Raw genomic sequence first — 110017 nt, 5'->3', positions numbered from 1 at the left:
CGTCGCCGAACGAGACGTACGGGAGCGGCTTGTCGCTCTCGACCTTCAGCACGGCCAGGTCGGTCTTCTCGTCGCCGCCCATCAGCTTGGCCGGCAGCTTGGTGCCGTCTGCCATGGTGACAGTGATCGAGTCGGCCTTGCTGACCACGTGGTAGTTGGTGACGATCACGCCCTTGGCGTCGATGATGAAGCCCGTGCCGACGGCCTGGGCCTTGTCCTTCGACTGCGGGCGGCCCTTGCCGTCCGGACGACCCGGCTGCATCGGCTGGCCGAAGCGCTCCGCGAAGCGCTTCATGAACTCTTCCATCTGCTTCTGCTGCGAGTCCGACATGCGGGTCTCGTCGCCGTCGTCCGCGCCGGCCTTCATGGTCACGGCGACATTGACGACCGCAGGGGTTACCTTGGCAGCCAGGTCCGAGAAGTCCTGAACGGGCATGGTCGTCTGGCCGGCGATGGCCGCGGGGGCGGTGAACATCGGGGCGATCAGGGCAGGCGCCGTCAGGGCGGTGGTGAGCGCCAGAGCGGTCAGGATACGGGACTTGGTCTTGGTCATGATCTACAGCCTCCTCCTTGGGGGGTGCCCGGAATATGGGGGAGGACCCGTAGCGCCCTGATGGCCGCAGGATTGAATGTTTGTATAGTTGGGGAACGTTGCGCCGGGAGCCGGCGCCGGATAGACGGGCGCCGTGAAGATCCTCCTCGTCGAAGACGACAAGCAAACCGCCGACTACATCGCCAAGGGCCTGCGCGAGCACGGCCACGTGGTCGACCATGCCGACAACGGGCGCGACGGCCTCTACCTGGCCACGGGCGAGAAGTACGACGTCCTGATCGTCGACCGCATGCTGCCGCAGATGGACGGGCTCTCGCTCGTCAAGGCGGCCCGCGCCACGGGCATGAAGGCGCCGGTCCTGTTCCTCACCACGATGAGCGGGGTCGACGACCGCGTCGCGGGGCTGGAGGCCGGCGGCGACGACTACCTTACCAAGCCCTTCGCCTTCGCCGAACTCAGGGCGCGCGTCGGTGCCCTCTCCCGCCGCCCGCCGATCGTCGCGGCGACCTCCCTCGTCGCCGGCGATCTCGAAATGAATCTGCTGGCGCGCACCGTGACGCGCGGCGGCAAGCGGATCGAGCTGCTCGCCCAGGAATTCAAGGTCCTCGAGTACCTGCTGCGCCATGCCGGCGAGGTGGTGACCCGCACCATGCTGCTCGAGAAGGTCTGGGACTTCCATTTCGATCCCAAGACCAACATCGTCGAGACCCATATCAGCCGGCTGCGCTCCAAGATCGACAAGGGCTTCGACAAGCCGCTGCTCCATACGATCAGGGGGGCAGGCTATGTCATCCGCGCGCCTGATTAGGATCCTGCGCTCGGCGAGCTTCCGCCTGCCGCTGCTCTACGCCGTCCTCTTCATCCTGTCCGCCGGCGTGCTGTTCGCCAGCGTCTACTGGACGGCGACCGCGGCGATGCAGAACGACATGGCCGCCGTCCTGCGCTCCGAGGCCTACCAGCTCGCCGAAGTTCACCGCCGCAGCGGCCTGGCGGGCCTCGCCGAGCAGATCACGCGGCGCATCAACTTCCGCACCCGGGGCCCGATCTTCTACCTGTTGCAGGCGCCCAACCGACGTGTCGTCGTCGGCAACCTGCCGGGCATGCCGCCGGTCAACGGCGCCATCGACTTCGAACCCGACCAGCCCCAGCCCGACATCGATCCCGTGCGTCCCGGGGAGCGACCCAAGCTGACGGGCTTCGGCCTCACCCTGCCGGACGGCTCGTTCCTGCTGGTGGCCCAGGACGCCAACCGCCTGGTCGACATGCAGCGCGCCATCATCCGCGCGTTCGTCTGGTCGGGCGGTCTCACCCTGCTGCTGGCGATCGCCGGCGGCGCGCTGCTCGGCAGCAATTTCCTGCGCCGCATCGACACGATCACGCGCACCAGCCGCGCCATCATGGAAGGCGATCTTTCCGCCCGCATTCCCGTGCGCGGCACGCACGACGAGATCGACCAGCTCGTGGCCAGCCTCAACGCCATGCTGGCCCGCATCCAGCAGCTCATGGACGGGCTGCGCCAGGTGTCGAGCGACATCGCCCACGACCTGCGCACGCCGCTCGGCCGCCTGCGCCAGCGGCTGGAGGATGCCCGCGAGCGGGCCACCACGACCGCCGACTACAGCGCCGCCACCGATGCCGCCATCGAGGAAGCGGATGCCCTGCTAGAGACCTTCTCGGCCTTGCTGCGCATCGCCCAGGTCGAGGCCGGCGCGCAGAAGAGCGCCTTCGCTCCTTTCGACGTCTCCGCCCTGGTGAAAAGCCTGGGCGAGACCTACCAACCCGTCGCCGAGGATTTGGATCGCACCCTCGAGGTTCAGGTCGAGCCCGGCGCCACGCTGACCGGCGACCGCCAGCTGATGGCCCAGCTCGTGTCCAACCTGCTGGAGAACGCGCTGCGCCATACGCCGGAAGGCACGAACGTCCGCCTCGACCTGCACCGGCAGGGCGACGGGTTCGAGATCGAAGTCGCCGACAACGGGCCGGGTATCCCCACCTCCGAGCACGAAAAGGTCTTCGACCGATTCTACCGTCTCGACCGCAGCCGCTCGACGTCGGGCAGCGGCCTCGGCCTGGCCATGGTCAAGGCGATCGCGGGCTTGCACGGGCTCACGATCCGGCTGGAAGATGCCAAGCCCGGCCTGCGCGTCGTCCTTCAGACCGCCAGGTAGCGTTTCTTCACGTCGTCGTTGGCGCGAAGCTCGTCGATCGAGCCGCGATAGACGATGTGGCCCTTGTCGATCACCGCCACGTGGCTCGCGATATCGAGGCAGAAGTGCATGTTCTGCTCGGCCACGATCAGGGTCGTGCCCATGTCCCGCAGGCGCTGGATCAGTTCGCCGATCTTCTCGACGATGATCGGCGCCAGGCCCTCGCTGGGCTCGTCCAGCAGCACGACGTCGGGATTTCCCATGAGCGTGCGCGCAATGGTGAGCATCTGCTGCTCGCCGCCCGACAGCCTCCCGCCCATGCGTCCGCGCATCGAGGCGAGGATCGGAAAGACGTCGTAGATATTCTCCAGGGTCCAGTCGATGCGCCCACCGACGCCCGGCTTGATCGCGATCTTCAGATTGTCCTCGACCGAGTGCTCCGGGAAGATCTGCCGGTCCTCCGGCACGAAGCCCACACCCTCGCGGGCGATGCGATCGGGCGTGAACTTCTGCATCGGCGTGCCGCGCACGAAGACCCGGCCGCGCCTGGCAGGCGCAATGCCGATGATGGCCTTCATGGTCGTGCTCTTGCCCGCGCCGTTGCGGCCGAGCAGCGCCAGCGACTGACCCTTCTCCACCGCGAACGAGACGCCGAACAGGATCTGGCTGGCGCCGTAGAAGACGTCGATATCATCGACCCTCAGGATCTCTCCGGCGCTCATGCCGTCGCTCCCTGCCCTGCGGTCCCGTGCGCGGACTTGCCGAGATAGGCCTCGATCACCTTGGCGTTGGTGCGGACCTCGTCGGGCGTTCCTTCGGCCAGCACAGACCCGTAGGACAGGACGCGCACCGTCTGTGCGACCTTGAAGACGATGTCCATGTCATGCTCGATGAAGATCAGCGTCATGCGCCGCGCCCGCCACAGGCGCTGCACCGTCTCGATCATGCGCCAGCGCTCCTCCGGCCCCATGCCGGCGGTCGGCTCGTCGAGCAGCAGCACCTTGGGATCGAGCGCCAGCGCCAGACCGATGTCGAGCAGCTTCTGGTCGCCGTGGCTCAGGTTGCGGCTCAGGATGCCTGCGACCCGCGTGAGCCCCAGCAGTTCCATGATCTCGTCGCCCTGCTTTGTTGTCGCGGCGAGCGGAAACGGCGAGCGCAGCACGGTCTCGCGACGCTGATGAGCCTGCGCCGCCGCCGCCAGAGCCTCCGATACGGTGAGCGTCGGGAACAGGCTCGCCACCTGGAAGGCGCGGCCGATGCCCAGCCGCACGATCCGACGCTGCGACAGGCCGGCGATGTTCTCACCCGCCAGCAGGATGCGCCCCGTGTCGGGCGGGAAGCGGCCGGTGATCAGGTTGAACAGCGTCGTCTTTCCGGCGCCGTTGGGGCCGATGATGGCGCTGAGCGAGCCGTCGGCGAAGTCGAGGGTGACATCGCGCGTGGCCGCCACGCCGCCGAAGGACTTCTTGAGATTCTCGAGCTTCAGCATGTCAGGCGTCCCTGCCCGCCTGCGCGTCCTTGTCGGCCGCGTCGCGCACCGCCTGGGCCTTGGCCTGCCGCCGATTCTCCCAGCGCTCGGCCAGCAGGTCGAGCGGGCCCTTTCGCAGCCCGAGGACCAGGACGAGGATCACGATGCCCAGCACCAGTTCCGTGTGGCTGGTGTAGGTGACCGTGATGTCGTTCAGCAGGCGCAGGATCACCGTGCCGACCAGCGGCCCCAGGAAGACGTTCGATCCGCCCAGCAGGATCATGAAGATCGCCTCGCCCGAGGTCGTCCAGAAGCCGAAATTGGGATAGGCGCCCGACACGAACAGGGTGAGCAGGATGCCGCCCACCCCCGCGATGCAGGCGGAGATGACGAAGCAGGCCAGCTTGACCATGATCACGTTGATGCCGAGGAAGGCCGCGCGCTCCTGGTTGTCGCGGATCATGCGCAGCGTGTAGCCGAACGGCGACGTCACCACCTGGCGCAGGATGGCGATGCAGACGACGAACGCCACGGAACAGAAGATGTAGAGCTGCGTCCGGTCGGCGAGATCGATGCCCAGAAATTTCGGCCGCGGGATGCCGCCCATCAGCCCCTGGTCGCCGCCCGTGAACGACACCCAGCCCAGGATGATGTTGTAGAACAGCATCTGGAAGGCGAGCGTCAGGAAGGCGAAGTAGATCTCGTTCAGCCGAACGCAGATCGCGCCGACGATCAGCGCCATGAGGGCCGTGAAGCCGATCGCCAGCACGAAGGCGCCGGGAATCGAGAACTTGCCCGACTGCATCGCGAGGCCAAACGCGTAGGCGCCGGCGGCGAAGAACATCGCGTGCCCGAACGATACCAGCCCGGTGTAGCCGATCAGCAGGTTGAGCGACATGGCCAGCAGCCCGTAGGCCATGCCGAACATGATGAAGTCGCGGATGGCCGGCGGCGCGCCGAACACGGGCACCAGCAGCAGCAGCAGGAGGCCCAGCGCAGCAAGGCCGAGATCACGCCAACGTCCCGCCATCGCCGCCTACCGGTGCTCGCGGCCGAACAGGCCGCTGGGCTTGAAGATCAGGACCAGCGCCATGATCAGGAACATCACCCCGTCGACGAACAGCGGGAAACCGATGCTGCCGAAGGAGCGCGTGAGGCCGATGATGATCGAGGCCACGAAGGCGCCGACGATCGAGCCCATGCCGCCGATCACCGTCACGATGAAGGACTCGATCAGGATCGAAAAGCCCATGCCCGGCGTCAGCGAGCGCACGGGTGCCGCAAGCGCCCCCGCCGCGCCCGCCAGGGCGCTGCCGATGCCGAAAACGGCGGCATAGTAGAGGTTCACCCGGATGCCGAGTGCCGACACCATCGGCCCGTTGATGGCCGCGGCCCGCACGATGCTGCCGAAGCGCGTGCGGACGATGACCAGCCACAGCAGCAATCCGATCGCCATCGCCGCCAGGATCATGAAGAGATAGAACGGCGGAATGACGCCCCCCATGAAACGGATGGGCGGCAGCCGGAACTCGGGCGGCATGCCCATCGAGAGCGGCACCGGCCCCCAGATGATCTTGATGAGGTCGTCGGAGATCAGCACCACGGCATAGCAGACCAGCAGCTGCATCAGGACGTTGGAGCCGTAGACCTTGCTCATCAGCACGCGCTCGAACAGGATGCCCAGCATGCCGACCGCCACGGCCGCCCCCAGCGCTGAGACGAAGTAGCTGCCGGTGAGCTGGTAGAAGGTCCACGCCGCATACGCCCCGATCATGTAGAGCGAGCCGTGCGCGAAATTGATGACGTTGAGCACGCCGAAGATCAGCGTCACACCCGACGCAATCAGGAACAGCAGCATGCCAATGATCATGCCGCTGGTGAGCTGCGTGACGACGCATGACGTCGTCCCGACGCAGCGCAACAACGCGTCGAGATCCACCTGTTTATCCTACTCGAAAACGACGCGAGATCAGGAAATGTAGCCCTGCTTCTTCTTCCACTGCTTCTCGAGCTCGATGATCGGCTCCCAGGCCGAGGCCTGGAAGTCGGCCACGTAGGGCTCCTTGGAGAGCGAGACGCCGTAGCCGATGATGTAGTCGATCAGGGTGTTGTCCTCGGCCCGCATCGTCACGGTCCCCTTGGTGCCGAACTGGCTCCTGAGGGTCATGCCCTTGATGGCCTCGGCCATCTTCTTGCCATTGGTGTCGCCATCGGTCTTCTTCAGCGCCTCGACGACGAACTCGGCGGCGACCGCGTTCTCCCACGACCAGTTGGTCGGCTTGTGCTTCTGCGTCTTGACGTAGTTCTGGTACCACTCCTCGTTTTCCTTGGTGGCCGGCACCGTGCGATTGTAGCGGCCTCCCGAGTAGACGCCCTGAGGGAACTGCTTCACCTGGTCGACGACGCCGTAGTCGCCGAGGTTCACCATGAACGACGCCTGCTTGTCGAACAGGCCGTAGAGGTTGGCCTGGTCGATGAAGGCCACCAGATCGCCGCCCCACAGCGCCGAATACATTGCATCGGCCTTGGCATTGAGGAGCTTGGTGACGACTTCCGTATAGTCCGGCTGGAAGAGCTTGGGCCACGACTCCTCGACGACCTGAATATTGCCGTCGAAGTGCTTGGCGTATTCCATGAACTCGGCCGTGTTCGAACGGCCATAGGCATAGTCCGGCGAACAGGTCGCCCACTTCTTCAGGCCCTTGGCCTTGGCGATCTTCGCGGCGTAGTCGCCGCCGCCGATCGCGTCGTGAATGCCCTGGCGGGCCGTCCGGAAGGCCGTCGGCACGTGCAGCTTGGGATCGGCCGTCAGCGACGAGGTCTCTGAATTGGAGTGGATGCAGAGAACACCGATCTCGCGGATTACCTCCTGGACGGCAAAGGCGGCGCTCGACGCCTCGGCATCGAGGATGATCTCGCACTTGTCGTTGTTGATGAGATCGCGCGTCACCTTGGCGGCTTCCTGCGGCGCGCCCTTGGAGTCGCGAACCACCATCTCGATCTTGCGGCCGTTGATGCCGCCCGCCGCATTGAACTTGTCGAACACGACCTTGAGGCCGCCGACACTGGTCTGGCCGAGGATCGCGACGCGGCCCGACAGGATCGTCGGCACGCCGATCTTGATGGCACCGGTCTGCGCCTTGCTGATCGCGGGAGCGCCAATCACCCCGGCGGCGGCCAGCGCTCCGGCACCCTTCAGAACTTGACGACGGCTCGCGCGCCGCGACTCGGTGGACGTCATGGTGTTTACTCCCGAAATTCTTTTGCGGTCGATGACCGATTGCGGCGATCCTATGTGCAATTGTTATACATGGTCAAACGACAACCTCCTGAAGAGCCGGAGATATGATCCCCCCGTCATGGCTCTGGATACCACTCACCGTCTTCGCCGCTGCGGCACAGACCGTGCGCAACACCGCGCAACGCCATCTCACGACCGAACTGGGGACACTCGGCGCGACGCTGGTCCGCTTTCTCTACGGCATGCCCGTTCTCGCCGCGTGGCTTTGCCTGGTGCTTCTCTTCGGGGACTCACCTCACCCCGCCCTCACCTGGTCCTTTGTCGGCTGGGTCGTCGTGGCGGCACTGAGTCAGATGGCGGGTACGGCCCTGCTGCTGCAGGCGATGGAGACACGCAGCTTTGCCATCGGACTCGTCTATTCCAAGAGCGAGGTCGTCCAGGTCGCGCTCTTCTCGGTATTGTTCCTCGGTGAGACGCTGCCCACTGCTGCCGTCGTCGCCATCGTCGTCGCGACGCTCGGCGTCGTCCTGCTCTCGCCGCGACCGCCGGCACTCACCGGAGCGAAACGGAGCTGGGCCGATCCCGCGGCCTTCTACGGCCTCGCCTCCGGCTCCGCCTTCGCGATCTCGGTCGTCGGCTATCGCGGCGCCAACCTCGCGCTCGAGACCGGCTCACCTTTCCTCGCCGCCGCGGAAACGCTGTTCTGGAGCCAGCTCCTGCAGGCCGTCCTGCTCTGTGTCTGGCTGCTTGCACGCAAGCCCGCCATCGTGCTGGGCGCGCTTCGGCAATGGCGCGTCTCGATGTTCGCCGGAGTTGCCGGCGCCTTGGCGTCGCTCGCCAACGTCACGGCGCTGGCGCTGGCGCCGGCGTCACAGGTGCGCACGCTGATCCTGATCGAGGTCGTGTTCAGCTACTTCGTCTCACGCCGCGTCTTCCACGAAGCGATGAATCGGCGAGAGCTCGCGGGCATCGTCCTCATCATGGCCGGTGTGGTTCTGATCCTGTCGACCACGCGTTGAATTAGGTCCAGGGATGCGGCGTGCGATGGCGTACCAGCACGCCATAGGGTTCTTCGCTCCCCGCCGGCAGAGTCGCCAGCCAGACGAGATCCCGTGCCGCCTCGTCCGGCGTCGCCGCCTTCGACATGTCGGCGAACCACGGGCGCGAGGCTTCCGTATCCACCAGGCCCGGGCAGGCGGCATTGACCAGGATACCGCGCCGGCGGAACTCTTCCGACTTTTCTCGCGCGAGCACGCGCACAGAAGCCACCTGCCCGATCTTCGACGGCACGTTGATCCAGTCGGGCCAGCCTGCTTCCCGGGCGGTCCCGTCGCGCGTCGCCACTGCGAATTCGTCCATTGCACGCTCGATGTCGTGCAGCGTGAGCCCTGGCGAGTCGAAACGGGCGTGCAGACGTGGATCGAGATGACGCAGCGAGCCAAACGAACTGGCCACCACGATGAACCGCGCATTGTTCCGCAACAGCGGAACTAACGCCTCGATGATCCGCAGAGTCCCGTGATTGTTGGTGTCGATGAAACGCGCGACCTGGTCCGCCTGCGGTGTCTCCCGTGTGATTCGCGCGGCCGCGTTCTGGATCACAATATCGATGCCGCCATGGCGGGCCTTTATCTCGTCGGCTGCCGCCGAAACGCTCCCAGCGTCGGCAATGTCCAGCTGGATCAGGTCGGGACTCACCCCCTCGCGGTGAAGCAGCGCGCACGCCGCCTCGCCACGACCAACGTCGCGGGCCGCGAGGTAAACGGTGCTTCGCTTGCCAAGGGCGCGGCACAGCGCTCGCACCAGAGCCAGTCCCAGCCCCTGGTTGGCGCCGGTGACGAGCGCGACTTTTCGCAGAGCGTCCACCATCGTTGACCTCCCTTCGCTTCGGCGTCGAAACTCCTGCGATGATAACACGCCCACTCTTCGCCTATGTCGGCAGCTACACTGCGCCGGAGCGCAACGGCCACGGGAACGGCATCAACGTCTATCGTGTCGACCCACGGACGGGGGCGTTTCGACATGTCCAGCACCTCGGCGGACTGGAAAATCCGTCGTTCCTCGCCCTCAATGCCGCCGGGGACCGCCTCTATTCCGTGCATGGCGATCGCAGCGAGGCGACGTCCTACACGGTCGACCGCGAGACCGGTCGATTGGCCGTCCTGAACCGCCAGCCGACCGGCGGCTACAACCCCATCCATCTGGCCTTCGACGCCAATCAGCGGTTCCTGGTCGTGAGCAACTACGGCTCCGATTCGCTGGCCGCGCTGCCGATCGCAAAGGACGGAAGCCTCGCGTCCTACTCGACCCTGACTGCGGTTGCTGCGCCGCTGGGGCCGCACCGCACCGAGCAAAAGAACGTGCGGCCGCATCACAATCCCCTCGATCGCGCCGGCCGGACCTTCTACCTGCCGTGCAAGGGGTCGGACTGCGTCATCGGTTACCGGCTCGACGCACGGCGCGGCGTGCTGGTCGAGACCAGCCGGGTCGCCGCCCGGCCGAGCGCCGGACCGCGCCACATCGACTTTCATCCGCGCAAGCCCTTCGCGTACGTCATCAACGAGCTCGATTCGACGATCACGACCTATCGCCAGGATGCGGCCAGCGGCGCGCTGACGCCGCTGCAGACCGTGCCGTCGACGCCATCGGATTTCACCGGCTACAGCACCGGAGCCGAGATCTGGGTCGATGGCGCCGGACGCAACGTCTACGTCTCGAACCGTGGCCACGACAGTATCGGCGTGTTCGGCATCGATGCCGCGAAGGGCACGCTGACGCCGCGCCAGTGGGTGCCGACCAAGGGCAGCGTGCCGCGGTTCTTCGCCTTCGACCCGGCGGCGCGCTTCCTCTACGTCGCCAACCAGGGCGGCGATTCCATCATCGCCTACAAGGTCGGCCGCAACGGGCTGCTGGCGCCCACCAGGCTGCGGACCAAGGTCGGCAGCCCGGCCTGTATCGTCTTCTCGCGCTGAAGGTCAGCCTTCCTCCTGGAAGGCCTCCTCGCGGGCTTTCTTGATGCTCGGCAGCGCCATCAGGGTCAGGAGCGCCGCCGTCGCGATCAGCAGGCCGAGGCTGATCGGGCGTTCGATGAAGACCATGGCGTCGCCACGCGAGAGCAGCATGGCCCGCCGGAAGTATTCCTCCATCTGCGGCCCCAGGACGAGGCCCAGCAGAAAGGGAGCACCTTCGCAACCGAGGCGAACGAAGATGTACCCCAGCACGCCGAAGAGGGCGACCTGCATGACGTGGAACGTGCTGTTCTGGAGACTGTAGGCGCCGATGCAGCAGAAGAGCAGGATGGCCGGCGCCAGGAAGCGATAGGGCACCGTCAGCAGCTTCACCCACATGCCGATCATCGGCAGGTTGATGACGACCAGCATGGCATTGCCGATCCACATGGACACGATCATGCCCCAGAAGAGATCCGGCTTCTTGGTCATGACCTCGGGGCCCGGCTGGATACCCTGGATGATCATGGCGCCGACCATCAGCGCCATGACGGCGTTGGACGGGATACCCAGGGTCAGCATCGGTATGAACGAGGTCTGGGCGGCGGCATTGTTGGCCGCCTCGGGCGCCGCGACGCCCTCGACCGCGCCCTTGCCGAACTGTCCGGGGTTCTTGGAAAGCCTCTTCTCGAGCGTATAGGACGAGAAGGCGCCCAGCGTCGGACCACCGCCCGGCAGCACGCCGAGCAGCGAACCGAGCACGGTGCCGCGCAGGATCGCCGGCGTGGCGCGGCGGATTTCCTCGCGCGTGGGCCATAGCGATCCGACCTTTATGGCGCCGGATCTCTCCAGATGCTTCTCCAGGTTGACCACGATCTCGGCGATGCCGAACAGGCCCATGGCGATCGGCGCGAAGTCGATGCCGTCGCTCAGCTCCGGAATATCGAAGGTGAAGCGCTGGGCGCCGGTGTTCACGTCGGTACCGACCAGGCCGAACAGCAAGCCGAGGAACACCATGGCGATCGCCTTGGTGACCGAGCCGCTGGCCAGGACCACGGCGGCCACGAGGCCGAGTGCCATCAGCGAGCAGTAGTCGGCCGGGCCGAATTTCTGCGCCATGCGCGTCAGCGGCTCGGCAAAGATGACGATGATGATGGTGCCGACCGTGCCGGCGAAGAAGGAGCCCACGGCGGAAATCGAGAGGGCCGCACCGGCACGCCCCCTCTTCGCCATCTGATAGCCGTCGAGACAGGTGACGACGGATGAGGCCTCACCCGGCAGGTTCACGAGGATCGACGTCGTCGAGCCGCCGTACTGGGCGCCGTAGTAGATGCCCGCCAGCATGATCAGCGAGGCCGTCGGCGGCAGGTGGAATGTGATGGGCAGCAGCATGGCGATCGTTGCCACGGGGCCGATGCCGGGCAGGACGCCGATGAGGGTGCCGACCATGCAGCCCAGCAGGGCGTAGGTCAGGTTCTGAAAGGTGAAGGCGACGCTGACGCCGAGGAAAAGATTGTCAAGGAGGTCCATGTCACCAAATCCCCTGCACGACGGCGATGTTCATACTCAGACCGACCTTGAAGACGAGCGTGCAGAGGACAGAGAGCACGACGATGTTGCCGATCACTTCCGGGAGCTTGAATTCCTCGCCGGCCAACGACGCGATCATGACGAGAACGACCAGCGCCGGGATCAGGCCCGCACGCTCGAAGAGCAAGGCGAAGCAGACGATGCCGATGGTGACGAGCGTGATCGGCTTCCATTTCGGCCTCTCGACCGGCTCGCTGCCGCTCACCACGGCGACGATACAGATCAGCACACCGAGTGCGAGCATGATGAAGGACAACATGCGGGGCACGTAGCCCGGTCCCATCCGGACGGGGGTGCCCACGGCGAGATGCTGGCCGACATAGAGAGCGCCCAGACCAAAGGCGACGAACATCAACCCGGACAGGAAGTCCTTGGTTACTACCCGATTCACGGTGTTTAGCTCCCCCCAAACCTCTACGCTGTGTCGCGACGGCGTAATCGCGAAACACAGCCGCGGACCGTACTGGCGGATACTTACGCCAAGCTGACGCCGGGACCGCTCAGCCCCGCTCTCCGGAATGAAGGGACATTCAGGGAGACGTCCGCCAGCCTGCGCGCCCGTTTGACGGGGCGCCCGGGTGATGTGCGGAATGGCGGTGTGAATTATCGAGCCACAGGGAGAGCTGCGTGAGCGACAAGACTTATGGATTCGAGACACTGGCCCTGCATGCCGGTGCGGCGCCCGATCCGACGACCGGCGCGCGCGCACAGCCGATCTACCAGACGACGGCCTATGTCTTCGAAGACGCCGACCACGCGGCGGCACTGTTCAATTTGCAGACCGTGGGATTCATCTATTCTCGGCTGACCAATCCCACGAACGCCGCCCTCGAGACCCGGCTGGCGACGCTGGAAGGCGGCCGCGGCTGCACCGTCGCCTCCTCGGGCCACGCGGCCCAGGTCCTCGCCCTCTTCCCGCTCATGAATCCCGGCGCCGAGATCGTCGCCGCGTCGCGTCTCTATGGCGGCTCATTGCAGCAGATGAAGAACACCTATCCCAAGTTCGGCTGGACGGCGAACATCGTCGATGCCGACACGCCCGACAATTTCAAGCGCGCCGTCACGGACAGGACGAAGGCCTTCTTTATAGAGAGCCTTGCCAATCCGGGTGGCGTCATCAGCGACATCGAGGCGATCGCGCGCATTGCCGAGGATGCGGGCGTGCCCCTGCTGGTCGACAATACGCTGGCGACGCCCTGGCTGTGCAAGCCGATTGAATACGGCGCCACGCTGGTCGTGCATTCCACCACCAAGTTCCTGAGCGGCACCGGCACGTCGATGGGCGGCGCCATCGTCGATTCCGGCAAGTTCGACTGGTCGAGGGGGGCTAGGTTCCCGAGCCTCGCCGGACCGGAGCCCGCTTATCATGGGCTGAATTTCTACGAGACCTTCGGCGACATGGCCTACACGTTCCACAGCCACGCCGTCGGCCTGCGCGATCTCGGCCCCACCCAGGCGCCATTCAATGCCTGGCTCACGATGCTCGGCATGGAGACGCTCGGCCTGCGCATGGAGCGCCACTGCGCCAATGCGCTCGCCGTCGCGCAACATCTCGAGAAGCATCCGGCCGTGGCCTGGGTGAACTACGCCGGCCTGCCGTCGAACAAGTACAATGGGCTCGCGAAGAAGTACCTGCCAAAGGGGGCCGGCTCGGTCTTCACCTTCGGCGTGAAGGGCGGCTACGATGTCGGCGTGAAGGTCGTCGACAGCGTCGAACTCTTCTCCCACCTCGCCAACATCGGCGATGCGAAGAGCCTGATCATCCACCCCGCCTCGACCACGCACCGCCAGCTCTCCGAGGAACAGCGCGTGGCGGCAGGCGCCGGCCCGGACGTGTTGCGCCTGTCGATCGGCATCGAAACGGTTGCAGACATCATCGCCGATCTGGATCAGGCTCTGGAAGAGGCGACGCGCTCCTAGGCCGTCGTCCCTACGCCGGGGAACACGGCGAGGCAGGAGGATGGAAATGCTCAGCAAGGCGGACAACGAGTTCCTGACCCGTGCCGGCAAGGGCACGCCCATGGGCGAGATGTTGCGGCGTTTCTGGATGCCGGCGCTGCTCTCCGAGGAACTACCGGAGCGGGACGGGCCACCAAAGAAGATCCGCCTCCTGGGCGAGGATCTGCTGGCCTTCCGTCAGACCGACGGAAGGGTCGGCATCGTCGAGCCGCACTGCCCGCATCGCGGCGCCAATCTCTATTACGGCCGCAACGAGAATTGCGGCCTGCGTTGCTCCTTCCACGGCTGGAAGTTCGATATCGACGGCAACTGCGTCGACCTGCCCACGTCGCCGCCGGAATCGACCTACAAGGAGACGATCAAGCTCCTGTCCTACCCGGTGTGCGAATGGGCCGACATGGTCTGGGTCTATATGGGCCCACGCGAGCACATGCCGGAGCTGCCTCAGCTCGAGCTCGGCCTCGTTCCCGCCGGCCATCGCTACGTTTCCAAGAAGTGGCAGGACTGCAACTGGGTGCAGAGCCTTGAGGGTGCCATCGACACCGCGCACTTCTCTTTCCTCCACGCGATCCCGACCAAGGATGAAGCGGCGCGCCTCGACATCCTGCGCAAGACCTCCGCCATTGGACAGGAAGGTGGCCTGGCGGACCGCAGCCGTTGGGTGACCGACGATCCGCGACCCAAGTTCAGAATCCAGGGCCATGACGCCGGGCTGGTCATCGCCGCCGCCCGCAAGACCGATACGACCGACCTCTACTGGCGCATCGCGCAGTATCTCGCGCCCAACCACGCGCTGGTACCGGTCGCCTTCCCGGGCGAGGTCTATCACGGCCAGACCTGGGTGCCGGTCGATGACACGAGCTGCTGGATCTATACGTACAGCTGGGTTCCAGACCGGCCGCTCACCAACGCCGAGCGCACCAAGTACGCGTCGGGCCTCAGTCTGCATGCCGAGATCGACGAGCACTACGTGCCGAAGCGCAACATGCGCAACGACTACATGATCGACCGCGAGCTGCAGAAGACGCTGAGCTACACGGGCATCAGCGGGGTCTCCGACCAGGATGCGGCGATCCAGGACAGCCAGGGCGCCATCCAGGACCGCACAGCCGAGCATCTCGGGCCCACGGATGTCGGCATCATCGAGTTCCGCAAGCTGGTGATGGCGGCCGCCCGCGCGCTCCAGCAGGGCGAGCCGCCCCGCGCGGCGGCCGCCGCGGCACGCTATGCCGTGAGGGCGGGCGGATGGATCGCAGCGCCGGAGAAGGATCTCACGACGGTGATGACGGAGCGCTTTGGCCACCGGCACGGTTATGTCGGCGGCGAATACGGGCTTCCGGAATAGAGGGTTAGACCGGCGTGACGCGCTGCACTATCGTTCGCGCGATTGTGGTTTGGGGAGATGTTTCGTGACCATCAAGATTTACGGGCCAACGGCCTCTCGCGCGGCGCGCGCCCTCTGGATCGCGCATGAACTCGGCATCCCGTACGAGCACATCGCCATCGAGATGAAGGATCTCAAGAATCCCGACTTTCTCAAGGTCAATCCGAACGGCAAGGTGCCGGCCCTGGTGGACGGCGAGTTCAAGCTTTTCGAGTCGATGGCGATCAACCTCTACCTCGCGGCCAAGCACGACAAGGACGGCTTCATGCCGGGGAGCATCGAGGATCAGGCGCTGTGCAACCAGTGGAGCTTCTGGGGCATGACCGAGCTCGAGAAGCCGCTGCTGACGATCCTGATCGACATGTTCATGACCGCGCCCGACAAGCGCAAGCCGGAGGCCGTGGCCGAGGCGCAGAAGGCGCTGCCGAAGCCCCTGGCGGTGCTCAATGCGGCGCTCGAAGGACGCGATTACCTGCTGGGCTCGACCTTCACCGTCGCCGACCTGAACCTGGCCTCGATCATGAGCTGGGCCAAGCCGATCAAGATCGACTTCAGCCAGGTCCCGAACGTCAATGCCTGGCTCGACCGCTGCCTGTCGCGCCCCTCCTACAAGGCGGCGCGCGGCGCGAAGTAGCCGCTGCTACTCCGCGGGAGCGACCCGCGGTGCCGGCAACGAGGCATCGCGCTCGTTGCCGGGCAGCAGCAGCGCTACCAGCGTGATTACGACCGAGGTGGCGGCGAGGCCGAGGAAGAGCAGTTCGAGGCTTCCCGTCGTCTCTCGCACCCAGGCAATCAGCAGGATGGCGAGCGGCCCTGCCCCGAAGGCCACGACGAACTTCGCGCCGAAGCCCAGCCCGTGATAGCGGCTGGGCGTATAGCGGGCGATCAGGATATTCTCGATCGGCCCCGCCGCCGCGCTCAGGACCGCGGAACCGATGGCGCCCAGCATCGCCACGTAGCCGTTGCCCATGGCCAGCGCGAGCATGGCGATCACCTGCAGCGCCGACGCCACGATATAGGTCGCCTTCAGCGGATAGCGGTCGATGATGCGCCGGCCCATCGCATATTGCGCCACGCCCGAGACGACGTAGATCATCGACGTGGCAAGCCCCACCCACAGCACGATCTGGGTGGCGACACCCCACGAGGCCAGCCCGTCGCGCAGCGCCGAGATCTCGGGTGCGAGCTTCACCTCGAAGACCATCGCCGCGCCAAACATCACCGCCTGCCAGATGACGCCTTCCAGCGCCATGGTGACGGAGAGCACCGAGAAGACCCGCCAGAAATCACGGCGGCCAACCTGAGTGCCCTTCGCCTGCGGCATCGGCCGGTCGCCGACCTTGCCCTGGCGGATCTGGATCCAGAGGACGACGCCGACGATCAGACAGACGATGCCGGGAACGATGAAGGCCGCGCGCCACGAGGCCAGCGTGATCAGGACGCCGGGCACGATACCGTAGAGCGCCAGGCCCGCACTCCCCCACAGGCCATTCACGCCCATCGCATGGCCCTGCTCCCTGGCCGTGCGGATGACCCAGCCGATGCCGACCGAGTGGTAGAAGGCACCGAAGGCGCCAATGCCGCACAGGGCCAGCGACAGCGCCAGCGTGTCGCCGGTCGGAACGAGGCCGCAGGCGATCGACGACAGGCCGAGGCCGAGGAACATCACGACCATCATGGCCGGCGCCCCGAACCTGTCCGAGGCCCAGCCGGCCGGCAGTGACATGACGCCCAGCAGGATCGTGGCCGGCGCATAGAGACGCAGCAGATCCTCGGCCGGCAGGTTCCAGGAAACCGCGAGGGTCAGCACGATGACGGCATAGAAGGCCGTCATCATGTGCATCAGCGCGTGGCCGATGGAGGAGAAGAGCAGGACGCGCCGTCCGGGATCGATCATGCAGCCTGTATCCTTTGTCGCCCCGTTCCCTGCAAGCGCGGCTTGCGGCAATGCTGCCATTCGCGCTAAAGCCCCCCTGCCGCGGGCTTACCGGCCGGCGGCACCGGTCGGGGCGTAGCGCAGCCTGGTAGCGCATCAGTCTGGGGGACTGGGGGTCGCAGGTTCAAATCCTGTCGCCCCGACCAATTAATTCTCTTTGAAGCGTTCCGCGCCCCTACCGGCAGGCCAGCGGGCCCGTGCCCTTCGTGCGCCACTCCTTCAGGCAATCGCTGTCGTCCTTCATCACGATCGGGATGAAGTAGAGCGACTGCTGGCCTGTGATGAGCTGCTGCTGGTTGATCCAGGTGCCCGGCGCCGGCACGCGGGTCCGGTAGCGGACGGCATCCTCGCCCGCCCCGGCGGTCAGCGTCGGCGTCTCGACGATCGGCTCCGGTCCGTAGATCCCCGCCGCCGTCGCGTCGCCCGTGCGTCGTCCGCCGCTCACCAGCCAGAGCTGGTTCTGCTTGGCCGAGGCGTAGGGGAAGAAATCGGCGCGGCCGGTCGGCGGATTGCTCACGGCGAACAGCCTGGCATCGATCTGCACCTTGAGCGGCTCGGGACGTCCCGCCGGCGCCGCAAGGATGTCGGCGCGCAGGGCGCCATAGAGGCCGCCCAGCTCCGGCACGCGCAGCTCCTCGGCCAGGGCTAGGCCCACGCGACCGAGCGGCGTGTCGATCACGACCGGCGCATCACCGGCACTCGCCCACCCCGCCGTCGCGGCCGAGAGGTGCGTCGCGCGATAGCGGCCGAGCACCGTGCCTTCGGGACCGGCAAGCGTCACCGTATGATAGACCTTGTCGCCATCTCGCTCCGGATAGCTGCCGACGACATAGCCGGCGCCGGCTTTCGCCGCCGCACCCAGGGCCTGCTCGAAGGCGCCGCCGCGCGCCTCGGCTCGGTTCTTGATGTCCGCGGCCGCGATCCCCGAGGCCAGGCCCGACAGTTCGGGCAGCACGAGGAGCTCGCCGGCGCCGGGGCGGGCCGAGGACAGGAGCGATGGCCCCTCGGGCCACTGCGCCGCCGCGAGCGACACCGAGCGAGGCGTTACGGTCGCGTTCGCATCGGTCGGGCTGCGATGCAGCGCCAGCACCGGCGAGTAGAGTTCGGGGCGGCGGCGCGCCAGTTGAGCGCCCCGCTCGGCATCCGCATCGGCCGGCGTGATCGTCGTCGCATAGACGCCGGCCAGACCGGGCGGAAGGTTTTCGGGCGGCACCACGGGCGCCTGCACGAGCTTCTCCCCCTTCGGCGACCAGATGCTGGAGCCGCCATTGTAGTAGAGCTTTCCGCCGGTGATCGGGTTGGTCTCGACGCCGGTGCGCGTGGCGCCGACGACCCACACGCCATTCTGGGCGCTCATGTACTGGACGTTCGAGACCGTCGAGTGATTGCCGGTCGCCTCCGCCGGCGGCGTGCCGGGCATCACGCGATCGGAGACCGAGTGCCAGCCGATGATCTGCGCGCCGCGCAGGGCCGCGAGGCGGGCATACTGCCAGTAGGTATCGTCGTAGCAGATCAGCAGCGCGATGCGGCCGAGTGGCGTGTCGAACACCTCCACGCCGGTGGTACCGGGCGCAAAGACCTTCTGGTCCTGCGGATTGAGACCGTTCTTGCGGTACTTGCCGATGATGCCACCCGGTCCCAGCAGCACCGCCGTGTTGTAGACGAGCCCTGTGGCACCATCGCGTTCGGCGATGCCGACGCTCATGTGCATGCCGGTGCGCTGAAGGATCGGCAGCAGGGCGGCGGTCGCGCGGCCGGGGATCGTGTCGACGAACGGGGCGAGCTGCTGCGGTCCGCTGAACAGGTAGCCGCTCACCGCGGTTTCCGGGAACACGGCATATTCGACGCCTTGCCTGGCAACTTCCTCGGCGGCCCTGGCAAGCCGGGCGACGTTGCCGTCGAGATCGCCCCAGGCCGGCACGAAGTCGACGGCCGCGACCTTGACCTGCTTCCGGGCGACGGCTGTTTGCGCGCTTGCGGGCAAAATCGCCGCCAGCAGCGCCATCGCGCTGACGAGCCCTACGGACATCATCGACTTGAATGACATGACCCCACCCCCCGGAACCTGACGGGAACACACTGCCGTAAAGCTGCAATATTTTACAGCGCGGCAATCTTGTGAATTGTCGCCTGACAGAAAGGCCGTTGGTACCGAGGAGCGTTACCGCTCGGACGCGACCTGTCGTCCCCGCTCCGTGAGCTTGCAGACCAGCCAGTCCGGCTTGAGCGGGTTCTTGAACCAGGGCTGCGCCCAGCCCGCTGCCAAACACCGCTTGACGATGTCAATATGAACCTCCTGACCGTCAAGATCGAAGAGAGGCAGCTTGCCCCCCGGCTGCGTCAACCCGCGTCTCAGGTACAGTAGTTCGCTTATGGTTGGAAGATCGACTTCCAACACATTGTCATTAAAGGAATTTAATTCAAACGAGCGCGCGTAGTGGCGCGCGAAATCGCGATTCACAAGCACGGTCACGTCCCCCTTTGACGATTCCGTTGAAGGCCCCTCGCCGGGCACGATACGCTCGCCCGGACAAAAACCAAATAAAATCAGTTACTTGATACACTTTCTTACAAAGGCCACCCGATCTGGTGGTCTTTGGACGCCCAACCTGCAAGTCCTAGAGCGCCGCCCCCGGCGATGCTCCAGGCTTGAAGGCCTAATTCTGCGTCTTCAGCGTGCTGCGCAACTGCGTCAGCGCCTGTTCGAGGTCTTCCAGCACCGACTCGATCTCGCGCCGCTTGTGGAGGTCGAGCACGGCCGCGCGCGGCGTCGTGGTCGAGGGTTGCGGACCGGTTCGCGGCAACGGCTGGCGGGTGCCGCCGGCCATGGCCTCGGCACGGGCGGAAACGATGCGCAGGCTCTCCAGGGCGCTCTCGGCGGCAAGGTCGAGACGTTGCGCCGGCAGGCGGCCACGACCTTCCTTCAGAAGGCGCTGGACGCCCTTGATCGTGTAGCCGTCTTCGTAGAGCAGCGTGCGGATGCGGCGAAGGAGGTCGATGTCTTCCGGCCGGTAGTAGCGCCGGCCGCCGCCCCGCTTCAGGGGGCGAACCTGGGTGAACTTGCTTTCCCAGAACCGCAGCACGTGCTGCGGCACGTCGAGCTCGGTCGCGACCTCGCTGATCGTACGGAACGCCTGCGCCGACTTCTCGACCCGTCTTTCGACGGTCTGAACCGAAACGGCCATCTCTGATCCCCTCGTGTTCCCAACTACCCCTTGTTCTCGCCGGGCGCCCCGTTGATCAGTGATTTCAGGACATTCGACGCTCGAAAGACGAGGACCCGCCGCGGCAGAATGGGAACTTCCTGCCCGGTTTTCGGGTTGCGGCCGACACGCTGCCCCTTGTCGCGAACCGTGAAACTCCCGAACGAGGAGATCTTCACCGATTCGCCGCGCGCCAACGCTTCCACAACCTCGGAGAGAATGGTCTCCACGAGATCGCTGGATTCATTGCGAGACAGGCCCACTTCCTGGAACACTGATTCGCTCAAATCGGCGCGCGTAATAGTCCGGCCGTCCACTCCGGTACCTCTTCTTCCCCCAGTTAATCCTTAACGTAAGGTGGGAAAGCGGTCAATATCAGTGGGATAGCGGCAGGACTTGAATCGCCGCCTGTTCACGTTCCGTTGGCTATAATTCTCGCATTACCAACGAACGAGGCTGGCGCCCCACGAAAGACCGCCGCCGATCCCCTCGAGCAGCAGCAGGTCACCCTTCTTGATGCGGCCGTCCTTGACCGCGACATCGAGCGCCAGCGGGATCGACGCGGCGGACGTGTTGGCGTGCTGGTCGACCGTCACCACGACGCGCTCCGGCGACAGGCCGAGCTTGCGGCCCGTGCCGTCGATGATGCGCTTGTTGGCCTGGTGCGGCACCAGCCAGTCGATGTCCTTGGCCTTGAGCCCCGCCTTCTCCAGCACCTCGCCCACGACGGCGGCCATGTTGACCACGGCGTGCTTGAAGACTTCCTTGCCTTCCATGCGGAGGAAGCCGGTGGTGCGGGTCGAGGACGGTCCGCCGTCGACATAGAGGATGTCGTGATGGCGGCCGTCGGAATGCAGCGCGTTGGCGAGGATGCCCCGATCGTTCGAGGTGCCGGCTCCCTGCTCGCCCTTCAGCACGATGGCGCCCGCGCCGTCGCCGAACAGCACGCAGGTGCCGCGATCGTCCCAGTCGAGGATGCGCGAGAACGTTTCCGCGCCGATCACCAGGGCGGTCGAGGCGAGGCCGGTCCTGATCAGGCTGTCGGCGACGGAGACGCCGTAGACGAAGCCCGCACACACCGCCTGAACGTCGAACGCCGCCCCCTTGGTCATGCCGAGGGCGGCCTGCACGCGCGTCGCCGTGGCCGGAAATGTCTGGTCCGGCGTCGCCGTCGCCAGCACGATCAGGTCGAGGTCGGAGGCCTTGATGCCGGCATGGTCGAGCGCGCGCTGCGAGGCCTTGATCGCCAGATGGGACGTGAACTCGCCCTCAGCGGCAATGTGGCGCTGGCAGATGCCGGTGCGCTGGCGGATCCACTCGTCGGTGGTCTCGACGGACTTCGACAATTCCTCGTTGGTGACGACGCGCTCCGGTAGATACGAACCGCAGCCCTGGACGACAGAACGAATCACGCAGTTCCTCCGGTGGCCTGCAGCGATGCGGCCGGCGTTTCGGCCGTCGAGGTGATCTCGTGCAGCCGTGCCAGCCCCTCGACGAGCTTGCTCTTGTATTCGTAACGGACCAGGTCGACCGCGACGCCGATCGCGTAGGCGAAGCCCAGCGCGTCCGTGCCGCCGTGGCTCTTTACGCACACCCCGTCGAGACCGAGGAACACGCCGCCATTGTAGCGGCGCGGATCGACCCTCTTACGCAGTTTCCGCCAGGCACCGGATGCAAACAGGTAGCCGATCTTGGCAAAAGTGGATGTGCGGAAGGCGTCGCCCACGAACTGGAAGGTGAGCTTGGCGGTACCCTCGATCGCCTTCAGCGCGACGTTTCCCGTGAACCCGTCGGTGACCACCACGTCGGTCACACCGGCGCCTATGTCGTTGCCTTCGACGAAGCCATGGAAATTTACGGGTGAGCCTTCGCGGCGCAACCACGCCGCCGCCTGCCGCAGCTCCTCGTGTCCCTTGAGTTCCTCCGAGCCGACATTCAGCAAGCCGACTTTCGGGGCGTCGAGGCCGAGCAACGCCTGGGCGAACACGCTGCCCATCACGGCGAACTGCGCGAGGTTCTCGGCATCGCATTCCAGATTGGCGCCGAGATCGAGCATAACGGTCTCGCCCCGCGATGTCGGCATGAACGAAGCCAATGCCGGCCGGTCTGCGCCCTCGAGCATGCGCATCGCAAACATCGAGATGGCGAGAAGCGCGCCGGTATTGCCGGCCGACACGATCGTGTCGGCACGGCCCTGGGCCGCCGCGTCGACGGCCATCCACATGCTGGACTTGCGGCGGCGGCGCAACGCGAAGGCCGGCTTGTCCTCCGCCAGCACCGCGTCTTCCGACGGGACGATCTCGAGCACCTGCGCCAGTCCCTTGCGCTTGTCGACAAGGGCCTTCAGGCGCGGCTCATCACCGAACAGCAGGAACGACGTGCCGGGATAGCGCTCGCGGGCGATATCCGCGCCGTTCACGATGACATCGGGAGCGTGATCGCCGCCCATGCCGTCGAGTGCGAGTACGATCTTGCTCGCACTCACCGTCGCGCTCCGCCTGTCGAATGCCAGCGCATTGCCGGCGGCGTGCGTCGGACTACTTCTCGGCCGACGCGGTGTCGGCCAGGACGGGCATGTCCTCGCGGTAGTACCCGCAATGCGAGCAAACCATGTGCGGGCGCTTCAACTCGCCGCAATTCTTGCATTCCACGAATGCCATGGTCGGCAACGCATGGTGCGAGCGACGCATGTTGCGGCGGGACTTCGAAACCTTTTTCTTGGGAACTGCCATGACGATCTCCACGAAGAGGGCCTCGCCCGCCTTGTACAAGCAGGGCATGCCCCCAAAAAAGCTGCAGCCGCGCTCTATAGGCGCGGCGGGCGGCCCTCTCTAGCCAAAACGTCTCACCGCCGCAACAATTTACCGGCCGCGGCGGGGCTTGTCCTTCAGGGCCGCCAGACCGGCGAAGGGATGCCTGCGCTGCTCGGGGGCCGCACGGCGTGCCCCGCCCTTCGGCTTGGGAAGTACGTCTTCGAGCCTGATTCCGGGCCGCCTCGGATAGGGATCGGCCGTCAGCGACAGCTGCTCGGCTACGATTTCACCCACATCGAGCATGTTTCCCGTGAGGGGCTCCGGGGCATCGCCCTGTGAATTCAGGAGCGCTTCCCCACTCTCGGGATCGCGGTCTTCCGCCACATCCTCGGCGAAGACCAGCCGGAAGGCGTCGTCCAGCTCCTGTGTCACCGGATCGAGGCTCAGGATGCAGGCCTGGACAAGCCGGCCCTTGAGGCGGCCCTCGACGACGACCTGTCCGCCCGGCCGACGGTCCACCGTCACCCGCGCCGAAAAGGCCGGCAGGTCCAGAAAGCCGAAGCGTTTGGCCAGCGCCCCTCGTTCGTTCTCGGTCGTGGAAATCTCGAGCGCCGTCCCATCGGTCCCGAGCTTGTCGAGATCGAGCATGCGCTCCATTTCAGATTGTATTGTTCTTTCCGAGCCTTGCGTCATTTTCTTAATTCACTTTATTAGGTCGTTGCGGGCCGTTGAACCGAGCGATTTCGCGTAGTCCCGAACATAAGCCTCGAGCCGAACCACGGCTTCGGAATCCTGCGGCGACGTACCGCCGTAGGCGTTGCGGCGCAAGACCTCTGCAAGCGGCGTAGGGCCATCGTTCAGGGCCTCGCGATAGGCGAGCGCGCGCCCGTGCAGTCCCTCCGCCATGATCTTGATGCGCCGCCCGACCCCCAGATCCTGGATGCCGATCTCGCGCAGCGTGAGGTCGAGATGGCGGAACATGGAGTCGAAGAAGGCCTGGGACAATGCCTCGCCGTCCGGCTCGCGCCGCAATCGATCGATCATCAACGCGGCGTGCAGCGCCAACGAATCGAAGCGGCCGTCCAGCGTATCGGGAATGCCGCAGGCCTCGAACAGCTCAGCCGCGCGCGCCTGCTCGGCGACACGCTTGTAGATGGCGGCTGCGAAATCATCCTCTGGCTTGCGTCGGCGGAACACGAACGACTCCCTCCCCAACTGGCCGCGGGACAACAGGTTGACCCGGCCCCTTCATCGCGACATCTTGCGGTCCCTCTTCCCGCAAAGCCAAGAAGCAGTCCATGCGTCGCACCGCCCCGCTCGCCCTCGCTGGCGCCCTCGCCCTTTCCGCCCTTGCGCTGGGCGGCTGCGAGAACACTGTCTACCAGCGCGGCTTCGCCGCGACGCCCGGTTCGGTCGAAAAGCTCGAAGTTGGCGCGCAGAGTCGCGAGGACGTGGTCCGCCTGATCGGATCGCCCTCGGCCGTCGCGAGCTTCAATCCGAACATCTGGTACTACATCAGCGAGACCCAGGAGTACTGGGCCTACACCAAGCCCAAGATCAGTTCGCAGAAGGTGATCCAGGTCACGTTCAGCGAGTCGGGCCGCATCGAGGCCATCAAGAACTACGACCTCAAGGACGCACAGGACATCCAGATGGTCCAGCGCATCACGCCGACTTCGGGCAAGGAACTCACGATCCTCGAGCAGGTGCTGGGCAATGTCGGCCGCTTCACCGGCCCGAAGCAGAGCGGCGGCACCCCCGGCGCCCCGACCAGCGGCGGCGGAATCTAACGGCCCGGCAGCGCCAGACCTGGCCCGGCGCCCGACGGGCGCCTCAAAGAAAAAGCCCCGGTCCTTCGACCGGGGCTTTTCCATTTGGTGTTTCCGCCTGCGCTCAGTGCGCCAGGACGGCGAGGAGAAGCAGCGCCACGATGTTCGTGATCTTGATCATCGGGTTGACCGCAGGGCCCGCCGTATCCTTGTAGGGGTCGCCGACAGTGTCGCCGGTCACCGCCGCCTTGTGGGCGTCGGATCCCTTGCCGCCGAAATGCCCTTCCTCGATGTACTTCTTGGCGTTGTCCCAGGCACCGCCGCCCGCCGTCATCGAGATGGCGACGAAGAGGCCGGTGACGATCACGCCGAGCAGCATGGCGCCGACCGCCGCGAAGGCATCGGAGCGGCCCGCGATCCACGAGATCACGAAGAACAGCACGATCGGCGAGAGCACCGGCAGCAGCGACGGGATCATCATCTCCTTAATCGCCGACTTGGTGAGCATGTCGACGGCGCGGCCATAGTCCGGCCGCTCCGTGCCCGCCATGATGCCGGGCTTCTCCCTGAACTGCCGGCGGACTTCCTCGACCACCGACTGCGCGGCACGGCCGACGGCCAGCATCGACATGCCTCCGAAAAGGTACGGCAGCAGGCCGCCGACCAGGAGACCGACCACGACGTACGGGTTCTTCAGCGAGAAATCGACCGCCGTGACGCCCAGCTTGCCCGCGGCGATGAAGTAGTCGAGGTCCGACGTGTAGGCCGCGAACAGCACCAGTGCACCGAGGCCGGCCGAGGCGATCGCGTAGCCCTTGGTGACGGCCTTGGTGGTGTTGCCGACCGCGTCGAGTGCGTCGGTGTTCTTGCGCACTTCCTTCGGCAGGCCGGCCATTTCGGCAATGCCGCCGGCATTGTCGGTAACCGGACCGTAGGCGTCGAGGGCGACGATCATTCCCGCGAGCGCCAACATGGCGGTCGTGGCGATGGCGATGCCGAACAGGCCTGCCAGGATGTAGCAGGTCACGATGCCGGCGCAGATCAGAAGCGCCGGGCCCGCCGTGGCTTCCATCGACATCGCGAGACCGGCGATGACGTTGGTGCCGTGGCCGGTGACCGAGGCCTGCGCCACCGCCTTCACGGGACGATAGTCCGTACCGGTGTAGTATTCGGTGACCCAGACGATCAGGCCGGTGATCGCGAGGCCCACCAGCGAACACCAGAACAGCGACATGCCGGTGAACGAGCGATCGCCCACGGTCAGCACCGTGCCCATGCCGACCAGCCGGTCGGTGGCGATGTAGATGGCCGGGATCGACAGAACGGCCGCCACGATCACGCCTTTGTACATCGCCCACATGATGTTGCCGTCCGAACCGAGACGGACGAAGTAGGTGCCGATGATCGAGGTGATGATGCAGGCGCCGCCGATGACCAGCGGATAGGCCATCAGCTTGCCCACGAGGACCGGATCGGCCGCGAAGAAGATCGAGGCGAGGACCATCGTGGCGACGGTCGTCACCGCATAGGTCTCGAACAGGTCGGCGGCCATGCCGGCGCAGTCGCCGACATTGTCGCCCACGTTGTCGGCGATGGTCGCCGGGTTGCGGGGGTCATCCTCCGGGATACCCGCTTCGACCTTGCCGACCATGTCGCCGCCGACATCGGCGCCCTTGGTGAAGATGCCGCCGCCGAGGCGGGCGAAGATCGAGATCAGCGAGGCGCCGAAGCCGAGTGAGACGAGCGCATCGATCATGACGCGGCTGCCGCCCGGGATGCCCATGTTGAGCAGCACCGCGTAGTAGCCGCCGACGCCGATCAGGGCTAGGCCGGCCACCAGCATGCCGGTCACCGCCCCCGCCTTGAAGGCGAGGTCGAGGCCCGAGGCCAGGCTCTTCTGGGCCGCCACGGCGGTGCGCACGTTGGCGCGGACCGAGACATTCATGCCGATGAAACCGGTGGCACCTGACAGAACGGCACCGATCAGGAACCCGATGGCGGCGAATTTGCCGAGCAGGAGGGCGAGAACGACAAGGACGACGATGCCCACGATGCCGATCGTGGTGTATTGGCGGCGCAGATACGCGGCGGCGCCTTCCTGAATGGCTTGCGCAATTTCCTGCATACGCGGCGTGCCGGCGTCGGCCGCCATTACCCGCGATGCGGTAACGACGCCATACAGTACGGCAATCAAGCCGCAACCGATGACGCCCCAAAGAACCGTGGACATGTTTCCCTAACCTATTGTTTTTTCGTCGCTTTTACGCACATCGCGACCTGAAGCACGCGTACTCCCCCCGGGCGCGAGGTGGGCGGAAAAATGACAGATGGGCCGTGCACGCGCAACCGAAGAGGAGGAAAAGCCACGTTGCCTCAAGGGCTTGGCTTCAGACGCGTGACGGATTCCGCAACCGGTAAATGCCGATGACGAGCAGCGCGACCAGAACCAGGACGAGCGCGACGTAGTTCAGGGCCGCCCACCCCTTAAGTTCCAGCACGACGCTGGCCATCAGGCTGGCCACGGTCGTAACGCCGAACACCATGAAATCGTTGAAGGCCTGGGCCTTGCCCCGCTCGGCCGATCGGTAGGTCGTGGTGAGAAGCGTGGTCGCGCCGACGAACAGGAAGTTCCAGCCCACCCCGTTCAGGGTGAGCGCGCCGCGGAAGTGCCATTCGGTGATGCCCATCAGCGCCACGATCACCCCCGCCACCAGCAGCACGATGCCTGCGATCATGACATTGAAGATTCCGAAGCGCGCGATCAGGTTGCCGGTGAAGAACGACGGAACGAACATGCCCATGACGTGCACGAAGATCGTTACCGGGGCCTCGGTCGCCGAGAGGCCGCACTGCACGATGGCCAGCGGCGAGGCCGCCATCACGAAGGACATCACGCCGAAGGCGATCATCGCACCGGCACATGCCACCATGTAGGCCGGCTGGGTGACGATCTGGGAGAGCGGACGCTGGGGCCCGGTCACATCCTCCACCTTCACTTGCGGGAATTCGATGAAACCCAACACGATGAAGACAAGGATGTGGATGACGATAACGGCGCAGAAACTCGCCTGGAAGAGCGGCAACCAGAGATCTGGCGTGAAGCGGGCCAGGGTCGGACCGAGGATGCCGGCCAGTACACCGCCCGCCGTGACATACGAGATCGCCTGCGCGCGATGAGGGGCCGGTACGAGCTCCACGGCAGCGAAGCGGTAGAGCTGCATGTTGGCGATGGCGTAACCCAGGAACAGGCCGCCGAAGCACATCACCGGGAAACTGCCAAGGCCCAGTCCGAGGGCCGCCAGCGAGGACCCGAACATGCCCATCAGCGAGCCGCTGCGGAAACCGAACCTGCGGCCACGCCGCATCATGAGCAGCGACGCCGGAAAGACCGACAGCATCACCCCGAGATGCTGCATGGTGACCGGCATGTTGGCCCACATGCGCATATCGGGCGAGACGATGGTGAGAACCGCCAGCGCCGACGAAGCGAACATCAGCGTATTGCTGCTTTGAGTCAGCGCCTGGCAGATCGCCAGCAAGGCGATGTTTCGCATCGACCGGCGCGGCATGCGCCCGTCGGAGGCCGCGGGCATTTCCTGCACCTTCGAAGATCCGTCCATTGGGCCGGCACTCTAGTTAGGCGCCCTGCCGACGCCATGGTGCGCCACGCAGTGCAGCTATGAGAAGGTGTGCTTCACTAGAAGTGAACATATCCTTTACGGGGGGCCTCGACGATTCTGCCGCAAGACGTCACCGCGACCCCGGTGCCGCGGGCGAAGCGGCCGATGCACGTGATCCGGATGCCGGCCCTACGCGCGGCGGCCTGCAACGCCTCCCGCCGACGCACCGGCACCGCCATCACCAGCTCATAGTCGTCGCCGCCGCCCAGGACGTTCGCCCACAGGCCGGGATTCGCCGCCACGGCGGCACGAGCGGCCGGCGACAGGGGGACGTCGTCGCGTTCGACGCTCACAGCCAGCCGGGAGGCGTCGGCAATGTGGCCTGCATCCGCCAACAGCCCGTCTGAAACATCGGCCATCGCCGTCACGACCCCGGGCAGAAGTGGTCCCAAGATGCAGCGCGGCTGCGGCAGGCGATAGCGAGTCTCGAGAAAGGCACGTTGTCGTGCCGTCAACACCGGCAGGGCGCCTTGCGCCGCCAGCAGGCCGAGCGCCCCATCGCCGATCGTGCCGCTCACCCAGACCTCGTCCCCTGCCCGCGCGCCTGCGCGGGTCACGCCCTCGCCCCGCCCAACCCGGCCGAACGCGGTGATGGTGATCGTGAGCGGCCCGGGCGTTACGACCGTGTCGCCGCCACAGAGGACAATGCCGAAGCGGCGCTGGTCTGCAGCCAGCCCTTTGGCGAAGGCCGCAACCCAGGCCTCCTCCCAGGTCGAAGGCAAGGCGAGCGAGAGTTGATAGATGAACGGCGTCGCGCCCCCGGCGGCCAGATCGGACAGGCAGACCCGGAGCGCCTTGGCGGCAATGCGCCCGGGCAGATCGTCGGCCAGGAAATGCACACCCGCCACGATCGTGTCGGTCTTGACCACCAGGTCACGCCGCGCGTCCGCCGGCAGGAAAGCATTGTCGCTCTGGAGACCGCCCGCCCCCTCGAAGTCACGGGCGAGCGGCGCGAAGTAGCGGGCGATCAGTTCGAATTCGCCGACCCGCCGCGCCCGCGCCATGACAGTCTACTTCTGGTCGGACGGCCGCGCCTGGCGTGCCACGCGGTCGAGAACGGAGTTGATGAAGCTCGGCTCGCCCTTGTCGTAGAAAGCGTGGGCGATCTCGACATACTCGTTGATGACGACGCGCAACGGCACATCGTGGCGGTGCGCGAGTTCGTAGGCGCCAGCGAGAAGAATGGCACGCACCAGGCGGTCCACCCGCGCCCAGGTCCAATCCTGCGCCAGCGAGGCCGACACGAGCGCCTCCAGTTCGTCGCGCTTGCTGGCGGTGCCCTCGACCACATCCTTGAACAGCGGCTTGTCGGCATCGCGGCGCATGCCGCCCTCGCCCGACTCTCCGGTCCGGACCTTCAGGAACTGCTCGACGATCTCGGCCGGGGCGTCCTGCCCCTCCTGCCATTGATAGAGCGCCTGCACCGCCGCCAGCCGTGCGGCCTGGCGACGGCTGGGGCCGGCCGGCTTGGCGTCGCTCACGTCTTGTTCCAGCGACGGCCGAGCGCCACCATGGCGAGACAGGCATGGGCCGCGTCGCCGCCCTTGTCGCCGCGGTCGGTGAAGGCACGCGCCCGCGCCTGCTCGACATTCTCGACGGTGACGATGCCGTAGCCGATGGCGAGCTTCTTCTGGACGGCGAGATCCATCAGACCGCGCGCGCTCTCGCCACAGACATAGTCGTAGTGCGTGGTTTCTCCGCGGATCACACAGCCCAGAGCGACATAACCGTCGTAGCGCCTGCCCTTCTTGCCGGCCGCCAGCGCAATCGCGCCAGGGATTTCGAAGGCGCCCGGTACGAGGACGCGCTCCGACTTCGCGCCGTTCTTCGCGATCTCGCGCTCCGCGCCCTCGATGAGCGCATCGGCGATGTCGGCATAGTAGCGCGACTCCACGATCAGGATGCGCGCGCCCTTGACGCCCGCGACCGCCGGCCGGGCGGTCGGATTTTCCGTCCGTGTCGACATGTTCAGACCTTTGCGCGGCCGGGAACCGGCTTCTGGGCGACGATCGTGAGGCCGAAGCCCTCGAGAGCGACGACGCTCTTCTGCGAATTGCTGAGCAGCACCATTTCCTTCACGCCGAGATCGAGCAGGATCTGGGCGCCGACACCGTAATCACGCAACTCCTGCCCCGACGGCTCGATCGGTTCGCCGGCGCGGCGGCGCTGCTCGGCCAGAACGACGGTGAGCGGCTCGCGGATCAGCACGATGACGCCGCGGCCTTCCTTGGAAATCTCGCGCATCGAGGCCTCGATCTCGCCGCCCCGGCCGCCGCTGCGCTGCCCCAGCGTGTCGGTGAACATGTTGACGGCATGCATACGGACCATGACGGGACCGCCCGCCGCGGGATCACCCTTCACCAGGGCGACGTGCTGCGCCATCGTCACCTTGTTCACGTAGACGACGCAGCGGAAGTCGCCGCCCCAGGTGCTGTCGAGCGTGGTCTCGCTGATGCGCTTCACGATCGAATCGTAGCGGCGGCGATAGGCGATCAGGTCGGCGATGGTGCCGATCTTGAGCCCGTGGCGCTGCGCGAAGGTAATCAGATCGTTGCGGCGGGCCATCGTGCCGTCGTCGTTCATGATCTCGCAGATCACGCCGGCCGGATTGAGGCCCGCCAGACGGGCGAGATCGACCGCGGCCTCGGTGTGGCCGGTACGCTCCAGCGTGCCGCCGTCGCGGGCGACCAGCGGGAAGACGTGGCCGGGCGTCACGATATCCTGCGGTCCGCATGACGGGTCGATTGCGACGGAAACGGTGCGCGCGCGATCGGCAGCCGAGATGCCGGTCGTCACGCCTTCGCGCGCCTCGATCGAAACGGTGAAGGCCGTCGAGTGACGGGTGCGGTTGTTCTGCGACATCAGTGGCAGGCCGAGCTGTTCGACCCGATCGCGCGTGAGGGCCAGGCAGATCAGGCCGCGCGCGTGCCTGGCCATGAAGTTGATCGCGTCGGGCGTCGCCCATTGGGCCGGGATCACCAGGTCGCCCTCGTTCTCACGATCCTCGTCATCGACGAGGATGAACATCCGGCCCTTGCGGGCCTCCTCGATGATGTCCTCGGCGGCGGCCTTCACCTCGGCGAAGGTGATCCGCCAAGCGTCCTTTTCGAGCGCACTCATGATTTCTGATGCTCCAACAATCGCGCAACGTAACGCGCGAGCATATCCACCTCAAGGTTGACCCTCTGGCCGACCCGGGCCTGTCCCAGCGTCGTGACCGCCTGGGTATGTGAAATCACGTTCACCCCGAAGCGATTGCCATCCACTTCATTGACTGTGAGCGAAATACCGTCGATTGCAATGGAGCCCTTCGCCGCAACGAACCGCGCCACTTCGGTCGGCGCCTCGAACACGAAGCGCACGCTGCCGCCTTCCGGTGTCATCGACGCGATCTTTCCCACGCCGTCGACGTGACCATAGACCAGATGACCGCCCAACTCGTCGCCGAGCTTCAACGACAGTTCGAGGTTGAGGCGGCTTCCGACGGTCCAGTCCCCCAGGTGCGTCTTGTCGAGACTCTCTGCCGAGACCTCCACGGCGAACCCGCCGGCCTTCTTCTCGATCACGGTCAGGCAGCAGCCCGAGCAGGCGATCGAGGCGCCGATGGCAATCGGCGTCATGTCGTGTTTCGTGGCGATCACGAACCGGCGGTCGCCTTCCTTGCCGCCCGGGTCGACCGAGACGATCTCGCCGATATCAGTCACTATGCCTGTAAACATGGCCGCTACTTAGTCCTCTCGCCGCCAGGTTTCCAGCGTGTCGCCCTGCAGTAGCCGCGCCGAAACCAGCCGGAACCGGGGCGCGGAACCCAACCGTGCAAATTCCAGTCCGCCGACCGCAGAGCGGCTGTCTCCGCCAAGGACCAAACCTGCCCGGTAGCTCGAAATGCCGTCGACGAGACCCGCCTTCAGGAACGAGGCGGCAACCTGGCCGCCGCCTTCCACGAGAATCCGTGTCAGCCCCCGCCCGCCCAACGCCCGGGCGGCCGCCAGGACATCGATGCGATCGTCGCGGCCCTCCTCGACTTCGACGATCTCCACGCCGAGCGCGTTCAGCGTCTCCCGTCGATCGGCCGGCGCGGACCTCGTGCAGACCAGCCACACCGGCGTCACCCGCGCGGACGTCGCGAGTTTGGACCTGGGCGACAGGCGCGCCTGCGAATCGAGGACGATCCGAACGGGCGAGCGTGCCGCGAGCCCCGGGAGACGGCAGGTGAGTTCCGGGTCGTCGGCGGACGCCGTCGCGGCGCCGACCAGGATCGCGTCGTGGATGGCCCGCAGTCGGTGACCGTCGCCGCGCGCGGCCTCGCCGGTGATCCATTTGCTCTCTCCCGAAGCGGTCGCGATGCGACCGTCGAGCGAGCCCGCCATCTTGAGGTGAAAGAGGGGGCGGCCCTCACGGACCCGCAACAGGAAGCCGGCATTGATCTCGGCCGCGTCGGCGGCGCCCTCCCCGACCTCGACGGCGATCCCGGCCGCCTTCAGCCGCGCATGCCCCTGCCCCATCACCCGCGGATCCGGATCCTCGAGCGCGGACACGACACGAGCAACGCCGGCCGCCACCAGCGCATCGGCACAGGGCGGGGTGCGGCCGTGATGCGAGCAGGGTTCCAGGGTGACGTAAGCCGTGGCGCCCTTCAGCGACAGGCCGGCCCTTGCCGCCTCCGCGATCGCGTCGGCCTCGGCGTGCGGCCGGCCGCGGTCTCTCGTCCTTCCACGGGCGATCACGTGCCCGTCCCGCACGATCACGCAGCCGACGGCGGGATTGGGCCAGGTTCTGCCGAGCGACCGCCGCGCCAGCGCGAGCGCTGCGCGCATCATCGGCGTCAATCCTTGAAGTGGGCGGTATCGGCCAGGTCGGAGATGAACTCCTCGAAGTCTCGGGCCTCGCGGAAGTTGCGATAGACCGAGGCGAACCGGACATAGGCCACCGGATCGAGCGCGCGCAACGCGTCCATCACCAGCTCGCCGATCTGGGTCGAGGGAATCTCGCTCTCGCCGGAACTCTCGAGGCGGCGCACGATGCCGTTCACCACGCGCTCCATCCGCTCCGGATCGACCGGCCGCTTGCGGCAGGCGACCTGTATGGAACGCGCCAGCTTGTCGCGATCGAATTGCACGCGCTGCCCGTTCTTCTTGACCACCGTCAGCTCGCGCAGCTGCACGCGCTCGAAGGTCGTGAAGCGCGAACCGCAGGAGGGGCAATAGCGCCGCCGGCGAATCGCCGAATTGTCGTCGGTCGGCCGCGAGTCCTTAACCTGTGTGTCCTCGTGACCGCAGAATGGGCAGCGCATCTAGTTCCCCTATTTGTTCCGGCTTTGCGCCTTGTCAGTCGCGGTAGAGCGGGTAGCGCGCGCAAAGGGCATGCACCTTGGCGCGGACCTGGGCTTCGACCTGGGCGTCGCCGTCCGGACCGTTCTTGGCGATGCCGTCGAGCACGTCGGCGATCAGATGGCCGATCTGCTGGAACTCGACGACCCCGAAGCCACGCGTCGTTCCCGCCGGCGTGCCAAGGCGTACGCCCGAGGTGATCGTGTACTTCTCCGGATCGCCCGGGATGCTGTTCTTGTTCGTCGTGATACCGGCGCGGTCGAGCACCTTCTCCGCCGACACGCCTGTCGCCTTCTTCGGCCGCAGGTCGACCAGCATGACGTGGCTGTCGGTACCGCCGGAGACGATCTTCAGGCCGCGCTCGGTCAGCGTCGCCGCCAGCGCGCGCGCATTGTCGATCACGTTCTGCGCATACACCTTGAAGTCGGGCTTGAGCGCCTCGCCGAACGCCACCGCCTTGGCGGCGATGATGTGCATCAGCGGACCGCCCTGCAGGCCGGGGAACACCGCCGAGTTGATCTTCTTCCCGAGTTCGGCGTCGTTCGACAGGATCATGCCGCCGCGCGGGCCGCGCAGCGTCTTGTGCGTCGTCGTCGTCACGACATGGGCATGCGGCAGCGGGCTCGGGTATACGCCGGCCGCGACCAGGCCGGCATAGTGCGCCATGTCGACCATGAAGTAGGCGCCGATCTCGTCGGCCACCTTGCGGAAGCGCGCCCAGTCGATGTGGCGGGAGTAGGCCGAGGCGCCGGCGATGATCAGCTTCGGCTTCTCGCGGCGGGCCGCCTCCTCCATCTGCTCGTAGTCGATCAGGTGCGTGTCGGGCTTCAGCCCGTAGGACACGACCTTGAACCACTTGCCCGACTGGTTGGCCGGCGAGCCGTGGGTGAGATGCCCGCCCTGGTCGAGCGCCATGCCGAGGAACGTGTCGCCCGGCTGCAGCAACGCCATGAACACGGCCTGGTTGGCCTGCGCGCCCGAGTGCGGCTGTACGTTGGCAAACGAGCAGTCGAAGAGCTTCTTCGCGCGCTCGATCGCGAGATCCTCGGCCTTGTCGACCTCCTCGCAGCCGCCATAGTAGCGGCGCCGCGGATAGCCCTCGGCATACTTGTTGGTCAGCACCGAGCCCGCGGCCTCGAGCACGGCGCGCGAGACGATATTCTCCGAGGCGATCAGCTCGATCTGCTCGCGCTGGCGATGGAGTTCACCCTTCAGGACGGCGTCGATCGCCGGATCGGACTCGGCGACGCCCATGGTGAACATCGGCAGCGGGGAATCACCCATCTTGGCAGCGGCTTGGCTCATGATACTCAACCCTTTGAAAGCTTCTCGACTCGGCCGACATGGCGGCCGCCTTCGAACTTGGTAGCGAGGAACATCTTCAAGGCCTCGCGGGCGACCTCGATGCCGGTCAGGCGCTGACCGAAGGCGATGACGTTCGCATCGTTGTGTTCGCGCGAGAGCCGCGCCGAGGTCACATCGTGCGCGAGGACTGCGCGAACCTTGGGATTGCGATTGGCCGCCATGGAAATGCCGATCCCGCTGCCACAAACGAGGACGCCGCGCTCGGCCTTGCCCGCAGCGATAGCGTCGCCCATGGCCCGTCCGAAGTCGGGATAGTCGACGGATGCGGTCGAATGGGTGCCGAGATCCAGCACCTCGTGACCTGCTTCCTGCAGGTCGCGCTTGAGAATTTCCTTCAGGTCGAAGCCGGCATGATCCGACGCGACCGCGATGGCGCCCCCCGGCATATCGACGATCGACCCCCTCTAGCTATTGAGCCCCCCGATACCATATCCGGGGGCGCGATGTCACCGTTTCGCAAAATCGTGGAAAGTGACCCACAAGACACTGAAACGGCTCAGGAAAATCGTCTGCCTGATACGACGATCGCCGCTGCGAGGGCCTGGAGGGCCGCCGCCACCAGAAATGACACAAGATAGCTGCCCATCCAATCGCGCAAGCCACCGAATATAGCCGGCGCGAAGGCAAACACCGTTTGGTTGATGGCGGTCACGAGAGCGACCACGGTCCCGACATCGGCGAGCCGGAACTCGCGCTGGGCGATCAGCGGCGGCAGGGAGACCAGGTTCCCAACCCCCAGTCCAAACAGGATACAGCCCGCCGTCAGCACAGGGCTGCCCTCCCCCAGCGCCAGCAGCAGCGAGCCTGCGGTCTGCATCAGCAGGCTGGCCGCCGCGACGAGCCTGCAATCATGCTCGCCCAGAAACGCCCCCAGCAAGGTACGTCCCACGACGGCGCAAACCGTGATCAGACTGATCGCCCCAGCCGCCAGGCCTGGCCCGAGCTCAGGCTCGAGCCTTGCGATCAGATGCGCGAAGAGCCCGATCTGTGCGAACAGGCCGAGGGCAAAGGCCAGTGAGATCGTCAGGAAACGCGGCTGCCGCAGAAGGGCAAGACGCGGCAACGGCAGCGCCTTCGACACGGCGACTGTCGGCTGACGCCGCAGGACGCGGCATGCCAGGGGGCAGACGATCACAACCATAGCCACGCTCACGAGGAAGGCTGCCGGCGCCAGGCCGAAGCCGCTTGCGAGAGCCATCCAGAGTGGCACGAACACGATGCCGCCGACGCTCGCGCCGTTGAACGCCATGCTCAGGGCCTTGGGCCGATCGCGCTCGAACCAGGGCGACACCATCGCATTGAGCGCTGCCCCACTCATTGCGGCCCATCCCGCGCCGCTCAGCAGCAGAGCGGGCACGAGCTGTCATGGCTGCTGCGCACTCCCCCACGCAATCGCACCTGCCGCGCCACACAGCGTGCCGATCACCGTGACACGCACCATGCCGAAGCACCGGTAAGCATCGGGCAAGGTAATGATCAGGACGGCGCTCACGAGGTAATGCGCCGTGATCGCCGCAGACAGGATCGAGAGCGACCAGCCGCGCGTCTGATGCAGCACCGGCAGATAGACGGCTGGCCCGTAGAAGCCCACGCCCCAGCCGAATACGGCAACGACGAAAGCGGTCCAGCGGACTCGCGCGCCGTGGCGGTCGGCCCCTTCGCTCATCCAGGCCGGCGCCACAGGACCATCAGTTCGCGGCGGATTTCGAAGCCCAGGTGATGATAGAGGTCGATCGCCGGCCTGTTGTCGGGCCGAACGTGCAGGAATGGCCCTTCGTCGTTGTCGAAAGCCAGCCGCATCAGCCTGCGCACGAGCCTGGCCGCGTGTCCCTGTCCCCGCGCCTCCGGATGGACGCAGATTGCGCTCAGCTCGACATGGCCCGGCACGCGCAGCCGCTCGCCCGCCATGGCCATGAGCCGATCTGCCTTCCAGACGCCGAGATAGCGGCCCAGCAACGGCGTACGGCGGCCGAACGGACCGGGTTGGGCAAGCGCCACGAGATCGAGCATTGCCCCAGCGTCGGCGGACGAGAGTGTCGAACCTGCGTCGTCATCCTTCTCCGGAGTCCGCGTCGCCACCATCTGCAGCATGGGGAAGCGACCGAGGTCCTCCCAACCGGCTGGAAGCGGCTCCTCCATCGGACGGAACAGGCGTGCCTCGGTGCCGACCGGAAGATCCGCGGCAAGGTCGGCGTAGGCCTGATCGGACGGCTCGAGGATCGCGGAGAATGGCGCGATGTCGCGCGGATAGTGGCGGGCCGCTCCACGGCCGATGGCGTGATGTCGATGCGGCCCCACGAGGGCGTGCCAAACCGGATTGTCCAGAACGTTGATCGTCATGCCGCGCGAAGTAACATGAGCGGTGAAAGTCGACTCGCCGGAATCGGACTCCATCGTCATGCTCGACCACGAGGTCTGCGAACGCGCCCGCGTCGGTCGTGACCGTCGCTACGACGGCCGCTTCTTCTCCGGCGTACGCACCACCCGCATCTACTGCCGGCCGGTTTGTCCGGTGCGCCCCGCCCAGGGCAAGAACGTCCACTTCTATCCGACGGCCGCCGCTGCCGAGGTCGCCGGCTTCCGCCCGTGCCTGCGCTGCCGGCCCGAGACGGCCCCCTTCTCGCCGGCGTGGCTGGGCTCACGTACGACGGTGCAGCGCGCCATGCGGCTGATCCGCGACGGCGCGCTCGACCGTGCGGGCGTCGACGATCTTGCCGAACGGCTCGGCATCGGCACGCGTCATCTCGACCGGCTGTTCCAGCGCCACATCGGCGCCAGCCCGCTGCAGGTCGCGCGGACACTGCGGGTCCAGCGGGCCAAGCGCCTGCTCGACCAGACCCAGCTGCCAATGCTGGAGGTGGCCGTGCGCGCCGGCTTCACCAGCCTGCGCCGGTTCAACGCCGTGTTTGCCGAAGTCTACCGGCGAACGCCAAGCGACATACGACGGCTTGCGCCGAGGGTTGGTCAGGTGCCGAAAAAGAAAAAGCCCGGCTGATGCCGGGCCTCTCCCTGATCGAGCCGTTTGGCCCTACTTCTTCATCGGGGACGACTTGCCGTCCTTCCAGACGTAGATGTCGTAGACCGCGTCCTTGATGTCGCCCTTGGCGTCGAACTCGAGCACCCCGACGGCCGAGTCGAACTTGCCCGAGCGCAGCGCCGCGGCGACCTTGGCTGCTTCGGTCGACTTCGCCTTGTTGGCGGCATCGGCCCAGGCCTTCACCGCGGCGTAGCTGAACAGCGTGTAGCCTTCCGGATTGTACTTGGCGTCGCGGAACTTCTTCACCAGGGCGGCATTCTTCGGGTCGTCCTCGGCCTTGGGCGGGAACGACATCAGCACGCCGTTGGTCGCCGCGCCGCCCAGCTGGGCGAACTCGGCCGTCTCGAGCGAGTCGAAGCCCATCATCTGCGCGGCCAGGCCTTGTTCGCGCGCCTGCTTGATGATCAGCGCGCCGGCGGTGTGGTAGCCGCCCAGTACGATGATGTCGATCTTCGCCTGCTTCATCTTGTTGATCAGCGCGGCGAAGTCCTTGTCGGTGTCGTTGTAGGCCTCGTACATCGCCTCGCGCAGGCCGCCCTTGTTCAGGGCCTTCTTGGTCTCGTCGGCCACGCCTTTGCCGTAGGGCGACTTGTCATGGAGGATCGCAACCTTGGCGTCCTTCTTGTTCTTCAGGATGTAGGCGCCGACCGTCGCGCCCTGCACGTCGTCGCGGCCGCAGGTGCGGAACACGGTGGTGTTGCCCTTGCCGGCGGCGTCGTCCGTCAGCTTCGGATTGGTCGAGGCCGGCGTGATCTGCAGGATCTTGCCTTCCTTGTAGATATCCGAGGCCGGGATCGACGAGCCGGAGCAGAAGTGCCCGGCCACGAACACGACCTTGTCCGACACCATCTTGTTGGCGACCGCGGTTGCCTGCTTGGGGTCGCAGGCATCGTCGCCGATCACCAGCTCGAGCTTCTGGCCGTTGACGCCGCCGGCGGCATTGATGTCGGCGACCGCCATCTCGGCGCCGCGCTTGAGCTGCTCGCCGAACGCGGCGTTCGAGCCGGTCATCGGACCGGCCGAGCCGATCTTGATCTGGGCAAACGCGGGCGTCGCCATCAGCGCAACGGCGGCAACGGCCAGCGTGCCGTACAACTTCTTCATCCGAGTCTCCCTGTTGATTGAGCCCCCTCCGCTGCTGCGGAGCATGACCATTACATTAAGGCCGGTCGTCCCAACCCAGCAAGCCTTTGCGCCGGTAGAGCCACGGATACTGGCGCACCATCTGGCGCGCCCGCGTGAGCCTGAAGGCAAAGGCCGCGATCGACAATTGTACGGCCCAGCCCAGTGCAAAACCGGCCAGCGACAACAACTCGCCGCCCGCCAGGGCATAGTCGAGGAAACGCAACGTGGCCGACAGGAGCGCCGTGTAGAACACGATCTGCGGCCAGGGCCGCCAGGTCAGCGCGACGGCATGGCCGGCCGCGAACGAGGCCGGCCCGATCAGCACGAGGTTGAACACGACCACGTTGAACAGCGTGTCGCCGAACCAGTCGAACATGAAGGTGTCGAGCGGGCTCATGCGTGGCCGCCCTCGAGATAGGCCGCGCGGACCTCCTGGTTGGCCAGCAGCTCCTTGCCGCTGCCGCTGAGGCGCACCCGGCCGTTGGCCAGCACGTAGCCGCGATCGGCCAGGCGCAACGCGTGGAAGGCGTTCTGCTCGACGAGGAAGATCGTGACACCCTCCTCCCGGGCGATGCGGCCGATCGAATCGAAGATCTGGCGCACGATCAGGGGCGCGAGGCCGAGCGACGGCTCGTCGAGCAGCAGCAGCCTCGGCCGGCTCATGAGGGCACGGCCGATCGCCAGCATCTGCTGCTCGCCGCCTGACAGGGTGCCGCCACGCTGGTCGCGCCGCTCGGCCAGCCGCGGGAACATGGCGAAGACGCGGTCGAGGTCCGACTTGAAGTTGGCCGGATCGCCCAGGATCGCGCCCATCTGAAGGTTCTCGTAGACGCTCATGCGCGCGAAGATGCGTCGCCCCTCGGGCACCTGCGCCACGCCGCGCCGCACGATCTGGTGGGTCGGCAGCGCCGTGATGTCCTCGCCGTCGAACACGATGGTGCCGCTGTGCGCGCGGGGATTGCCGCAGATCGTCATCAGCAGGGTGGATTTCCCCGCCCCGTTGGCGCCGATCAGGGTCACGATCTCGCCGCGCGCCACCTCGAGATCGACCCCATGCAGGGCCTGGATGGCACCGTAGAAGGTCTCGACGCCGTTCACCGACAGGAACGAGGGTTCAGGCATCGAGCGCCTCCTCGTCGGTGCCGAGATAGGCGCGGATGACGGCCGGGTCGTTGCGCACGGCCAGGGGAGCGCCCTCGGCGATCTTGCGACCATAATCGAGCACGACGATGTGGTCGGAGATGTTCATCACGACGCTCATGTCGTGCTCGATCAGCAGCACGCCCATGCGGTCGCGATCCCTTATCGAGATCAGCAGCTGGTTGAGCTCGGCCGACTCGCGCGGGTTCAGGCCGGCCGCCGGCTCGTCGAGGCAGAGCAGCACCGGCTCGGTGCACATCGCGCGGGCGATCTCCAGGCGCCGCTGGGCGCCGTAGGGCAGCTCGCCGGCAGGCCGGTCGGCATCCGCCAACAGGCCGATCCGTTCCAGCCACAGCCGCGCCAGCTCGACCGAGGCCGCCTCGGCACGCTGGAAGCTAGCGGCGCCGACGAGACCGAGCAGGCTCCAGCCCGATGCGCGCATCAGCTTGTTGTGCTGCGCCACCATCAGGTTCTCAAGCACCGTCATGCCGGAAAACAGGCGGATGTTCTGGAAGGTGCGCGCCACCCTCGCCTTCTGGCCGATCTCGTGGCCGCGCATCCGCTCGAGCAGGAATTCGCCGCCAGCACTGCGCAGGGTCAGCCGGCCGATCGTCGGCTTGTAGAAGCCGGTAATGCAGTTGAAGACCGTCGTCTTGCCGGCGCCGTTGGGCCCAATGACGGCCGTGATGGCCTGCGACCGGGCAGTGAACGACACGTCGTCGATCGCAACCAGTCCGCCGAAGCGCATGGTGAGGTGCTCGACCTCGATCAGTGGCCCTGCCGACGGGGGCGCCGTCATCCGCCGCCTCCCGAGCCGGCGGGATGCAATCGGATCGACGGCTCGCGGTGGGAGATGAGGCCGCGCGGCTTGAACACCATGATCAGCACCATGGCGAGGCCGAAGGCCAACATGCGGTAGTTGCCGAGATCACGAAACCATTCGGGCAGGCCGATCAGCAGCACAGCGGCCAGCACGACGCCGATCTGGCTGCCCATGCCGCCCAGCACGACGATCGCCAGGATGATCGCCGATTCGATGAACACGAAACTCTCGGGGCTGATGAAGCGCTGCTTGGCGGCAAAGAAGGAACCGGCGAAGCCCGCGAACATGGCGCCGATCGCGAAGGCCGTGAGCTTGGTGTTGGTCGGGTTGATGCCGAGCGCCTGGCAGGCCGTCTCGTCCTCGCGCAGCGCCTCCCAGGCACGGCCCACCGGCAGGCGCCGCATGCGCTGCGTGAAGAGGTTGGTGATCAGCGCCAGGCCGAGGATGATATAGTAGAGGAAGATCAGCCGGTGGTTGCCGTCGAAGGCGATGCCCAGCATCTCCGACACGGTCTGCTTGCCGGGCGGCGGAGTCTCGGCGAACACGGCGCCGAACAGGGTCGGACCGGGAATCGAGCCGATGCCGGCCGGTCCGTTGGTCAGGTCGAACCAGTTGAGCAGCACGAGGCGGATGATCTCGCCGAACCCCAGCGTCACGATGGCCAGATAGTCGCCGCGCAGGCGCAGCACCGGAAAACCCAGCACGATGCCGAACAGTGCCGCCATCATCCCGGCGAGCGGCAGGACCGTCCAGAAGCCCAGCCCGTACTGCGTGCTGAGCAGCGCGTAGGCGTAAGCGCCGACCGCATAGAAGGCGACGTATCCCAGGTCGAGCAGGCCGGCGAGGCCGACCACGATGTTGAGCCCCCACCCCAGCATCACGTAGGTCAGGATCAGCACGCCGAGATCCATCGTCTTCTGGTCGGCGAAGGGCGTGAACGGCATCAGGACCGCCGCCGCCAGCAACAGCCAGCCGAACCATTTGACGCCGGCCTTTCCGAGCGCCACGCCGGACGGCGTCCGCGCCGCGACGCCCATGGCGTCGTTGGCCCACGGCCAGATCGCGCGGATCACCAGCAGCACGCCGCCCAGCGCCACGAACCAGTGCAGGAAGCCGGACGGCAGCTTCATCGGCGAGGCGCCGGCCGCCATCATCGCCACCCCCAGAACGATGGCGGGCCAGCGCAGCCCGTTCGCCGCCATCGAGAGGCCGAGCCGGCCGATGAAGATGACGAACACCGCCACGGCGAGATCGACGAGGTGATAGTCGAAGCCCAGGCCCTTTCCGCCGCCCTGGTCGACGGTGCGGAAGCCGACGATAAAGATGCCCAGCGCGGCGGCGACGAACGCGGTGAGCCCCGCATCCTTCAGCATGAGAGGCAGACGCGGGCCCATCCGTCAGACCTTCTCGATCTCCGGTTTGCCGAGCAGGCCGCTCGGCCGGAAGATCAGCACCAGCACGAGGATCGCGAAGGCCGCGACATCCTTGTATTCGCTCGAGAAGTAGCCGGCCCAGAAGACCTCGATCAGCCCGATCAGCAGCCCGCCCAGCATAGCGCCAGGCAGCGAGCCGATGCCCCCCAGCACCGCCGCGGTGAAGGCCTTGATGCCGGCCAGGAAGCCGATGAAGAAGTCGACCACGCCGTAGTACATCAGGAACAGCATGCCGGCGACGGCGGCCAATGCCGCGCCCAGCACGAAGGTGAGCGAGATGGTGCGGTCGACATTCACGCCCAGCAGCGCCGCCATCTTCATGTCCTGTTCGCAGGCGCGCTGCTGGCGTCCCAGCGAGGTTTTCGCGATCACCCAGGTGAAGCCCGCCATCAGCACGACCGTCACCAGCACGATGATGATCTGCAGCCAGGTGACGCGCACGTCGAAGCCGTCGGCGGTAAAGAGGTTGAAGCCGCCGGACACGACCTGCCCACCGGGTTTGGGTCGCGCCCCCTGCGCCAGTTGCACGTAGTTCTGGAGGGCGATCGACACGCCGATGGCGGAGATCAGCGGGGCCAGCCGGAACGAGCCCCGCAACGGTCTGTAAGCCGTTCGTTCTATCGCCCATCCGTAGACGGCGGAGAATGACATGGCCAAGAGCAGCACGAGAACGATGGCGATGGGTGCCGAGCTGATGCCGAGGCTTCCGCAGATGACGAAGCCGATCAGCGAGATGAAGGCGCCGATCATGAACACCTCGCCATGCGCGAAGTTGATCATGCCGATGATCCCATAGACCATCGTGTATCCGATGGCGATCAACCCGTAGATGGCGCCCAGCGTGATTGCGTTGATCAGCTGTTGCGTGAAATACGCCATGCCCTGTTTGTGTCTCCCTGCCCTTGCGACCTACGATGCTTTCTCGGGGACTGGCAAGCTCAAGATGGGCGGCCTGCAAATCGTGGACCACAATGGGGCATCGCAGGACGGCCGGGCGTGGCCGGGCCGAATTGTCCCTTGCGCTCCTCCGTCCAAGTGCCGATTAAAGACGGCCATGGACACCCCTTCCTACGACGTGATCGTCATCGGCGCCGGCCCGGCCGGCCTCACCGCCGCCACCGAAGTCGCCCGCGCGGGCCTGAAGGCGCTCTGCCTCGACAAGCTTGCGCCCGGCGGCGAGATCATCAACCTGGGCCAGTTGCACGATTTCGAGGAGATCTTCGACGGCACGACCATGGCCGCGCGCCTGACCGACGATGCCGTCGTCGCTGGCGTCGAGATCGGCTTCGGCGAAGTCACAGCGATTTCCGGCAATGGGCCCTTCGAGATCGAGACCGCCGACGGCGAGCGCCATACGGCGCGATCCCTCGTGGTTGCGACCGGCATGAGCAAGGGCAAGCTCGGCCTTCCCGGCGAGGAAGAATATGAAGGGCGGGGCCTGTCCCACTGCGCGAACTGCGATGGCCCGCTCTATGCCGGCCAGCCGGTGATCATCGCCGGCGCCACCGGCTGGGCGCCGTACGAGGCCGCCGTCCTCGTGGGCATCGCCGGCGAGATCACCATGCTCGGCACGCCGACCGGCCCGGTACCGGAAGGCGTCACCGCCCGGCCGGGGCGCATCGTCGGCCTCGAAGGCAGCAATGGGCTTGAGGCGGTCACGGTCGAAAACGACGGTCAGCGAGACCGCATTCCGACAAATGCGGTGTTCGTTTACGAGGGCCGGTCTCCCGCTGCGGAATTCCTGCCGGATTCGCTTGCACGCGACGCCACGGGGCATATCGTTGTGGACGAGGCGGGCCAGACCGCCCAGTCGCTGGTGTTCGCCGCCGGCGACGTTCGGTCCGGCTCCAAGGAATACCTGGCCAACGCCATCGCGGACGGCCAGCGCGTCGCCAAGTCGATTGTCGCGGCGTTGAACAAGTAGCGTGGAGGGAAACGAACATGCGCATCTTCAATCCGAGCTTCGGCATGGCCGCCGCCGGTCCTGCCAAGGTGACCTTGCAGCCCGTCAACTGGGCGACGGACGCCATCGCCCTGATATCCAACTCGAAGCCGAATGCCCGCGAGCTGCTGGAAGGCGTCCGCGCCATGCTGGGCGCGCACCGGCCGGTCGACAATATCCACTTCCATGCCAAGAACAGCGCCAGCCAGCCGGCGCCGAAGGAACTGATCGAGAAGGTCGCGAAGAACTACAAGGCAGCGCTACTAGCCTTAGGGGATTGAGGAAGCTGTTCATCGTGGAGTTTCCACGACAGCCTCGAACTCGAGAAGCTCGGCATCACCGCTTTCGTGATCGCCACTGAGACTTTCAAACCGCTGGTCCTGGCGCAGGCGAAAGCCCGCAAGGTCGAGGCGCGCATGATCGTGGTCAAGCATCCCGTCGGCGGCCTCAACGCCGAAGAGCTGCGGGAACGTATAGAAGCAGCGACCAAGGGACTGACCGAGGCCACAGGCAAATGAAGGACATCGCCGAACAGGAAGTGATCGACATCGGCGACATGGATGTCGAGGCCTTCAACGAGTACGCCAACGAACAGGGCTGGAGCGACGGCATGCCGCTGTTCGTGCCCACCGAGGCGAAAGTGGCGAAGTTCGTCGAGACCGTGCGCGGCGACAACCGCCCCTACCCGCCGGTGCCGCCGCGCCAGGTCGTTCCGACGCTGCAGGCACTGGCGGCAAATGCCGTCATGGCCGGCTGCAAGCCCGAATACTTCCCGGTCGTGACCGCCGCCCTGCGCGGCGTGCTCGACCCGGAGTACAATCTCCACGGTACGCTCGCGACGACGCACTCCTGTGCGCCGATGGTCATGGTGAGCGGCCCGATCCGGCACGAGCTCAACATCAACTGCGGCACCAACTGCTTCGGCCAGGGTCGCCAGGCCAATGCCACGATTGGCCGCGCGCTCGGGCTGATGCTGCTGAACGTCGCCGGCGCCAAGCCGGGCGAAATGGACCGCTCGACCCAGGGCAATCCCGCCAAGTTCACCTTCTGCTTCGGCGAGAACGAGGAGGAGAATCCCTGGGCGCCCTATCATGTGCAGCGCGGCTTCGCGCCGACCGACTCGGTCGTGACGGTGATGTCGGGCGAAGGCCCGCATAACCTCAACGACCATGGTTCGACCACCGGCGACGGGCTGCTGACCACCTTCGCGGGCGGCATGTCCAACCCGGGCTCCAACACGATCTACGGCAAGGGCCCGATGTTCGTCATCATCGGTCCCGAGCATGCCGCGACCCTGAAGCGCGACGGTTTCACGATCGACAGCATCCGCGAGGAGCTGTGGAAGCGCTCGCGAGTCCATCTCTCGCGCGTCTCGAAGGAAAACCTCGTGACGTACGAGACCACCGGCCACAAGCCGGACGGTGACTGGCTGTCGATCGGCCGCGATCCGAAGGACATCCACATCACGGTGGCGGGCGGTGCGGGCAAGCATTCGGCGTTCATCCCGTCGTTCGGCGGCACCACCGTCGCCTGCACGCGCATCGCCCGATGAGCGACCCGTCGTGAACGAGTGGTGCGGCTGGCCGGTCGTCGACGAATCGACGGCCTGGGAGAACGCACAGCAGATCCTGGCGGAGGCCGAACTCTCGGACGGCCTCCCGCTGGTCCCGCCCACGCAGAGGCGGCTCGACGCCATGATCGCCGGTATCGCCGGGCGGGCGGACTCCCTCGGAATGATGCCGCCGATGTTCGGCGACATCACGCCCGAGTCCGTCGCCTACCAGTGCGTGATCGCGGGCTGCCTGCCGGCCGAACTGCCCGTCGTCCTGGCGGCGGCGCAGGCCATGCTCGAACCGGACTTCAATCTCCTCGGCATCGCCACGACCACCGGCAGTGCCGCGGTCGCGCTCTGCCTCCACGGCCCGATTGTCCGCACGCTGGGCGTCAACGCGCTGACCAACACGATCGGTCCCGGCACCCGCGCCAACGCCTGCATCGGCCGCGCCCTGCAGCTCTGCCTGCGCAACATCGGCGGCGCCAGATCGGACACGGGCGACATGGCGACGATGGGCCAGCCCGCCAAGTACACGCTGTGCTTCGCCGAGAGGAACGACGGTCCCTTCCCCACCTTCACCGAACGCCACGGCCTCAGCAAAGACGAGAGCGCCCTCACGGTGATGGGCATTTCAGGCACCGCCGAGGTGCTGCCCGGCGATGGAGAAGGCGCCACGCCCGCGGCGATCCTCGACCCGGTCGTTGCCGGCATGCAGGCCGAGATCGCGATGTCGGGCCAGAGCCGAAAGAGCGGGCGCGGCGAACAGGTCCTTCTCCTGCCGCTCGAACTGGCCGAGAAGATCGCGCGGCACGAGGGTTGGGACATCAGGCGCGTCCAGCAATACCTGTTCGACCAGGGCAAGGACGTCGCCGCCTCCCCGGAGGCGATCCATCCGATCGTGACCGGCGGCGCCGGCTACAAGATGGCCTATCTGCCGATCTGGGGCGGCGGCTCGCAGATGGTGATGCGTAAGCTCTGACCGCAGTCGCCAGCCCGGCGGGCCCCGCTACTTCAGCAGCCTGCGGACGAGCCCGTAGAACAGCCACATGCCGAAGCCCCAGAGGGCATAGACGATCGGCACCACCACAACCCCCGGCAGCCGCCAGCCGCCGCCGATCGGTGCACCCTTGATCGGCAGGACGACGAACCAGTTCACCGCCAATACCAGCGTGATCGCGAACAGGATCCAGCCCAGGGCGCCTTTCAGGATGCCGGGCAGGCGTGCGACGACGAAGGCGCCGAGGGCACCCCAAAGACCTCCCCAGAAGGCTTGCGACGCGATGGTCGGGATGCCCCAAGGCGGCACCGGCCGCATGCTGTAGAGACTGGGCCGGCCGAAGCCGAGTTCCGCAGCGGCGTAGAAGCCCCACTGGTGAAACACCAGCACGCTCAGCACGCCGGCGACAAATCCCGCAACCGCCATCCGCCAGAATTTTGCCATCACGTCACCCGTCCAGGCCACCGCTCGCGCCATGGATGCGCCTGCTCGAGCTGGGCAGCCAGTGACAACAAGGTGGCTTCGGCACCGTAGCGTGCCACGAAATGCATGCCGATCGGCAGGCCGTCTTCGGTCCACTCGAGCGGTACCGACATGGCCGGCACACCGGCGGCATTGCAGACCGAGGTGAAGGCCACCATCGGCGCGAGCCCGGCCTCGTATTCCTCCAGAGTGCCGTCCATGCGCACGGTGCCCAGCGGCAGCGACGGGCGGGCAATCGTCGGCGAGAGGAGAATGTCGAACCTCTCGAAGAAGGCGCCGAGTTGCCGGCCGGTGCGATGGAAGGTCTGCACCGCGCGGATATAGTCGTGGGCGCTGATCCTGCCTCCCTGCTCCGCATAGAGCTGCGTTACTGGCTCCAGATCGCCAGGACCCGGCACGCGGCCATTGGCACGCACCTGGATGTTGGTGAAGGTGTTGGCGCACATCACGGTTCCGAAGGCGATGCCGGTCGCGACCGGATCGTAATCTGGCACCGCCTCTTCGACGTGATGACCGAGCACTTCCAGGCGCTTCGCCGCCTGCTCGACAGCCGCGACCAGAGCCGGATCCATCGTCTCCCAGCCGACCGGCTTGCGCAGGAAGGCGATGCGCAACCGCGCCGGGGACCGTCGCGTCGCCTCGAGGAAGGAGCCTTCGGCCTCGGGCGCGCGATAGGGATCGCCCGGTTCGCCGCCCGCGAGCGCTTCGAGCAGGGCCGCGCTGTCGCGCACGGAAATCGAGACGCAGAGCTGGGCGCCCGCCCCGGCGAGGGTCTCGCCGATCGGCGCCAGGCTGATACGGCCACGCGAGGGCTTCAGCCCGAACAGGCCACACAGCGAGGCCGGGATACGGATCGACCCGCCGCCGTCGGTCGCGTGCGCCATCGGCAGCGCGCGTGCCGCCACCACCGCTGCCGACCCGCCGGAGGAGCCGCCGGGCGACAGGTCGGCGCGCCACGGATTGACCGTGGCGCCGCCAAAGGCGGGCTCCGTGGTCGGTGCGAGCCCGAACTCGCTGGTGTTGCTGCGGCCCGCGATCACGAGGCCAGCGCGACGCATGCGCGCCACCGCCGCGCTGTCATGCAAGGCCACCGGTTCCTTCGCGAAGAAGCGCGAGCCGACCGTGGTCGGCGTGCCGGCGCAATCGGCCATCAGCTGCTTCACGACGAAGGGAATGCCGTGGAATGGCCCGTCGCCCGCCGCCGCGATCGACTTCCCGAGCAGCTCGTCTTCGTAGAAGTCGGTGATGGCGTTCAGTTCGACATTGGCCTCACGGAGGCGCGCCAAGGTGGCGTCAAGTACCTCGCGCACGCCGATCTGGCGGCTGCGGACCAGCTCCGCGACGGCCAGTGCATCACGTGTCGCGAACAGGTCTTCCAACGGTCAGTTCCGCCAGCGCTCGAGGTTCGCCGCCACGAAGGCGTCGTCGTGCAGCTCGGGATAGGTCGCGTAGAGCCGGTCGATCCCTTCGCTCTGGCCGGCGCTGAGCTTCTCATGCGGATCGAGGCATTCGACCGACTGGAGCAGCCCCTGCCGCCGCAGGATCTCGTGGCAGCCCGGAATGCAGCCCGCGAAATCATGGTCGACGTCGAACACGACGCTGTTGCAGTCCGTCACGAAGGAATCCAGCGCCAGTATCTCGGGCGGGATCGCGCCGTTCGAGACGGAAAGTTTCAATTTCTCCAGCATCTTCACGGCGCCACGGGTCCAGACGCTCCAGTGGCCGAGCAGCCCGCCCTGGAAGCGCAGAGTCACCTCGCGGTTGCCGGTGCGCACGACCATCGGCGTAACAAGATCGGCCACGATGTGATCGTCGTTGCCGGTGTAGAGGGTGATGCGCTCCTCGGCGTGCGCCGCCGCGATGCCGAAGCAGACGTCGAGCGTGCGGTAGCGGTTGAACGGCGCCACCTTGATCGCCACGACATTGTCGATCGCGGCGAAGCGGGCCCAGAATTCGCGCGACAGCTTGATGCCGCCCACCGCCGTCTGCAGGTAGAAGCCAATCAGCGGCATCTCCTTCGCGACCGCGGTGCAATGCTCGATCAGCTCGTCCTCGCTGACGCCCTTCAGCGCCGCCAGCGACAGCAGCACCGCGTGATAGCCGAGCGATCGCGCCGTGCGCGCTTCCTCGACCGCCTGCGCCGTCTTCCCGACGGCGCCCGCGATCATGACCAAGGGCCGGTCGGTCCAGTCGCGCGCCGTCTCGATGGCGAGTTCCAGGACCGGGCGATAGAGCCCGACCTCGCGGATGGCGAACTGCGTGGAATGCACACCCACCGCCAGCCCGCCGGAGCCGGCATCGAGATAGTAGCGGCTGAGCGCGCGCTGCGACGGCCGGTCGAAGTTGCGGTCGGTGTCGAGCGCCAGCGGATGCGCGGGGATGACGGTGCCCTGCCGCAGCAGGGACAGAACCGGCGCCGGAAGTTCGCGCCAGTGGAGGGCCTTGTCGGTGCTCATGCCTGCATCCTATCCCAATTCAGGGCCCGCGAGAGCGAAGACGTGCGAAGGATCGTCCAGTCCCTTGGCGGTGCCCAGGGTCATCCGCATGTAGCCTCGGGGCGAAGTCGCTCCCTGCCCCTGGAGCCAGGCGCGGACGGCTTGATGCGCCTCCGGCACGTCGATGATGAACGGTCCCGGCGCGGCCGAGGCTGCTCGCGAGATCAGCGTCAGGGCGATGGCCTCGCGGTCGGCCACGACCGGTCCCAGCGACGTCGCCACCCGGCCTTCGCGGCCCAGCACGAAGCCCACGATCTTGCCGCCCACGTCTTCGGCCAGCCAGGCGCGGCCGGGCTGACGCAAGGCCAGGTGCATCAGGATGGACGGGCGTTCCATGCCAGTGAGCGGCCGGTCGTATACTGCCAGCCGCGGCAGGTCGGCGGGCGTGATCGGCCGGATCGTGACGCCGGGCGGCGGCGCGACAGCCTCGGCCTTGACCCCGTCAAAGTGCCAGCGCGCGATAGGATAAAGGTCTCGAAAACCGAGCGTCAAGTAGATCGGCCGCCCCTGCTCCGTCGCATCGAGGCCGGCGACGGCGTCCGCCGCACGAACCTCTTCGATGCAGCGTTTCAGCAGGCTGGTGCCGACGCCGCCCCGGCGACGCTCCTTCGTCACCAGCACCATGCTGATCCAGGCGAGCTTCTGGCCAAGCGGCAGGATCAACGAACTTGCCTGCCACGTTCCGTCCGGCACCGTGCAGCCGAAGCCGCGTCCGGCGCCCAGCATGAATCGCCAGTCGGCGACGTTCTGGTTCCAGCCTGCCTCGATCGACAGCGGCCACACCGCGTCGCTCTGCTCGGGATCGATCGGCTTGACGTCCAACGCGTCAGTACTTGCCATCGCGCACCTCGTAGTGCGTGGGCTTGTTCAGAGTGGCCATGTCGCGTTCCAGCCAGTCGGTGGTCCACTCGATCATCTTCGAGAGCGGCACGCTGGGGGGCCCGAATTCCTTTTCCATGCGCCTTGCATCGTTCAGCCAGCCGGTCGGGGCCTCCTTGCCCGTGAGCGTCGGTGTCTTGCCCAGCAACTTGCCGAACTCCGCCGCCAGCCAGCGGATCTCGATCGTCTCCAGCCCGGTGACGTTGATCGGTGTCGTGGGCGTGGTTGCGCGCGCGAGGCAGCGCAGCGCGACGGAATTGGCATCGCCCTGCCAGATGACATTCACATGGCCCATCGACAGGTCGATCGGCTCGCCGTCTCGCACCTTGCGGCCAACGTCGTGCAGGACGCCGTAGCGCATGTCGATCGCATAGTTGAGACGGAACAGCCGGCCGGGCGTGCCGTGGCGCGCCGAAAAGTACTCGAACATGCGTTCGCGGCCGACGCAGGAATTCGCATAGTCGCCGGAGGGTGGCACCGGCGGCGCCTCCTCCGTCGCTCCGCCGCTGTCGACCGGCACGAACGGGTAGACGCATCCCGTCGAGAAGGCGACGATGCGCGACTCCTTGAACACCTCGGCGACCATCGCCGGCACCTGCACGTTCATCGCCCAGGTGAGCGGCACGTCGCCGGTTGCCCCGAACTTGCGGCCCGCCATGAACACGACGTTGTCGGCCTTTGGCAGGCTTTCCAGCGCCGCCCGGTCCAACAGGTCGGCCGATATTGGCTCGACACCCGCCTTCTGCAGCGCCTCCCGCACGCCCGGCTCGCTGAAACGCGCCACGCCCATCACGCGCTTGGAAGGCGCAGCGCGCTTGGCCATGCGCGCCAGAGTCGGGCCCATCTTGCCACCGACGCCCAGGACGAGAATGTCGCCCGGCGTCGCCGCCAGATCAGCCACCAGTTCGGCGGACGGGGCGGTCATGAAGTCCTCGACGGCTGCGACGCTGTCGAAGCGAGCCGGAAGGTTGGTACTCATTTCTTGCCTCCAGGATGGGCCGGAACCAGGCGTTCACGCGGAGCGTCGGGCATCGACCGAAGCGCCGCGAAGTCGAGATCGACACCGACCGCGAAACCCGGGCACCCGAGCGATCCCAGGGCCAGTGCGCCGTCCCTGACCTTGAGCCGCGCCGGCCTGCCCGGCTGCCGCTCGTAGAGATCGGGATGTGCGGCCACGAAGGCATTCTGTTCGCCCTCGGAGGCCGACGACATGCCGTCGATGAAGTGATGCGCGTTGCGCTCGACATGCGTGAGGCCGAGCAGCGACACCAGTGCCAGGTCCTGCTGCACGCTGACGCCGGGCTGCGTCGTCAGATCCTCGGCCGACATGAAATAGCCGGGCCCGAGTCTGGCGACGCGCGCGGCGTTCAGGATCGACTTGTAGAAGCCCTTGCAATTCTTGGTCGAAACGCCGGCATAGCCGAGCTTCAGCGCCTCGGGGAAAGTCGACAGCTCGCCATCGGACTCGTCGACGATGACCGGACGGTATTTGGCCAATGCCGTCACCGGCCGGCTGAGCGCCGCCTGGCGCTTGATCGGCTGCTCGATGAACAGCGTCGCCTTGACCATCTTCGCGAGCGCCGGCGTCTCCTCGACCTTGCGCCACAGTTCCACGATGCCGTCGACATCGTCGTACTGCTCGTTTCCATCGAAGGTAACCTTGTAGTCGCCCGCTCCGGCGTCGAGCACGGACGCAATGCGCGTCAGCCGGTCGAGGTCGGCCCTGACGTCGCCGCCGACCTTCAGCTTGTAGTAGCGGCCGCGATAGTAGGAGACGACCTCTTCCAGCGTCTCCGGCAGCCCGTCATTCACGCGCTCCGCGGCGGGACGCTCGGCTTTCGTCAGCGGATCGACCAGGCCCACCGTGTGACGCAGATCGATCGACGGGCGTGGCTTCAGCCCCTTGAGGAAGCCCGAGAGATGATCGCCGTCGATATCGGGCGTCAGATCGGTCGCTGAGATACCCGGCACATTGGCCGTGATCATCTGTGCAAAGGACTGCCCGGTCGCCTTGCCAAGTCCATCGACGATCGCGCGGTCGAGCAACGCCGGCCCATAGGAGGCGACCAGCGGATTGAGGCCGAGCTCGGCGCCGCGCGCGATCTGCTGACGATAGTTCCCGGCATAGAGGCCGAACGGCGTATCGAAGCCACGTGCGGTGTAGTGGTCGATGGCGAGGTGCAGGGCCTGGCGGAGCTGGTCGAGATTCTGGGCGTCGGAGAAGTCCGGGCTCTTTTCGAACCACTTGGCGCCTAGCGCCTCGGCGGCGACGCCCTCGCTGGTACGGCCATCCTCCAGCGCAATGCGCACACGGATGATCGCCTGGATGCCCTGCGTCACGGTGATGACGCCGAAGCGGAACGGCAGGCGCAGGCGGTGGTCGCGCTCGAAGCGGTCGACCGCCTCAACCTTCACTTTCATGCAGTTTGCTCCAGCAGACCTTGAACATAGCCGATCATGCGCGCCGCGCAGGTCGGACCGTCGGGCTCGTAGACGAAGGGTTCCATGGCGATCCAGCCATCATAACCGGTGTCGCGCAGCGCCTCGACCACCTGGGCGAACTTGTCGGCGCCCTCGCCCGGCCCGCGCTTGTTGCGGTCGTTGAACTGGACGTGCGCCATCAGCCCGGTGGGCATCCAGCGGCGGACGGCATCGGCGACCGGCTCCTTCTCTTCCAGGCTGGAGGCCAGCGTGTCGATCATCAGCCGGAACGCTGGGCTGCCGATGCGCCGGACGACAGCTTCGGCCTCGGCCAGCGTATTGACGAAACTGCAATCCGGTCGCGCCAGCGGCTCCAGGCAATAGACCACACCGGCCTTCTCCGCAGTGGCGGCAGCGGCGGCCCAGGCTTCCTCGACCCGCTTCGCGTCATCCGGTTGGGCCACGCGGCGCTGCGCGGGCGACCCATGAACGAGATAGGCGCCCCCCAGTTCAGCGCACAGTTCGATGGACGACAGCATCACATCGACACTGCGCCGCCACACCACCCGATCCTCGGTGGAGATCGACAAGCCCGCCGGCGCTGCCAGGAGCCAGTGGAGCCCGCTCACCTCCACGCCGGCGTCGGCACAGGCCCGGCGCACGGAAGCACGCCCGGCGGCTGGCATGCGCCATGCATCGTCGCCCAGGGTGAAGGGCGCGACTTCCAGCCCTTCGTAGCCGAGCGCCGCGGCCAGAACGCATTGGCGCTCGAACGACAACTCGCGGATGACTTCATTGCAGAGGGAAAGCTTCACGGACGAACCTCGCCTTGACGGGCAAATGCGCGTTCGCCAGTCTCATCGCATGGGGGCACATGATATCAGCGGGATGAAAGCGATGAACAGTTTCATCGCTCGGCGCGCATGACGAAATTCGGCGCCATGGCCAACCGCTACTGGCCGACGCTCGCCCTCTTCGCCTTCCTGCTGGCGAGCTGGCAGGCCGCCGTCACCTTCGGGAACATCCGCGAGTATCTCCTCCCCGCCCCGCTTTCGGTCTGGAACGCGCTCTGGCACGGCGACACGGTCTGGTGGCCCCACCTCTGGACCACGACCCTCGAGATCATCGGCGCCTTCCTGATGGCCGCCGTGGTCGGGGTGGCGCTGGGCGTCGCGATCGCCTGGTCGCCCATTCTCGCCAACGCGCTCGTGCCGTTCCTCGTGTTCGTAAACACCCTGCCCAAGGTGGCGATCGCGCCTTTGTTCCTGATCTGGATGGGCTACGGCATCTTCCCCAACATGCTGATGGGCGCGCTGATCGGCTTCTTCCCGGTGGTCATCAATACCGCCGTCGGCCTGTCGCAGGTCGAGCCGGACATGCTCGATCTCGGCCGCGTCTTCAACGCGCCGAAATGGAAGATCTTCGTCAAGATCCGTATCCCCAACGCCCTTCCCTACATCCTGAGCGCGCTGAAGATCACCGCGACCGCCGCGGTGGTGGGCGCGATCGTCGGCGAGTTCGTCGCCTCCCAGCGCGGCCTGGGCTACGTGATCGTGACCACACAGAGCAGCATGAACACCTCCGTGGCGTTCGCCGCCCTGGTCTGGATTTCCGTCGTGGGCCTCTTGCTCTACGGCGCCGTCGTATTGCTGGCGCATCTCTGGGCCCCGTGGGCCGAGGGCGTCGATTGAGTTCGGGGAAGGGAAAAGGGAGACCGTCATGACTCGCACACTGTCGCTTGCGCTGGCCGCGTTGCTGGCCACGTCCGGCGCCGCCTCGGCGCAGGAAAAGTTCACCTTCGCGCTCAACTGGTTCGCGGTCGGCGACCATGCCGCCTATTGGGTCGCCCTCGACAAGGGCTACTACAAGGCCAAGGGGCTCGACGTGACGCTCGAAAACTCCAAGGGATCGGGCGATTCGATCGCCAAGGTCGATACCGGCCGCGCCGATGCGGGCCTCGCCGATGCCGCCGTCGTCATCGCCTCGATTGGCCGCGGCACGACCATCAAGACCGTCGGCATGGTGTTCGACAAGACGCCGCTCAACATCTTCAGCCTCAAGGAGAAGCCGCTCGCCAAGCCCAAGGACCTGGAAGGCAAGACGCTCGCCGCCCCTCCTGGCGATTCGCAGCGCCAGATGTTCCCGGCCTTCGCCAAGGTGAACGGCATCGATGCGGCCAAGGTTACCTGGGTGAACATCGAGCCCGCCGCCAAGATCGCCGCCGTGGCCGAGAAGCGCGTCGACGGTGTCGGCGACTACAGCACCGGCCTGCCGCTCTACGAGAAGGCTGCCGGCAAGGGCAATGTCGTGATGATGCCGTGGGCCGATTTCGGCTTCGACATGTACTCGATGTCGATCATCGCCAGCGCCAAGACGATGAAGGACAGGCCCAAGGCTCTGAAGGACTTCCTCGAAGCCTCCTACATGGGCTGGCGTGACGTCATGGCCGACCCGAAGGCCGCGATGGAGATCCTGAAGAAGCGCGTGCCCGAGGTCGACGTCGAGGTGATGACCCCCAACATGATGATCGGCCTCGGCCTGATGAAGACCGACCGCTACGCCAAGAACGGCATCGGCTGGATCGACGAGAAGAAGATGTGCGACTCGGTCGATCTCGTGAACGCCTACATGGGTCTGCCGAAGAAGGTCGAGTGCAAGAATGTCTACTCGACCGAGTTCTTCACCAAGGTCGCGATGCCGAACTGATCCGGGCAGTCGCGTCGCGTGGCAAAGGGACTGATCGACCTCGACCGGGTCGGCATGACGTATCAGGCGGCGAGCGGCCCGGTTGAGGCCCTCGCCGGCATTTCCGCCTCGATCGGGGCCGGCGAGTTCGTCTCGCTGGTCGGCCCGAGCGGCTGCGGAAAGTCGACCCTGCTGCGCATCGTGGCGGGGCTGCGTCCGGCCACGACAGGGACCATCACCGTCGCCGGCCGCACCGTGACGCAGCCGATCCCGGACATCGGCATGGTGTTCCAGGCGCCGATCCTGCTGAAATGGCGGTCCATCCTGGAGAACGTGCTGCTGCCGGCCGAGCTGGCCGGAAAGGACCCTCGCTCGCTGCGGTCACGGGCAGGGCAGCTCCTCGACATGGCCGGCCTCGGCGGCTTCGGCGCCAAGCTGCCGCGCGAACTGTCGGGCGGCATGCAGCAGCGCGCCGCGCTGTGTCGTGCCCTGCTACTCGACCCGCCGCTCCTGCTGATGGACGAGCCGTTCGGCGCGCTCGACGCCATGACGCGCGACGACATGGCCCTGGAGCTCCTGCGCATCTGGGGCGAGCAGGACGTCGCCCGCGAGGCCCGCAAGACCGTCCTGTTCGTCACCCACTCGATCCCGGAGGCGGTCTTCCTGTCCGATCGCGTGATCGTCATGTCGGCGCGTCCCGGTCGCATCGCTGCGGACCTGCGAATCGACCTGCCGCGACCCCGCACCGTGGAACTGCGGGCGACGGAGGCGTTCGGCAAGCTCAACCTCGAGATTTTCCGCGCCCTGACGGGCAAGACCGTCGTGGGCGCGGCTCTTTAGGGCGTTGGCGCGGCCCGCCCTGCCTGATAAGACGCGGGCGAAATAGCAGGAGCAGACATGGCCAACGCCGCCACCCCGATCAAGAGCGCCGCCAAGGGCATCAGCGCAGACGCCAGGGCCTTCGACTGGGAAGACCCGTTCTTCCTCGACGACCAGCTGACCGAGGACGAGATCGCCATCCGCGACGTCGCGCGCGACTACTGCCAGGACAAGCTGATGCCGCGCGTCCTGCTGGCCAACCGCAACGAGAAGTTCGATCGCGAGATCATGAACGAGTTCGGCGCGCTCGGCCTGCTGGGCTCGACGCTCCCCGAGAAGTACGGCTGCGCCGGCGCCAACTACACGACCTACGGCCTGGTCGCCCGTGAAGTGGAGCGCGTCGACTCCGGCTACCGCTCGGCGATGAGCGTCCAGTCCTCGCTGGTCATGCATCCGATCTACGCCTACGGCAGCGAAGAGCAGCGCATGAAGTATCTGCCCAAGCTCGCCACCGGCGAATGGGTCGGCTGCTTCGGCCTCACCGAGCCCGACCACGGTTCCGATCCCGGCGGCATGAAGACCCGCGCCGTCACGGTCCCCGGCGGCTTCAAGCTGTCCGGCTCCAAGATGTGGATCACCAACTCGCCGATCGCCGACGTGCTGGTGATCTGGGCCAAGCTCGACGGCGGCGCGATCCGTGGCTTCATCCTCGAGCGCAGCTGGAAGGGCATCGAGACGCCCAAGATCGAGGGCAAGTTCAGCCTGCGCGCCTCGGTGACGGGCGCCATCATGCTCGAAGACGTCTTCGTGCCGGTCGAGAACATGATGCCCAACGTCGCCGGCCTCGGCGGTCCGTTCGGCTGTCTGAACAACGCCCGCTACGGCATCGCCTGGGGCGCCATGGGCGCCGCCGAATTCTGCTGGAAGCAGGCGCGCAACTACACGATGGAACGCAAGCAGTTCGGCCGGCCGCTGGCTGCCACCCAGCTGATCCAGAAGAAGCTCGCCGACATGCAGACCGAGATCGCGCTGGGCCTCCAGGCCTGCCTGCGGGTCGGCCGCCTCAAGGACAAGGGCCATGCCCAGCCCGAGATGATCTCGCTGATCAAGCGCAACAACTGCGGCAAGGCGCTCGACATCGCCCGCGTCGCCCGCGACATGCACGGCGGCAACGGCGTCTCGGACGAGTATCACGTGATCCGTCACGCGATGAACCTCGAGGCCGTGAACACCTACGAAGGCACGCACGACGTCCACGCGCTGATCCTCGGCCGCGCGATGACCGGTATCCAGGCGTTCAGCTCCGGGGCCTGACCCCATCGTGCCACTGCCACCCCCCGGCGACATCGCGATCGTCGTCGCCGGGGCGCTGGCGGCCGGATTCGTCAATGGATTGAGCGGCACCGGCTATGCACTGGTGGCGCTGGGCTTCTGGCTGCAGGCCATGTCGCCCCTCACGGCCGCGCCCCTCACCGCCCTGTGCGGCGTCGCCGGCCACATCCAGTCTCTTCCCCGCATCTGGAGCGGCGTGCGCTGGTCGCGGCTGTGGCCGATGCTGTCGGCCGGCATCGTCGGCGTGCCGGTGGGCACGCTCCTGCTCAATCATCTGGAGCCGAGACCTCTCAAGGTCGGCGTCGGCGTCCTGCTGATCGTCTACAGCACCTGGATGGCCATCGTGCGCCGGCCGCCGATCATCACGGGCGGCGGCCGGCCAGCTGACGCGGCCGTGGGCCTCATCGGCGGCGTGATGGGCGGCATGGCGAGCCTCAGCGGCCCGGCGCCCGCGATCTGGGCGCAGTTGCGTGGCTTCGGCAAGGACGAGCAGCGCGGCGTCAACCAGCCCTTCAACATGAGCGTGCTGTTCCTGGCCCTCGTCTCGGCCGGCATTGCGGGCTTTCTCGACCGGACGTTTCTGATCTGGGCGGTTATCACCGTGCCGACGACACTGATCGGCGCGCGGATCGGATTGGCACTCTATGGCCGCATCAACGATGCCCAGTTCCGCCGCATCCTGCTCGGCCTGCTCTGCCTCTCGGGCCTGACGCTGATCGCGACCTCCCTGAGATAGAGCCGGCTTAACGTGAATTTCTTGGCAATCTCTCAAGCGCTCGCTCGACAATCTCGCGATCGAGCACCCGATCTTGCGGCCAAATAGTGGATAACACCGGCTCTGACGACCGCCTGAGTAGGAAATCGAAGACTTCGGAAGGCGTTTCGTCGTAGTCGAAAGTAATGACGGGGCCTGGAACCTGTTTGATGAATGGCGCCAATATCTGAATCGCTTCAGCCCAGGGGAGGAGGCGCCCGGCTTTCTTCAAGTCAGGGCGGCGACGCAAGAGGTTCTCCCCGGCGAGGATGAACCAGTCCACGGGAGTAGCCACCAACGGAGCACCGTCCGGCCAAATCATGGCGGAGGTCATCTGTCCCTCGACTTCGAGAAACTGAATTCGCGGTACGAACTTGGTGTCCCCTACGCTCTGTTGACGTGCATCCCTCTCGAAATTCCAGCGCCATGCCTGAAGAACCGTGGCACTGGGCAGAGTGCGAAGATGAGAGCGGTGCTCAGGCGTCTCGAGGAGAATGTCGTAGGCCGATTCGTTTCCAGCATTCCATCCGGACATTAGTACTTTCGCGTCGTACTCACCCTTGCCCATCCCTTTCCACTGGGGATCGTCAACAACGAGATCGAATGCCTGCACGAGAGCAGAGACTTCGATTTCCGCTTCCATAATGAAGTAGCTAGGTCGAAAGTAGTTTATGTTGAACGCGATAGGATAAAGTTCTCCCTCTTCATCATCTCGCGCGTCGACCCATTCGAAGCTGAAATAAGCCCCGGTGTCTTCGTTGCTATAAGCCACATGCCCGGCCTCGGCGTCATAGAAGCGCCGATCCTGAAAATAGGCTTCGAAGTCCCTCTTCCCTACGGCACCCTTGCGCGGCCTCAAGAAAAGATCGTAGCTCAAGATAGAAAGTCCAAGCAGCCGCCTTCGCGCAGAATCTCCTCAAGGCCGGGCGCGTCTTTGGCGATGGCGAACTTGGCGCGGATCTCCGCCAGGGAGCGCGCGTGGTACTTCTGCGGCTCCTGCGTCCACTCCGCGCCGCCAAGGCTCATCGTGAAGCTCTTGTCGCCACGTCCGATCGCGGCCGCGTTGGCCGCCGACCAGGGCAGGAACAGTCCGCCGACCTCCTGGGTCAGAAGCGGCTTCAGCGTCGGCGCGAGGGCCTGAAGCGACTCGAAGTCCCCTTTCGCCTCAGGCGAAAGCATGCGCTGAAGCCACGCCATCACCTTCGGTGCCGAGGCCCGCATAATCGCGCCCGGCGTGGGATCGGTCGCGGCCTCGTAGAGCTGTCCCCACAGGCCGAAATCGGCCATCGCGGGACGGCCGCCCAGCAGGAAGGGCCTCGACGCCAGATGCGCATCGATCAGACCCAGCGCCTTCGCGAACGAGGCCTCGATCAGCGGCTGGGTCTTGTCGTTGGACCCCACGAAACCCAACCGTCCCATCATGCGCTCGGCCACCGCCGTGCGCGCCTGCGCGACGGCGAGCGTGCCCTGCGCCCCCATCATCTGCTGGGCGATGCGCTCGGCGGTCGACCAGACATCGGGCTGGTAGCGCCAGCGATAGTGGAACATCCATTTGTTGCCCCACTCGTCGCCATACTCCTCCAGAAGCGCGGAGACGAAGGCGAGCGCAGGGTCTGCAGGGGTAACGGAAGGCTTGGGATGCGACGCCTCGAAGAGCTCGAGAATCGGAGTCGAATCCTGGATGCCCTCGCCCTCCGGCGTCACGACCAGCGGCACGAGCGGCAGCTTGGCGTATTTCTGGAACTCCGACTGGACCGCTGGCGACCTCGGAATCCATTCGTGGTTCAGCTTCTTGTAGCGGAAGAAGGAACGCACCTTCACCGAATAGGGCGAAAGCTCGGAGCCGTAGATCCTGTAGGTCATGGCACTCTCAGATCCAGCGTTTGCGCTTCAGCCACAGGAAGATGGCGATCACGATGACGCCGACCATCACCCAGAAGAACTCGTAGCCGTACTTCCACCCCAGCTCGGGCATGTTGCCGTCGTTGCGGTCGAAGTTCATGCCGTAGACGCCCGCGAGGAAACTCAGCGGCATGAAGAACACGGTGATGACCGCCAAGGTCTTCATGACCTCGGACATGCGGTTCGACGAGTCCATGAGGTAGATTTCCATCAGACCATTGGCCATTTCCCGGTAGCTCTCCACCAGATCGAGCACCGCAACGGCATGATCGAAGCAGTCGCGCAGGTAGGTGCGGGTTTCGGGCATGATGAAGGGCACGTCCGGCCGCATCACCGCCAGCACCGTCTCGCGCTCGGCCCACTGGATGCGATGGAAGGCGACGAGCGCCCGCCGGGCCTGATGGATATGCGCCAGCGTGTCCTTCGTCGGGTGGTCGAGCGCCTCCTCTTCCAGGTCCTCCAGATGAGTCGACAGGGCCTCGATCAGCGGGAACTTGCGGTCGACCACGAGATCGATCAGCGCATAGACGAGATAGTCGATACCGAACATGCGCAGCCGAGAGCCCGCGGTCTGCAGGCGATCGCGCACCGGCTTGAAGATGTCGGACTTCAGGTCGTGGAAGGAGATGACGTAGTTTTCGCCGAAGAAGATGCTGACCTGCTGGCTCTTCAGGACGCAGTCTTCATAGGCCGGGTCGTTCAGGACGATGAAGCCCTGCCCCTCGAAGAGGTCGAGCTTGCTGCGCTGGTTGGCGTGGAATACGTCCTCGAGCGCGAGAGGATGCAGATTGAACGCCATGCCGAGATTGCGCAGCATCTCCGAGCTCGGGCGGCCGCTTACGTCGATCCAGGTATGCCCGGGCGTGCCGAGATGGAAGCGGCACTGGTCCACTTCCACCTCGTGCAGGACTTCGACTTCGTCCGCCGTATATTCGACCAGGGTGAAGTCGAGCGCTTCGTCAGGAACCGGCGCGCGCCCGGCCAGCGTGCCGGGAGCCGTACCGGGTTTGGTATGGCGGCGGAAAAGCCCTTCCATGCGCTCACTCGCCCCCTATATCGGTCAGACTTCTTCCATCACCTGCACGTCGGGACGGCCGGCGAGATAGTCGCCGAGCTTGCGGCCGAGCTCCTTGAAATGAGGCGCAGCCCGATGGGCCTCCAGTGCCGCCTGATCCTCGTAGCGCTCGAGCATGACATAGACGTTAACGTCGGCCGTCTTGTGCAGCGCATAGAGCTTGTTGCCCGGCTCATCGGCGTGAACCTTGGCCTGAAGCGCCTTCATGGTCGCCTCGAAGTCGCCGTTGGTGCCGGGCTTGATGGTCAGTTTCGCGATGACGCCGATCATTCTCTCTCCTCCTGCCGTCTCTATTGCGGCTTCTTCTTCAAAAGATACTTGTGCTCGCCATCGCACACCAGTTCACCCTTCTGGTTGTGGATCGTGAGCTTCAATACGGCAACGCCCGTGGTGCGTCCGGATTTGAGTTCGGTCACCTCGAGCATCGGATAGAGCGTGTCGCCGACATAGACCGGCTTCAGGAAGCGCGAGGACTGCTCGAGGAATCCGACCAGCGACTCGCCCACGAAATGCGGGAAGATGCCGCCGCCGGCCGCGCCCTGAATCGCGACCTGCAGCCCGTGGGCCAGCATGTCCTGGTGTCCCAGGGCCTTGCAGTACTCGCGATCGTAGTGGATCGGATGATTGTCTCCGCTGGCGAGCTGGAAGGCGGAGAACAGCGCCTCCGTCTGGGTGCGCGAGTTGATGTAGAACTTCTGGCCGACCTCGAGATCCTCGAACCAGTGGGCCGGACCAAAGCGATGCTCGGCCGGGTCGAACGGCTTGGCCTGGTCGTCCGACATGCCTAGGCAGCCTTCGCCTTGCGGGCCATCCCGTCGAACAGATCGAGCATGCGTTCACGCCACGCATGGACCGGGTCGTCCTTCTCCAGCAGCTCGAACGAGCTTACGATGCGCGGCCACATGAAGGTGCCGGCGAGGATGTAGTCCGGGTAGGCGGCCTCGGCGCCCGACAGGAACTTCTGCTCGCGCAGCGCCCGGCGTGCCGGCTCGAGCGACGCACGGAAAGCCGCAAGTCCCTTCTCTCGGGCCTTCGCCTGGAAGGAGGCGAAGTCCTTCGTCCCCAACCGCGCACCGCGCGACTCGGCGATGTATTCCTTGTCCTCCGGCCGCACGCGATCGTAGAGGTCGCCGATGATCAGCGGGAAGATACCGGCATTGATCACCGTGTCCGTCCAGCCGTTGATGAAGCGCGCGTAGGCACGCCCGATCTCGCTCTTCAGCAACAGCCTCTCCGGGTACATGTCGTCCAGATAGACGGCGATGGCCCAGCTGTCCTTGACCGGCTTCTCACCGTCCTTGATCACCGGCACGGTCTTGGAATCGGCGAAGGCGATCTTCTCCTTTTCCGTGAAGCCCATCGGCACGCTGGTGAAGTCGAGGCCCTTGTGCGCCAGCGAAAACTTGGTCCGCCAGCAGAACGGGCTGGGACGGCGATCATCGTCGAACGCCAGGTCGTAGAGCGTGATCATGCGGGCCTCACTTGCCGTCCAGCATCTTGATGATGCCGGAGAAATCCTTGGCGCCGTTGCCGGAATTCACGAACAGGCTGAAGAGCTGTGCGGCTTCGGCACCCAGTGGCGTGCTGGCGCCGGCCGCACTGGCCGCCTGCTGGGCCAGCATCAGGTCCTTCAGCATCATCGCCGCCGTGAAGCCCGGCTGGTAGTCGCGGTTGGCCGGCGAAGTCGGAACCGGCCCCGGTACGGGGCAGTAGTTCGTCAGCGACCAGCATTGGCCCGATGCGGTGGAAGCCACGTCGAACAGCTTCTGCGCATCGAGACCGAGGCGCTTGGCCAGCATGAAGGCCTCGCTGACGGCGATCATCGACACGCCCAGGATCATGTTGTTGCAGATCTTGGCGGCCTGGCCGCCGCCGCTCGTGCCGGCAAGAACGATGTTCTTGCCCATCTTCTCGAGGATGGGCCTGGCCTTGGCGAACGACGCCTCGCTGCCGCCGACCATGAAGGTGAGCGTGCCCGCCGTGGCGCCGCCGACCCCACCCGAGACCGGGGCGTCGACCATGTCCATGCCGGCTTTCTCCGCCAGCGCCGCCACATGGCGCGCGCTCTCGACGTCGATGGTCGAGCAGTCGATCAGCAGCGTGCCCTTGGCGACGTTCGGCAGGACGTCCTTCTCGTAGACCTCCCGGACATGCTTTCCGGCAGGCAGCATGGTGACGACGATCTCCGCGCCCTTCACCGCCTCGGCGGCGGAAGCGGCCTTGTGCGCGCCCTTCTCGACTGCCGCGCTCACGGCCGCGTCCGACAGGTCGAACGCCATAACGTGGTGCTGGGCCTTTGCCAGGTTGGCGGCCATCGGGCCGCCCATGTTGCCGAGACCAATGAAGGCGATCTTCGCCATGGTTTCCTCCGTTTGCTTACTGTCGCCTCAGTCGAAGAAGAGGTCGTTGGACACCGGCTGAAAGTGTTCCTCGACCAGGGCGCGGGTGACACCGTCGATCGTCGGTGGATTCCAGTGCGGCTTCTGGTCCTTGTCGATCAGCAGCGCACGCACGCCCTCGAAAAAGTCGTGGCCTTTCTGCATGCAGCGCTGCGACATGCGGTACTCGATCGTCATCGTGTCTTCGAACGAGCGGTTGGCGCAGCGCTTGAGCTGCTCCAGCGTGATCGCCATCGAAAGCGGCGAGAGCTTCAGGAGCGCGGCGAGCTGCTTCTGTGCGAACTCGCTGTTCGACTTCTTCAGATTGGCGACGATCTCCTGCAGCGTCTCGGCCGAAAAGCAGCGATCGATCTCCGGCATGAGCGCCGGCAGCGTCTGCTCGCCGGCATCCCCCTGGAACCGGGCGATCACGGCATCGACCTTCTCGTTGGCGCGCGGGCCGGAGAGGTCGGCCGCGCCCAGCGCCGCCTGCAGATCGTCGATCTTCGCGCTCGGCACGAAGGCATGGGCGATGCCGGCCCAGACCGCGTCGGCGGCCTTGAGGCGGTAGCTGGTGAGCGCCAGGAAGGTGCCCAACGCTCCCGGCAGACGCGTCAGGAAATAGCCGCCGCCGACATCGGGGAAGAGGCCGATCGTCGTCTCCGGCATGGCGAAGAGATACTTCTCCGTCACCACCGAGTGCGAGCCGTGCGCCGACAAGCCAACGCCGCCGCCCATGTTGATGCCGTCGATCAGCGAGATCCACGGCTTGGCGTAGCGGTAGATGCGGCGGTTGACGATGTACTCGTCGCGAAAGAAGTCGCGGCGCAGGGTGCCCGAGGGATTGTCGCGCATCTCACGGTAGAGGCCGGCCACGTCGCCGCCGGCGGAGAAGGCGCGGTCGCCAGCGCCGCGCAGCACCACCGCCTTGATGGAAGAATCCTTCTCCCACTCAGGCATCACGCGCTCCATCTCGAGGATGATGCCGTGCGACAGCGAGTTGAGGACCTTCGGCCGGTTGAGCGTCATGACGCCCAGACCGTCATTCACATCGAACAGAATTTCAGCTTCGGACATTCTTCATCCCATCAACAAACGGCGCGAAATGATCACGCGCATGATCTCGTTGGTGCCTTCGAGGATCTGGTGCACGCGCAGGTCGCGGAGATAGCGCTCCAGCGGGAAATCCTTCAAGTAGCCGTATCCGCCATGCAATTGCAGCGCCTCGTTGACCACGCGGAAGCCCATGTCGGTCGCGAAGCGCTTGCCCATGGCGGCCGCCTGCGTCGCCTCCGGCGACTTCGCGTCCAGCAGGGAGGCGGCCCGCCAGATCATCAGCCGCGCCGCGTCGAGCTCCGTCGCCATGTCCGCGAGCTTGAACTGGGTCGCCTGGAAGTCGGCCAGCGGCTTGCCGAACTGTTTGCGCTCCAGCACGTAGCGCGAGGCCGTCTCCAGGCAGGCGCGTGCCCCGCCCAGCGAGCAGGCGCCGATGTTGATGCGTCCGCCATCGAGACCCATCATCGCGATCTTGAAACCGTGCCCTTCCGGCCCAAGGCGGTTGGCCACCGGCACCCGGCAGTTCTCGAAGATCACCGACGCCGTCGGCTGGCTGTTCCAGCCCAGCTTGTTTTCCTGCTTGCCGAACGAGAGGCCGGGCGTTCCCGCCTCGACCACCAGGGTCGAGACGCCGCTGGCCCCCGGGCCGCCGGTGCGCAGCATCACGACATAGATGTCGCTACGGCCGCCGCCCGAAATGAAGGCCTTGCTGCCGTTCAGCACATAGTGGTCGCCCTGCAGCTCGGCACGCGTCGCCAATGCCGCCGCGTCGGAGCCCGCCCCGGGTTCGGTCAGGCAATAGCTCGCGAAATGCTCCATCGAGCAGAGCTTGGGCAGAAAGCGCTGGCGCTGCTCGTCATCGCCGAAGGCGTCGATCATCCAGGCGGCCATGTTGTGGATGGAGATGTAGGCCGCCGTGCTGGGACAGGCTGCCGCCAGCTCCTCCATGATGAGCGCCGCATCGAACCGGCTGAGACCGCTGCCGCCGACATCGTCGCGCACGTAGATGCCACCGAAGCCGAGGGCCGCGGCTTCCCGAAGCACATCCTCCGGAAAGGTCTTCTCGGCGTCCCAGCGCGCGGCCTGCGGCAACATGCGGTCGGCCGCGAACTGCCGGGCCGTATCGCGGAAGGCCTGCTGGTCTTCTGAAAGCGTGAAATCCATCGGCAGGACCGTATCAACTCTGGCGACGGCTTTCTGCAGGAAAAGGAGCCGCATTGCGGCCCCCACCGGTTCGCGCGATAAGGCGGATCATGTCTCCCCGCTTCACGACCCTCGGCCGCTATCCAACGACCCGGCTGCGCCGCAATCGCGGCGAGGAATGGTCCCGTCGCCTCGTTGCCGAGAACAAGCTCTCCGTCGACGACCTGATCTGGCCGGTCTTCGTCCAGGAAGGTCAGAACGCCCGCACGCCGGTCGCCTCCATGCCCGGCGTCGACCGCCTCTCGATCGATCTGTTTGCGGAAGCGGCCAAGGAGGCGCGCGATCTGGGTATTCCCGCCATCGCGATCTTCCCGGAGACCGATCCCAAGGCCAAGACACCCGACGCGCGCGAAGCCTACAATCCGGGTAACCTCGTGTGCCGCGCCATCACCGCGGTGAAGAAGGCCGTCCCCGACATCGGCATCGTCTGCGACGTGGCGCTCGACCCCTTCAACAGCGACGGCCATGACGGCATCGTGCGCGATGGCCGCATACTGAACGACGAGTCGGTCGAGGCGCTGGTCAAGCAGGCAATCGTCCAGACCGAGGCGGGCGCCGACATCCAGGCGCCGTCGGACATGATGGACGGCCGCATCGGCGCCATCCGCGCGGCCCTCGACGCCAAGGGCTACCAGCGCGAACAGATCATGTCCTATGCCGCCAAGTACGCGTCGGCCTTCTACAACCCTTTCCGCGACGCCATCGGCAGCTCGGGCGCCCTCAAGGGCGACAAGAAGACCTACCAGATGGATTACGCCAACTCGGACGAGGCCCTGCGGGAAGTGGGGCTCGACATCGAGGAAGGCGCCGACATGGTGATGGTGAAGCCGGGCCTCCCCTATCTCGACATCGTACGTCGCGTGAAGGACACGTTCGGCGTGCCGACCTACGCCTACCAGGTGAGCGGCGAGTACGCGATGCTGAAGGGCGCCGCCGATCGTGGCTGGCTCGACTGGAACAAGGTGCTGATCGAAACCCTGACCGGCTTCAAACGGGCCGGCTGCGACGGCATCCTGACCTACGGCGCAATCGACGCGGCGCGGCTGCTCAAGTCCAAATGATCGAGCGTCCGTCGGCCCGCCTGATCCTGCTCGATCCGCAGGACCGGCTGTTCCTCTTCAACGTCCACGACCCTCAGGTCTTCGATCCGGCCAATCCGTTCTTCGATCCGTTCTGGGTGATGATCGGCGGCATGGTCGATCCTGGCGAGGACTACCCGCAGGCCGCCGTACGCGAGGCCGGCGAGGAAACCAAGCTGCGGGTCGTCGATACGCCGCGCTGGGTATGGAAGCGCGAGCGCGTCATGAGTTGGCGCGGCAAGGACGTGCTGCACAGGGAGCGCTTCTTCCTGGCCCGTACCGACCGCACGGAAATCGACACTTCCGGCCTCGACGAAAAGGAACGTAGCTGGACGCTCGGCCATCGCTGGTGGACCGCCGCTGAAATCGCCGCTTCGTCCGACCGCTTCGAGCCTCTCGACCTCGGCACGCTCCTGCCCGCGCTGCTGCGCGATGGGCCGCCCGCCGAGCCGCTGGCCCTCTCCTAGCGACGGTCGCGGTCCTCGCGGTCGCGCTTGCGCTGCTCCTGCTCTTCCGACACGCCGCGATAGGCGCGCCATGCCAGCACGAGTGCGACCAGGGAACAGGCCACGCCCACGATCATCGCCATCGGCTCTGCCTCACCCATTTCCGAAGTTCCTCAAGACGGTCTCGCCTGACTGATGATCAGCGCCGCATCATGTCCTGAGTGAGGCCTGTTTCGGGCATGTGGGCTTCGCCTCGAAAAATTTCGCTACCGCCTGGGCGCTCCAGGGAAGCCGGCTGCCCGAGCCGTGGAACCCGACATGGCCGCCCCACAGCGGCAGCAGCGGCAGCAGCGCCTTGTTGGCCGCCCAATCGTAGCCGCTGTACAGCGCACCCGGAATCCAGGGATCGTCCAAGGCTCCCAGCACCAGGGTCGGCACGCGGATATCTGCTATGAAGCGAACCGGCTTGCAGCGCTCGTAATAGTCCTCCGCACCGGCGAAGCCGTGCCGGGGCGCAATGAAGACCTCGTCGTATTCCCAGATGGTGCGGGACCCGAGGATCGCTGACCTCTCCCTCCCCTGAAGTCGTGCGCCCGGTGCGGTGGCCTCGACTTTCATCATTCCCAGGAGATGGCGGTGGTAGAGGTAATTGCGGCGCTCCAGCATCCGGCGGCAGGTCGCCGACAGGTCGATGGGCGCGCAGACCGCCGCCGCAGCCAGCAGAGGGGCCGCCTCGCCCTCCTCGCCGAGATACTTGAGCAGCATCGCAGCTCCCAGCGAATAGCCGACGACGCGGAGACCTTCGGCTTTCAGCTCCGCGGGAAGGTTCGCCAGCAGGGCGCGAAGATCCTGGCTGCGGCCGGCGTAGTATTGTCCGCCGCAGGTTGCGCGCGACGGTCCCGCGCCGCGAAGGTTCAGCCGAAGGACGCGTTCTCCCGCGTCCAGCAGGCAACGGGCCATGCTGATCATATAGGAACTTTCCTGCGAGCCGGTCAGTCCGTGAACGAGGATCGTGAGAGGCTTCCCCTGGGCACGGACGGACGGCTGGTCCAGGGTGCAGGCCAGACGATCGCCGGTTCCGTCGCGCAGGTCGACGGTCAGCCTTTCGGACGTGTGCGGTGCGAGGTCTTTCCGGGGTGGCCTTATGAAATTGGCCAAGGTCTGCAGATCGCCCCCCCACCAGGGGAAGCGCGGACGAAACGGCGGGAGATCGAGGATCACGTCCCCATGATAGCAAGCCGGTCGATGAATTTCTCCACCGCGAGATCGCACCACGGCCGCGTGCTGTCATGGGCATGGAAGCCGATATGCCCGCCCGTCGGCGACATCAGCGGCACGAGAGACGGGTTGTCGGCCCAGTTGAACTCCCGATAGTACTCGACGGGGATCCAGGGATCGTCGCACGAGGCGATGACCATCGTCGGTACGCGGATCTCGGGCATGAAAGTGCGCGGCGAGCAAAGCTCGTAGTAGTCCTCGGCGCCGCGGAAGCCGTAACGCGGCGAGATGAATCGGTCGTCGTACTCCCTGACGCTGCGCGCAGCCCGGATGATCTTGCGCTCTTCGGGCGAGGTCAGCGCGCCCGGCGCCAGCGCCTCGGCCTTCATGTCGTTGAGCAGGTAGGCTTGATAGAGCCAGTTGCGCGTCCGCGACATGTGCGTGCACGTCCGCAGGAGATCGATCGGGGCGCAAATCGTGGCAGCCCCGCGCAGAGGCGAGAAGGCCCCCTCCTCGCCCAGGTATTTCAGCAACATGGCCCCGCCCAACGAATACCCGACGGCGAACATGCCGTTTTCAGTCACGTCGTCCGGCAGTTGCGAGAGCACGCGGCGGAAATCGGCAGTGCGCCCGAGATGGTAGTGCTCGCGGCAGTAGGGGCGCGAGGGGCCGGAGCCCCGCATGTTGAGGCGCAGCACGCAATAGCCGCTGTCGAGCAGGTGGCGGGCCGCGTTCAGCATGTAGGAACTGTCCTCGCTGCCCGTCAGACCATGGATCAGGAGAACGAGCGGTCGGCCCTCAACCGGTTCGGCCGGTCGATCGAGCATCCCGAGGAGGATATCGCCGGTGCGATCGGCCATCGGAAAGGCCATGCGCTCGCTTGTATGCGGCACCAGGTCCGTCGCACGGGCCCCCGTCAGCAGGACCGCGAGGGTCTGCAGGTCCGCGCCCCACCACGGAAAGCGCGGCTTGAAGGGTGGCAAATCCAGGGAATCGATGGACGGGGGCACGGTCGGTCCGTATTCACATCTTCGTTTCGATGAAAACGTCCACCGCCCCGCCAAGTTCCGCCCTGCTCGGAGTGCTGTTCGCCGTCGTCGCTGCGACGGTCTTCAGCACGGCGGGCGTGATCGTGCGACAGATCGACCTTCCCGCGTGGGATGTCTCGTTCTGGCGCTCCGCCCTTCTCGTCATCACCATGTTGCCGCTGCTCCTCTGGCAGCGCCGGCAGGTCCTGATCGACGTGCGCAACGGCGGTCGCGCCTTGTTGCTCAGCGCCGTTCTGCTCGCCGGAAGTTTCGTGAGCTTCATTCTGGCGCTCGGCCTCGCGCCGGTCGCCAACGTGCTGATCATGTTCGGCGCGACGCCGTTCATCACCGCCATCGCCGCCCGCATCTTCCTGGGCGAGCCCCTGCATGGCCACACGGTCCTTGCCATGGCGCTGGCCGTCGTCGGCCTCGCGATCAGCGTCGCGGGCTCCCTGCAGCCCGGGGCCCTCGCCGGCATGGCCGTCGCCCTCATCGTGGTCCTGTGCATGAGCGGTAATTATGTCGTCGTCCGCCACCGGCGTGACATCGGCATGACACCCTCGATCTGGCTGGCCGGACTCATTTCAGGCCTGGTGGCCCTGCCCTTCGCCCAGCCCGAGAACGTCTCCTGGGAGCAGCTTCCGTGGCTGTTCGCCCTCAGCCCGGGCCAGCTCGCGGTCGGCCTGCTCCTCTACATGGCGAGCCTGAAGCGCATTCCGGCCGCCCAGGCCTCGCTGCTCGGCCTGCTCGAACTGGTGCTGGGTCCGATCTGGGTGTGGCTGTTCGATGGCGAAAAGCCGGACGATCTCACCTTGTTAGGCGGTGTCATCGTGATCTCGGCGGCGGCGGCCAATGTGTGGCTGGATTCGCGACGATCCACTGGCTAAGAACCGGACATGACCCAGAATACCAAGGGCCCGCTGTCGGGCATTCTCGTCGTCGACCTGTCCCGCATCCTGGCCGGTCCCTACTGCACCCTTCTGATGGCCGAAATGGGCGCCCGGGTGATCAAGGTCGAGCCGCCGAAGGGCGGCGACGACGCCCGCGCCTACGGTCCCTTCGTGAACGGAAAGTCGACCTACTTCGCCTCGGTGAACCGCGGCAAGGAAAGCATCGCGCTCGACCTCAAGAACGACGAGCACCGCAGGATCTTCGAGAAGCTCCTCGAGAAGGCCGACGTGGTGGTCGAGAACTTCCGCCCCGGCACGATGGAGAAGCTGGGCTACGGCTGGGAGACGCTGCACGCCCGGTATCCGCAGCTGATCTACGCCTCGGCGTCGGGCTTCGGGCACACCGGCCCGAACTCCAAGGACCCCGCCTACGACATGGTCATGCAGGGCCAGGGCGGCATCATGAGCATCACCGGCAACGAGGGCCAACCGCCGAGCAGGGTCGGCATGTCGATCGGCGACATCGGCGCCGGCCTCTACACGGCCGTCGCGGTGAACGCCGCTCTCGTGCATCGGCTCAAGACCGGCGAGTCCACCAAGGTCGACATCGCGATGTTCGACTGCCAGCTCGCCCTGCTCGAGAACGCGATCATGCGCTACACGGTCGAGAAGGAAATCCCCGGCCCGCTCGGCGCGCGCCATCCGACCATCACCCCGTTCGAGGCCTTCGCCACGGCCGACGGCTCGATGATCATCGCTGCTGGCAACGACGGCCTGTTCATCAAGATGTGCGAGGCGCTCGGCCGTTCGGACATGGCGACCGATCCCGCGTACAAGTCGAACGCGCTGCGCCAGAAGAGCCAGAAGAAGCTGAAGGACGAAATCGAGTCCGTGCTGAAGACCAACACGACCGATCACTGGATCGCCGTCGTGTCGAAGGGCGGCGTGCCCTGCGGCCCGATCAACAACATCGCGCAGGCCATCGAGCATCCGCAGGTCGCCGCGCGCAACATGCTGGTCGACGTGCCGGACGGCAGCGGCGGCATGCTGAAGCTGGCCGGCAACCCGCTCAAGATGTCGGCCTTCCCCGATCCGAAGACACGGCCGGCCGCGCCGGACCTCGACGGCGACCGCGACTCGATCCTCTCCTATCTGGGCGGTTGACCCGGTGAGGCTGTTGCTCCGCGTCGCCGCCTTTCTGGGAAAGTTTCTGGTCGGCGCGGCGCTGGCGCTCGCGGTCTTCCTCACCGGCGCCTACTTCCATGTCCGCGGCGCGCTGCCCAGTTACAGCGGCACGATGGACGTGGCCGGCCTGAAGGCGCCGGTCGAGATCCTGCGTGACAAGAACGCGGTCCCGCACATCATCGCGGGCTCGATCGAGGATGCCTCCTTCGCCCTGGGCTACGTCCACGCCCAGGACCGCTTCTGGCAGATGGAGCTGATGCGCCGCATCGGCCAGGGACGGCTGGCGGAACTCGTGCCGCCACGCCTGGTCGGCAGCGGCCTCGTCGACAGCGACCGGACCATGCGCGGCCTCGGGGTCTACCGCCGCGCCTCTGAGAGCGTGAACGCCCTCTCGCCCGCCATGCGCACGCGCCTCGACGCCTATGCCGCGGGCGTGAATGCATGGCTCTCCGACGACGACCAGCAATTCGGGCTGGAACTCACGCTGATCAAGCTCCTGTCCGGCGGCCGCTACCGGCCCGACCCCTGGCGTCCGGCCGATTCGCTGGTGTGGGCCAAGCTCATGGCGCTCGGCCTCGACGGCAACTGGCGGGCCGAGCTGCTGCGGCTGCGGCTGTCGCAGAAGATCGGCGAGGACGGCGTGAAGTTCCTGATCGAGCCGTCCGGCGACAGCAAGGACTCGACCCTGTCGATGGTCATGGCCGCCGTGAAGGATATCGATCTCGACCGTATCTTTCACGGCACCGACAACGAGGTGACGCGGAAGCGGGAAGCCTCCAACGAGTGGGTACTCTCAGGCGCACACGCCGTGTCCGGACGGCCGCTGCTCGCCAACGATCCGCATCTCGGCTTCTCCTTTCCGGGCGTCTGGTACCTCGCCCGTCTGATCGGACCAGGCTTCGACATCCGGGGCGCCACCTCACCCGGGTCGCCGGCCGTCGTCCTGGGCCACAACGGAACCATCGGCTGGGGATTCACGACCACCAACCTGGACAGCCAGGATGTCTTCGTCGAACGGGTCGATCCGACCGACCCCAACCGCTACATCACGCCGGACGGCGCCCGCCCCTTCGTCGTTCGCGACGAGACGATCAAGGTTGCCTGGGGGGATCCGGTCACAATGAGGGTGCGCGAGACGCGGCACGGTCCGGTGATCGACGACTTCGTCCGCCGCGGCGAGAACCTCACGCCGCAGGGACACGTGCTGGCTCTGCAGGCGACCGCGCTCGACGGCGCCGACACCTCGGCGGAGGGCTTTGCCCGCGTCGGCTCGGCGCAGAACTGGGATGAATTCCTCTCGGCCACCCGCCGCATCGTCTCGCCGATGCAGAACATGGTCTATGCCGACACGTCGGGAAACATCGGACTGATCTCGCCGGCACGCGTGCCCATCCGGCGCAAGGGCGATGGCTCGATGCCGGTACCGGGCTGGACCTCCGAGTTTGATTGGGCAGGCTTCGTGCCGTTCGACGAGCTGCCTCGCGTCTACAATCCGGTGGGCGGCCGGATCGTCAACGCCAACGGTCGCCTGGTACCCAACGACTACCGCCACTTCATCAGCAAGGACTGGGCCGAGCCCTTCCGCCAGCGCCGCGCCGCCCAGCTCCTGGGGGAGGTCGAGCGCCATCCGGTCTACGGCATGATCGTCATGCAGGCCGACAATCTCACGCTCGATGCGGCCGAGATGCTGCCTTACCTGCTGAAGGGCGCACCCCGCAATGCGCGCGCCGCGCAGGCGCGCGACCTGCTGAGCCGCTGGAACATGTTCATGCTGGCGAGCCGGCCCGAGCCGCTGATCTACGATGCCTGGATCACCGAGGTGCAGCGCGGCCTGCTGGCCGACGAACTGGGCGAGGACCTCTTCAATTCGATCGCCGTGCCCAACGTGCCCTTGATGGTCCGTATCCTGCGCGACAAGCCGGGTTGGTGCGACGACGGCGGCACCAAGGTGGCCGAGACCTGCGAAACCGCCATTGCACTGGCGCTGGACCGGGCGCTCGACTGGATCGCGCGTCGTCAGGGTCCCGACATGACCAAGTGGCAGTGGGGCCGCGAACACTACGCCGTGCATCGCCACCCCCTGTTCGACGGCGTGCCGCTGCTGCGCAACATCGCGTCGGTGCGCTACCCGGCGGACGGAGGCAACCAGACGCTGAATCGCGCCTCGCCTTCCTTCAGGGGAAGCCGGCCGTTCGATGCCGTGCACGGCGCCGGCTATCGCGGCATCTACGATTTCAGCGATCTCGAGAACAGCCGCTTCGCGACGCCGCTCGGCCAGTCAGGAAACATGCTCTCTCCCTGGGCTCACAACTTCGTCGAGCGCTGGCAGAACCTCGCCTACATCAACATCGGCGGGACGCGCGCCGAAACGGCGCGCAGCGCCGTCGGCACGATCACGCTCAATCCGCCGGCGCGCTGACGGTCAGGCCTCGGGCGTGGGCGTCCGCCGTGCCAGGAGCTTGTCGATGCGCCGTCCTTCCATGTCGACAATCTTGAACGCCCAGCGCACCAGCGCCTGGGCATTCATCCGGCCCGAGGCGGCCAGCTCGATCACGCGGCTGCGACGCACGGCCACCAGCGAGAATTCGGCCGCCACGAAGAAGCCATTGGCAACGACCAGCACCAGGACCGCCGGCAAACCGCCTGCTCCGGACGTGCCCTCCTCCCTCTATCGCGGCTTGTCGCCGGCCAGCGTGATCCTGTGCATGACGCGCCGGTAGCCGTGATAGTCGTTGATCGGGTTGTGCATGGCGCAGCGATTGTCCCAGAAGGCCAGCGAGCCGGCTTCCCACCGGAAGCGGCAGGTGAACTCGGGCCGCGTCTGGTGCTCCCACAGGAAGCGCAGCAGCGCCAGGCTCTCCTTCTCCGTCCAGCCCTTGATGAGCGCGGTATGGGCGTCGGACGTATAAAGCGCCCTGCGGCCGGTCTCCGGGTGGGTTCGCACGATCGGATGCTCGGCCATCATGACCTTGAGCTCGGCGCCCGCCGCCTTCATGCGGTCCTCGCGGGTCTTCGTGACGTCGGCCTTGGCCGAAGAACTGACGCCGATCAACCCGTCGAGCGTCGTCTTGAGCCCGTCCGACAGCGCCTCGTAGGCCAGATACTGGTTGGCGAACATCGTGTCGCCACCGAACGGCGGCACTTCGCGCGCGAGCAGCATGCTGCCCATCGGCGGGACCGTCAGATAGGTGGTGTCGGAATGCCAGATGCCGCCGAAATTGTTGCGCTCGTGTTCGAGCTTCACCACCGGCGTGATCATCGGCGATTCCGGCAGCCCCTTGAGCTGCGGATACTCGACCGGTTCGCCGAACTTCCGCGCGAAGGCGAGCTGCTGCAGCGGGGTCACCGTCTGGTCGCGCAGGAAGATCACGAGATGGTCGAGCAGGGCCTGACGCATCTCCGCGACAATCTCGGCGTCGAGATCCTGCGCCATGTCGACGCCGTGGATCTCCGCCCCCAGCGCACCCGCGATCGGTCTCACTTCGATATGCCGATAGTTTCGCATGTCTACCTCCTGGCCCACGACGGCGTGGTCTTCGCCATGAAATGCCGGATACCTTCGGCCGCCTCCGGTTGGCGCAGCAGGCCGACCAGACTTGCCGCCGCCTCGTCGAGCACGTCGAGATCATCCTTCTTCGAGCAGGACAGCACCAGCCGCTTGGCCACGGCCAGCGCCTTGGGCTCCATCCTCAGAACGTCATCCAGCAGGGTTTCCAGCGTCGCCTCGACCTCGGCACCGGTCGCGCAGAGATGGCGCCCGATCCCGAGCCGGTAGGCCTCGGCGGCACCGATCACACGACCGGTCACGGCGAGGTCGCGCACCGGCCCCTCTCCGAGCCGCCGAACCAGGAACGGAATGATCTGCGAGGGGATGAAGCCCACCCGGGGTTCGGGAATGCCGAAGCGGGCGTCTTCACGCAGGATCACGACGTCCGAACAGCAGGCCATGCCGAACCCCGCCCCGACCGCCGACCCCTCGACGACGGCGATGGTGGCTTGCGGCAGAGTCTCCAGGGCCAGCAGCGCATTGCCGAACTGGCGATAGGTCGGGAGCAGCGGATCCGTGCCGCCCGGCGGCACGGGGGGCAGGTCGGCCATCGTGTCGAGATCGCCCCCGGCGCAGAAGTGCCCGCCTGCGCCCCGAAGGACCAGCGCGCGGCAAGCCGCATCGTTGCCGATGCCGACGAAGGCGTCCTCCAACTCCAGCATCATGCGGTGCGTCAGCGCATTGCGCCGCTGCGGCCGGTTCAGGGTCAGCAAGGTAACAGCGCCCTGGCGGTCGATCTCGAGGAACTCGTAGTCCGTCATGGGCAAAGTCTTAGCGAGCGACTATCGTGCCAACAAGATGATGCGCTTCGTGGTTCCGCTGCTCGCGGGTCTCCTTCTTCTGGCAAACGCCGCCCGCGCCGACGACTGGGCCACGGTCCAGACGCCCGCACCCGGTCCGACGCAGTCGATCGGCTTCTATACCGCGGGCTGCCTGCAGGGCGCGCAGGCGCTGCCGCTGGAGGGTCCGGGCTACGAGGCCATCCGGGTCAGCCGCAACCGTTACTGGGGCCAGCCCGTCACCATCGACTTCATCAGGATCCTGTCGGAAAAAATGCGGGCCGTTGGCCAGCCCCATCTCTACATCGGCGATATCGGCCAGCCGCGCGGCGGTCCCGCCTCCTTCGGCCACGCCAGTCACCAGAACGGCCTCGACGTCGACATCTGGTTCGAACGCCAGCCCGGCGCGCGCCGCGCGCCGGGCGATCGCGAGAATCCCCGCCTGCGTTCGCTGGTGAAGGCCGACGACAGCGGCATCGACGATGCGGTCTTCAACGAGCAGCATGTACTGCTGCTCCGGACGGCGGCGCAGATGCCCAATCTCGACCGCATCTTCGTGAACAAATGGATCAAGCAGCGGCTCTGCCAGACCACCGGCGGCGACCGCTCCTGGCTGCGCAAGCTCGTGCCCTGGTATGGGCACGACTCTCATTTTCACATCCGCCTCTATTGCCCGCCGGGCAATCCTCAGTGCCAGCCGCAGGCCGACTATGCGCAAGATGACGGTTGCGGCGAAGCGCTCGAATCGTGGTTCCGCAAGGCGCCGCTGGTGCCCCCGACCACACCGCCCAAGCCCTACCGGCCCAAGCTGCCGGCAGCCTGCGCCGCCGTCCTGAATGCACGCTAGCTAGCTGATTCCGCCGCAGCGATTGGCGCGCTGCCGAGCCTGGACATCGAGCCAGTCGAGACCGCCCACCGTGCCGACGCGGATCCAGTCGACCTGGATCGTGCCGTCGGGCACACGCTTCACGACGTAGCGCGACTCCGCCTGCGGGGCGCTCTGCGGCACGTACAGGACCGTCGTCGTGCCCGGCGCCGAAGACGGCTCGATGTTGACCACGAAGCCGCTGGCGGCCGGGGCCGCGAGGCAGGTCACCATCGAATCATAAGGGACGGTGTAGACGCTCGACCAGGCCGGCACCGGCTTGGGCGGCGTGATGGGCTCGCTGCCCAACTTGTCGACGGTCGAACACGCTGCGGCGGCGAGCGAAAGAAGAGCGGGAACCATCACATGCTTGAACATCACTCACCTCCGGAAACGGGCCTATTCTACTCACCCTGACCGAGGAGTGAACCGGCCCGGCGCGAGGAGCGGAAGAACCACTGGAACACCTGGAAGCCGATCACCAGATAGACGGCCGACAGCCCGAAGGCGACCGCCAGCATGTCCCAATGCACCGTCTTCTCCAGCATGATCGAGCGCATGCCCTCGAAGATGTAGGCCGGCGGCAATCCCCAGGCGATGACCTGCAGCCAGTGCGGCAGCACCGAGATGGGATAGTAGACCCCGCTCACCGGCATCAGCACGAACACGGCCGCCCAGGCGAAGCTCTCGGCGCTCTGCCCCACCCGCATCACCAGGCCCGACATGGCGAGCCCGATCGACCAGGAGAACATCTGCAGGATCACGAAGAAGGCGAGCAGCGGCAGGCCGAGCGTGTAGATCGAATAGCCGAAGAACGCCCAGGCCATCAGCGACACCGGGATCATGCCCAGGAGGGTACGCAGCAGCGACGCGATGATGATGCCGGCGGCCAGTTCCCAGGAGCGGATGGGACTGACGAAGAGATGGCCGAGGTTGCGCGACCAGATCTCCTCCAGGAAGGCGATCGAGAGCGAGAGGTTGCCGCGGACCACCACCTCCCACAGCAGCAACCCTGACAGAAGCACGCCGGCGGCCTGCGCCACGAACGAGGCCTGCGGCAGCAGGTACTGGGTCATGAAGCCCCACATCACCATCTGCACGGCCGGCCAATAGATCGAATCGACCAGGCGCATCACCGAGCTGCGCCAGAGATAGATGTGGCGCAGCACGAGGGCGTAGATGCGCTGGAGCGAGCCGCTCATGGCTTGCTTCCTTCAGGCTTCAGCGCGTCGAGCCCGCGGCCCCGGCCGCGCGCCATGTCGAGGAACACCTCCTCCATGTCCTCGCGGCCGAACCGGTCGAGCAGCTCACGGGGGCTGCCGCGCTCGAAGACCCTGCCCGCCTGCAGCAGGATCACGTCGTCGCACAGCCGTTCGACCTCCGCCATGTTGTGGGAGGCGAGCAGGATCGTGGCGCGGGTTTCGCGCTGATAGGTCTCGAGGTAGCCGCGCACCCAGTCGGCGGTGTCGGGATCGAGCGAGGCGGTCGGCTCGTCAAGCAGCAGCACCTCGGGCCGGTTGATCAGCGCCTTGGCCAGCGCCACGCGCGTCTTCTGGCCGGCCGAGAGCTTGCCCGCGGGGCGGTCGAGGAACGCGGAGACCTGCATGTGCTCGGCGATCTCCTCGATGCGGTGCCGCAGGTCCTTCACGCCATAGAGCCGGCCATAGAACTGCAGGTTCTGGCGCACCGTCAGCCGGTGCGGCAGGTCGACATAGGGCGAGGAGAAGTTCATGCGCGGCAGCGCCGCATAGCGTCGCCGCAGCATGTCGATGCCGAGGATCTCGATGCTGCCGGCCGTCGGCTCTAGCAGGCCGAGCAGCATGGCGATGGTCGTCGTCTTGCCCGCGCCATTGCCGCCGAGCAGCCCCAGCACGGCGCCGCGTGGCGCCGAGAAGCTCAGATCATCGACGGCGACGATCTCGCCATACACCTTGCGCAGGTGCTGGACCACGATGGAGGGAGGTGCGGGCATGCCGGCATCACAACGCCTTGACCGCCGCTTCGATGCGATCGAGGCCCTTGCTCAGTCGAGCCGCGCTCGACGCGAAGCACAGGCGGACATTGCCCTGCCCGCCCGGCCCGAAGGCCTCGCCGGGCGCCAGGCCCACCTTGTACTGCTTCGCCATCGTCTTGCAGAAGGCCAGCGTGTCGCTGACGCCCTCGACCGAGAAGAAGGCGTAGAACGCCGCGTCCGGCCGCGCGATCTTCACCTTGGGCAGCGCGGAGAGCCGCTGGAACACCAGTTCGCCGCCGGCGCGGCAGCGCTCGACCATCTCGTGGACGAAATCGTCCCCCTGCTCCAGCGCGGCGACCGCGCCCTTCTGCAGGAAGGCGGGAACGCCCGAGGTGTTGATCTGGACCAGCTTGGCGAACTGGTCGCCCAGCGCCGCCGGATGGGTGAGCCAGCCCAGGCGCCAGCCCGTCATGGCCCACGGCTTGGAGAAACTGTTGAGAACGATGACCGGATCGTCCGGCCCGGCCAGTTCGAGGAACGACGGCGCCACCTGCCGGCCGTCGGGCCGCTTCGTGTAGATCAGGCGGGCATAGACCTCATCGGCCATGATCCAGACGCCGCGTTTCCTCGCGAACTCGAGCAGCGCTGCCTGCTCCTCGGAGGACATCGTCCAGCCCGTGGGATTGCCCGGCGAGTTGACGAAGATCGCGCGCGTGCGGCTATCGACGGCATCGAAGACCTTCTGCAGGTCGAGCTTCCAGCCGCCGGTCGGCGTGCGGTCGAGGGCGACGTATTTCGGAACGCCCCCTACCAGCTTCGTCGCCGACGTGATGTTCGGCCAGATCGGCGAGACGATCACGATATTGTCGCCGGGATCCAGCAGGAGCTGGCAGGTCAGCAGGATGGCCTGCATGCCGCCGGTCGTCACCGTGAGGCGCTCCACCGGACACTTGATGCGATAGAGCCGCTCGGTATAGGCCGACAGCGCACTGCGCAGCTCGGGGATGCCCCGCTGCCACGTATAGAACGTCTCGCCCGCCTGCAGGCCCCTGGCCGCCGCGTCGCGCACGAAGTCCGGCGTCACGAGATCGCTTTCGCCGAACCACAGGGGCACCACGTCGGGGTCCCCGAACACGGTCATCGCCACTTCGGAAATGGGAGTCTCGGCCATGCCGGCGGTGGCGCCGCTCAGCGAAGCCGGGAGGCCCGGCGCGACAAATCTGGGGTGGTCTTGCATCCTGCGGACGTACCGCATCGTTCGGAATTGCGCCAGTCAGGCGCCTGCACGACAATTGTTGGTGGCGAGGCCCAACCCTACTAATCACAGGAGAAAGCCATGAAGAATCTGCCCCACCTGCTTGCCGCCCTCCTGGTGGCCGGTTGCGTGCACGGCGACAATGTCGAGCGTCTCCAGGCAGGAATGGATCGCGAGCAGGTGCGAGCGGTGATGGGGCCGCCCGAAGCATCGACCCATTCGCCGGGCAAGGATTGTGCCTACTACACGGTGCTCAGGGACTTCTGGAGCCGGACGCCCTGGTCGATGTCCGACCGCTATTACGTCTGCTTCACCGACGGCAAGGTCGATACCTATGGCAAGGCGACCCAATCGGCCCAGATGACAGCGCCATAGGCCGGCGCTACGCTATCGTCAGGGAGAGACAATGCACTCACATCAGGATGATGGGCAGATCGCGCAGTGGCTTGCCGATCGCCAGGCCACAACCTATGCCGATGGCCGCCGCTGCGACGAAATCCAGTATCTGCAGTGCAAGCTGATCCTCAAGCCCGACCGCTTCACGTCGGCCCATGTGTTCAAGGAGTTCGCTGCCCTGGTCCAGCGCGCTGCGGCGACAACGGGCGTCGGCTACCAGCACACCCCCAAGTCCCAGCAGCGGCCCGAGGTGCGCGAGGTCCTGTTTCTCGATACCGGCGGCTATCACCTCTACAACAACAACTTCATCGTGCGCCGCCGGATCGCCTACGAGGACGGCTTTCCGATCGGCGATCCCGAGATCGTCTTCAAGTACCGCAGCGACAACATGGCAAAGGCCCAGGCCCTCGACGTGCGGCCGCGCATCGACGGCAGGTACAAGATCAAGTTCAAGCTCGAGGTGATGCCGCTCAAGGAGAGGCTCGGCGGCGTCCGGCGTCTGCTGTCGCACAACGTCGAGTTCGGCCTCAGCCAGGCCCCCCAGGCGGCCCGGATCGTGATGTCGTCGCTCGGCAACATGTCGCTGCCGGAGCTCACGCAGATCTTCCCGACGCTGGGCGCGATCTCGTGCGACGGCCCAAACAACGTCTCCCTCGTGAATCAGACGATCGTCGAGGAACTGTTGCAGGATATCTGCCTGCTCGACTTCGGCCATCACACGGCCGCGACGGCCAATCTGGGCCTGTGGCGCGCGCGCGGCGACCATCACTCTTTCGTCGGCGAATTTGCCTTCCAACTGAAGTTCGCGGGCCCCGACGACATCAAGCACAAGGCCCTGAACCACTGCGAGCGCTTCTTCCTGGAGCTCCAGCAGGTGGCCGCGGACTGGCTGGCGCTGACCACGACCAAGACCGGCGCTGTCTATCGTCTGAAGGGCAATCCGCCGCAAGCCCACGAATGAGCGACGCCGACACCAGCCTATCGAAACCGTCCCTCGGAAAGCTTTTCTGGGTCTTTCTTGTCATGGGCGCGACGAGCATCGGCGGCGGCGTGGTCGCCTATCTGCGTACCGGCCTGGTCGTGCGCCAGCGCTGGCTGGACGACGTGACCTTCGTCGAGCTGCTCTCGATCAGCCAGACGCTGCCCGGCCTCAACGCCACCAACATGTCGATCCTGGTGGGCGACCGTCTTCGCGGCGGCATGGGCGCCCTCGTCGCGACGTTGGGCATGTGCCTGCCCGGCGCCAGTCTCATGATTGCTGCCGGTTTCCTCTATGGCGCCGGCGGCGACGGTCCCTGGTCCAAGGCGTTCCTTCACGGGATCGCGGCGGGTGCAGTGGGCCTCATCCTGGTCGTCCTGGTCCAGCTCGGTGCCAAGACGCTGAAGACCTTTGCCGACTACGTGTTCGTCGCGGCCACCGCCGTGGCGGTCGCCTTCTTCAAGGTGCCAGTCCCGTATGCGCTGATCGTGGCCGGGATCGTGGCCATCTGGTGGCACCGGCCGCGCGACAAGGACGTCCCGTGAAGCAGCTCTGGGACCTTGCCGGTGTCTTCGCCTACCTGTCGCTCCTGACGATCGGGGGAGGCATGGCCGCCTTTCCCGAGATGAAGGAACTCACGGTCGACACCTATCACTGGGTGACGTTTCCGGAACTGCTGCATTTTTACAGCCTGGGACAGCTTGCGCCGGGACCGAACATGATGATGGTCGCCTCGATCGGCGTCACCGTCGCTCACATTCCGGGCGCGCTCGTGGCGCTCGTCGCCTTCTTCCTGCCGACCGGCCTGCTGACCTTCTTCATCGGCCGCCTGTGGACCCATCTGGCGACCTGGCGCTGGCGGCCCGCAATCCAGACCGGTCTGGGCTCCGTGGCGGTGGGCCTTGTCCTCGCCGGCGCGATCATCATGGGGCGCGGCGCCATCACGCAGTTCTTCTTCGGCGTCATCGCGCTGGCGGTTTTCCTGCTGTTGTGGCGGACCAAGATCAATCCCGCCTATCCCGTCGTGGCCTCGGGCCTGATCGGGATGGCGCTGCACTATTTCAACATCGCCTAGTTCGACAGCCGCGCCGCCTCTACCGTGTATTCCGGTTCTTCGTCGCAGCTAGCCAGCGGAACGCCGACCGCCACCGTCTTGCGGCCTACCTTCAGGCAGCCATTGCGCCACTCACCTGACAGGGTGGTCCCGGCCAATGTCACCGTTCCAAAACCATTTGGCCGGTCGTTGAGGTAGGAACCTTCAAAGCGGTCGCTCTCATTCCAGGTGTACCGACCCGAACCCTCGCGACGTCCATTGCGGTAAGTGCCCTCGAAACGATCGATCGGCCGGCCATGCTCAGTCCACTGAACAACGCCGTTCCCTTCCTTCTGCGTGGAATGGCACGCCCCACTCCAGATGGCCCTGTCCTGCCTGTCGGGATGCCAATCCCACATCCGGCAACCGACCCCTGGCTCCAGAAGCCAGCTCCCTTCCTCGCACGGCGAGTTCCAGCTGATCTGGACCGAATCGGGCTCATCGGTGGCGCAATCGGACTTTCCCGGCGCAAGAGCGACTTGCTGCGCCATGGAGGGCACGACCGTAAACATCAGGACTGACGAAACAAGCGCTGGAAGAACTCTCACGGGACCCCCTTCGACGGCCTTGGCCGTGGAAATGGAACGCGATCGACGATGTACGGTTGCCCGCGCATGCGGCCGAACGATGTCGCTGCAGCGGGCGAACCGAGGCGCCGGAGCAACGTTAGGGGCCCTCCCGCATTAACCTTGGACATTCGCGAAAAGGAGTGTCCCCCGTGAAGCTCGTCCTGCCTGTTGCTGCCGTACTTGTCACCATCTCGTCGATTGCGGTGGCACAGATGCCGCCGACCACCGGATCCTCGACGACGCCGGCGGTACCGCCGGCCGGGATGCCCGGCAGTGCGCCCCAGACAGCCACCTCGGCACGGACGCAGATCGAGGCCAGCGGGTATACGAACATCAAGGATCTCAAGCGCAGGGACGACGGCTCCTGGCAGGCCATCGCCACCAAGAACGATGCCGAGGAGGCCGTAACCGTCGACACTTCCGGTAACGTCACCCAAACCCGATAAGGGTCAGATCTCCGTACCCGCTCCATGAACATGGAGGGGTATTTGCGTCGATTAAGCAATATTGCGTGTGCTATCGTCGGCCCATGTCAGTCTTGATTCTCGGGCTCGCGCTCTTCCTCGGCATTCATATCCTTACGACCCTGCGTGCGACGCGGGCAGCCGTCATCGGCCGTCTTGGCGAAGGGGGCTACAAGGGGCTGTATTCCCTGGTCGCAGCAACCGGGCTGATCCTGATTTTCATCGGCTTCGGGAGTTACCGCCGCGCAGGCTACATCGAGGTATGGAACCCACCCTATTCGTTTTTCCATCCCATCGCGCTGTTTCTGCTTTGGTTCGCATTCGTCGCCCTGACGGCGGCCTACGCGCCGGCCAGTCGGATCAAGTCAGTGCTGCGGCATCCGATGCTCGTGGCCGTGAAGGTCTGGGCGCTTTCCCATCTCCTGGTAAACGGCGACCTGGGCTCCATGCTGCTGTTCGGTAGCCTGCTTGCTTGGGCCATTTACGATCGGATTGCCCTGAAACGCAGAGGAGATACCGGCGCCTCGCCCGTAGGCTGGTCGATCAACGATCTCCTGGTTGTGGGACTTGGGACAGTGGCCTACGTCGCCATGTTCTGGTTGCACGAGAGTTTGATCGGCGTTACCGCCGCGTAGGTTTTGAGCTCGCTGGTCCATTTGCATCGCTCATGATAGGTTGCCGCGCCAGTTCTCCCCCTGAAAGCCATTGAAAACCCAGTGATCGTAGACGCACTGTTTCCGACCTATCGCTTCGACAAGGTCGATACCGACGATTTCGTGGTCATCGACCAATGGTCTTATGCGTTGGCCGCATTCAGCGGTCCGCTGTTCGTACTTTCGAAACGGCTCTACTTCCTGGCCCTCATCGACCTGCTCGCGATGATCGCCATTGTCGGCGGAACCATCTTCGGGCTCACCGTCATCGTCCAGCTGTTCGGCTCCTCGCTGGAGGGCATGCTTCTCCTGCTCGTTACCGTGGTTGGCGGCTTTTCGCTGAACGGCATCGTGGCGGTGCGCCTGGTTTGCCACGGCTACCTGCAGAGGGGCTGGCGCCTCGGCTACTAGTGATGATGGTGGTAACCGTGATGGTGGCCGCCGCCGAACCGGTCGATATGTAGCGGCTGCTTGGCGAGCCCTGGGCAGAACGTGTTCACCACCTTCTCGAGCTTGTCGTAGAGCGCCTTGGCCGGCTTGCGACCCCGCTCCAGCCGCTCGCGGGCCTTCTCCGCCAGACGTGCGAGCTGCGCCATGTCGACGTTCAGCAGTTTGCGATCCTCGAGGATCATGCGGCCGCCGACCATCACGGAGTGCACAGCCGATCCGTCCTCGGTATGCACGATCTGGTTCGTCGGGTCGTTGAACGGGATCCAGTTGATGTGCCCGAGGTCCAGAAACACGATGTCGGCCTTGTAGCCGGCCTCCAGCTTGCCGATCTTGTCGCCGAGCCCCAGCGCCCGGGCGCTGCCCGCCGTCGCGGCGTGCAGCACTTCCTCGGTCGTGATCCACTCGCGGTTGTCCGGGCCCTGCACCTTCGACACCATCGAGGCCAGCCGCATGTTCTCGTACATGTTCTGGTTGTCCGAACAGCTCGCGCCGTCGGTGCCGATGCCGACATTCACCTTGGCATCCAGCATGCCGCGCATGTCGGCGATCCCGTTGCCCAGCACCATGTTCGAGCCCGGATTGTGCGACACGGAGGCACCCTTGTCGCCCAGCAGCTTCATGTCATCGCCGTCGAGCCAGACGCCGTGCGCCACGGTGAACTTCGGCCCGACGAGGCCCAGCGAGTCCATGTAGGCCGTGAGCGACGTGCCGTAGAGCCGGTAGCCCGCGACGACCTGGACCTTCGACTCGGATACATGGGTATGGAGACCGGTATCGTAGTCCTTCGCGAGCTTCAGGCAGGCCAGCAGGAACTCCCGACTGCAGTGATGCGGGATCGTGGGCGCGACGGCCAGATGCACGCCCTGGCGGTCGAGCTTCCAGCCATGCAGAGCCTTCTTCATCTGCTTCACGCTCGCCTTGTAGGGCGAGAATTGATAGGCCTCGACCTGCTTCTGCAACGATGGCGGCAGCTGGTCCATGAGCCCGGGAATGGCCTGGAAGAAGCTGGTGTCGGCCACCATCGGCGCCAGCATCGCGCGCATGCCGACATCGGCATAGGCCTGCCCGATCGCGGCGAGGCCCTCGGCCGTCGGCATGGGAAACTCGGCCGCCAGATCGTAGGCCGCCGTGCAGCCCTTCATCACCATCTCGGCCGCGCCGATCAGGCTCGACAGGTACTTGTCCTCGAGTGTGCGGGCGCCGCTCATGTAGGGGCTGGCGGTCAGCAGCAACTCCAGCGTCACGCGGTCGACCATGCCCTTTGCGAGATTCCCGTGGCTGTGGGTATGGCCGTTGATCAGGCCGGGATGCAGCAGCTTGCCCCGGGCGTCGATCACGATGGCGGACTCCGGTGCCGACACCTTGGTGCCGACCTCCACGATCGTGTCGCCGTTCACGAGGATATCGGCCTTGGGCGCGGTATGCCCCTTGATGTCGACCACGCGGCCGCCACGGACAACGGTCATCGAGGCTTTCGGCGCTTTCGCCATGTCACACTCTCCCCTTGCGCGGCCGGTCAGGCTCCCGGCGTCGTATTGCTGCTGGACCACGGGAAGAAGACCCGTTCGGCGACCACCACGATCTGGAACAGAACGACGCCCATCACCGACAGGATGATAAGCGCCCCGAATGCCACAGGCACCTTGAAGAATGCCGTCGAGGTCTGGATCAGGAAGCCCAGTCCGGCGTCGGCGTTGACGAACTCCGCGACCACCGCGCCGACGACCGCGAGCGAGATCGCCACCTTGAGGCCCGCGAAAATGAACGGAATCGCATAAGGCAGCCTGATACGCAGCAGCTCGCTGAGCTTCGAAGCGCGACAGGCGCGGCTGAGTTCGATCAGCTCCGGCGGCACGGACAGCAGTCCTGTCGCAATCGAGATGACCAGCGGGAAGAACGCCACCAGCACGGTAATGACGATGCGCGGCAGCTCGTTGGTCCCGAGCAGAACGACCAGGATGGGCGCCAGCGCCACCTTGGGGATCGATTGAGTCCAGACGAGGAACGGATAGACCGCCGCCGCGATGGCCGGCGACGCGGTCAAAATCACCGCCAGCGGCAGGCTGATCAGGATCGACACCACGAAGCCCAGCATGACGGTCTTGAAGGTCGCTGCGGTGTGTCCGGCCACGGTGGAACCGATGGCCATCGTGTCAATCCAGATGTCGCTCGGCGCCGGCAGCAGGTACCCCGGAATGGCGAAGGCGCGACAGGCGCCTTCCCACAGCAGGAACAGGCAGGCGGTGGCAATCAGCGGCAGCACCACCTCGTAGAGCGCGGCGCTTTTCTTCCTGCGGCGGGGCGGCTTCTGCCGCTCCTCAAGCGGCGGCGCGGCCTGGACCGACATGGCGTGTTCCAAATATGAGTTGGCGGATGCGCTGGCTGGCTTCGTGGAATTCCGGCGTGGCCTCGGTCTCGAAGCTGCGCGGGCGCGGCAGACCGATCTCGATGATCTCGGCGATTCGGCCAGGCCGCGGCGACATAACGACCACGCGGTCGGCCAGCACCACGGCCTCCGTGATCGAATGCGTGACGAACAGGACGGTCTTGGGCCGCTCGCTCCAGATGCGCAGCAGCTCCATGGTCATCTCCTCGCGCGTCAGCGCGTCGAGTGCCCCGAAGGGCTCATCCATCAGCAGGATGTCCGGATCGTGCACCAGGGCGCGGCAGATGGCGACCCGCTGCTGCATGCCGCCCGACAGCTCGCGCGGCGACTTTCCCTCGAAGCCTGTGAGGCCCACCAGCTTGAGCAATGCCATCGCCTTGTCGGTGCTGGTCGAGTCGATGCGGTGCATCATGCGCAAGGGGAACAGCACATTGTCCAGCACACTGGCCCACGGCAGCAGGGTCGGCGCCTGGAAGACGATGCCCGTCTCCGCCCGCGGCTCGGTAATTTCTTCTCCCCCGATCGAGGCCCGTCCTGCTGTTGGCAGGATCAGCCCGGCCACGATGCGCAGAAGGGTGGACTTGCCGCAGCCCGAGGGGCCCACCAGGGTGATGAACTCGTTGCGGCCGATCTCCAGCGACACGTCCTGCAGCGCCGTGACCTGATCTCCGTCACGGCTGTTGAAGATGCGCGTGACCCGGTTGATTGAGATCACTTCGGATCCCCTACTTCGTGACCTTGCTCGTGTCGATCGCGGTCTTGTAGTCGAAGCCGGGCTTCAGCTCGTTGGCCGTGGCGATGGTCTCCCACGAGAACTTGAGCCGGTCCGGGCTCTCCTTGCCCCAGCCGAACTCCTTGCTGTGGTCGTTGAAGACGAACTTCATCACCGCCTTGACACTGCCCATGCAGTCGTCCAGCTCGACCTCGGGAAAGCGAGTGACGTGCAGCTTGCAGGCTTCCTCGGGATTTGCCGCGGTCCATTCGAAGGCCTCCTTGGTGGCGGCCAGGAAGCGCTTCACCAGATCCGGCTTGTCCTGGATCATCTTGTCGGTGGTGATGAGACCCGCAGCGTAGATCTTGAAGCCGACCTCGACGAAGGGCAGCGGCAGGATTTCCTGACCCGCCTTCACCGCCGCCTTGTTGATGTAATAGTAGTGAATCGAATAGAACGGCGCCGCGTCGATGTTCTTGGCGATCAGCTGAGCCGCCATCGCGGCTCCGTCCATGTTCGTCCAGATCAGCTTGTTGGGATCAGTGCCCGCCTTCTTGGCGACTTCGGGGAAGTAGAAGCGGTGGCTGTTGCCCGGCGTGATGCCGATCTTCTTGCCTTCCAGCCCCTTGAAGCTGGTGATGCCTGAACTCTTGAGCACGAACAGCGAATGCGGCGATTCGTTATAGAGTACGGCGATCATCTTGACCGGCACGTTGGTCCGGGCCCGCGCCGTCATGACGGCCGAGATATCGGCAACGCCGAAATCCGCCGCACCCGCAGCGACCTTGGTGACGGTGTCGCCCGAGCCGTAGCCGCGCGTGATGGTGATGTCGATGCCGTGCTTGGCGTAGATGCCCTTGCTCCAGGCGCCGTAGTACATCGCGTGCTCGCCCGACGGGATCCAGTCGGTCTGGAAGCGGACCTTGTCCTGTGCGAGCGCCGGCCCGCCAAGCAGGAACGTAAAGGCAAGCGCCGCCAGTCCTGTGCGTCGGCGAAACGATGATGACTGCATATGTGCCTCCCCCTGACCTGTCGTACACAACGAAGGAAGCAATATCGGTGCCAGCTCCTTATCGCTAAGCGAGCCAACCCAGGGTCGCCGCGACCAGGACGGCGTAACGCGCGGTCTTGCCGATGCCGACCAGCAGGACGAACGGCAGAAGGGGCGTCCGGAGCGCGCCGGCGACCACGGTGAGCGCATCGCCACCGAACGGCAGCCAGGCGAGCAGCAAGGACCATACGCCCCAGCGGGCATACCAGCGCTCGACCCGTTCATAGTCGTGCGGCTTCACGGGAAACCAGGACCGGTCGCGGAACCGCTCGATAACGCGCCCGAGTACCCAGTTGACCACCGAGCCCAGCGTGTTTCCGAGTGACGCCGCGAACAGCAGGGTCTGCCAATGCGTCGGCTCGGCCATCAGCAGGCCGACCAGCACCAGCTCGGACTGGAATGGAAATACCGTCGCCGCCAGGAAGGCGGCGGCAAACAGTCCGGCGTGGCCGAGGATGAGAGAGCCTGGATCCATCGACCTTCACTTACAGGAGTGGATAGGTAATGGCGCAGCCAATATGCGGATCGAGGCAATGGTCTCGGAACGTCATGCAACACCTCCGGAGCCACACCCAACCGGCCTGCGGATTGCCGGAGCGCACTCCTCCTGGCGGGGCGCTCCGTTCGGATGCCCGGCTCCTCGGAGCCCGCGTTTCCGAGGTGCCATGTCAGGTCGATAGCCGCTACGATGCGGCGCTCTCCCCAAATGGCGAAGAAAGAAGCTGCATGCGCACAGTCAAGGACGTCACCTTCGATCTGCTCCGCAAGCTCGGTCTCACGACCGTCGTCGGCAACCCCGGCTCGACGGAAGAGACCTTCCTCAAGAATTTCCCCAGTGACTTCGACTATGTGATGGCCCTTCAGGAGGCGAGCGTCGTCGGCATTGCCGACGGGATCGCCCAGGGCCTCCGCAAGCCGGTCATCGTGAACGTTCATACCGGCGCCGGCATGGGCAATGCGCTGGGCTGCATCGTCACGGCCTACCAGAACAAGACCCCGCTGATCATCACCGCCGGGCAGCAGACGCGCGAGATGCTCCTGCTGGAACCGCTGCTCACGAACATCGATGCCGCGAACCTGCCGCGGCCGTGGGTGAAGTGGGCCTACGAGCCTGCACGCGCCGAGGATATTCCTGCGGCCTTCATGCGCGCCTATGCTACGGCCATGCAGCAGCCGTCCGGTCCGGTCTTCCTGTCCCTGCCGCTCGACGACTGGGACAGGCCCATGCCGGAGATCGACGTCTTCCGCACGATCGCCACGCGAATGGGACCAGATCCGGCCCGGGTCACCGAATTCGCCGAGCGCATCAACGCCGCGAAGTCGCCCGTTATCGTCTATGGATCGGACCTGGCCCGCAGCCAGGCCTGGAACGAAGGCATCCGTTTCGCCGAGACGCTGGGCGTTCCCGTGTGGACGGCGCCCTTCGCCGAGCGAACCCCTTTCCCGGAAACGCACCGCCAACATGCCGGCGCGCTGCCCGCGGCCATCGGGCCGCTGGGCAGGAAGTTCGAAGGCCACGATCTGGTGATCGTCATCGGCGCGCCCGTGTTCCGCTACTATCCCTATGTCGGCGGCGACTACGTTCCCAAGGGCACGCACCTTCTGCAGGTGACGGATGATCCCAACATGTCGTCCAAGGCGCCGGTTGGCGACAGCCTGGTGTCGGACGCGCGGCTGTTCCTCGAGGCGATCCAGCCCCTGGTCAAGAAACGCGCTTCTTCCACTGCCGCGCCGTTGCGCGCGGCTCCGAAGCAGCCCGACATGGAGGCGCAGCCCCTGGCGGGAGACGCCATCATGGCCGCGGTGCGCGACGCCTGTCCGTCCGACTACGTCCTGGTCGAAGAAGCGCCGTCGGTCGTGACCGACATGCAGGACCAGTTCCGCATCGACAAGCCCGACTGCTTCTACACCTTCGCCTCTGGCGGTCTCGGCTGGGACATGCCGGCGGCGGTCGGTCTTGCGCTGGCCGAGCGCAGCAGCGGCCGCAATCGCCCCGTCATCGCCCTGATGGGCGACGGCTCCTTCCAGTATTCGGTCCAGGCGCTCTACACGGCGGTGCAGCAGAAGGCGCACGTCGTCTTCGTCGTCCTGCAGAACCATGAGTACGCCATCCTGAAATCCTTCGCCGAGCTCGAGGAGACGCCGAACGTACCGGGCCTCGACCTGCCGGGGATCGACCTGGAAGCGCTGGCGAAGGGCTATGGCGCGCCCGCGAGACTGGCCAGGACCGGCGCGGAGGTCACGGCCGCCATCGCCGAGGCCATCGCCCGGCCTGGTGCCAGCGTGATCGTCGTGCCGCTCACGCGGAAGCGTCACTCCCTGCTTTGAGGGCCGCCGCCGCTGAGCCTGTGACCGGCGCGTGATCGGCCATAGGCAAAGTAGATCACCAGGCCGATCGCGATCCAGAGGACCAGTCGCGCCCAGGTCACCGGTGCCAGGCCGGCCATCAAGCCGAGGCAGGACAGGATGCCGAGCATCGGGACCAGGGGCACGGCCGGTACCCGGAACGGACGGGCGGCATGCGGCTCCAGACGACGAAGTCGCACCACGGACGCGCACACCATCAGGAACGAGAACAGCGTGCCGACGCCGACCAGCTCACTCAGCATCTCGATCGGCGCCACGGCGGCAATTGCGGCCACGATCACGCCGATCAGGATCTGACTCAGCCAGGGCGTCTTCAGCCTGGGATGGACGCGACTGAACAGCGACGGCATCAGCCCGTCATGCGCCATGGTCGCGAATATCCGGCCCTGCCCATAGAGCAGCACGAGGATCGCCGTCGTGATTCCGATCAGCGCTCCGAGCTGAATCAGCGCGGCGAACCAGCCGATCCCCATGCGATCGACCGCCAGCCCGACTGGCGCCGCCACGTTCAGCTCAGGGAAGGGCACGACACCGACGAGCACGCCCGCCACCAGGATATACAGGATCGTCGAGACCACGAGCGCGCCCAGGATGCCGATCGGCATGTCGCGCTGCGGCCGCCGTGCTTCCTGCGCGCAATTCGAGACGGCGTCGAAGCCGATGTAAGTGAAGAACACGACCGAAGCGCCGTGCAGGACACCGCTCCAGCCGAAGGTCCCGAAGGTCCCGGTGTTCGGCGGCACGAACGGCTGCCAGTTCGCGACCGAGACATGGCCGATCCCGAAGCCGATGAACGCCAGGATGACGGTCAGCTTGATCGCCACCATGAGATTGTTGAGGCGCGCCGACTCGCGCGTGCCTTGGACGAGCAGAACGGTAAGCAGCGCCACGATCGCCGCGGCCGGCAGATTGGCGATCGCAGTCGCGGTGGTACCGTCGGCGAGTTGGACCGCCTGCCCGGTCGAGGACGACAGCCGGGGTGGTATGGCGAGACCGATGGAGGCCAGCGTGCCGTTGAAGTAGCCCGACCATCCGACGGCCACCGCTGCCGCACCGATCGAGTATTCGAGAATGAGGTTCCAGCCGACCAGCCAGGCCGCAAGCTGGCCCAGGCTCGCATAGGTGTAGGTGTAGGTACTGCCCGATACGGGCATCAGCGTCGCCAGCTCGGCATAACAGAGCGCGACGAAGGCACAGGCAATGCCCGCCAGCACGAAGGACACGACGACGGCGGGTCCGGCATAGAGGGCGGCCGCGCTACCGGTCAGGACGAAGATGCCAGCGCCGATGATGGCGCCGATGCCCATGAAGACGATGCTGATCGGACCCAGAACCTTGGGCAGAGGCGCGGCATGGGCGGCCGACGCCAGGATATCGGAAAGCAACTTGCGCGACGCCGCGCCCTTGATCTTCATTCGGTCTCCCCGCCCCCTCTTAGCAAGACCGGGGTGGCCACCCTATATAAACCGCATGCGCTCCACCCTGCTCACCTTCGTCTTCGCTATGGCCCTGGTCGCCGCGGCGGACACGGCCTTCGGCCAACTCGTGCCGGGATCGATCGGCAATGGCGGCCGCATGCCCGACACCATGTCGCCGGGTGCCTTGCCGCCTCCTCCCGTCGCGCCGCCCGCGCCGGTCATGGCGCCGCCGGCGCCCCAGCCCAACACCTATTCGCTGCAGCGCGACCGGCTGGAGAACCAGGGTTACAGGGTTCAGCGGCTGGAACAGGAGAATGACGGATCCTGGCGGGCCAGGGTGACGCGCGATCCCGTGCCGACCCGGCCGCAGGGCGTACCGAAGCGGGTCACGATCCATCCGAACGGGCAGATCGTCGAGGAATACTAGGCGGCTTCCCGCTCCGGGAATGTTCCAAGCCGATGTCGGTTCGGGCTGCCATCGCCCGTCCTTGGGACAGACACATCGGAGCAGGACCATGAGAAAGATCGTTGCCGGCGCCTTCGTCAGCCTGGACGGGATCATGCAGGCGCCAGGCGGGCCCGAGGAGGATCCCACAGGTGGTTTCGGACATGGTGGCTGGACTGTGCCTTATTGGGACGAGCCGATGGGCCAGTTCATGGACGAATGCTTCTCGCAGCCCTTCGACCTGCTGCTCGGCCGCAAGACCTACGAAATCTTCGCGGCACACTGGCCGTTCGTCGGTGAGGACGATCCCATCGGCAAGGCCTTCAGCAAGGTGACCAAGTACGTCGCCACATCCTCGACCGCCCCGCTCTCCTGGAAAAACTCCGTCGCCCTGAAGGGCGACGCCGCCGCCGCGGTCTCCAGGCTGAAGCAGGGAGATGGGCCGATGCTGCTGACCCAGGGCAGCAGCGTCCTTCTGCAGACCCTGCTCGCTCACGACCTGATCGACGAGTTCCGCCTGCTCACCTTCCCGCTCGTCCTCGGACGCGGCAAGAGGCTGTTCGGACAGGGCACAAAGGCTGGCGCGCTCAAGCTGGCCGAGAGCAGCCTCTCGACCACGGGCGTCACGATGAGCGTCTACACGCGGGCGGGCGCCGTGAAGACCGGCACCTTCGAATTGCCGCAGACCTCGGGAGCCGAGTTGGCCCGGCGCGAGCGGACGAAGCGGGAGGACTGAGAGGCTATTTCGCCGTCTTGATGTTCGCGTCCTTGATGACTTTCGCCCATTTGGGGATGTCGGCGGCAATGGCGGCCCGGGTCTCTTCCGGCGTGCTGCCCACGAGGTCGAGGCCCATGGCGGTGAACTTCTTCTCCATCTCGCGATCGGCCAGCACCTTCAGCGACTCCGCCCGCACCTTGTCCACGATCGGCTTGGGCAGGTTGGCCGGCCCGAGCAGCGCAAACCACGACGTCGCCTCGAAGCCCGGAAAGCCCTGCTCGGCGAGCGTCGGCAGGTCCGGGGCACTGGGCGTGCGCTTCAGCGACGTGACGGCAATGCCGCGCACGCGCCCATCCCGCACCAGCGGCATTGCCGCGCCGGCGTTCTGGATGCCGACCTGGACGACACCGCTCATGAGGTCGGCCATGTTGGCACCACGGTACGGGATATGTTCCATCTTGATACCGGCCAGAAAGCAGAACAGCTCGCCCGCGATGTGCTGCGGCGTACCGACACCCGGCGTGCCGTAGGAGAGCTTGCCCGGATTGGCCTTGGCGTAGGCGATCAGCTCGGGGATCGATTTCACGGGCAGGTCGTTGTTCACCATGAACAGCGACGGCATGGCCAGCGACGTCGAAATCGGGGTGAGGTCCTTCAGCGGATCGAACGGCAGGGCCTGCATCGACGGCAGGATCGTGATGGCGGCGTTCCCCGACCACATCAGCGTGTATCCATCGGGGGCCGCCTTGGCGACCCGGTCGACGCCGATCGCCCCTGAATTGCCGGCAACGTTCTCGACGATCACCGGTTGGCCCCAGGCCTCCGAGAATTTCTGTGCAAACATGCGCGCCGTGACATCCGTCGAACTGCCGGCTGTGAAGCCGACGACGATTTTCACCGGCTTGTCCGGCCAGTTGGCTTGGGCGAAGGCCGGTTGCGCAAGAGCCAGGGCAAGCAAGCACGCCAAGGCGGTCCGGATAGTGCAAAACATGATGAAATCCTCCCGGTATGCGGTCTTTGCCGCCTCGCCTGCAGGTTATGGAGCTTGCAGGGCATCCGCAACCACCTCTTAGAATAAGGTGGACATCTGCGACTTTTTGCGCCTCGACTGTAGATACATTGCGGTGCATTAGCCTGTAAATTGGAAGCGAGCTGTAAGCTGCCGGTGCAACAGCTAGATATTGTATTGGAGGACTGATTGGCACTTTCTCATCCCGTAGACACTCATGTCGGAAGCCGGCTGCGGCAGCGGCGCGCCCTCCTCGGCATGAGCCAGACGGACCTCGGCAACGCTGTCGGGCTGACCTTCCAGCAGGTCCAGAAGTACGAGCGCGGCTTCAACCGCATCAGCTCGAGCCGCCTGTTCGAGTTCTCCAAGGTCCTCGACGTGCCCGTGGCCCACTTCTTCGAAGGCATGGACCCGGCAAGCGGCGGCGCCAAGCGTAAGCCCGGCCGTCCCAAGGCTACCGAAAAGTCTGCCGGTGGTGATCTCAACACCAAGCGCGAGACGCTCGAGCTGGTGCGCGCCTACTACAAGATCCGCAGCAAGAGTCTCCGGGCCAAGACGCTCGACCTGATCGAGGCCCTCGCCCGCGATTGAGAGCATCGGGAAGCGTTCACCCTCGGTCCGCGCCGACGGAAGGTCGTTCGCTCATTCCGGCCGGGTATTGTGATAATGCCTCATCCTTTGGCTTTAGCCGCCACTCTGCTGGTCGCGTCCGTGCTGGCCGCCTGCAATGATGGGCCGGCCCTGAAGGCCCCGTCCCCCGACGCCCCCATGTCGACGGCCCGGTATCTGTGCCAGCAGAACAAGACCATCGTCGCGGACTTCTACGACGGCAAGTCGAGCGTCGGCCCCGACGGGCGGCCCCTTCCCGGCGGCCGGGTCGTCGTGCAATTGAGCGATGGGCGCAAGTTCAGCCTGCCACAGACCCTCTCGGGCTCGGGAATCCGCTATGCCGATTCGAGCGGCACCTTCGTCTTCTGGAGCAAGGGCGATACCGCCTTCGTCGAGGAAGGCTCCAGCCAGACGGTGACCTACCGCGACTGCGTGCAGAGGCGCTGAGGCTACGACGTCAGCGCCGACCGGCCAGCGCGCGATTTTCCAGCCGGCTCAGCAGTCGAACGAGCGGCCAGAGCAGCAGGAAATAGATCACCGCCGCCATGACGATCGGAGTCGGGTTGTAGGTGATGCTTTGCGCCTGCCGAGCCTCGTAGAGCAGCTCGGGCACGGCGACGACCGAGCCCAGCGACGTGAGCTTGACCACTTCCAGCGTGTTGGACAGCAGGTCGGGCATCACGTTGCGCACCGCCTGGGGCAGCACGACGTAGCGCATCGCCTGCATCCGGGTAAGACCGGTGGAGCGCGCCGCCTCGACCTGCCCCGCCGGGACCGAGTCGATGCCCGCACGGAAGATCTCGCCGTAATAGGAGCCCGTATTCAGGAAGAAGGCGATGGCCACGCAGGCGAAGCCGCCCAGCTCGAGGCCGGCGAACGGAAGACCTGCGAACAACAGGACCAGCAGCACAAGCGGCGGGAAGGCCCGGAAGAAATCAACCCAGGCCATCAGCGGCCAGCGCACGAGAGGATGCCTGATCGAGGCCAGCAGCGCCAGGATCAGGCCGCCGAGCAGACCGAGCGGCACCACGATCAGCGACAGCAGGATCGTGTTCCACAGGCCCGTCAGCACGATGGGCCAGGCCGCCTTCATGATCTCGATGTTGAAGAAGGCCTCGATCATCGCTTCCACGCGAACTTGGTCTCGATCCAGCGCGCCGCGACGACGACCGGCAGGAACAGGACGACGTAGGCCGCTGCGCCCATCATCAGCGGCGAGGGATTGTAGGAATTGGACATCGCCGAGCTTGCCTGTCCGAGGATCTCGGTCACGGCCACGACGGTGCCGAGCGCCGTTCCCTTGGTGATGGCGATGGTGCGGTTGGTCAGCGGCGGGATCGTGAGCCGGAAGGCCTGCGGCAACACGACGTTGAACAGGGTCTGGCCGAACGAGAGGCCGGTCGAGCGCGAGGCCTCCCACTGGCCCTTCGGGATCGAGGTGATGCCGGCCCAGAAGATCTCCTCGGAGAAGGCCATCAGCACGAAGGCGAGCGACAGCCAGGTCGAGACGAAGCCGGAGGGCGCCGGCCCGGCATAGGGCAGGCCGAAATACATCAGGACGATGATGACCAGCGGCGGCAACGAGCGGAACAGGTCGACGACGAAGATGATCAGCCAGTTCAGCGGCCGGATGGCCAGGCTGCGCAGCAGCGCCAGCGCGAGGCCGGCCGCCAGGCCGGTGACGACGATCAGCAGCGCGAGTTCGATGGTCACCACCATGCCGGACAGGATGTCCGGCAGGTACTTCCACATCACCTTCGCATTGAAGAAGGTCTCTACGAACTTGTCCCAGCCGCTCATGCCACGCGGCCCTCAGTGCCGCTGGATCTGGCCGATGAAGGCGCGCGTCCGTTCGTGGGTCGGATTCTCGAAGATCGCCGCGGGCGGCCCCTGCTCCACGATCAGCCCGTCGTCCATGAACACGACCCGATCTGCCGCGTTGCGCGCGAAGCCCATCTCGTGGCTGACCACGATCATGGTCATGCCGCTCTCACGCAGGCCGCGCATCACCTCGAGCACCGACCCGACCAGTTCGGGGTCGAGCGCGCTGGTCGGCTCGTCGAACAGCATCACGCGTGGTTCGAGCGCGATCGAACGGGCTATGGCGACGCGCTGCTGCTGGCCGCCGGAAAGCTGGCCCGGCGTGTGGTCGGCACGGTCGGCAAGGCCCACGCGCTCCAGCGCCGCCCGGCCCAGCACCTCGGCCTCGGCACGCGCCTTGCCGGCCACATTGCGCAGCGCCAGCGTCACGTTGCCCAGCGCCGTCATGTGCGGATAGAGATTGAACGACTGGAACACCATGCCGATGCGGCGACGGGCATGGTTGATGTCGGTCTTCGGGTTCAGCATGTCGATGCCGTCGACCATGATCGAGCCGGAGGACGGGTCCTCCAGCCGGTTGAGGCAGCGCAGCAGGGTCGACTTGCCCGAGCCCGACGGCCCGATGATGAAGACCAGCTCGCGCTCGTCCACCTTCAGATCGACACCCTTCAGGACGTGAAGGGTGCCGAAATGCTTGTGGATCGCGCGCGCATCGACGATGTGATTCGTTGCCATAAGTCTAGCCCGTCGCCTCGATCGAAGGCGACGACAACGTCAGTTGCACTTCAGCTCATGCGGCGTCGGATCGTAGCCTGGCATGCCCGGCACGCCGTAGCCCGGCGTGACCACGACCGCGAGATCGTCGGCCGCCGGCTTCTTGTTGAACCACTTCTCGTAGAACTTCGCCATCGTGCCGTCCTTCTTCATGCAGTCGAGCGCATCCTGCAGCTCGGCGCGAAGCTCAGGCTTGTCCTTCGGCACGGGTGCGGCCCAGTGGGCGCGCGTTTCGGCGAGCTCCAGGTCGGCGATGAACTGCGGGTTCTTGGACGCCGCGTAGACGATGGTCGTGTTGCCGCCGAGCGTGGCGTAGGCGCGGCCGGAGAGCACGGCCTGGGTGGCGTCGGGCTGCGTGTCGTAGACCTGCACGGTGAAGCCGTGCTCCTCGCCCATCTTCTTGGCCAGCGTTTCGTAGGGCGTGCCCTTGTTGACCGACACGGCCTTGCCTTTCAGGTCGGCCCAGCTCTTGATCGGCGCGCTGCCCTTCTTGATGCCGAACTGGAACGCGGTCCACAGATAGCCTGCGGTGAACAGCATGTTCTCGGCACGCTCCTTGGTCACCGTCGTCGGCGCGGCGATGAAGTCGTAGCGGCCCGACTGCATGCCGGGGATCAGGGTCGAGAAGCTCACGGCATCGATCGTGATGTCCCGCTTCATGCGCTTGGCCGCCTCGGTGAAGACGTCGATCTGGAAGCCCTCGACGCCGCCGCCCAGCTTCGGCATCGCGTGCGGCGCAAAGGTGCCATCCACACCCGTACGCAGGGGCGGCTTCTTGTCCTGGGCAAGCGCGGGACTCGCGACCAGCAGGACCGCGACGGCCAGCGCGGCAAAGCGACGATGCATCATTTTCGTTGGTTCCCTTCCCATGAAATCCCCAAGCCACGACGTTAGATCAGGCGTTGTCCAATAGCAATTTAGGGGCCATCTTGCGGCCCATGTCCGACCGCATCCTCGTGATCAATCCCAACTCCACCGAAGCCGTGACCCGCGGCATCGACACTGCCATGGACCCGCTGCGCATGCAGGGGGGGCCGGCCATCGAGTGCGTCACGTTGACGGACGGTCCGCCCGGCATCGAGAACCAGGGCCATGTCGAGCAGGTTGTTCCCCTGATCGGCGCCATGGTCAAGAAGCGCGACACCGACTGCTCGGCTTTCGTCATCGCCTGCTATTCCGATCCCGGCCTGCATGCCGCGCGCGAACTCACGACCAAGCCGGTGCTCGGGATTGCCGAGTGCGGCATCCTGACCGCCCTCACCCTCGGCCAGCGCTTCGGCGTGATCTCGATCCTCCGGAAGTCGATCCCCCGCCATCTGCGCTATGTCGGCCAGATGGGCCTCAACGACCGCATGGCCGGCGACCGCGCGATCGGCCTCGGCGTTGTGGAACTCGCCGACGAGGCCCGCACCTTCAGCCGCATGGCCGAAGTCGCCGCCGAACTGCGCGACGAGGATGGCGCAGACGTGCTTGTGATGGGCTGTGCCGGAATGGCGCGCTACCGCGACCGCCTGCAGCGCCATGTCGGCCTGCCCGTGGTCGAGCCCAGCCAGGCCGCCGTCGCGATGGCGATCGGGCGTTCCCGGCTGAACTGGTCCTGAGCTATTCGGCAGCGGCCTTGACGACCGGCGCCGCCGGGAACTCCATGCGGTCGTTGGTGCGGCAGTAGCGGTCGGCGAACATGCGGCCCACCGGATGGTACTTGTCCATGTAGACGCGCTTGGCCTTGTCGTCCCATAATTCGTCGCGAATGTGGAAGCGCAGCCCCTCGCCGATCACGAGCTGGCGATCGTCCTTCACGTTGATGACCTGCCAGGTCTTGCATTCCATCGCCCACGGCGCATCGGCCAGACGCGGCGTCTTGATGTCGACCGAGGGCGCAAGCTTCAGGCCGAGATAGTCGGGCTCGCCGACGTTGGGCGGAAAGTCGCCGCTGGATTCGTGCATCTTGAGCGCCAGCGGCTCATCGGTCAGGTTGACCACGAACTCACCGGTGCGCTCGATGTTGCTCCAGGTGTCCTTGATGCGCCCGTCCGGCCGCTTGTTGATCGCGAACATACAGAGCGGCGGATCTTCGGCGAATACGTTGAAGAAGCTGAACGGCGCCGCATTCACCGTGCCCGTCGGCCCCACGGTCGTCACCCAGGCGATCGGTCGCGGCAGCACGAAGGCCGTCAGCACCTTGTAGCGCTCGTGCGGAGTCAGGTCGTCGGAAGCGTATTGCATCTGTCTGTCCTCAGTTCGACGGTTCGAGCTTCACGCCGGTGCGCTCGCTGATGAGCTTGTAGTGCTCCGGGCGGCGGTGCTTGGCGAAGTTGAAGGTGGTGTTGCGGATATACTCGCCGAGGCCGAGATCGCAATCGTAGGAGATCACCTCGTCGTCCTCGGTCGTGCCCTTGGCCACGATCTCGCCGGTCGGCGCGACGATCACCGAACCGCCATGCAGCCAGAAACCGTCTTCCTTGCCGGCCTTGGCCGTGGCCACGACCCAGATGCCGTTCTGGTAGGCAGCTGCCTGCAGCGACAGCATATGATGGAACACACGCAGGTACGGCGGCTCGTGCGGCGCGTAGACATTGTCGCTCGGCGTGTTGTAGCCCAGCACCACCATCTCTGCGCCCTTCAGCGCCATGACGCGGAACGTCTCGGGCCAGCGGCGGTCGTTGCAGATGCACTGGCCGACGATCACCTCGTCCTTGAACATCTTCCAGACGTTGAAGCCGAGATTGCCGACCTCGAAGTACTTCTTCTCAAGATGCTGGTAGGGCACCGTCGGCCTGTGCTCGTCATGGCCGGGCAGATGCACCTTGCGGTACTTGCCGATCAGGCGGCCGTCCGGCCCGACCAGGATCGAGGTGTTGAAATGATGCGTCGATCCCTCTTCCTCGGTCCGCTCGGCGTAGCCCAGGTAGAAGCCGATCCCCTTCTCCCGCGCCAGTTCGAACAGCGGCAGCGTGTCCGGGCTCGGCATCTGGCTCTCGAAGTACTTCTCGACCTCGTTGGGATCCTCCATCCAGTAGCGCGGGAAGAAGGTCGTCAGCGCGAGCTCCGGGAACACGATGAACTTGGAACCGCGGCTGTCGGCCTCCTTCAACATCTCGATCATGCGCTTGACCACGCTCGCCCGGCTGTCGGCGAGATGGATGGGACCCAGCTGGGCGGAAGATACTTTCAGGCGGCGGGACATTATCGGCTCTCGGCTTAAGTGAAAGTAAGGTTGTCATCCTGAGCGCAGCGAAGGACCTTTGCGTACCTCTCGAAAGGTCCCTCGCTCCGCTCGGGATGACAAGGTGCGGGTAGCAACATCACATCAAAACAACGGCTTCAGGCCGAAGCGCGACATGGCCTGCAGTTCGGGCGCGCTCTGCCCGATCGGCTTCGACGAATCGGGTGAAGCGCAGGGCAGGAACTGACCGGAGCCGCGCTCGGCGTTCAGCTTGCCGTCCTCGACGACCACACGGCCGCGGCTCACCACGGTGATCGGCCAGCCCTTGATCTGGCGCCCCTCGTAGGGCGTGTAGCCGACATTGTCGTGCAGGTCCTTCCAGGTGACGGTCACGTCCTTGTCGGCATCCCAGATCGCGAAGTCGGCGTCGGAGCCGACGGCAATGGTGCCCTTCTTCGGGTAGAGGCCATAGAGCTTGGCATGGTTGGCCGAGGTCAGCGCCACGAACTGCTGCAGGGTGATGCGTCCCTTCTGGACGCCTTCCGAGAACAGCATCGGCAGCCGGATCTCGATCCCGGGCACGCCGTTGGCCATCTCCTTGAAGGTCGTCTTGTCGCCCTTGGGGATCTTGCCGCCGGCATTGAACTGGTACGGCGCATGGTCCGACGAGAAGGTCTGGAACGTGCCGTCCTTCAGCGCCGCCCATACGGCTTCCTGTGCCGCCGAATCGCGCGGCGGCGGGCTGCAGCACCACATGGCGCCCTCGACGCCGGGCTTGTCCATGTCGTCGGCGGTCAGCGCGATGTACTGCGGGCAGGTCTCGCCGAAGATCTTCAGGCCCTTCTTCTGCGCCTGGCGCAAGGTCTCGATCGCCTCGATCTCCGACATGTGGACCAGCAGCAGCGGGGCATCGACCAGCCGCGCCAGCGAGATCGCGCGGTTGGTCGCCTCGGCTTCGGCCAGGCGGGCATGGGCGATGGCGTGGAACTTCGGCGCACCATGGCCCTGGTCGACCAGATGATGCGCCAGCCACTGGATCATGTCGTGGTTCTCGGCATGGACCATGACCAGCGCACCGTCGCGCCGCGCCACGGAGAGGATGTCGAGGATCTGGTAGTCGCTGACCTTCATCGCATCGTAGGTCATGTAGATCTTGAACGAGGTATAGCCGTCCTTGATCAGCGCCGGCAGCTCCTGCCCCAGTGCCTGCGGCGTCGGATCGGTCACGATCAGGTGGAAGGCGTAGTCGATCACCGCCTTCGGCGTCGCGGCCTCGTGATACTCGTTGACCACCTGCCGCAGCGACATGCCGCGATGCTGGGCAGCAAAGGGAATGATCGTCGTGGTGCCACCGAAGGCGGCGGAGACCGTGCCAGTATAGAAGTCGTCGGCACACATCACGCCCATGCCGGATTTCTGTTCGATGTGGCAGTGGCTGTCGACACCGCCCGGCAGGACAAACTTGCCGCCGGCATCGATCTCGCGCGTGCCCGTGCCCTTCAGGTCCGGCCCAATCTCGACCACCTGGCCATCCTTGACGGCGATGTCGCCTTCGGCCTGCCGCTCGGCGGTGACGATGCGGGCGTTGCGAACGATCAGATCGTAATCAGCCATGTCCCTACTCCGCCGCCTTGGCGAGACGGCCGGTGGCCGCCAGTCGCCGGTCGAGGCGTGCAATCATTCCATCGAGTTCCGTCCTGTCCGCCGCCGTCAGCGACGACCCGGGCGCGCGCTGCTTGGGGCTCTTGATGGCGCCACGCCGGAACAGCACCTCCTTGCGCAGCGCCAGGCCTATCGCCGGCTGCACCTCGTGGCGCACCAGCGGCAGATAGATGTCGAACAGGTCCTCGGCCTCGTCCGGCCTGCCGCCAGCGAAGAGGTCATAGACCTGCACCAGCATTTCGGGCCAGGCGAAGCCCGTCATCGCACCGTCGGCGCCGCGGCGCATCTCCTGCGGATAGTAGAGTCCGCCATTACCGACGAGGATCGACACGCGACGCCGGCCGGGCTTCTTTTCGCCCTCGCGGACCTTGGTGAGCTTGGCCAGGCCGGGCGCATCCTCGTGCTTCAGCATCACGAGCTGCGGAAAGTCGTCGACCAGCCGCTCGAACACGCTGACCGGCAGGTAGACGCCGGTGGTCTGCGGATAATCCTGGTAGACGACCGGGATGTGCGGACCCAGCGCCTGGAAGACCTGCGCATAGTAATTGTAGAGGCCCTCGTCGCCCTTGAGTCCGGGCGGCGGCGCCACCATCACACCCGCCGCGCCGGCCATCATCGCCTCGTGCGAGAGGCGCCGGACGTTCTCGAGACCGGCATGACTCACGCCCACGATCACCTGCCGGCCCTGGGCCCGGCCGATCACGCGGTTGACCACGGAGATCGATTCGTCGGCCGTCAGCTTGTGCGCCTCGCCCATCATGCCGAGCAGCGTGAATCCATGTACGCCGCAGCCCAAATAAAAATCGGTCAGGGAGTCGACGCTCTGCAAGTCGACCGCGCCCTCGTCGGTAAAGGGCGTCGCGGCGATGATGTAAACGCCCTTGGCCTGCTCGTTCAGCTTACCTGATGACATCGTCGACGCTCCCCGGCGCGGTTCTTGCAACGCCCCCAGTATGAGGTTGCAGCGATCATGCCACTCGCCGGGCGCTTGTCGAGCGTCACGGCGGCGGCAAGCGTTCTTACCCGAAGAGGGGCAGGTGTCGAAGTAAATGGCGCGGCATATCGCTCATCGATTGATGATTTCGTTTCCGGTCCTGCTGGGGGTGTTGCTCATCGGCTTCCTGCTGCTGCAGGTCGTGCCTACGGATCCGGCAACGGTGGTCGCAGGGCCGACCGCGACCAAGGCGGAAGTCGACGCCATCCGCGACGACCTTGGACTGAACCAGCCGCTCTGGATTCAGTTCGGCCGCTATCTCGGCCGCGTGTTCCAGCTCGACCTCGGCCGCTCCATGATCTCCAACCGCGCCGTCGTCGACGAAATCGCCCTGACCCTCTGGCCCACCGTCGAATTGATGCTGGCCTGCCTCGTCTGGGCGGTGCCGCTCGGCATCACGCTGGGCACGCTTGCGGCACGGCGCCGTGGCACGGCCATCGACCGCGCCATCATGGCGCTCTCGGTCATGGGCGTGTCGGTGCCGATCTTCTGGGTAGGTCTGCTCCTGATCCAGTATGTCGGAGGCGCCGGCCTGCTGCCGTTCCAGGGCCGCAACGGCCCGATCTGGACCGCCGACGGAGCCCTGAGCATCATCCTGCCAGCCGTGACCCTGGGCTCCGTCTTCGTCGGGCCGGTCGCGCGGATGACGCGTACGTCATTGCTGGAGACTCTGGGCGCCGACTACGTGCGAACCGCCCGCGCCAAGGGCGCCTCGGACTGGCGGGTCACGATCCGTCACGCGCTGCGTAACGCCATGATCCCCGTGGTTACGCTGGTGGGGCTGCAGATCGGCTTCCTGCTAGGCGGCTCGATCGTCACCGAGACCATGTTCGCCTGGCCGGGTGTCGGACGCATGGCCGTGGGAGCGATCACGTCGAGCGACTTCCCGCTGGCGCAGGGCGCGATCCTGATTCTCGCCGTCGGCTTCATGGCGATCAACCTGCTGGTCGACGTCCTCTACGCCTATCTCGACCCCCGGATCGCCCGCGGATGACCGACACCGCCCTTCCCCTGCAGAGCCAGGCCGACCAGCGTGCCATTGCCGCGATCCGGCGCAAGAACGCCGTGTGGCGGCGCATCCTGAGCGACCCGCCGGCGGCGATCGCCGCCCTCTTCCTCATCGTGATCGTCGGTGCGGCCCTCCTCGCGCCCTGGATCGCGCCATTCGATCCCTACGCGTCCAACATGCGGATGCGTCTCTGCCCGATCGGCGGCGCGCGCTGCCCGGATTTCCTGCTGGGTGCCGACAACCAGGGCCGAGATATGGTCACTCGCATCCTGTTCGGCCTGCGTGCCACGTTGGGAATCGGCATCATTGCCGTCGTGGTCGGCGGCGGACTGGGCGCCCTGATCGGGCTCAGCGCCGCCTACTTCAGACGCCTCGACCAGCCGCTGATGCGCCTGGTCGACGTGCTGCTGTCCTTCCCCTCGATCCTGTTCGGCCTCGCCATCGCGGCGGTGATGGGCACCGGCCTCTTCTCTCTCGTCGTCGCGCTGAGCATCGCCTCGGTCCCGTCGATCGCCCGTATCGCCCGCGGGGCCGCGCAGTCGATCATGCAGCAGGAATACATGGAGGCCGGCCGCGCCGTGGGCCTCGGCGACGGCGCCCTGATCTGGCGGTATCTCGCCCTCAACTGCTGGCCGACCATCCTGATCTACATGACCCTCCAGCTCGGGCAGGCGATCCTTTTGGGCGCGGCCCTCTCGTTCCTCGGCCTCGGGGCGCAGCCGCCGACCGCCGAACTGGGCAGCATGGCCGCCGACGGCCGCAAGTTCCTGTCGATCGCGCCGCACGTCTCGACCCTTCCCTGCGCGGCGATCTTCCTCGTGGTGCTCGCATTCAATGTGCTGGGTGACGCACTACGCGACGCCCTCGATCCGAAGTTGAGGCAGTGACGTGAAACAGCAGGAGGTGTGGGCATGAAGAAGTTGACGGCGGCGGCACTGGCCGCGGTGGCCGTGGCGGGCGTTGCGGCGCCGGCGATGGCGCAGAAGAATGTGACGATCGTGCGCGAGATCGACACCGATCGCTACGATCCGCACAAGTCGACCGCCCGGTCGGGCGCCGAGGTCATCTACATGATGGGCGACACGATGGTGAACCTCGACTTCGACATGAAGACGCTGAAGCCGGGCCTCGCCAAGAGCTGGACGGTCTCGCCCGACGGTCTCACCTACACGTTCAAGCTCCGGGACGACGTCACCTTTTGCAGCGGCAAGAAGATGACGGCGAAGGACGTGGTCGCCACCTACGAGCGCTGGCTCGATCCCGAGACCAAGGGTCTCGTGAAATGGCGCATGGGCGACGTCGACAAGGTGACCGCGCCGGACGACGTCACGGTCGAGTACAAGCTGAAGAAGCCGTTCTCCGAGCTGCTCTACCAGATGACGCAGTACTTCCACACCGTCCTGAACGTAGACCAGGTCAAGCAGCTCGGCGCCGATTTCGGCGTGAAGGGCTTCGACGGCACCGGCCCCTACTGCTTCGAGAGCTGGACACCGCGCGACTCGACGGTGCTGAGCAAGCACAAGGGCTACAAGTGGGGGCCGCCGATCTACGACTCCACCGAGGCGCAGGTCGACAAGGTGATCTGGAAGGTGGTGCCTGAGGAGAACACCCGCGTCACCGCGCTGCAGGCCGGCCAGGCCGATGCCAGCCAGTACGTCCCCTACTGGTCGATCAAGGAACTGCAGGCCAACAAGAACCTCTCGGTGACCAAGGCCGAGAACTTCTTCTGGACCTACTTCATCGGCTTCAAGGTCGACAAGGAACTGGTCAACGACGTGCGCGTGCGCCAGGCGATGAACCTCGCGGTCGACCAGAAGGCGATCACCGAGGCCGTGACCTTCGGCTTCGCCGAACCGGCCTCGACGATGCTGATGCCCAACGTCCTCGACTTCAACGCCAAGCTGAACAAGGCGGCCTACGGCGAGAACCTCAAGGAAGCCGAGAAGCTTCTCGACGAGGCCGGCTGGAAGAAGGGCCCGGACGGCTTCCGCTACAAGGACGGCAAGAAGCTGGCGCCGCTCATCTACGGCATCTCGGGTGCCTTCAAGGAGATCGCCGAGGCCGTGCAGGGCGACCTGCGCAAGGTCGGCGTCGACCTGCAGATCCAGCTCTTCGACTCCACGGTGGCGTGGGGCAAGCTCGCGACGCAGGAATTCGACGCGTTCGGCATGAGCTTCCCCTATGTCAGTGCCGGCGACGCGATGAACCTCTACTTCCGGTCGACCAATGCGCCCACGCCGAACCGCATGAACTGGAAGGACAAGGAAACCGACGAGCTGCTCGACAAGGGATCGACCGCGCTCGACGAGGCCACGCGCACGGCCTCGTACCAGGCGGTACAGCAGAAGGTGCACGATGCCTTCGTCTGGATCCCGCTGTTCCACGAGCCTTTGTTCGTCGTGGCAGGCTCCAAGCTGAAGCCGATCAAGGCGCACGGCAACTATGGCTGCGGCCTCTACAAGGGCCTGGGCCTCGCCTACAAATAGCCAGCAGACAGCAAGCAACCGGAGCGAAGCGCTTATGAAGACGACCAAGATCGCCGGCCTCGACCACGTCGTTGCGTGGGACGAGGCCGAGGGGCGGCACGTCTATCTCGAAAATGCCGATCTCGTATTCAAGGGCAACGAGATCGCCCATGTCGGACCGGGCTACACGGGCCCGGTCGACACGACCATCGACGGCAAGGGGATGATGGCCATCCCCGGCTTGGTCAACGTGCACAGCCATCCCTTCTCGGAGCCCGCCAACAAGGGACTTACGGAGGAGTATGGCAGCGACAAGCTCGGCCAGAGCTCGCTCTACGAATATCTGACGGTGTTCGGGCTCAATCCCGAGGATGCCGGCCCCTCCTCCAAGGTCGCGGTCTCGGAGCTGCTGAAGAGCGGCGTGACGACCATCACCGATCTGTCGATGGCGCGCCCGGGCTGGGCGGACGACCTCGCCTCGACCGGCATTCGCGCCGTCGTCTGTCCGATGATGCGCCAGGGCGTCTGGTACACGAAGAACGGCCACACGGTTGAGTATGCCTGGGACGAGAAGGCCGGCGAGAAGGCCTTCGAAGCCTCGATGGCAACGCTCGACGAGGCGGCAAAGCATCCCAGCGGCCGCCTCTCCGGCATGGTCGGCCCGGCGCAGATCGACACCTGCCGCGAGGGCTTCTTCAAGGAGGCCCTGCAGGAAGCCAGGCGCCGCGGCCTGCCGATGCAGACCCATGCCTGCCAGGCCGTCGTCGAATTCCACGAGATGGTTCATCGCCACGGCAAAACGCCCATCGAATGGCTCGACTCGATCGGGGTGCTGGGGCCCGACCTCATCATCGGCCACGGCATCTTCCTGAACGATCACCCGCAGATCCACTATCCGCACGCCAACGACTTCGAGCGGCTGCGCGACTCCGGTGCCTCGGTGGCGCATTGCCCGACTGTCTTCGCGCGGCGCGGCATGGTGATGAACTCGATCGGCCGCTACATGGATGCGGGCATCACGGTCGGCATCGGCACCGACACCTTCCCGCACAACATGCTCGATGAGATGCGGCTGGTCTGCTACCTCGCCCGCGCCATCACCATGAACTACAAGATGGGCACGACGCGGCACGCCTTCGAGGCGGCCACGATCGGCGGCGCCAAAATGCTGCGCCGGCCCGACATCGGCCGGCTGGCGCCGGGCTGCAAGGCCGACTTCTCGCTGGTCGACATGAGCCATCCCTACATGCAGCCCGCGCACGAGCCCGTGCGCAGCCTGATCTACTCGGCCGGCGACCGCGCCATCCGGCACGTCTATGTCGACGGCACGCAGGTGGTGAAGGACGGCCAGGTCCTGACGGTCGATGTCGAGGCGGCGACCGCGGGCCTGATCGAAGGCCAGCGCAAGCGGCTCGAAACGGTGAGCCAGCGCGACTGGGCCGGCCGCACCGCCGACCAACTCGCGCCCCCGGTCTACGGCACGCGCGATCGGCTGCCGCAGTCGCGGCCGGTGACGTGACAGCAATGAAGCTCGACCAACTCATACTCCTCTCCCCCGCTGGCTATCGCATTCACACATCGTAGTTGCGTCGAGTAAGGCGGTTCGATTCTCTGTCCGAAGCACAGCGGGCGGAGAATTGGATGTCGGGTATGGAGTACGGTCTGGGCGGTTTCGGCGACCGGCGGCTGCAAAAAGGGGGG

At 65.9% G+C, this 110017-nt stretch carries 123 protein-coding genes and 1 tRNA gene (1 of these 124 cut by a window edge); 43 read left to right on the top strand and 81 right to left on the bottom strand.

The window, feature by feature from the left end; genetic code table 11:
* A protein-coding gene (locus Q7V45_RS09725) for a Do family serine endopeptidase (RefSeq protein WP_304850776.1) crosses the window boundary here: on the bottom strand, positions 1–553 show its beginning. 962 nt of this gene lie to the left of the window's left edge; the window shows 553 of its 1515 coding nt (coding positions 1–553); its start codon is at positions 551–553; its stop codon lies beyond the left edge, outside the window.
* Positions 554–686: 133 nt separating this feature from the next.
* Here Q7V45_RS09725 and Q7V45_RS09720 point away from each other — a divergent pair, with 133 nt between their 5' ends.
* Complete coding sequence (locus Q7V45_RS09720; protein ID WP_304850774.1) at positions 687–1361, top strand: response regulator transcription factor; 675 nt, start codon at positions 687–689, stop codon at positions 1359–1361.
* The gene (locus tag Q7V45_RS09715) at positions 1339–2721 is read left to right on the top strand and encodes a HAMP domain-containing sensor histidine kinase (protein WP_304850771.1); all 1383 of its coding nucleotides are present in this window, start codon (positions 1339–1341) and stop codon (positions 2719–2721) included. The genes Q7V45_RS09720 and Q7V45_RS09715 overlap by 23 nt, the downstream gene beginning before the upstream one ends.
* Here Q7V45_RS09715 and Q7V45_RS09710 read toward each other — a convergent pair.
* From Q7V45_RS09710 to Q7V45_RS09690, 5 genes are read right to left on the bottom strand one after another with little or no spacing between them, the layout of a single operon-like run.
* A complete protein-coding gene (locus tag Q7V45_RS09710; RefSeq protein ID WP_304850766.1) occupies positions 2706–3422 on the bottom strand; it encodes an ABC transporter ATP-binding protein in 717 nt (238 codons plus the stop codon). The two genes, Q7V45_RS09715 and Q7V45_RS09710, sit on opposite strands and share 16 nt — an antisense overlap.
* Complete coding sequence (locus tag Q7V45_RS09705) at positions 3419–4189, bottom strand: ABC transporter ATP-binding protein (RefSeq protein WP_304850764.1); 771 nt, start codon at positions 4187–4189, stop codon at positions 3419–3421. The genes Q7V45_RS09710 and Q7V45_RS09705 overlap by 4 nt, the downstream gene beginning before the upstream one ends.
* A 1-nt stretch (position 4190) precedes the next feature.
* Positions 4191–5198, bottom strand: a complete 1008-nt coding sequence (locus tag Q7V45_RS09700) for a branched-chain amino acid ABC transporter permease (protein ID WP_304850761.1) — start codon at positions 5196–5198, stop codon at positions 4191–4193.
* A gap of 6 nt (positions 5199–5204) precedes the next feature.
* On the bottom strand, positions 5205–6107 hold the full coding sequence (locus tag Q7V45_RS09695; RefSeq protein ID WP_304850758.1) for a branched-chain amino acid ABC transporter permease: 903 nt from the start codon (positions 6105–6107) through the stop codon (positions 5205–5207).
* 30 nt (positions 6108–6137) lie between these two features.
* Positions 6138–7409, bottom strand: coding sequence for an ABC transporter substrate-binding protein (locus tag Q7V45_RS09690; RefSeq protein WP_304850754.1), 1272 nt, complete (start codon positions 7407–7409; stop codon positions 6138–6140).
* Positions 7410–7513: 104 nt separating this feature from the next.
* Between Q7V45_RS09690 and Q7V45_RS09685 the strand changes: the two genes are divergently transcribed.
* Positions 7514–8428, top strand: coding sequence for a DMT family transporter (locus tag Q7V45_RS09685; protein ID WP_304850751.1), 915 nt, complete (start codon positions 7514–7516; stop codon positions 8426–8428).
* Position 8429: 1 nt separating this feature from the next.
* Here Q7V45_RS09685 and Q7V45_RS09680 read toward each other — a convergent pair whose 3' ends face one another.
* Positions 8430–9278, bottom strand: a complete 849-nt coding sequence (locus Q7V45_RS09680; protein ID WP_304850748.1) for an SDR family NAD(P)-dependent oxidoreductase — start codon at positions 9276–9278, stop codon at positions 8430–8432.
* A gap of 38 nt (positions 9279–9316) precedes the next feature.
* On the opposite strand from Q7V45_RS09680, the gene Q7V45_RS09675 reads away from it, so the two are divergent.
* Complete coding sequence (locus tag Q7V45_RS09675; RefSeq protein WP_304850746.1) at positions 9317–10381, top strand: lactonase family protein; 1065 nt, start codon at positions 9317–9319, stop codon at positions 10379–10381.
* A 3-nt stretch (positions 10382–10384) separates the two neighbouring features.
* Here Q7V45_RS09675 and Q7V45_RS09670 read toward each other — a convergent pair whose 3' ends face one another.
* Positions 10385–11887: a tripartite tricarboxylate transporter permease gene (locus Q7V45_RS09670; protein ID WP_304850744.1), complete on the bottom strand. Its 1503-nt coding sequence runs from the start codon at positions 11885–11887 to the stop codon at positions 10385–10387.
* A 1-nt stretch (position 11888) separates the two neighbouring features.
* Entirely contained in the window at positions 11889–12338 is a 450-nt protein-coding gene (locus tag Q7V45_RS09665) for a tripartite tricarboxylate transporter TctB family protein (RefSeq protein ID WP_304850741.1), read from the bottom strand.
* Positions 12339–12574: 236 nt separating this feature from the next.
* On the opposite strand from Q7V45_RS09665, the gene Q7V45_RS09660 reads away from it, so the two are divergent.
* The 3 genes from Q7V45_RS09660 (at position 12575) to Q7V45_RS09650 (ending at position 15924) form a co-directional block, all read left to right on the top strand.
* On the top strand, positions 12575–13867 hold the full coding sequence (locus Q7V45_RS09660; RefSeq protein WP_304850738.1) for an O-acetylhomoserine aminocarboxypropyltransferase: 1293 nt from the start codon (positions 12575–12577) through the stop codon (positions 13865–13867).
* A 46-nt stretch (positions 13868–13913) separates the two neighbouring features.
* Positions 13914–15251 (top strand): Rieske 2Fe-2S domain-containing protein, encoded by a 1338-nt coding sequence (locus Q7V45_RS09655; RefSeq protein ID WP_304850735.1) that lies wholly within the window; start codon positions 13914–13916, stop codon positions 15249–15251.
* A 64-nt stretch (positions 15252–15315) separates the two neighbouring features.
* Positions 15316–15924, top strand: a complete 609-nt coding sequence (locus Q7V45_RS09650; protein ID WP_304850731.1) for a glutathione S-transferase family protein — start codon at positions 15316–15318, stop codon at positions 15922–15924.
* Between the two features lie 6 nt (positions 15925–15930).
* On the opposite strand, the gene Q7V45_RS09645 is transcribed toward Q7V45_RS09650, so the two are convergent.
* Positions 15931–17187, bottom strand: a complete 1257-nt coding sequence (locus Q7V45_RS09645; RefSeq protein ID WP_304850728.1) for a nitrate/nitrite transporter — start codon at positions 17185–17187, stop codon at positions 15931–15933.
* A gap of 108 nt (positions 17188–17295) precedes the next feature.
* On the opposite strand from Q7V45_RS09645, the gene Q7V45_RS09640 reads away from it, so the two are divergent.
* Positions 17296–17372 (top strand) — tRNA-Pro (locus tag Q7V45_RS09640).
* A 29-nt stretch (positions 17373–17401) separates the two neighbouring features.
* Here the strand turns inward: Q7V45_RS09640 and Q7V45_RS09635 are convergent.
* The 9 genes from Q7V45_RS09635 to Q7V45_RS09595 form a co-directional block, all read right to left on the bottom strand.
* On the bottom strand, positions 17402–19273 hold the full coding sequence (locus Q7V45_RS09635; protein ID WP_304850725.1) for a nitrilase-related carbon-nitrogen hydrolase: 1872 nt from the start codon (positions 19271–19273) through the stop codon (positions 17402–17404).
* 114 nt (positions 19274–19387) lie between these two features.
* A complete protein-coding gene (locus Q7V45_RS09630; protein WP_304850722.1) occupies positions 19388–19699 on the bottom strand; it encodes a hypothetical protein in 312 nt (103 codons plus the stop codon).
* Between the two features lie 184 nt (positions 19700–19883).
* Positions 19884–20411, bottom strand: a complete 528-nt coding sequence (locus tag Q7V45_RS09625) for a MerR family transcriptional regulator (RefSeq protein ID WP_295136313.1) — start codon at positions 20409–20411, stop codon at positions 19884–19886.
* A 23-nt stretch (positions 20412–20434) separates the two neighbouring features.
* Positions 20435–20746 carry an integration host factor subunit alpha gene (locus Q7V45_RS09620; RefSeq protein ID WP_230548991.1) on the bottom strand — a complete coding sequence of 104 codons (312 nt, stop codon included), beginning with the start codon at positions 20744–20746 and terminating at the stop codon, positions 20435–20437.
* 123 nt (positions 20747–20869) lie between these two features.
* On the bottom strand, positions 20870–21841 hold the full coding sequence (locus tag Q7V45_RS09615) for a beta-ketoacyl-ACP synthase III (RefSeq protein WP_304850713.1): 972 nt from the start codon (positions 21839–21841) through the stop codon (positions 20870–20872).
* Positions 21838–22914 carry a phosphate acyltransferase PlsX gene (gene plsX, locus Q7V45_RS09610; RefSeq protein WP_304850708.1) on the bottom strand — a complete coding sequence of 359 codons (1077 nt, stop codon included), beginning with the start codon at positions 22912–22914 and terminating at the stop codon, positions 21838–21840. The genes Q7V45_RS09615 and plsX overlap by 4 nt, the downstream gene beginning before the upstream one ends.
* A gap of 52 nt (positions 22915–22966) precedes the next feature.
* Positions 22967–23161, bottom strand: coding sequence for a 50S ribosomal protein L32 (gene rpmF, locus Q7V45_RS09605; protein ID WP_304850705.1), 195 nt, complete (start codon positions 23159–23161; stop codon positions 22967–22969).
* Between the two features lie 129 nt (positions 23162–23290).
* Complete coding sequence (locus Q7V45_RS09600) at positions 23291–23830, bottom strand: DUF177 domain-containing protein (protein WP_304850702.1); 540 nt, start codon at positions 23828–23830, stop codon at positions 23291–23293.
* A 54-nt stretch (positions 23831–23884) separates the two neighbouring features.
* Positions 23885–24379 carry a ubiquinol-cytochrome C chaperone family protein gene (locus tag Q7V45_RS09595; protein ID WP_304850698.1) on the bottom strand — a complete coding sequence of 165 codons (495 nt, stop codon included), beginning with the start codon at positions 24377–24379 and terminating at the stop codon, positions 23885–23887.
* A 101-nt stretch (positions 24380–24480) separates the two neighbouring features.
* Here Q7V45_RS09595 and Q7V45_RS09590 point away from each other — a divergent pair, with 101 nt between their 5' ends.
* Entirely contained in the window at positions 24481–24972 is a 492-nt protein-coding gene (locus Q7V45_RS09590) for an outer membrane protein assembly factor BamE (protein WP_304850695.1), read from the top strand.
* 103 nt (positions 24973–25075) lie between these two features.
* On the opposite strand, the gene Q7V45_RS09585 is transcribed toward Q7V45_RS09590, so the two are convergent.
* The 14 genes from Q7V45_RS09585 to Q7V45_RS09520 all read right to left on the bottom strand — a co-directional run bounded on the left by Q7V45_RS09585 (position 25076) and on the right by Q7V45_RS09520 (position 37666).
* Positions 25076–27181, bottom strand: a complete 2106-nt coding sequence (locus tag Q7V45_RS09585) for a sodium-translocating pyrophosphatase (RefSeq protein WP_304850692.1) — start codon at positions 27179–27181, stop codon at positions 25076–25078.
* A 157-nt stretch (positions 27182–27338) separates the two neighbouring features.
* On the bottom strand, positions 27339–28571 hold the full coding sequence (locus Q7V45_RS09580; protein WP_304850689.1) for an MFS transporter: 1233 nt from the start codon (positions 28569–28571) through the stop codon (positions 27339–27341).
* Positions 28572–28648: 77 nt separating this feature from the next.
* Positions 28649–29635: a thiamine-phosphate kinase gene (gene thiL / locus Q7V45_RS09575; protein ID WP_304850685.1), complete on the bottom strand. Its 987-nt coding sequence runs from the start codon at positions 29633–29635 to the stop codon at positions 28649–28651.
* 6 nt (positions 29636–29641) lie between these two features.
* Positions 29642–30112 carry a transcription antitermination factor NusB gene (nusB, locus tag Q7V45_RS09570; protein WP_304850682.1) on the bottom strand — a complete coding sequence of 157 codons (471 nt, stop codon included), beginning with the start codon at positions 30110–30112 and terminating at the stop codon, positions 29642–29644.
* Positions 30109–30597, bottom strand: a complete 489-nt coding sequence (locus Q7V45_RS09565) for a 6,7-dimethyl-8-ribityllumazine synthase (RefSeq protein WP_304850678.1) — start codon at positions 30595–30597, stop codon at positions 30109–30111. Before Q7V45_RS09565 ends, nusB begins: the two co-directional genes overlap by 4 nt.
* A gap of 2 nt (positions 30598–30599) precedes the next feature.
* Positions 30600–31751: a 3,4-dihydroxy-2-butanone-4-phosphate synthase gene (ribB, locus tag Q7V45_RS09560; protein WP_304850675.1), complete on the bottom strand. Its 1152-nt coding sequence runs from the start codon at positions 31749–31751 to the stop codon at positions 30600–30602.
* Positions 31748–32350 carry a riboflavin synthase gene (locus Q7V45_RS09555; RefSeq protein WP_304850672.1) on the bottom strand — a complete coding sequence of 201 codons (603 nt, stop codon included), beginning with the start codon at positions 32348–32350 and terminating at the stop codon, positions 31748–31750. The genes ribB and Q7V45_RS09555 overlap by 4 nt, the downstream gene beginning before the upstream one ends.
* Before the next feature lie 9 nt (positions 32351–32359).
* Positions 32360–33451: a bifunctional diaminohydroxyphosphoribosylaminopyrimidine deaminase/5-amino-6-(5-phosphoribosylamino)uracil reductase RibD gene (ribD, locus tag Q7V45_RS09550; protein ID WP_304850669.1), complete on the bottom strand. Its 1092-nt coding sequence runs from the start codon at positions 33449–33451 to the stop codon at positions 32360–32362.
* Between the two features lie 5 nt (positions 33452–33456).
* A complete protein-coding gene (nrdR, locus tag Q7V45_RS09545) occupies positions 33457–33924 on the bottom strand; it encodes a transcriptional regulator NrdR (RefSeq protein WP_304850666.1) in 468 nt (155 codons plus the stop codon).
* Positions 33925–33958: 34 nt separating this feature from the next.
* Positions 33959–35266, bottom strand: coding sequence for a serine hydroxymethyltransferase (glyA, locus tag Q7V45_RS09540; protein WP_370692583.1), 1308 nt, complete (start codon positions 35264–35266; stop codon positions 33959–33961).
* Between the two features lie 5 nt (positions 35267–35271).
* The gene (gene rpiB / locus Q7V45_RS09535; protein WP_304850662.1) at positions 35272–35712 is read right to left on the bottom strand and encodes a ribose 5-phosphate isomerase B; all 441 of its coding nucleotides are present in this window, start codon (positions 35710–35712) and stop codon (positions 35272–35274) included.
* A 110-nt stretch (positions 35713–35822) separates the two neighbouring features.
* Positions 35823–36683: an MFS transporter gene (locus Q7V45_RS09530; RefSeq protein ID WP_304850660.1), complete on the bottom strand. Its 861-nt coding sequence runs from the start codon at positions 36681–36683 to the stop codon at positions 35823–35825.
* A 6-nt stretch (positions 36684–36689) separates the two neighbouring features.
* Complete coding sequence (locus Q7V45_RS09525; protein WP_304850657.1) at positions 36690–36992, bottom strand: hypothetical protein; 303 nt, start codon at positions 36990–36992, stop codon at positions 36690–36692.
* Positions 36989–37666, bottom strand: a complete 678-nt coding sequence (locus Q7V45_RS09520; RefSeq protein WP_304850653.1) for a GNAT family N-acetyltransferase — start codon at positions 37664–37666, stop codon at positions 36989–36991. Before Q7V45_RS09520 ends, Q7V45_RS09525 begins: the two co-directional genes overlap by 4 nt.
* A 58-nt stretch (positions 37667–37724) precedes the next feature.
* On the opposite strand from Q7V45_RS09520, the gene Q7V45_RS09515 reads away from it, so the two are divergent.
* Positions 37725–38321 carry a bifunctional transcriptional activator/DNA repair enzyme AdaA gene (locus Q7V45_RS09515; RefSeq protein ID WP_304851046.1) on the top strand — a complete coding sequence of 199 codons (597 nt, stop codon included), beginning with the start codon at positions 37725–37727 and terminating at the stop codon, positions 38319–38321.
* A 33-nt stretch (positions 38322–38354) separates the two neighbouring features.
* Here Q7V45_RS09515 and Q7V45_RS09510 read toward each other — a convergent pair whose 3' ends face one another.
* From Q7V45_RS09510 to Q7V45_RS09485, 6 genes are read right to left on the bottom strand one after another with little or no spacing between them, the layout of a single operon-like run.
* Positions 38355–39467, bottom strand: a complete 1113-nt coding sequence (locus Q7V45_RS09510; protein ID WP_304850650.1) for a branched-chain amino acid ABC transporter substrate-binding protein — start codon at positions 39465–39467, stop codon at positions 38355–38357.
* Positions 39468–39522: 55 nt separating this feature from the next.
* Entirely contained in the window at positions 39523–39885 is a 363-nt protein-coding gene (locus Q7V45_RS09505) for a DUF6867 family protein (RefSeq protein WP_304850647.1), read from the bottom strand.
* Entirely contained in the window at positions 39882–40610 is a 729-nt protein-coding gene (locus tag Q7V45_RS09500; protein ID WP_304850644.1) for an ABC transporter ATP-binding protein, read from the bottom strand. The genes Q7V45_RS09505 and Q7V45_RS09500 overlap by 4 nt, the downstream gene beginning before the upstream one ends.
* Positions 40603–41427 carry an ABC transporter ATP-binding protein gene (locus Q7V45_RS09495; protein WP_304850641.1) on the bottom strand — a complete coding sequence of 275 codons (825 nt, stop codon included), beginning with the start codon at positions 41425–41427 and terminating at the stop codon, positions 40603–40605. Before Q7V45_RS09495 ends, Q7V45_RS09500 begins: the two co-directional genes overlap by 8 nt.
* Positions 41424–42845 (bottom strand): high-affinity branched-chain amino acid ABC transporter permease LivM, encoded by a 1422-nt coding sequence (gene livM / locus Q7V45_RS09490; protein ID WP_304850638.1) that lies wholly within the window; start codon positions 42843–42845, stop codon positions 41424–41426. Before livM ends, Q7V45_RS09495 begins: the two co-directional genes overlap by 4 nt.
* Before the next feature lie 3 nt (positions 42846–42848).
* Complete coding sequence (locus Q7V45_RS09485) at positions 42849–43763, bottom strand: branched-chain amino acid ABC transporter permease LivH (protein WP_304850635.1); 915 nt, start codon at positions 43761–43763, stop codon at positions 42849–42851.
* Positions 43764–43938: 175 nt separating this feature from the next.
* On the opposite strand from Q7V45_RS09485, the gene Q7V45_RS09480 reads away from it, so the two are divergent.
* From Q7V45_RS09480 to Q7V45_RS09460, 5 genes are all read left to right on the top strand, one after another.
* Positions 43939–44808 carry an NAD(P)/FAD-dependent oxidoreductase gene (locus Q7V45_RS09480; protein WP_304850632.1) on the top strand — a complete coding sequence of 290 codons (870 nt, stop codon included), beginning with the start codon at positions 43939–43941 and terminating at the stop codon, positions 44806–44808.
* A gap of 17 nt (positions 44809–44825) precedes the next feature.
* Positions 44826–45107 carry a hypothetical protein gene (locus tag Q7V45_RS09475; protein WP_295136256.1) on the top strand — a complete coding sequence of 94 codons (282 nt, stop codon included), beginning with the start codon at positions 44826–44828 and terminating at the stop codon, positions 45105–45107.
* Positions 45108–45173: 66 nt separating this feature from the next.
* A complete protein-coding gene (locus tag Q7V45_RS09470) occupies positions 45174–45344 on the top strand; it encodes a hypothetical protein (protein WP_304850623.1) in 171 nt (56 codons plus the stop codon).
* Positions 45341–46378, top strand: coding sequence for a hypothetical protein (locus tag Q7V45_RS09465; protein ID WP_304850620.1), 1038 nt, complete (start codon positions 45341–45343; stop codon positions 46376–46378). Before Q7V45_RS09470 ends, Q7V45_RS09465 begins: the two co-directional genes overlap by 4 nt.
* Positions 46379–46388: 10 nt before the next feature.
* Complete coding sequence (locus Q7V45_RS09460; RefSeq protein WP_304850617.1) at positions 46389–47360, top strand: hypothetical protein; 972 nt, start codon at positions 46389–46391, stop codon at positions 47358–47360.
* A gap of 27 nt (positions 47361–47387) precedes the next feature.
* Here Q7V45_RS09460 and Q7V45_RS09455 read toward each other — a convergent pair whose 3' ends face one another.
* Genes Q7V45_RS09455 through Q7V45_RS09425 form a run of 7 tightly spaced genes read right to left on the bottom strand, consistent with a single transcriptional unit; the run spans position 47388 to position 54471 of the window.
* On the bottom strand, positions 47388–47855 hold the full coding sequence (locus Q7V45_RS09455; protein WP_304850614.1) for a hypothetical protein: 468 nt from the start codon (positions 47853–47855) through the stop codon (positions 47388–47390).
* On the bottom strand, positions 47822–49240 hold the full coding sequence (locus tag Q7V45_RS09450) for an amidase (protein ID WP_304850611.1): 1419 nt from the start codon (positions 49238–49240) through the stop codon (positions 47822–47824). Before Q7V45_RS09450 ends, Q7V45_RS09455 begins: the two co-directional genes overlap by 34 nt.
* Before the next feature lie 3 nt (positions 49241–49243).
* On the bottom strand, positions 49244–50317 hold the full coding sequence (locus tag Q7V45_RS09445) for a dihydrodipicolinate synthase family protein (RefSeq protein WP_304850608.1): 1074 nt from the start codon (positions 50315–50317) through the stop codon (positions 49244–49246).
* A 9-nt stretch (positions 50318–50326) separates the two neighbouring features.
* Positions 50327–51196 (bottom strand): GNAT family N-acetyltransferase, encoded by an 870-nt coding sequence (locus Q7V45_RS09440; RefSeq protein ID WP_304850605.1) that lies wholly within the window; start codon positions 51194–51196, stop codon positions 50327–50329.
* A complete protein-coding gene (locus Q7V45_RS09435) occupies positions 51183–52214 on the bottom strand; it encodes an NAD(P)-dependent oxidoreductase (protein ID WP_304850602.1) in 1032 nt (343 codons plus the stop codon). Before Q7V45_RS09435 ends, Q7V45_RS09440 begins: the two co-directional genes overlap by 14 nt.
* On the bottom strand, positions 52211–53656 hold the full coding sequence (locus tag Q7V45_RS09430) for a mandelate racemase (protein WP_304850599.1): 1446 nt from the start codon (positions 53654–53656) through the stop codon (positions 52211–52213). Before Q7V45_RS09430 ends, Q7V45_RS09435 begins: the two co-directional genes overlap by 4 nt.
* The gene (locus Q7V45_RS09425; protein ID WP_304850594.1) at positions 53653–54471 is read right to left on the bottom strand and encodes a sugar phosphate isomerase/epimerase; all 819 of its coding nucleotides are present in this window, start codon (positions 54469–54471) and stop codon (positions 53653–53655) included. Before Q7V45_RS09425 ends, Q7V45_RS09430 begins: the two co-directional genes overlap by 4 nt.
* A gap of 108 nt (positions 54472–54579) precedes the next feature.
* Between Q7V45_RS09425 and Q7V45_RS09420 the strand changes: the two genes are divergently transcribed.
* Genes Q7V45_RS09420 through Q7V45_RS09400 form a run of 5 tightly spaced genes read left to right on the top strand, consistent with a single transcriptional unit; the run spans position 54580 to position 59228 of the window.
* Positions 54580–55347 (top strand): ABC transporter permease, encoded by a 768-nt coding sequence (locus Q7V45_RS09420; protein WP_304850591.1) that lies wholly within the window; start codon positions 54580–54582, stop codon positions 55345–55347.
* 28 nt (positions 55348–55375) lie between these two features.
* Positions 55376–56362 (top strand): ABC transporter substrate-binding protein, encoded by a 987-nt coding sequence (locus tag Q7V45_RS09415; protein WP_304850588.1) that lies wholly within the window; start codon positions 55376–55378, stop codon positions 56360–56362.
* Positions 56363–56380: 18 nt separating this feature from the next.
* A complete protein-coding gene (locus tag Q7V45_RS09410; RefSeq protein WP_304850585.1) occupies positions 56381–57181 on the top strand; it encodes an ABC transporter ATP-binding protein in 801 nt (266 codons plus the stop codon).
* Between the two features lie 57 nt (positions 57182–57238).
* The gene (locus Q7V45_RS09405; RefSeq protein ID WP_304850582.1) at positions 57239–58474 is read left to right on the top strand and encodes an acyl-CoA dehydrogenase; all 1236 of its coding nucleotides are present in this window, start codon (positions 57239–57241) and stop codon (positions 58472–58474) included.
* A 7-nt stretch (positions 58475–58481) separates the two neighbouring features.
* Positions 58482–59228 (top strand): sulfite exporter TauE/SafE family protein, encoded by a 747-nt coding sequence (locus Q7V45_RS09400; protein WP_304850579.1) that lies wholly within the window; start codon positions 58482–58484, stop codon positions 59226–59228.
* A gap of 7 nt (positions 59229–59235) precedes the next feature.
* On the opposite strand, the gene Q7V45_RS09395 is transcribed toward Q7V45_RS09400, so the two are convergent.
* The 9 genes from Q7V45_RS09395 to Q7V45_RS09355 are packed head-to-tail and all read right to left on the bottom strand — an operon-like array spanning position 59236 to position 66821.
* Entirely contained in the window at positions 59236–60123 is an 888-nt protein-coding gene (locus Q7V45_RS09395) for a hypothetical protein (protein ID WP_304850576.1), read from the bottom strand.
* Positions 60120–61109 carry a glutathione S-transferase family protein gene (locus tag Q7V45_RS09390; RefSeq protein ID WP_304850573.1) on the bottom strand — a complete coding sequence of 330 codons (990 nt, stop codon included), beginning with the start codon at positions 61107–61109 and terminating at the stop codon, positions 60120–60122. Before Q7V45_RS09390 ends, Q7V45_RS09395 begins: the two co-directional genes overlap by 4 nt.
* A 7-nt stretch (positions 61110–61116) precedes the next feature.
* Positions 61117–62184, bottom strand: a complete 1068-nt coding sequence (corA, locus tag Q7V45_RS09385; RefSeq protein WP_304850570.1) for a magnesium/cobalt transporter CorA — start codon at positions 62182–62184, stop codon at positions 61117–61119.
* Positions 62185–62208: 24 nt separating this feature from the next.
* Positions 62209–62493, bottom strand: coding sequence for a putative quinol monooxygenase (locus Q7V45_RS09380; RefSeq protein WP_296324857.1), 285 nt, complete (start codon positions 62491–62493; stop codon positions 62209–62211).
* Positions 62494–62513: 20 nt separating this feature from the next.
* On the bottom strand, positions 62514–63005 hold the full coding sequence (locus Q7V45_RS09375) for a MaoC family dehydratase (protein WP_304850561.1): 492 nt from the start codon (positions 63003–63005) through the stop codon (positions 62514–62516).
* A gap of 2 nt (positions 63006–63007) precedes the next feature.
* Positions 63008–63694 (bottom strand): glutathione S-transferase N-terminal domain-containing protein, encoded by a 687-nt coding sequence (locus Q7V45_RS09370; protein ID WP_304850558.1) that lies wholly within the window; start codon positions 63692–63694, stop codon positions 63008–63010.
* A gap of 7 nt (positions 63695–63701) precedes the next feature.
* The gene (gene mmsB / locus Q7V45_RS09365; protein ID WP_304850556.1) at positions 63702–64583 is read right to left on the bottom strand and encodes a 3-hydroxyisobutyrate dehydrogenase; all 882 of its coding nucleotides are present in this window, start codon (positions 64581–64583) and stop codon (positions 63702–63704) included.
* 27 nt (positions 64584–64610) lie between these two features.
* Complete coding sequence (locus tag Q7V45_RS09360) at positions 64611–65678, bottom strand: enoyl-CoA hydratase/isomerase family protein (protein ID WP_304850554.1); 1068 nt, start codon at positions 65676–65678, stop codon at positions 64611–64613.
* A gap of 3 nt (positions 65679–65681) precedes the next feature.
* Positions 65682–66821, bottom strand: coding sequence for an isobutyryl-CoA dehydrogenase (locus Q7V45_RS09355; RefSeq protein ID WP_304851042.1), 1140 nt, complete (start codon positions 66819–66821; stop codon positions 65682–65684).
* Positions 66822–66910: 89 nt separating this feature from the next.
* Between Q7V45_RS09355 and hemB the strand changes: the two genes are divergently transcribed.
* Together hemB and Q7V45_RS09345 are read left to right on the top strand one after the other, a co-directional pair.
* On the top strand, positions 66911–67921 hold the full coding sequence (hemB, locus tag Q7V45_RS09350; RefSeq protein ID WP_304850552.1) for a porphobilinogen synthase: 1011 nt from the start codon (positions 66911–66913) through the stop codon (positions 67919–67921).
* Complete coding sequence (locus Q7V45_RS09345; protein WP_304850550.1) at positions 67918–68406, top strand: NUDIX hydrolase; 489 nt, start codon at positions 67918–67920, stop codon at positions 68404–68406. The genes hemB and Q7V45_RS09345 overlap by 4 nt, the downstream gene beginning before the upstream one ends.
* Here the strand turns inward: Q7V45_RS09345 and Q7V45_RS09340 are convergent.
* The 3 genes from Q7V45_RS09340 to Q7V45_RS09330 are packed head-to-tail and all read right to left on the bottom strand — an operon-like array spanning position 68403 to position 70613.
* Complete coding sequence (locus tag Q7V45_RS09340; protein ID WP_304850548.1) at positions 68403–68546, bottom strand: hypothetical protein; 144 nt, start codon at positions 68544–68546, stop codon at positions 68403–68405. The genes Q7V45_RS09345 and Q7V45_RS09340 overlap by 4 nt on opposite strands.
* Positions 68547–68595: 49 nt before the next feature.
* Positions 68596–69606, bottom strand: coding sequence for a YheT family hydrolase (locus Q7V45_RS09335; RefSeq protein WP_304850546.1), 1011 nt, complete (start codon positions 69604–69606; stop codon positions 68596–68598).
* Positions 69603–70613 (bottom strand): YheT family hydrolase, encoded by a 1011-nt coding sequence (locus tag Q7V45_RS09330; RefSeq protein ID WP_304850544.1) that lies wholly within the window; start codon positions 70611–70613, stop codon positions 69603–69605. Before Q7V45_RS09330 ends, Q7V45_RS09335 begins: the two co-directional genes overlap by 4 nt.
* A 29-nt stretch (positions 70614–70642) precedes the next feature.
* On the opposite strand from Q7V45_RS09330, the gene Q7V45_RS09325 reads away from it, so the two are divergent.
* From Q7V45_RS09325 to Q7V45_RS09315, 3 genes are read left to right on the top strand one after another with little or no spacing between them, the layout of a single operon-like run.
* Entirely contained in the window at positions 70643–71518 is an 876-nt protein-coding gene (locus tag Q7V45_RS09325; RefSeq protein WP_304850542.1) for a DMT family transporter, read from the top strand.
* Positions 71519–71527: 9 nt separating this feature from the next.
* Positions 71528–72685 (top strand): CaiB/BaiF CoA-transferase family protein, encoded by a 1158-nt coding sequence (locus tag Q7V45_RS09320; RefSeq protein ID WP_304850540.1) that lies wholly within the window; start codon positions 71528–71530, stop codon positions 72683–72685.
* Positions 72686–72689: 4 nt separating this feature from the next.
* The gene (locus Q7V45_RS09315) at positions 72690–75125 is read left to right on the top strand and encodes a penicillin acylase family protein (protein WP_304850537.1); all 2436 of its coding nucleotides are present in this window, start codon (positions 72690–72692) and stop codon (positions 75123–75125) included.
* A 3-nt stretch (positions 75126–75128) separates the two neighbouring features.
* On the opposite strand, the gene Q7V45_RS27040 is transcribed toward Q7V45_RS09315, so the two are convergent.
* The 3 genes from Q7V45_RS27040 to Q7V45_RS09300 are packed head-to-tail and all read right to left on the bottom strand — an operon-like array spanning position 75129 to position 77014.
* Entirely contained in the window at positions 75129–75344 is a 216-nt protein-coding gene (locus tag Q7V45_RS27040; protein WP_370692582.1) for a CNNM domain-containing protein, read from the bottom strand.
* A gap of 30 nt (positions 75345–75374) precedes the next feature.
* On the bottom strand, positions 75375–76211 hold the full coding sequence (locus tag Q7V45_RS09305; protein WP_304850535.1) for a TauD/TfdA family dioxygenase: 837 nt from the start codon (positions 76209–76211) through the stop codon (positions 75375–75377).
* 2 nt (positions 76212–76213) lie between these two features.
* Positions 76214–77014: an enoyl-CoA hydratase/isomerase family protein gene (locus Q7V45_RS09300; RefSeq protein WP_304850532.1), complete on the bottom strand. Its 801-nt coding sequence runs from the start codon at positions 77012–77014 to the stop codon at positions 76214–76216.
* Between Q7V45_RS09300 and mepA the strand changes: the two genes are divergently transcribed.
* A complete protein-coding gene (gene mepA, locus Q7V45_RS09295; protein ID WP_304850529.1) occupies positions 77013–77879 on the top strand; it encodes a penicillin-insensitive murein endopeptidase in 867 nt (288 codons plus the stop codon). The genes Q7V45_RS09300 and mepA overlap by 2 nt on opposite strands.
* Here mepA and Q7V45_RS09290 read toward each other — a convergent pair whose 3' ends face one another.
* From Q7V45_RS09290 to Q7V45_RS09275, 4 genes are read right to left on the bottom strand one after another with little or no spacing between them, the layout of a single operon-like run.
* A complete protein-coding gene (locus Q7V45_RS09290) occupies positions 77880–78275 on the bottom strand; it encodes a hypothetical protein (RefSeq protein WP_304850526.1) in 396 nt (131 codons plus the stop codon).
* A gap of 26 nt (positions 78276–78301) precedes the next feature.
* Positions 78302–79099, bottom strand: coding sequence for an ABC transporter permease (locus Q7V45_RS09285; RefSeq protein WP_304850522.1), 798 nt, complete (start codon positions 79097–79099; stop codon positions 78302–78304).
* Complete coding sequence (locus Q7V45_RS09280) at positions 79096–79869, bottom strand: ABC transporter ATP-binding protein (protein ID WP_304850519.1); 774 nt, start codon at positions 79867–79869, stop codon at positions 79096–79098. Before Q7V45_RS09280 ends, Q7V45_RS09285 begins: the two co-directional genes overlap by 4 nt.
* Positions 79870–79876: 7 nt before the next feature.
* Entirely contained in the window at positions 79877–81088 is a 1212-nt protein-coding gene (locus Q7V45_RS09275; protein ID WP_304850516.1) for a pyridoxal phosphate-dependent aminotransferase, read from the bottom strand.
* A 99-nt stretch (positions 81089–81187) separates the two neighbouring features.
* On the opposite strand from Q7V45_RS09275, the gene bamE reads away from it, so the two are divergent.
* Genes bamE through Q7V45_RS09255 form a run of 4 tightly spaced genes read left to right on the top strand, consistent with a single transcriptional unit; the run spans position 81188 to position 83556 of the window.
* Positions 81188–81481, top strand: coding sequence for an outer membrane protein assembly factor BamE (bamE, locus tag Q7V45_RS09270; RefSeq protein ID WP_304850513.1), 294 nt, complete (start codon positions 81188–81190; stop codon positions 81479–81481).
* A 31-nt stretch (positions 81482–81512) separates the two neighbouring features.
* The gene (locus Q7V45_RS09265) at positions 81513–82463 is read left to right on the top strand and encodes a hypothetical protein (RefSeq protein WP_304850510.1); all 951 of its coding nucleotides are present in this window, start codon (positions 81513–81515) and stop codon (positions 82461–82463) included.
* On the top strand, positions 82460–83026 hold the full coding sequence (locus Q7V45_RS09260) for a chromate transporter (protein ID WP_304850507.1): 567 nt from the start codon (positions 82460–82462) through the stop codon (positions 83024–83026). Before Q7V45_RS09265 ends, Q7V45_RS09260 begins: the two co-directional genes overlap by 4 nt.
* Positions 83023–83556, top strand: a complete 534-nt coding sequence (locus Q7V45_RS09255) for a chromate transporter (RefSeq protein ID WP_304850504.1) — start codon at positions 83023–83025, stop codon at positions 83554–83556. The genes Q7V45_RS09260 and Q7V45_RS09255 overlap by 4 nt, the downstream gene beginning before the upstream one ends.
* On the opposite strand, the gene Q7V45_RS09250 is transcribed toward Q7V45_RS09255, so the two are convergent.
* Positions 83553–84086: a hypothetical protein gene (locus Q7V45_RS09250; protein WP_304850501.1), complete on the bottom strand. Its 534-nt coding sequence runs from the start codon at positions 84084–84086 to the stop codon at positions 83553–83555. The two genes, Q7V45_RS09255 and Q7V45_RS09250, sit on opposite strands and share 4 nt — an antisense overlap.
* A gap of 206 nt (positions 84087–84292) precedes the next feature.
* Between Q7V45_RS09250 and Q7V45_RS09245 the strand changes: the two genes are divergently transcribed.
* The 3 genes from Q7V45_RS09245 to Q7V45_RS09235 all read left to right on the top strand — a co-directional run bounded on the left by Q7V45_RS09245 (position 84293) and on the right by Q7V45_RS09235 (position 85671).
* On the top strand, positions 84293–84589 hold the full coding sequence (locus tag Q7V45_RS09245) for a hypothetical protein (protein ID WP_304850498.1): 297 nt from the start codon (positions 84293–84295) through the stop codon (positions 84587–84589).
* An 83-nt stretch (positions 84590–84672) separates the two neighbouring features.
* On the top strand, positions 84673–85242 hold the full coding sequence (locus Q7V45_RS09240; protein ID WP_304850495.1) for an NnrU family protein: 570 nt from the start codon (positions 84673–84675) through the stop codon (positions 85240–85242).
* 81 nt (positions 85243–85323) lie between these two features.
* Positions 85324–85671, top strand: a complete 348-nt coding sequence (locus Q7V45_RS09235; RefSeq protein WP_304850492.1) for a hypothetical protein — start codon at positions 85324–85326, stop codon at positions 85669–85671.
* On the opposite strand, the gene Q7V45_RS09230 is transcribed toward Q7V45_RS09235, so the two are convergent.
* The 5 genes from Q7V45_RS09230 to Q7V45_RS09210 form a co-directional block, all read right to left on the bottom strand.
* Positions 85668–87200 carry an amidohydrolase family protein gene (locus Q7V45_RS09230; RefSeq protein WP_304850489.1) on the bottom strand — a complete coding sequence of 511 codons (1533 nt, stop codon included), beginning with the start codon at positions 87198–87200 and terminating at the stop codon, positions 85668–85670. The two genes, Q7V45_RS09235 and Q7V45_RS09230, sit on opposite strands and share 4 nt — an antisense overlap.
* A gap of 26 nt (positions 87201–87226) precedes the next feature.
* Positions 87227–88057 (bottom strand): ABC transporter permease, encoded by an 831-nt coding sequence (locus Q7V45_RS09225; protein ID WP_304850486.1) that lies wholly within the window; start codon positions 88055–88057, stop codon positions 87227–87229.
* Positions 88029–88811 carry an ABC transporter ATP-binding protein gene (locus tag Q7V45_RS09220; RefSeq protein ID WP_304850483.1) on the bottom strand — a complete coding sequence of 261 codons (783 nt, stop codon included), beginning with the start codon at positions 88809–88811 and terminating at the stop codon, positions 88029–88031. Before Q7V45_RS09220 ends, Q7V45_RS09225 begins: the two co-directional genes overlap by 29 nt.
* Positions 88812–88821: 10 nt before the next feature.
* Positions 88822–89820, bottom strand: coding sequence for an ABC transporter substrate-binding protein (locus Q7V45_RS09215; protein ID WP_304850480.1), 999 nt, complete (start codon positions 89818–89820; stop codon positions 88822–88824).
* 64 nt (positions 89821–89884) lie between these two features.
* Positions 89885–90334, bottom strand: a complete 450-nt coding sequence (locus tag Q7V45_RS09210; RefSeq protein WP_304850477.1) for a YqaA family protein — start codon at positions 90332–90334, stop codon at positions 89885–89887.
* A gap of 251 nt (positions 90335–90585) precedes the next feature.
* Between Q7V45_RS09210 and mdlC the strand changes: the two genes are divergently transcribed.
* A complete protein-coding gene (gene mdlC, locus Q7V45_RS09205; RefSeq protein ID WP_304850474.1) occupies positions 90586–92187 on the top strand; it encodes a benzoylformate decarboxylase in 1602 nt (533 codons plus the stop codon).
* Here the strand turns inward: mdlC and Q7V45_RS09200 are convergent.
* Positions 92172–93641, bottom strand: coding sequence for an amino acid permease (locus Q7V45_RS09200; RefSeq protein WP_304850471.1), 1470 nt, complete (start codon positions 93639–93641; stop codon positions 92172–92174). The genes mdlC and Q7V45_RS09200 overlap by 16 nt on opposite strands.
* A gap of 55 nt (positions 93642–93696) precedes the next feature.
* On the opposite strand from Q7V45_RS09200, the gene Q7V45_RS09195 reads away from it, so the two are divergent.
* Both Q7V45_RS09195 and Q7V45_RS09190 read left to right on the top strand, forming a co-directional pair.
* Complete coding sequence (locus Q7V45_RS09195; protein ID WP_304850468.1) at positions 93697–94071, top strand: hypothetical protein; 375 nt, start codon at positions 93697–93699, stop codon at positions 94069–94071.
* Positions 94072–94159: 88 nt separating this feature from the next.
* The gene (locus Q7V45_RS09190; RefSeq protein ID WP_304850465.1) at positions 94160–94825 is read left to right on the top strand and encodes a dihydrofolate reductase family protein; all 666 of its coding nucleotides are present in this window, start codon (positions 94160–94162) and stop codon (positions 94823–94825) included.
* A gap of 4 nt (positions 94826–94829) precedes the next feature.
* Here Q7V45_RS09190 and Q7V45_RS09185 read toward each other — a convergent pair whose 3' ends face one another.
* Complete coding sequence (locus tag Q7V45_RS09185) at positions 94830–95705, bottom strand: tripartite tricarboxylate transporter substrate binding protein (RefSeq protein WP_304850462.1); 876 nt, start codon at positions 95703–95705, stop codon at positions 94830–94832.
* A 300-nt stretch (positions 95706–96005) separates the two neighbouring features.
* Here Q7V45_RS09185 and Q7V45_RS09180 point away from each other — a divergent pair, with 300 nt between their 5' ends.
* Positions 96006–96407, top strand: coding sequence for a helix-turn-helix domain-containing protein (locus tag Q7V45_RS09180; RefSeq protein WP_304850459.1), 402 nt, complete (start codon positions 96006–96008; stop codon positions 96405–96407).
* 177 nt (positions 96408–96584) lie between these two features.
* A complete protein-coding gene (locus Q7V45_RS09175; RefSeq protein ID WP_304850456.1) occupies positions 96585–96872 on the top strand; it encodes an MliC family protein in 288 nt (95 codons plus the stop codon).
* A gap of 10 nt (positions 96873–96882) precedes the next feature.
* Here the strand turns inward: Q7V45_RS09175 and Q7V45_RS09170 are convergent, their stop codons facing one another.
* The 4 genes from Q7V45_RS09170 to Q7V45_RS09155 are packed head-to-tail and all read right to left on the bottom strand — an operon-like array spanning position 96883 to position 99869.
* Positions 96883–97548, bottom strand: coding sequence for an amino acid ABC transporter permease (locus Q7V45_RS09170; RefSeq protein WP_304851039.1), 666 nt, complete (start codon positions 97546–97548; stop codon positions 96883–96885).
* A complete protein-coding gene (locus Q7V45_RS09165) occupies positions 97545–98225 on the bottom strand; it encodes an amino acid ABC transporter permease (protein ID WP_304850453.1) in 681 nt (226 codons plus the stop codon). The genes Q7V45_RS09170 and Q7V45_RS09165 overlap by 4 nt, the downstream gene beginning before the upstream one ends.
* A gap of 12 nt (positions 98226–98237) precedes the next feature.
* On the bottom strand, positions 98238–98981 hold the full coding sequence (locus tag Q7V45_RS09160) for an amino acid ABC transporter ATP-binding protein (protein ID WP_304850450.1): 744 nt from the start codon (positions 98979–98981) through the stop codon (positions 98238–98240).
* A 39-nt stretch (positions 98982–99020) separates the two neighbouring features.
* The gene (locus tag Q7V45_RS09155; RefSeq protein WP_304850447.1) at positions 99021–99869 is read right to left on the bottom strand and encodes a transporter substrate-binding domain-containing protein; all 849 of its coding nucleotides are present in this window, start codon (positions 99867–99869) and stop codon (positions 99021–99023) included.
* An 89-nt stretch (positions 99870–99958) separates the two neighbouring features.
* Here Q7V45_RS09155 and Q7V45_RS09150 point away from each other — a divergent pair, with 89 nt between their 5' ends.
* Entirely contained in the window at positions 99959–100621 is a 663-nt protein-coding gene (locus tag Q7V45_RS09150; RefSeq protein WP_304850444.1) for an aspartate/glutamate racemase family protein, read from the top strand.
* Between the two features lies 1 nt (position 100622).
* Here Q7V45_RS09150 and Q7V45_RS09145 read toward each other — a convergent pair whose 3' ends face one another.
* From Q7V45_RS09145 to Q7V45_RS09130, 4 genes are all read right to left on the bottom strand, one after another.
* A complete protein-coding gene (locus Q7V45_RS09145) occupies positions 100623–101246 on the bottom strand; it encodes a flavin reductase family protein (RefSeq protein WP_304850442.1) in 624 nt (207 codons plus the stop codon).
* Between the two features lie 10 nt (positions 101247–101256).
* Positions 101257–102207: an N-carbamoyl-D-amino-acid hydrolase gene (locus tag Q7V45_RS09140; protein ID WP_304850439.1), complete on the bottom strand. Its 951-nt coding sequence runs from the start codon at positions 102205–102207 to the stop codon at positions 101257–101259.
* 123 nt (positions 102208–102330) lie between these two features.
* On the bottom strand, positions 102331–103800 hold the full coding sequence (gene hydA, locus Q7V45_RS09135; protein WP_304850434.1) for a dihydropyrimidinase: 1470 nt from the start codon (positions 103798–103800) through the stop codon (positions 102331–102333).
* A 4-nt stretch (positions 103801–103804) separates the two neighbouring features.
* Positions 103805–104761, bottom strand: a complete 957-nt coding sequence (locus Q7V45_RS09130; RefSeq protein WP_304850430.1) for a dihydrodipicolinate synthase family protein — start codon at positions 104759–104761, stop codon at positions 103805–103807.
* 136 nt (positions 104762–104897) lie between these two features.
* Between Q7V45_RS09130 and Q7V45_RS09125 the strand changes: the two genes are divergently transcribed.
* Genes Q7V45_RS09125 through Q7V45_RS09110 form a run of 4 tightly spaced genes read left to right on the top strand, consistent with a single transcriptional unit; the run spans position 104898 to position 109835 of the window.
* Entirely contained in the window at positions 104898–105836 is a 939-nt protein-coding gene (locus Q7V45_RS09125; RefSeq protein WP_304850427.1) for an ABC transporter permease, read from the top strand.
* Positions 105833–106738 (top strand): ABC transporter permease, encoded by a 906-nt coding sequence (locus Q7V45_RS09120; protein ID WP_304850424.1) that lies wholly within the window; start codon positions 105833–105835, stop codon positions 106736–106738. The genes Q7V45_RS09125 and Q7V45_RS09120 overlap by 4 nt, the downstream gene beginning before the upstream one ends.
* 24 nt (positions 106739–106762) lie before the next feature.
* Positions 106763–108337, top strand: coding sequence for an ABC transporter substrate-binding protein (locus Q7V45_RS09115; protein ID WP_304850421.1), 1575 nt, complete (start codon positions 106763–106765; stop codon positions 108335–108337).
* A gap of 34 nt (positions 108338–108371) precedes the next feature.
* Complete coding sequence (locus Q7V45_RS09110) at positions 108372–109835, top strand: amidohydrolase family protein (RefSeq protein WP_304850418.1); 1464 nt, start codon at positions 108372–108374, stop codon at positions 109833–109835.
* The last annotated feature ends 182 nt before the right edge of the window (positions 109836–110017 follow it).

The sequence above is a fragment of the Reyranella sp. genome, from assembly GCF_030651995.1.
Classification (GTDB): domain Bacteria; phylum Pseudomonadota; class Alphaproteobacteria; order Reyranellales; family Reyranellaceae; genus Reyranella.
The sequence above is the reverse complement of the archived record's forward strand: the minus strand, read 5'-3'. Positions and strand labels throughout refer to the sequence as shown.

Coding starts and splice junctions, on each gene's coding strand:
- Q7V45_RS09715 (WP_304850771.1), top strand. CDS start 1,339: ATGTCATCCGCGCGCCTGATTAGGATCCTGCGCTCGGCGAGCTTCCGC.
- Q7V45_RS09710 (WP_304850766.1), bottom strand. CDS start 3,422: ATGAGCGCCGGAGAGATCCTGAGGGTCGATGATATCGACGTCTTCTAC.
- Q7V45_RS09705 (WP_304850764.1), bottom strand. CDS start 4,189: ATGCTGAAGCTCGAGAATCTCAAGAAGTCCTTCGGCGGCGTGGCGGCC.
- Q7V45_RS09700 (WP_304850761.1), bottom strand. CDS start 5,198: ATGGCGGGACGTTGGCGTGATCTCGGCCTTGCTGCGCTGGGCCTCCTG.
- Q7V45_RS09690 (WP_304850754.1), bottom strand. CDS start 7,409: ATGACGTCCACCGAGTCGCGGCGCGCGAGCCGTCGTCAAGTTCTGAAG.
- Q7V45_RS09685 (WP_304850751.1), top strand. CDS start 7,514: ATGATCCCCCCGTCATGGCTCTGGATACCACTCACCGTCTTCGCCGCT.
- Q7V45_RS09680 (WP_304850748.1), bottom strand. CDS start 9,278: ATGGTGGACGCTCTGCGAAAAGTCGCGCTCGTCACCGGCGCCAACCAG.
- Q7V45_RS09675 (WP_304850746.1), top strand. CDS start 9,317: ATGATAACACGCCCACTCTTCGCCTATGTCGGCAGCTACACTGCGCCG.
- Q7V45_RS09670 (WP_304850744.1), bottom strand. CDS start 11,887: ATGGACCTCCTTGACAATCTTTTCCTCGGCGTCAGCGTCGCCTTCACC.
- Q7V45_RS09655 (WP_304850735.1), top strand. CDS start 13,914: ATGCTCAGCAAGGCGGACAACGAGTTCCTGACCCGTGCCGGCAAGGGC.
- Q7V45_RS09645 (WP_304850728.1), bottom strand. CDS start 17,187: ATGATCGATCCCGGACGGCGCGTCCTGCTCTTCTCCTCCATCGGCCAC.
- Q7V45_RS09635 (WP_304850725.1), bottom strand. CDS start 19,273: ATGTCATTCAAGTCGATGATGTCCGTAGGGCTCGTCAGCGCGATGGCG.
- Q7V45_RS09625 (WP_295136313.1), bottom strand. CDS start 20,411: ATGGCCGTTTCGGTTCAGACCGTCGAAAGACGGGTCGAGAAGTCGGCG.
- rpmF (WP_304850705.1), bottom strand. CDS start 23,161: ATGGCAGTTCCCAAGAAAAAGGTTTCGAAGTCCCGCCGCAACATGCGT.
- Q7V45_RS09600 (WP_304850702.1), bottom strand. CDS start 23,830: ATGCTCGATCTCGACAAGCTCGGGACCGATGGGACGGCGCTCGAGATT.
- Q7V45_RS09590 (WP_304850695.1), top strand. CDS start 24,481: ATGCGTCGCACCGCCCCGCTCGCCCTCGCTGGCGCCCTCGCCCTTTCC.
- Q7V45_RS09585 (WP_304850692.1), bottom strand. CDS start 27,181: ATGTCCACGGTTCTTTGGGGCGTCATCGGTTGCGGCTTGATTGCCGTA.
- Q7V45_RS09580 (WP_304850689.1), bottom strand. CDS start 28,571: ATGGACGGATCTTCGAAGGTGCAGGAAATGCCCGCGGCCTCCGACGGG.
- thiL (WP_304850685.1), bottom strand. CDS start 29,635: ATGGCGCGGGCGCGGCGGGTCGGCGAATTCGAACTGATCGCCCGCTAC.
- Q7V45_RS09565 (WP_304850678.1), bottom strand. CDS start 30,597: ATGTCGACACGGACGGAAAATCCGACCGCCCGGCCGGCGGTCGCGGGC.
- ribB (WP_304850675.1), bottom strand. CDS start 31,751: ATGAGTGCGCTCGAAAAGGACGCTTGGCGGATCACCTTCGCCGAGGTG.
- Q7V45_RS09555 (WP_304850672.1), bottom strand. CDS start 32,350: ATGTTTACAGGCATAGTGACTGATATCGGCGAGATCGTCTCGGTCGAC.
- ribD (WP_304850669.1), bottom strand. CDS start 33,451: ATGATGCGCGCAGCGCTCGCGCTGGCGCGGCGGTCGCTCGGCAGAACC.
- nrdR (WP_304850666.1), bottom strand. CDS start 33,924: ATGCGCTGCCCATTCTGCGGTCACGAGGACACACAGGTTAAGGACTCG.
- glyA (WP_370692583.1), bottom strand. CDS start 35,266: ATGAGCCAAGCCGCTGCCAAGATGGGTGATTCCCCGCTGCCGATGTTC.
- rpiB (WP_304850662.1), bottom strand. CDS start 35,712: ATGCCGGGGGGCGCCATCGCGGTCGCGTCGGATCATGCCGGCTTCGAC.
- Q7V45_RS09525 (WP_304850657.1), bottom strand. CDS start 36,992: ATGAGCGAAGGGGCCGACCGCCACGGCGCGCGAGTCCGCTGGACCGCT.
- Q7V45_RS09520 (WP_304850653.1), bottom strand. CDS start 37,666: ATGACGATCAACGTTCTGGACAATCCGGTTTGGCACGCCCTCGTGGGG.
- Q7V45_RS09515 (WP_304851046.1), top strand. CDS start 37,725: ATGCTCGACCACGAGGTCTGCGAACGCGCCCGCGTCGGTCGTGACCGT.
- Q7V45_RS09510 (WP_304850650.1), bottom strand. CDS start 39,467: ATGAAGAAGTTGTACGGCACGCTGGCCGTTGCCGCCGTTGCGCTGATG.
- Q7V45_RS09505 (WP_304850647.1), bottom strand. CDS start 39,885: ATGAGCCCGCTCGACACCTTCATGTTCGACTGGTTCGGCGACACGCTG.
- Q7V45_RS09500 (WP_304850644.1), bottom strand. CDS start 40,610: ATGCCTGAACCCTCGTTCCTGTCGGTGAACGGCGTCGAGACCTTCTAC.
- Q7V45_RS09495 (WP_304850641.1), bottom strand. CDS start 41,427: ATGACGGCGCCCCCGTCGGCAGGGCCACTGATCGAGGTCGAGCACCTC.
- livM (WP_304850638.1), bottom strand. CDS start 42,845: ATGGGCCCGCGTCTGCCTCTCATGCTGAAGGATGCGGGGCTCACCGCG.
- Q7V45_RS09485 (WP_304850635.1), bottom strand. CDS start 43,763: ATGGCGTATTTCACGCAACAGCTGATCAACGCAATCACGCTGGGCGCC.
- Q7V45_RS09480 (WP_304850632.1), top strand. CDS start 43,939: ATGGACACCCCTTCCTACGACGTGATCGTCATCGGCGCCGGCCCGGCC.
- Q7V45_RS09475 (WP_295136256.1), top strand. CDS start 44,826: ATGCGCATCTTCAATCCGAGCTTCGGCATGGCCGCCGCCGGTCCTGCC.
- Q7V45_RS09465 (WP_304850620.1), top strand. CDS start 45,341: ATGAAGGACATCGCCGAACAGGAAGTGATCGACATCGGCGACATGGAT.
- Q7V45_RS09455 (WP_304850614.1), bottom strand. CDS start 47,855: ATGGCGCGAGCGGTGGCCTGGACGGGTGACGTGATGGCAAAATTCTGG.
- Q7V45_RS09445 (WP_304850608.1), bottom strand. CDS start 50,317: ATGAGCACCGACAAGGCCCTCCACTGGCGCGAACTTCCGGCGCCGGTT.
- Q7V45_RS09440 (WP_304850605.1), bottom strand. CDS start 51,196: ATGGCAAGTACTGACGCGTTGGACGTCAAGCCGATCGATCCCGAGCAG.
- Q7V45_RS09435 (WP_304850602.1), bottom strand. CDS start 52,214: ATGAGTACCAACCTTCCGGCTCGCTTCGACAGCGTCGCAGCCGTCGAG.
- Q7V45_RS09430 (WP_304850599.1), bottom strand. CDS start 53,656: ATGAAAGTGAAGGTTGAGGCGGTCGACCGCTTCGAGCGCGACCACCGC.
- Q7V45_RS09420 (WP_304850591.1), top strand. CDS start 54,580: ATGACGAAATTCGGCGCCATGGCCAACCGCTACTGGCCGACGCTCGCC.
- Q7V45_RS09415 (WP_304850588.1), top strand. CDS start 55,376: ATGACTCGCACACTGTCGCTTGCGCTGGCCGCGTTGCTGGCCACGTCC.
- Q7V45_RS09405 (WP_304850582.1), top strand. CDS start 57,239: ATGGCCAACGCCGCCACCCCGATCAAGAGCGCCGCCAAGGGCATCAGC.
- Q7V45_RS09390 (WP_304850573.1), bottom strand. CDS start 61,109: ATGACCTACAGGATCTACGGCTCCGAGCTTTCGCCCTATTCGGTGAAG.
- corA (WP_304850570.1), bottom strand. CDS start 62,184: ATGGAAGGGCTTTTCCGCCGCCATACCAAACCCGGTACGGCTCCCGGC.
- Q7V45_RS09380 (WP_296324857.1), bottom strand. CDS start 62,493: ATGATCGGCGTCATCGCGAAACTGACCATCAAGCCCGGCACCAACGGC.
- Q7V45_RS09375 (WP_304850561.1), bottom strand. CDS start 63,005: ATGTCGGACGACCAGGCCAAGCCGTTCGACCCGGCCGAGCATCGCTTT.
- Q7V45_RS09370 (WP_304850558.1), bottom strand. CDS start 63,694: ATGATCACGCTCTACGACCTGGCGTTCGACGATGATCGCCGTCCCAGC.
- mmsB (WP_304850556.1), bottom strand. CDS start 64,583: ATGGCGAAGATCGCCTTCATTGGTCTCGGCAACATGGGCGGCCCGATG.
- Q7V45_RS09360 (WP_304850554.1), bottom strand. CDS start 65,678: ATGTCCGAAGCTGAAATTCTGTTCGATGTGAATGACGGTCTGGGCGTC.
- Q7V45_RS09355 (WP_304851042.1), bottom strand. CDS start 66,821: ATGGATTTCACGCTTTCAGAAGACCAGCAGGCCTTCCGCGATACGGCC.
- hemB (WP_304850552.1), top strand. CDS start 66,911: ATGTCTCCCCGCTTCACGACCCTCGGCCGCTATCCAACGACCCGGCTG.
- Q7V45_RS09345 (WP_304850550.1), top strand. CDS start 67,918: ATGATCGAGCGTCCGTCGGCCCGCCTGATCCTGCTCGATCCGCAGGAC.
- Q7V45_RS09340 (WP_304850548.1), bottom strand. CDS start 68,546: ATGGGTGAGGCAGAGCCGATGGCGATGATCGTGGGCGTGGCCTGTTCC.
- Q7V45_RS09325 (WP_304850542.1), top strand. CDS start 70,643: ATGAAAACGTCCACCGCCCCGCCAAGTTCCGCCCTGCTCGGAGTGCTG.
- Q7V45_RS09320 (WP_304850540.1), top strand. CDS start 71,528: ATGACCCAGAATACCAAGGGCCCGCTGTCGGGCATTCTCGTCGTCGAC.
- Q7V45_RS09305 (WP_304850535.1), bottom strand. CDS start 76,211: ATGCGAAACTATCGGCATATCGAAGTGAGACCGATCGCGGGTGCGCTG.
- mepA (WP_304850529.1), top strand. CDS start 77,013: ATGGGCAAAGTCTTAGCGAGCGACTATCGTGCCAACAAGATGATGCGC.
- Q7V45_RS09300 (WP_304850532.1), bottom strand. CDS start 77,014: ATGACGGACTACGAGTTCCTCGAGATCGACCGCCAGGGCGCTGTTACC.
- Q7V45_RS09290 (WP_304850526.1), bottom strand. CDS start 78,275: ATGTTCAAGCATGTGATGGTTCCCGCTCTTCTTTCGCTCGCCGCCGCA.
- Q7V45_RS09285 (WP_304850522.1), bottom strand. CDS start 79,099: ATGAGCGGCTCGCTCCAGCGCATCTACGCCCTCGTGCTGCGCCACATC.
- Q7V45_RS09280 (WP_304850519.1), bottom strand. CDS start 79,869: ATGCCCGCACCTCCCTCCATCGTGGTCCAGCACCTGCGCAAGGTGTAT.
- Q7V45_RS09275 (WP_304850516.1), bottom strand. CDS start 81,088: ATGCAAGACCACCCCAGATTTGTCGCGCCGGGCCTCCCGGCTTCGCTG.
- bamE (WP_304850513.1), top strand. CDS start 81,188: ATGAAGAATCTGCCCCACCTGCTTGCCGCCCTCCTGGTGGCCGGTTGC.
- Q7V45_RS09265 (WP_304850510.1), top strand. CDS start 81,513: ATGCACTCACATCAGGATGATGGGCAGATCGCGCAGTGGCTTGCCGAT.
- Q7V45_RS09260 (WP_304850507.1), top strand. CDS start 82,460: ATGAGCGACGCCGACACCAGCCTATCGAAACCGTCCCTCGGAAAGCTT.
- Q7V45_RS09250 (WP_304850501.1), bottom strand. CDS start 84,086: ATGTTTACGGTCGTGCCCTCCATGGCGCAGCAAGTCGCTCTTGCGCCG.
- Q7V45_RS09240 (WP_304850495.1), top strand. CDS start 84,673: ATGTCAGTCTTGATTCTCGGGCTCGCGCTCTTCCTCGGCATTCATATC.
- Q7V45_RS09230 (WP_304850489.1), bottom strand. CDS start 87,200: ATGGCGAAAGCGCCGAAAGCCTCGATGACCGTTGTCCGTGGCGGCCGC.
- Q7V45_RS09225 (WP_304850486.1), bottom strand. CDS start 88,057: ATGTCGGTCCAGGCCGCGCCGCCGCTTGAGGAGCGGCAGAAGCCGCCC.
- Q7V45_RS09215 (WP_304850480.1), bottom strand. CDS start 89,820: ATGCAGTCATCATCGTTTCGCCGACGCACAGGACTGGCGGCGCTTGCC.
- Q7V45_RS09210 (WP_304850477.1), bottom strand. CDS start 90,334: ATGGATCCAGGCTCTCTCATCCTCGGCCACGCCGGACTGTTTGCCGCC.
- mdlC (WP_304850474.1), top strand. CDS start 90,586: ATGCGCACAGTCAAGGACGTCACCTTCGATCTGCTCCGCAAGCTCGGT.
- Q7V45_RS09200 (WP_304850471.1), bottom strand. CDS start 93,641: ATGAAGATCAAGGGCGCGGCGTCGCGCAAGTTGCTTTCCGATATCCTG.
- Q7V45_RS09195 (WP_304850468.1), top strand. CDS start 93,697: ATGCGCTCCACCCTGCTCACCTTCGTCTTCGCTATGGCCCTGGTCGCC.
- Q7V45_RS09190 (WP_304850465.1), top strand. CDS start 94,160: ATGAGAAAGATCGTTGCCGGCGCCTTCGTCAGCCTGGACGGGATCATG.
- Q7V45_RS09175 (WP_304850456.1), top strand. CDS start 96,585: ATGTCGACGGCCCGGTATCTGTGCCAGCAGAACAAGACCATCGTCGCG.
- Q7V45_RS09170 (WP_304851039.1), bottom strand. CDS start 97,548: ATGATCGAGGCCTTCTTCAACATCGAGATCATGAAGGCGGCCTGGCCC.
- Q7V45_RS09165 (WP_304850453.1), bottom strand. CDS start 98,225: ATGAGCGGCTGGGACAAGTTCGTAGAGACCTTCTTCAATGCGAAGGTG.
- Q7V45_RS09160 (WP_304850450.1), bottom strand. CDS start 98,981: ATGGCAACGAATCACATCGTCGATGCGCGCGCGATCCACAAGCATTTC.
- Q7V45_RS09155 (WP_304850447.1), bottom strand. CDS start 99,869: ATGATGCATCGTCGCTTTGCCGCGCTGGCCGTCGCGGTCCTGCTGGTC.
- Q7V45_RS09150 (WP_304850444.1), top strand. CDS start 99,959: ATGTCCGACCGCATCCTCGTGATCAATCCCAACTCCACCGAAGCCGTG.
- Q7V45_RS09145 (WP_304850442.1), bottom strand. CDS start 101,246: ATGCAATACGCTTCCGACGACCTGACTCCGCACGAGCGCTACAAGGTG.
- Q7V45_RS09140 (WP_304850439.1), bottom strand. CDS start 102,207: ATGTCCCGCCGCCTGAAAGTATCTTCCGCCCAGCTGGGTCCCATCCAT.
- hydA (WP_304850434.1), bottom strand. CDS start 103,800: ATGGCTGATTACGATCTGATCGTTCGCAACGCCCGCATCGTCACCGCC.
- Q7V45_RS09130 (WP_304850430.1), bottom strand. CDS start 104,761: ATGTCATCAGGTAAGCTGAACGAGCAGGCCAAGGGCGTTTACATCATC.
- Q7V45_RS09125 (WP_304850427.1), top strand. CDS start 104,898: ATGGCGCGGCATATCGCTCATCGATTGATGATTTCGTTTCCGGTCCTG.
- Q7V45_RS09120 (WP_304850424.1), top strand. CDS start 105,833: ATGACCGACACCGCCCTTCCCCTGCAGAGCCAGGCCGACCAGCGTGCC.
- Q7V45_RS09115 (WP_304850421.1), top strand. CDS start 106,763: ATGAAGAAGTTGACGGCGGCGGCACTGGCCGCGGTGGCCGTGGCGGGC.
- Q7V45_RS09110 (WP_304850418.1), top strand. CDS start 108,372: ATGAAGACGACCAAGATCGCCGGCCTCGACCACGTCGTTGCGTGGGAC.